The organism is Flavobacterium commune (assembly GCF_001857965.1).
Taxonomy (GTDB): domain Bacteria; phylum Bacteroidota; class Bacteroidia; order Flavobacteriales; family Flavobacteriaceae; genus Flavobacterium; species Flavobacterium commune.
This window is the reverse complement of sequence record NZ_CP017774.1, coordinates 1211102-1326444: the sequence shown is the minus strand read 5'-3', so window position 1 is coordinate 1326444 and position 115343 is coordinate 1211102. Positions and strand designations below refer to the sequence as shown.

The 115343-nt window shown below is 34.9% G+C and carries 86 protein-coding genes and 1 tRNA gene (1 of these 87 cut by a window edge); 39 read left to right on the top strand and 48 right to left on the bottom strand.

All coding sequences use genetic code 11. The features are described 5' to 3' along the window. Positions 1-149: 149 nt before the first annotated feature. From BIW12_RS05500 to BIW12_RS05485, 4 genes are all read right to left on the bottom strand, one after another. A complete protein-coding gene (locus BIW12_RS05500) occupies positions 150-3032 on the bottom strand; it encodes a TonB-dependent receptor domain-containing protein (RefSeq protein ID WP_071184176.1) in 2883 nt (960 codons plus the stop codon). 232 nt (positions 3033-3264) lie between these two features. Next, a complete protein-coding gene (gene glmS / locus BIW12_RS05495; RefSeq protein WP_071184175.1) occupies positions 3265-5109 on the bottom strand; it encodes a glutamine--fructose-6-phosphate transaminase (isomerizing) in 1845 nt (614 codons plus the stop codon). A gap of 11 nt (positions 5110-5120) precedes the next feature. After that, positions 5121-6860: a DUF4270 domain-containing protein gene (locus tag BIW12_RS05490; protein WP_071186165.1), complete on the bottom strand. Its 1740-nt coding sequence runs from the start codon at positions 6858-6860 to the stop codon at positions 5121-5123. Between the two features lie 22 nt (positions 6861-6882). Then, positions 6883-7686 (bottom strand): glycogen/starch synthase, encoded by an 804-nt coding sequence (locus tag BIW12_RS05485; protein ID WP_071184174.1) that lies wholly within the window; start codon positions 7684-7686, stop codon positions 6883-6885. A 79-nt stretch (positions 7687-7765) separates the two neighbouring features. Between BIW12_RS05485 and panC the strand changes: the two genes are divergently transcribed. The 4 genes from panC (at position 7766) to radA (ending at position 11641) form a co-directional block, all read left to right on the top strand. After that, on the top strand, positions 7766-8644 hold the full coding sequence (panC, locus tag BIW12_RS05480) for a pantoate--beta-alanine ligase (protein ID WP_071184173.1): 879 nt from the start codon (positions 7766-7768) through the stop codon (positions 8642-8644). A gap of 14 nt (positions 8645-8658) precedes the next feature. Beyond that, positions 8659-9009, top strand: a complete 351-nt coding sequence (gene panD, locus BIW12_RS05475; protein WP_071184172.1) for an aspartate 1-decarboxylase — start codon at positions 8659-8661, stop codon at positions 9007-9009. Between the two features lie 128 nt (positions 9010-9137). Further along, positions 9138-10280, top strand: a complete 1143-nt coding sequence (locus BIW12_RS05470; RefSeq protein ID WP_071184171.1) for an alpha/beta hydrolase — start codon at positions 9138-9140, stop codon at positions 10278-10280. Further along, entirely contained in the window at positions 10280-11641 is a 1362-nt protein-coding gene (gene radA, locus BIW12_RS05465) for a DNA repair protein RadA (protein WP_071184170.1), read from the top strand. The genes BIW12_RS05470 and radA overlap by 1 nt, the downstream gene beginning before the upstream one ends. A 79-nt stretch (positions 11642-11720) precedes the next feature. Here the strand turns inward: radA and BIW12_RS05460 are convergent, their stop codons facing one another. Next, positions 11721-12200 carry a regulatory protein RecX gene (locus BIW12_RS05460; RefSeq protein ID WP_071184169.1) on the bottom strand — a complete coding sequence of 160 codons (480 nt, stop codon included), beginning with the start codon at positions 12198-12200 and terminating at the stop codon, positions 11721-11723. A 216-nt stretch (positions 12201-12416) separates the two neighbouring features. Between BIW12_RS05460 and BIW12_RS05455 the strand changes: the two genes are divergently transcribed. The 3 genes from BIW12_RS05455 to BIW12_RS05445 all read left to right on the top strand — a co-directional run bounded on the left by BIW12_RS05455 (position 12417) and on the right by BIW12_RS05445 (position 23993). Further along, a complete protein-coding gene (locus BIW12_RS05455; protein ID WP_071184168.1) occupies positions 12417-16439 on the top strand; it encodes a beta strand repeat-containing protein in 4023 nt (1340 codons plus the stop codon). A 292-nt stretch (positions 16440-16731) separates the two neighbouring features. Beyond that, positions 16732-20550, top strand: coding sequence for an Ig-like domain-containing protein (locus BIW12_RS16150; RefSeq protein WP_083382053.1), 3819 nt, complete (start codon positions 16732-16734; stop codon positions 20548-20550). Between the two features lie 311 nt (positions 20551-20861). Next, positions 20862-23993, top strand: coding sequence for a glycine-rich domain-containing protein (locus BIW12_RS05445; RefSeq protein ID WP_157499487.1), 3132 nt, complete (start codon positions 20862-20864; stop codon positions 23991-23993). 71 nt (positions 23994-24064) lie between these two features. Here the strand turns inward: BIW12_RS05445 and bioB are convergent, their stop codons facing one another. The 4 genes from bioB to BIW12_RS05425 form a co-directional block, all read right to left on the bottom strand. Then, on the bottom strand, positions 24065-25150 hold the full coding sequence (gene bioB, locus BIW12_RS05440) for a biotin synthase BioB (RefSeq protein WP_071184166.1): 1086 nt from the start codon (positions 25148-25150) through the stop codon (positions 24065-24067). 261 nt (positions 25151-25411) lie between these two features. Further along, positions 25412-25852, bottom strand: a complete 441-nt coding sequence (locus BIW12_RS05435; protein WP_071184165.1) for a hypothetical protein — start codon at positions 25850-25852, stop codon at positions 25412-25414. Positions 25853-25934: 82 nt separating this feature from the next. Next, positions 25935-26372 (bottom strand): hypothetical protein, encoded by a 438-nt coding sequence (locus BIW12_RS05430; RefSeq protein ID WP_071184164.1) that lies wholly within the window; start codon positions 26370-26372, stop codon positions 25935-25937. Positions 26373-26476: 104 nt separating this feature from the next. Next, on the bottom strand, positions 26477-27415 hold the full coding sequence (locus BIW12_RS05425) for a bifunctional riboflavin kinase/FAD synthetase (RefSeq protein WP_071184163.1): 939 nt from the start codon (positions 27413-27415) through the stop codon (positions 26477-26479). 212 nt (positions 27416-27627) lie between these two features. On the opposite strand from BIW12_RS05425, the gene BIW12_RS05420 reads away from it, so the two are divergent. After that, positions 27628-30318 (top strand): reprolysin-like metallopeptidase, encoded by a 2691-nt coding sequence (locus tag BIW12_RS05420; RefSeq protein WP_071184162.1) that lies wholly within the window; start codon positions 27628-27630, stop codon positions 30316-30318. Positions 30319-30369: 51 nt separating this feature from the next. Here the strand turns inward: BIW12_RS05420 and pth are convergent, their stop codons facing one another. From pth to BIW12_RS05405, 3 genes are all read right to left on the bottom strand, one after another. Then, complete coding sequence (gene pth / locus BIW12_RS05415) at positions 30370-30996, bottom strand: aminoacyl-tRNA hydrolase (protein ID WP_071184161.1); 627 nt, start codon at positions 30994-30996, stop codon at positions 30370-30372. A gap of 157 nt (positions 30997-31153) precedes the next feature. Next, positions 31154-31762 (bottom strand): 50S ribosomal protein L25/general stress protein Ctc, encoded by a 609-nt coding sequence (locus tag BIW12_RS05410; RefSeq protein ID WP_071184160.1) that lies wholly within the window; start codon positions 31760-31762, stop codon positions 31154-31156. 139 nt (positions 31763-31901) lie between these two features. Beyond that, on the bottom strand, positions 31902-32843 hold the full coding sequence (locus BIW12_RS05405; RefSeq protein ID WP_071184159.1) for a ribose-phosphate pyrophosphokinase: 942 nt from the start codon (positions 32841-32843) through the stop codon (positions 31902-31904). 288 nt (positions 32844-33131) lie between these two features. Between BIW12_RS05405 and BIW12_RS05400 the strand changes: the two genes are divergently transcribed. From BIW12_RS05400 to BIW12_RS05305, 20 genes are all read left to right on the top strand, one after another. Continuing rightward, positions 33132-33211 (top strand) — tRNA-Leu (locus BIW12_RS05400). Between the two features lie 517 nt (positions 33212-33728). Then, on the top strand, positions 33729-36848 hold the full coding sequence (locus BIW12_RS05395; RefSeq protein WP_071184158.1) for a glycoside hydrolase family 2 TIM barrel-domain containing protein: 3120 nt from the start codon (positions 33729-33731) through the stop codon (positions 36846-36848). 198 nt (positions 36849-37046) lie between these two features. Continuing rightward, the gene (locus BIW12_RS05390) at positions 37047-41117 is read left to right on the top strand and encodes a hybrid sensor histidine kinase/response regulator transcription factor (protein ID WP_071184157.1); all 4071 of its coding nucleotides are present in this window, start codon (positions 37047-37049) and stop codon (positions 41115-41117) included. Positions 41118-41184: 67 nt separating this feature from the next. Further along, positions 41185-42333, top strand: coding sequence for a glycoside hydrolase family 88/105 protein (locus tag BIW12_RS05385; protein WP_083382052.1), 1149 nt, complete (start codon positions 41185-41187; stop codon positions 42331-42333). A gap of 396 nt (positions 42334-42729) precedes the next feature. After that, on the top strand, positions 42730-45945 hold the full coding sequence (locus BIW12_RS05380) for a SusC/RagA family TonB-linked outer membrane protein (protein ID WP_083382051.1): 3216 nt from the start codon (positions 42730-42732) through the stop codon (positions 45943-45945). 37 nt (positions 45946-45982) lie between these two features. After that, positions 45983-47953: a RagB/SusD family nutrient uptake outer membrane protein gene (locus BIW12_RS05375; RefSeq protein ID WP_083382050.1), complete on the top strand. Its 1971-nt coding sequence runs from the start codon at positions 45983-45985 to the stop codon at positions 47951-47953. A 20-nt stretch (positions 47954-47973) separates the two neighbouring features. Further along, positions 47974-49170, top strand: coding sequence for a DUF4959 domain-containing protein (locus tag BIW12_RS05370; protein WP_071186158.1), 1197 nt, complete (start codon positions 47974-47976; stop codon positions 49168-49170). A gap of 25 nt (positions 49171-49195) precedes the next feature. Beyond that, positions 49196-50461, top strand: a complete 1266-nt coding sequence (locus BIW12_RS05365) for a DUF4998 domain-containing protein (protein WP_071184156.1) — start codon at positions 49196-49198, stop codon at positions 50459-50461. 396 nt (positions 50462-50857) lie between these two features. Continuing rightward, positions 50858-52036, top strand: coding sequence for a glycoside hydrolase family 16 protein (locus tag BIW12_RS05360; RefSeq protein ID WP_071184155.1), 1179 nt, complete (start codon positions 50858-50860; stop codon positions 52034-52036). Between the two features lie 61 nt (positions 52037-52097). Next, positions 52098-53222, top strand: a complete 1125-nt coding sequence (locus BIW12_RS05355) for a glycoside hydrolase family 43 protein (RefSeq protein WP_071184154.1) — start codon at positions 52098-52100, stop codon at positions 53220-53222. Between the two features lie 23 nt (positions 53223-53245). Next, the gene (locus BIW12_RS05350; RefSeq protein WP_071184153.1) at positions 53246-54439 is read left to right on the top strand and encodes a hypothetical protein; all 1194 of its coding nucleotides are present in this window, start codon (positions 53246-53248) and stop codon (positions 54437-54439) included. 193 nt (positions 54440-54632) lie between these two features. After that, positions 54633-55124, top strand: a complete 492-nt coding sequence (locus tag BIW12_RS05345) for a DUF4488 domain-containing protein (protein ID WP_198033452.1) — start codon at positions 54633-54635, stop codon at positions 55122-55124. 370 nt (positions 55125-55494) lie between these two features. Beyond that, the gene (locus tag BIW12_RS05340; protein WP_071184151.1) at positions 55495-59046 is read left to right on the top strand and encodes an alpha-L-rhamnosidase; all 3552 of its coding nucleotides are present in this window, start codon (positions 55495-55497) and stop codon (positions 59044-59046) included. A gap of 8 nt (positions 59047-59054) precedes the next feature. Further along, entirely contained in the window at positions 59055-61520 is a 2466-nt protein-coding gene (locus BIW12_RS05335) for a sugar-binding domain-containing protein (RefSeq protein WP_071184150.1), read from the top strand. Between the two features lie 141 nt (positions 61521-61661). Continuing rightward, positions 61662-62681, top strand: coding sequence for an aldose epimerase family protein (locus BIW12_RS05330; RefSeq protein WP_071184149.1), 1020 nt, complete (start codon positions 61662-61664; stop codon positions 62679-62681). Between the two features lie 28 nt (positions 62682-62709). Beyond that, positions 62710-63876 (top strand): galactokinase, encoded by a 1167-nt coding sequence (gene galK / locus BIW12_RS05325; RefSeq protein ID WP_071184148.1) that lies wholly within the window; start codon positions 62710-62712, stop codon positions 63874-63876. Positions 63877-63881: 5 nt separating this feature from the next. Further along, complete coding sequence (locus BIW12_RS05320) at positions 63882-64931, top strand: UDP-glucose--hexose-1-phosphate uridylyltransferase (RefSeq protein WP_071186157.1); 1050 nt, start codon at positions 63882-63884, stop codon at positions 64929-64931. A gap of 27 nt (positions 64932-64958) precedes the next feature. Then, positions 64959-65972 (top strand): UDP-glucose 4-epimerase GalE, encoded by a 1014-nt coding sequence (gene galE, locus BIW12_RS05315; protein ID WP_071184147.1) that lies wholly within the window; start codon positions 64959-64961, stop codon positions 65970-65972. Positions 65973-66008: 36 nt separating this feature from the next. Continuing rightward, a complete protein-coding gene (locus BIW12_RS05310; protein ID WP_071184146.1) occupies positions 66009-67694 on the top strand; it encodes a sodium/sugar symporter in 1686 nt (561 codons plus the stop codon). 348 nt (positions 67695-68042) lie between these two features. Next, a complete protein-coding gene (locus BIW12_RS05305) occupies positions 68043-68360 on the top strand; it encodes a GNAT family N-acetyltransferase (RefSeq protein ID WP_071184145.1) in 318 nt (105 codons plus the stop codon). A 141-nt stretch (positions 68361-68501) separates the two neighbouring features. On the opposite strand, the gene BIW12_RS05300 is transcribed toward BIW12_RS05305, so the two are convergent. From BIW12_RS05300 to BIW12_RS05290, 3 genes are all read right to left on the bottom strand, one after another. Beyond that, the gene (locus tag BIW12_RS05300; RefSeq protein ID WP_071184144.1) at positions 68502-69035 is read right to left on the bottom strand and encodes a porin family protein; all 534 of its coding nucleotides are present in this window, start codon (positions 69033-69035) and stop codon (positions 68502-68504) included. A 197-nt stretch (positions 69036-69232) separates the two neighbouring features. Then, positions 69233-69673: a LexA family protein gene (locus tag BIW12_RS05295; RefSeq protein ID WP_071184143.1), complete on the bottom strand. Its 441-nt coding sequence runs from the start codon at positions 69671-69673 to the stop codon at positions 69233-69235. After that, positions 69664-70938, bottom strand: coding sequence for a Y-family DNA polymerase (locus BIW12_RS05290; RefSeq protein ID WP_071184142.1), 1275 nt, complete (start codon positions 70936-70938; stop codon positions 69664-69666). The genes BIW12_RS05295 and BIW12_RS05290 overlap by 10 nt, the downstream gene beginning before the upstream one ends. A gap of 291 nt (positions 70939-71229) precedes the next feature. Between BIW12_RS05290 and BIW12_RS05285 the strand changes: the two genes are divergently transcribed. After that, complete coding sequence (locus BIW12_RS05285; RefSeq protein ID WP_140486279.1) at positions 71230-71634, top strand: hypothetical protein; 405 nt, start codon at positions 71230-71232, stop codon at positions 71632-71634. A gap of 218 nt (positions 71635-71852) precedes the next feature. Here BIW12_RS05285 and BIW12_RS05280 read toward each other — a convergent pair whose 3' ends face one another. Then, positions 71853-72722: an AraC family transcriptional regulator gene (locus tag BIW12_RS05280; RefSeq protein WP_071184140.1), complete on the bottom strand. Its 870-nt coding sequence runs from the start codon at positions 72720-72722 to the stop codon at positions 71853-71855. A 189-nt stretch (positions 72723-72911) separates the two neighbouring features. On the opposite strand from BIW12_RS05280, the gene BIW12_RS05275 reads away from it, so the two are divergent. Further along, positions 72912-73283 (top strand): hypothetical protein, encoded by a 372-nt coding sequence (locus BIW12_RS05275; protein WP_071184139.1) that lies wholly within the window; start codon positions 72912-72914, stop codon positions 73281-73283. 153 nt (positions 73284-73436) lie between these two features. On the opposite strand, the gene BIW12_RS05270 is transcribed toward BIW12_RS05275, so the two are convergent. The 18 genes from BIW12_RS05270 to aspS all read right to left on the bottom strand — a co-directional run bounded on the left by BIW12_RS05270 (position 73437) and on the right by aspS (position 90943). Beyond that, on the bottom strand, positions 73437-74429 hold the full coding sequence (locus tag BIW12_RS05270) for a Gfo/Idh/MocA family protein (protein WP_071186155.1): 993 nt from the start codon (positions 74427-74429) through the stop codon (positions 73437-73439). Positions 74430-74439: 10 nt separating this feature from the next. Beyond that, on the bottom strand, positions 74440-75156 hold the full coding sequence (locus BIW12_RS05265; RefSeq protein WP_071184138.1) for a DsbA family oxidoreductase: 717 nt from the start codon (positions 75154-75156) through the stop codon (positions 74440-74442). Positions 75157-75320: 164 nt separating this feature from the next. Further along, entirely contained in the window at positions 75321-76688 is a 1368-nt protein-coding gene (locus BIW12_RS05260) for an NADH-quinone oxidoreductase subunit N (protein WP_071184137.1), read from the bottom strand. Between the two features lie 69 nt (positions 76689-76757). Further along, complete coding sequence (locus BIW12_RS05255) at positions 76758-78200, bottom strand: complex I subunit 4 family protein (protein WP_071184136.1); 1443 nt, start codon at positions 78198-78200, stop codon at positions 76758-76760. A gap of 9 nt (positions 78201-78209) precedes the next feature. Continuing rightward, on the bottom strand, positions 78210-80093 hold the full coding sequence (nuoL, locus tag BIW12_RS05250; protein WP_071184135.1) for an NADH-quinone oxidoreductase subunit L: 1884 nt from the start codon (positions 80091-80093) through the stop codon (positions 78210-78212). 6 nt (positions 80094-80099) lie between these two features. Continuing rightward, on the bottom strand, positions 80100-80420 hold the full coding sequence (gene nuoK / locus BIW12_RS05245; RefSeq protein ID WP_026712543.1) for an NADH-quinone oxidoreductase subunit NuoK: 321 nt from the start codon (positions 80418-80420) through the stop codon (positions 80100-80102). 1 nt (position 80421) lies between these two features. Then, positions 80422-80961 carry an NADH-quinone oxidoreductase subunit J family protein gene (locus BIW12_RS05240; RefSeq protein WP_071184134.1) on the bottom strand — a complete coding sequence of 180 codons (540 nt, stop codon included), beginning with the start codon at positions 80959-80961 and terminating at the stop codon, positions 80422-80424. After that, positions 80962-81525, bottom strand: coding sequence for a NuoI/complex I 23 kDa subunit family protein (locus BIW12_RS05235; RefSeq protein WP_071184133.1), 564 nt, complete (start codon positions 81523-81525; stop codon positions 80962-80964). It abuts the gene before it with no gap. 114 nt (positions 81526-81639) lie between these two features. Further along, positions 81640-82692 (bottom strand): NADH-quinone oxidoreductase subunit NuoH, encoded by a 1053-nt coding sequence (gene nuoH, locus BIW12_RS05230; RefSeq protein ID WP_071184132.1) that lies wholly within the window; start codon positions 82690-82692, stop codon positions 81640-81642. Positions 82693-82695: 3 nt separating this feature from the next. Beyond that, the gene (locus BIW12_RS05225) at positions 82696-83745 is read right to left on the bottom strand and encodes a 2Fe-2S iron-sulfur cluster-binding protein (RefSeq protein WP_071184131.1); all 1050 of its coding nucleotides are present in this window, start codon (positions 83743-83745) and stop codon (positions 82696-82698) included. A 72-nt stretch (positions 83746-83817) separates the two neighbouring features. Then, entirely contained in the window at positions 83818-85185 is a 1368-nt protein-coding gene (gene nuoF, locus BIW12_RS05220; RefSeq protein ID WP_071184130.1) for an NADH-quinone oxidoreductase subunit NuoF, read from the bottom strand. Position 85186: 1 nt separating this feature from the next. Then, positions 85187-85717 (bottom strand): complex I 24 kDa subunit family protein, encoded by a 531-nt coding sequence (locus tag BIW12_RS05215; protein ID WP_071184129.1) that lies wholly within the window; start codon positions 85715-85717, stop codon positions 85187-85189. Positions 85718-85767: 50 nt separating this feature from the next. Continuing rightward, a complete protein-coding gene (locus BIW12_RS05210; protein WP_071184128.1) occupies positions 85768-87006 on the bottom strand; it encodes an NADH-quinone oxidoreductase subunit D in 1239 nt (412 codons plus the stop codon). Between the two features lie 32 nt (positions 87007-87038). Then, positions 87039-87560, bottom strand: a complete 522-nt coding sequence (locus BIW12_RS05205) for an NADH-quinone oxidoreductase subunit C (protein WP_071184127.1) — start codon at positions 87558-87560, stop codon at positions 87039-87041. A gap of 1 nt (position 87561) precedes the next feature. Further along, positions 87562-88110, bottom strand: a complete 549-nt coding sequence (locus BIW12_RS05200; protein ID WP_071184126.1) for an NADH-quinone oxidoreductase subunit B — start codon at positions 88108-88110, stop codon at positions 87562-87564. A 160-nt stretch (positions 88111-88270) separates the two neighbouring features. Further along, on the bottom strand, positions 88271-88636 hold the full coding sequence (locus BIW12_RS05195; protein WP_071184125.1) for an NADH-quinone oxidoreductase subunit A: 366 nt from the start codon (positions 88634-88636) through the stop codon (positions 88271-88273). 235 nt (positions 88637-88871) lie between these two features. Next, the gene (locus BIW12_RS05190; RefSeq protein WP_035634121.1) at positions 88872-89066 is read right to left on the bottom strand and encodes a cold-shock protein; all 195 of its coding nucleotides are present in this window, start codon (positions 89064-89066) and stop codon (positions 88872-88874) included. A 128-nt stretch (positions 89067-89194) separates the two neighbouring features. After that, positions 89195-90943 carry an aspartate--tRNA ligase gene (gene aspS, locus BIW12_RS05185; RefSeq protein WP_071184124.1) on the bottom strand — a complete coding sequence of 583 codons (1749 nt, stop codon included), beginning with the start codon at positions 90941-90943 and terminating at the stop codon, positions 89195-89197. Between the two features lie 235 nt (positions 90944-91178). Between aspS and BIW12_RS05180 the strand changes: the two genes are divergently transcribed. Then, on the top strand, positions 91179-91526 hold the full coding sequence (locus tag BIW12_RS05180) for a toxin-antitoxin system YwqK family antitoxin (RefSeq protein WP_071184123.1): 348 nt from the start codon (positions 91179-91181) through the stop codon (positions 91524-91526). Between the two features lie 191 nt (positions 91527-91717). Here the strand turns inward: BIW12_RS05180 and BIW12_RS05175 are convergent, their stop codons facing one another. The 4 genes from BIW12_RS05175 to BIW12_RS05160 form a co-directional block, all read right to left on the bottom strand. Further along, positions 91718-93277, bottom strand: coding sequence for a PepSY-associated TM helix domain-containing protein (locus BIW12_RS05175; protein ID WP_071184122.1), 1560 nt, complete (start codon positions 93275-93277; stop codon positions 91718-91720). A gap of 3 nt (positions 93278-93280) precedes the next feature. Beyond that, the gene (locus tag BIW12_RS05170; protein WP_071184121.1) at positions 93281-93583 is read right to left on the bottom strand and encodes a hypothetical protein; all 303 of its coding nucleotides are present in this window, start codon (positions 93581-93583) and stop codon (positions 93281-93283) included. Positions 93584-93596: 13 nt separating this feature from the next. Beyond that, positions 93597-93926, bottom strand: coding sequence for a hypothetical protein (locus BIW12_RS05165; protein ID WP_071184120.1), 330 nt, complete (start codon positions 93924-93926; stop codon positions 93597-93599). Between the two features lie 61 nt (positions 93927-93987). Continuing rightward, a complete protein-coding gene (locus BIW12_RS05160; RefSeq protein WP_071184119.1) occupies positions 93988-96447 on the bottom strand; it encodes a TonB-dependent receptor in 2460 nt (819 codons plus the stop codon). Positions 96448-96843: 396 nt separating this feature from the next. On the opposite strand from BIW12_RS05160, the gene BIW12_RS05155 reads away from it, so the two are divergent. Both BIW12_RS05155 and BIW12_RS05150 read left to right on the top strand, forming a co-directional pair. Next, positions 96844-97254, top strand: coding sequence for a carboxymuconolactone decarboxylase family protein (locus BIW12_RS05155; RefSeq protein WP_071184118.1), 411 nt, complete (start codon positions 96844-96846; stop codon positions 97252-97254). After that, complete coding sequence (locus BIW12_RS05150) at positions 97244-97450, top strand: hypothetical protein (RefSeq protein ID WP_071184117.1); 207 nt, start codon at positions 97244-97246, stop codon at positions 97448-97450. The genes BIW12_RS05155 and BIW12_RS05150 overlap by 11 nt, the downstream gene beginning before the upstream one ends. A gap of 193 nt (positions 97451-97643) precedes the next feature. On the opposite strand, the gene BIW12_RS05145 is transcribed toward BIW12_RS05150, so the two are convergent. From BIW12_RS05145 to BIW12_RS05110, 8 genes are all read right to left on the bottom strand, one after another. Then, the gene (locus BIW12_RS05145; protein WP_140486251.1) at positions 97644-98159 is read right to left on the bottom strand and encodes a hypothetical protein; all 516 of its coding nucleotides are present in this window, start codon (positions 98157-98159) and stop codon (positions 97644-97646) included. A 39-nt stretch (positions 98160-98198) separates the two neighbouring features. Further along, complete coding sequence (locus BIW12_RS05140; protein WP_071184115.1) at positions 98199-98873, bottom strand: hypothetical protein; 675 nt, start codon at positions 98871-98873, stop codon at positions 98199-98201. A 163-nt stretch (positions 98874-99036) separates the two neighbouring features. Continuing rightward, on the bottom strand, positions 99037-100002 hold the full coding sequence (locus BIW12_RS05135; protein WP_071184114.1) for a hypothetical protein: 966 nt from the start codon (positions 100000-100002) through the stop codon (positions 99037-99039). Positions 100003-100154: 152 nt separating this feature from the next. Beyond that, positions 100155-103331: an efflux RND transporter permease subunit gene (locus BIW12_RS05130; protein WP_071184113.1), complete on the bottom strand. Its 3177-nt coding sequence runs from the start codon at positions 103329-103331 to the stop codon at positions 100155-100157. 107 nt (positions 103332-103438) lie between these two features. Next, positions 103439-104506: an efflux RND transporter periplasmic adaptor subunit gene (locus tag BIW12_RS05125; protein WP_071184112.1), complete on the bottom strand. Its 1068-nt coding sequence runs from the start codon at positions 104504-104506 to the stop codon at positions 103439-103441. Position 104507: 1 nt separating this feature from the next. Beyond that, positions 104508-105848 carry a TolC family protein gene (locus tag BIW12_RS05120; RefSeq protein WP_071184111.1) on the bottom strand — a complete coding sequence of 447 codons (1341 nt, stop codon included), beginning with the start codon at positions 105846-105848 and terminating at the stop codon, positions 104508-104510. After that, positions 105848-106447: a TetR/AcrR family transcriptional regulator gene (locus tag BIW12_RS05115; RefSeq protein WP_071184110.1), complete on the bottom strand. Its 600-nt coding sequence runs from the start codon at positions 106445-106447 to the stop codon at positions 105848-105850. Before BIW12_RS05115 ends, BIW12_RS05120 begins: the two co-directional genes overlap by 1 nt. Before the next feature lie 30 nt (positions 106448-106477). After that, positions 106478-106999: a YceI family protein gene (locus tag BIW12_RS05110; protein WP_071184109.1), complete on the bottom strand. Its 522-nt coding sequence runs from the start codon at positions 106997-106999 to the stop codon at positions 106478-106480. Between the two features lie 197 nt (positions 107000-107196). Here BIW12_RS05110 and BIW12_RS05105 point away from each other — a divergent pair, with 197 nt between their 5' ends. Genes BIW12_RS05105 through BIW12_RS05095 form a run of 3 tightly spaced genes read left to right on the top strand, consistent with a single transcriptional unit; the run spans position 107197 to position 109288 of the window. Beyond that, a complete protein-coding gene (locus BIW12_RS05105) occupies positions 107197-108171 on the top strand; it encodes a polyprenyl synthetase family protein (protein WP_071184108.1) in 975 nt (324 codons plus the stop codon). A 25-nt stretch (positions 108172-108196) separates the two neighbouring features. Next, the gene (locus tag BIW12_RS05100; RefSeq protein WP_071184107.1) at positions 108197-108925 is read left to right on the top strand and encodes a hypothetical protein; all 729 of its coding nucleotides are present in this window, start codon (positions 108197-108199) and stop codon (positions 108923-108925) included. 6 nt (positions 108926-108931) lie between these two features. After that, complete coding sequence (locus BIW12_RS05095) at positions 108932-109288, top strand: hypothetical protein (RefSeq protein WP_071184106.1); 357 nt, start codon at positions 108932-108934, stop codon at positions 109286-109288. Between the two features lie 75 nt (positions 109289-109363). On the opposite strand, the gene BIW12_RS05090 is transcribed toward BIW12_RS05095, so the two are convergent. After that, entirely contained in the window at positions 109364-109909 is a 546-nt protein-coding gene (locus BIW12_RS05090) for a hypothetical protein (RefSeq protein WP_071184105.1), read from the bottom strand. A gap of 116 nt (positions 109910-110025) precedes the next feature. Here BIW12_RS05090 and BIW12_RS05085 point away from each other — a divergent pair, with 116 nt between their 5' ends. From BIW12_RS05085 to BIW12_RS05075, 3 genes are all read left to right on the top strand, one after another. Beyond that, complete coding sequence (locus tag BIW12_RS05085; RefSeq protein ID WP_071184104.1) at positions 110026-112818, top strand: 2-oxoglutarate dehydrogenase E1 component; 2793 nt, start codon at positions 110026-110028, stop codon at positions 112816-112818. Between the two features lie 190 nt (positions 112819-113008). Further along, the gene (gene odhB / locus BIW12_RS05080) at positions 113009-114241 is read left to right on the top strand and encodes a 2-oxoglutarate dehydrogenase complex dihydrolipoyllysine-residue succinyltransferase (protein ID WP_071184103.1); all 1233 of its coding nucleotides are present in this window, start codon (positions 113009-113011) and stop codon (positions 114239-114241) included. Between the two features lie 108 nt (positions 114242-114349). Further along, the gene (locus tag BIW12_RS05075) at positions 114350-115141 is read left to right on the top strand and encodes a ThuA domain-containing protein (protein ID WP_071184102.1); all 792 of its coding nucleotides are present in this window, start codon (positions 114350-114352) and stop codon (positions 115139-115141) included. A gap of 77 nt (positions 115142-115218) precedes the next feature. On the opposite strand, the gene BIW12_RS05070 is transcribed toward BIW12_RS05075, so the two are convergent. After that, a protein-coding gene (locus tag BIW12_RS05070; protein WP_071184101.1) for a LamG domain-containing protein crosses the window boundary here: on the bottom strand, positions 115219-115343 show its 3' end. The gene runs 631 nt beyond the window's last position; only the last 125 of its 756 coding nucleotides appear in the window; the start codon falls outside the window, past its right edge; its stop codon occupies positions 115219-115221.

Sequence of the window (115343 nt, the reverse complement as noted above, 5' to 3'; positions counted from 1 at the left end):
TGCAGTATAAAAACAGCCCTAAAACCGACTTTTATAAAGACACTTTTTTCTAAAAAACAAAAAATCACTTCTTGATAAAACCGAAGTGATTTTGTTAAACCATATAACTAAATTGTGATTTTTTAATGCGATTTTTTAAATCGATACAATTATGGATTGATTGTCCATGAAGCAAAATATTGCTGTCCTATTAATCCGGCACCCAAAACCTGAGTATACTCTTTTCCACCAATATTGGAAGCACCTATTTTTAAAGTTGATTTTAATGAAGGAATGTTGTAATTAATTTGTGCATCGACAACAGTAGCACTATCCACCATACCATCCACCATAGCAGACTGCCATAAATAACTATCGTTCCATCTTCCACTAATATTAAATCCGAAATTTTTAAACAGCTTCTCATTTCCGAACGAAGCCTTCACCCTATGTTTCGGTGTATTAAACCCTGCTTCAAAACTAGGGTCTTTAGCCTGATCAAAACTAAACTCAGCATAATTATAATTTACTCCAAGTTCAAAATCCTTATAAACTTTTTTTGAAAGACCCAGACCAAAACCAAATGATTTGATTTCAACATCAGTATTTGTGTACAATTGGTAAATTCTGACATTCCCATTTGCTAAAGCGTGCAAAGATTGAACTTCAGGATTTGTTGCATAAGTTGGAGCTCCTGAAGCAAAATCAAAAGTATTGGACGCTTTACCGTATAAAGGAGCAATAGCATTGGCACTTCCTATAAAATTGTTGTAAATATTATAATAGGTACTAATATCAATTATCACATCTTTAACCCGCGAGCGGTATCCTAATTCAAATGCTTTTACTTCTTCGGGCTTAACATAATTAACATCTGTTTTTCTTAACAAAGCTGCTGCTCCTGGCGTGTTTCCGGGATTAGCCGCTGCAAAAGCAGCAAAAGCCATTACTGATGAGGCTGTATAGGAATTATTATAAGCATTGTCTCCTGTCATAACGACTGATGTTCCGCCCGCATATAATTGCCCAACAGCCGGAGAACCATTAGCAACCGGTCTTGTTTCAGAATATCTCGATAAATTATCCGGAGCCGAACCTATTAATACCGCATTCCCCACATTAAACCCTATATACTGATCCTGAGTAGTTGGGTTTCTAAAACCTGTTTGAAATGAGGCTCTGAAATTATGATTCTTGGCTTCACCTCCTGAATACACTAAGGATAACCTTGGCGAATAATTTCCTTCAAAATTTTTAGATTTATCATATCGGATGGAACCTGTAAATTTCAATCTTTCATCCAAAAACTTTTTCATCAATTGGGTATAAGCACCATACTCATTGTAATTGATAATTCCATTAGCATCGGTATAAATTCTCCCAAATGAATTTAGCTCGTATTTTCGATACGAACCTCCAATTTGAATTTCAGCAAAAGAAATTAAATCTTTGAAATTGTAATTTGCATCAGCATGATAAATTTTAGAATTATCGACTAATTTAGAACCGGATAATACGTCAGGATTAGAAATAACCTCATTAAATGCATTATTGAATGCGGCAGTTCCAGGAATAAGTCTTCCTGTTTCGGCAGCAGCACGGGCAAAAGCATGAGATGCGCTAGCGTTTCCTGTGTATGTAGGTCCAAACAAACCGGCATAAGCCTGAGAGTAAGCACCTGCATATTGTCCGAACCAGTCGTTATCTGATTTCCACTTTCTGTTGATATTAATTCCTGTAAATTGCATGTCGTAAGATTGCCCACCATCTTCAGAAGTTGTGTAACCTCTCAGGAAAAAATTCTTGCCTTTGAATTCTATTTTATGCTGTTGCATGAAAAAGTTATTTAGATAATAACGATTAGCACCTTGATAAACCGCATTTCCAAATCCGAATTTACTCAACCAGATAATTTCGAAATTTTCTTCCCCAAACGGTCTAAAATGGAATGAAAGATCAATTTTAGTATTACTGGCTTTATTATTGGTTAAGTCAATTTCGTTATAACCCGTTCTTGATACATTTTCGTTAGGCAATAATGCTGCCAGATTTGACGGAAGCAAATTATTAGCTACCATTGTTTGCCCTACAGTATATATATTAGTAGAAACTTCATCTCCATATATGTTTATACCATCATAATTTTGATGATCTCTATCTCTCCCTGCGATTGTTTTGTCTCTATAATTTGTAGCAAACCAATCAGTACCTCGCATGTAAGTAAAATTTGCTTTGGCAGCAAAATGTTTATCAAAGGCATGAGCCATTCTGATTCCGTAATCAATATAATCATTTGAGCCTGCAGCTTTTTGACTGGTTTGTCCGTATTTGGCATAAGCTGTTATTCCTTGATAAGTAAAAGGGCTTTTGCTATTCATAAACATAATACCATTAAAAGCATTAGCACCATATAAAGCAGAAGAAGCCCCAGGTAATAACTCTACATTTTGAACATCGATTTCAGAAATACCCACCATATTTCCTAAAACAAAATTTAACAAAGGAGACGAATTATCCATTCCGTCCACTAATTGCAGGAAGCGAGAATTGGCTACAGTAGCAAACCCACGGGTATTAATAGATTTAAAAGTCAAACTACTGGTATTCATTTGAACTTCTTTCAAATTCTCTAAACCATCATAAAAAGTAGAAGAAGCTGTTTTTTTAATATCGGCAATACCCATTCTTTCGATTGTAACTGGCGATTCAAAAACTCTTTCAGGTGTTCTGGATGCCGAAACCACGATTTCATCTAGTAAATTGTGTTTTTCAATAAGAACAATGGTAATTTGTTGTTTTTTAGAATTAATGCTTATTCTTTTTGATTCAAAACCAATAAAACTCACTTCTATTTCATAAGGTAGTTCTTTAGAAGTATTGAGTATAAATTTTCCATCGCTATCGGTAATTGTGCCGGCCGAATCGCCAATTACTCTGATATTTGCTCCGATAATTGCCAGGTTATTTGTTTCAGTAACAACTCCCTGGATAGTGTTTTGAGCGTTTAGTACGCCACAAAGCAATAATGACAAAAGAAATAAATACGCTCTCATATAGATTGGTTTTATTGATTTACTAATTCAAAAGCCTTCCACTTTCTCATAACTGCATCACCAAAAAAACAAAGCGTTTTCGACTAACTAAATTTAGATAAAAAAATCAACATTTAACAAATTATGTGTCAGAAAATTCAATTTTTAATAATTAAGACTGATTATTAAGAAACTTGCATAAAAAAAGCAAGACGTATCGCCTTGCTTTTTAGATTTTTATTTCGAATTGTTTTTATTCTACAGTAACTGATTTTGCTAAATTTCGAGGCTGATCTACATTACAGTCTCTGTAAACAGCTATATAATAAGACAACAACTGCAGCGGAATAGTAGTAATCAAAGGCGATAGAGCATCTGAAGTTTCAGGAATTTCGATAACATAATCGGCTAATTCCCTAACCTGAGTATCACCTTTAGTCACAACCGCAATAATTTTACCGCTTCTGGACTTAATTTCCTGAATATTACTAACTATTTTGTCATAATGCCCTTGCTTAGGAGCAATTATTACAACCGGCATTTGTTCGTCAATCAACGCAATTGGTCCGTGTTTCATTTCGGCAGCAGGATAACCTTCTGCGTGAATATATGATATTTCTTTTAGCTTTAAAGCTCCTTCTAAAGCTACCGGAAAATTATAACCACGACCTAAATACAAGCAATTAGGTGCATCTTTAAACGCAGCAGCAATTTCTTTTGCGCTGTCAATAGTTCCCAAAGCTTCTTTTACTTTCTCAGGAATTAATTCCAACTCCAATAAATATCTATGGAAATCAGAATGTGACAAAGTGCCTTTTGCTTTAGCCAAACGCAAAGCCAACATGGTCAACACTGTAATTTGAGTTGTAAAAGCTTTAGTCGAAGCCACCCCAATTTCAGGACCAGCATGTGTATAAGCACCTGCATGAGACTCTCTTGAAATTGAAGAACCAACCACATTACAAACACCAAAAACAAATGCTCCTTGCTCTTTGGCTAATTTAATAGCTGCCATAGTATCGGCAGTTTCTCCTGATTGAGAAATAGCGATAACTACATCGGTGCTTTTTATAATTGGGTTTCTGTATCTGAATTCAGAAGCATACTCTACTTCTACAGAAATGCGTGCAAATTCTTCAATAATATACTCCGCAACTAAACCTGCATGCCATGAAGTACCACAGGCAACAATAATTATTCTTTCGGCATTTAAGAATTTTTCCAAATTATCTTCAATCCCAGACATTTGAACAATTCCTTTATCAGCATGTAATCTTCCTCTGTAAGTATCTTTGATAACGCTAGGCTGCTCAAAAATTTCTTTTAGCATAAAGTGGTCAAATCCTCCTTTTTCAATTTGCTCCAAATTCATTTGAAGCTCCTGAATATAAGGATCTACTAAGCTGTCATCTTTAATTTTTCTAATCTTAATTGATTTCTTCAAATTAATATTAGCCATTTCACCATCTTCTAAATACACTGCATTTGAAGTATATTCAATAAAAGGCGAAGCATCAGAAGCAATAAAATATTCACCTTCACCCACACCAATTGCTAAAGGACTTCCTAAACGGGCAGCAACAATTTCGTCAGGATTTTTAATATCAAAAACAGCAATTGCATAAGCTCCTACCACTTGATTAAGTGCTAACTGAACTGCTTTTCCTAATTTTAATTTTTCTTTTTTCTGAACTTCTTCAATCAAATTCACTAATACTTCAGTATCAGTATCGGAATGAAAAACATAACCACGCTTCATTAGTTCTTCTTTTAATGGCGCATAATTTTCAATAATTCCGTTGTGAACAATTGCTAATTCACCTGAGTTTGAAAGATGGGGATGCGAGTTTACATCATTCGGGACACCATGCGTAGCCCAACGGGTATGACCAATTCCGATAGTTCCGTTTGTATTAATCTCTTTTTGTGCTTTTTCTTCAAGAGCAACAACCTTTCCTTTTGTTTTACAAACCTTAATCGCACCATCGTAAACCATTACACCAGCACTATCGTAACCTCTGTACTCTAGTCTTTTTAAACCTTTAATAACGATAGGATAAGCCTCTCTATGACCTATATAACCAACTATTCCACACATAAATTTTTATATTAATCGGGTTTTGTGTAATAAATTTCTAATTTTAATCTTTTGTCGTAATCAGCATTTCCTGAAGGGATGTTGTTTCCAAATAGTACAACGCCTAAAGGATTCATTATCGATGCCTGAGGCACTTTAGAAAATGTTGTTTCCTGATCTGGTAAAATTACTGAAGTACGTAATTTATTCATTGTGATATTGTTGATGTCTTCCGTAATAACTACTCCTAGTTTAACATTTACCGAATCTTTGTTTTTTACTAAACTTCTAATTTGATTTGTTAATCGAATCTTATAGGTTTTATAATTTTTAGGATCATTAGCATTTAAAGTGTTCAATAAACCACTGTATATTAAACGTCCTGTTTTAACCGTTGTTCCTGTTGTTCCATCATAAAGGTAGTCCAAAACCGGGATGTTATTAGTTAAATCATATAAATAAATACGTTTTGGCAAGGCCGCATTTGCTCCCATAGTTGCAGCATCAATATGAAAAACCAGGTTAGCCTCGTTTATCAATAATTTTTTGGTAGCTGAAAGTTGTTTTAAATCGTCTAATTCATCCGGAACATGGTTCGAACCAATAGTAGGCTCTCCAGCAGCATTATATCCTCTTTCATCGGTTTTGTTAAAAAGATCCAATACAGCCATAGATCCTTGACCACCTTTTAGATACAATTTACTGTCTCCGGTAGTACTATTTGGATTGTTGGTAGCCGTATCATAAGCCGGAGTATTAGTGTTTGATAATAAACTAACTGTGTTTCCGGTTAAATTAAGCACTATGGATTTATCTATTCGATCTGTTTTTGAAACATCATTACCGTTTGCGTCTTTTGTAATTGTAACAAGGTCTTCTTTATATTTAACGGTAATAGTTCCTTCTTTAAAATTCATCAAGGCCATTTGACCTGGATTTGACCCGGATTTTTCTACTTTAAAATATAGACCTCTAAAGAAGTTTTTGAAAACATCATTAGTGGTTAGTTTCCCAGGATCAGTACCGTCAATTTTTTTAGCGGCATCAATAATTTTTGTTTTAAAATAATCTTTGTTTAAAGACAAACGCATTGCAGGAGCAAATCGTGTAACTACATCTTCTTCATTTTCCTTAGTAGTTTCTTTGCGTTCGGCAGGGTTAAAGAAAAAAGCATCATTTTGAGATACATCAGTATCATTATTCAAACGTACTGATGCTATCAGATTATTAAAATCGCCAGCCTGATCGGTGTAGAATTTTTGAGGTTCTAAAAAACCAGTCAAAGGATCTAAATCCCTCATAAAATAACCCGACTCATAAACGCTTAATTTTATTTTTGATTTTGCAGGGCCATAAATGGAGTCCAAAATATAAGTACTGTCTCCTGAACTAGTAATTGCTACATCAGGATCAACATGACTAAAATAAGGAATATTTAAAATTACACTTTCAATTTCAGGATTAGCACCAATAACAGGATTTACTGAAACCGGATTTGAAGGAGACAAAACAACCTGAGTAACAAAACTGGCTTCGGTTGTACCAAAAACAGGATCGTCGTAAATTCCTAATGGATTAATGGGTAGATTATTAGATTGTACCGCTTCGACTTTTTGGTTATAAGCCTGAACTTCATAACTGTCAAGTTCCAAACCAAAATGTTCATTGCCTATTAAATCTTCTCCAATAGAATTAAAATCTTTATCGCATGAAATAAAAAAAACGACTGTTATTGCTATTAGAATTATCTTAAAAAAAGAATTATTACGCATATTTGATAATAAAAAGTTGGGATTAAAGCATTTCTTTGTAAAAATTATTATACGCATCAGCGAAAGAATCTTTAGGGACGTAAGATAGAAAAGGTTTTCCTGAAGTTTCAATAAATTTTGTTAAACTTGAACTTACATTAGGCGAAGCAATAATTACTGCATCCGAATGCATTACAGTTGCTTTAATAATATTCTCATAATCAGGAGTCGAAAGCATAGCTACTTCCTCTTGTGGTACTCCGTCAAGTTTGACTTTGTTAATCATTTCGACATCTAAAGTACCGTCGAAAGACTGTCCGTAAACCGAAGTAACAATCTTCGTGTCAGAAAACAAGGCTTCGTTTTTATAAAAATGTTTCATATAAACAGGCAACATAGCTGCCATCCATCCATGGACATGAATAATATCAGGAACCCAATTCAGTTTTTTTACTGTTTCAACAACTCCTTTTGCAAAAAAGATAGCGCGTTCGTCATTATCAGGATAGAGTGCTCCATCTTCATCAGCAAAGGTTGCTTTTCTTTTAAAATATTCGTCATTATCAATAAAATATACCTGAATTCTTTCTTTAGGAATTGATGCTACCTTAATAATCAAAGGCATATCTAAGTCATTTACTACCAAATTCATTCCGGATAGTCGAATTACTTCATGCAATTGGTGACGTCTTTCGTTGATATTTCCATATCTTGGCATAAAAATTCTGATTTGTCCCCCCTGATCATTTACCATCTTAGGAACATCATAAGACATTAAAGAAACCTCATTTTCAGCCAAATAGGGCACCACTTCAGATGATACGTATAATATCCTCTTATCTTTCATATTGTAATTTACTTAGTTAAGTTGGTAATAAAAACCACGCAAAATTACAAAATTTTATGCAGTTATTAACTAATATATTATGTTTGCATTTAATTTTAATAAAATAACCATGCCTATTTTCTATGGAAAAGCCGCTTTAATCGATTTTTTAAATTCTGTTAAAACGTCTCATTCCACTATTGGTTTTGTCCCAACAATGGGCGCTTTGCACCAAGGACATCTTTCATTGATGCAGCAATCACTAGCAGAAAACAACACTACCGTAGTGAGTATTTTTGTCAATCCTACTCAGTTTAACAATCCCGAAGATTTAGAAAAATACCCCAGAACTCTGGAAGCAGATACTCAAAAAATTGCTGATTTAGACAAAAATATAATTGTTTACGCACCTTCTGTAGAAGATATTTACGAAGGAAAAACGGTTTCACAGGAATTTGATTTTGACGGATTAGAAAACCAAATGGAAGGCAAGTTCAGACCGGGTCATTTTAACGGAGTGGGAACAATTGTAAAAAGATTGTTCGAAATTGTAACTCCTAACAATGCTTATTTTGGAGAGAAAGATTTCCAGCAATTACAAATTGTCAAAAAAATGGTCAGCAAAAACCAATTGGCAGTAAACATAATTGGTTGCGAAATTTTCAGAGAAGCTAACGGACTTGCTATGAGTTCCCGAAATGAACGCTTATCAAAAATAGAAAGAGAACAAGCAGCAATGATATACCAAACATTACTTGAGGCCAAAGAAAAATTCAAAACGCAAAGTTGTGAAGAAGTAAAAAATTGGGTAAAAGAAGTGTTTCAATCCAATAGTATTTTTGACTTAGAATACTTTGAAATCGCGGACGAAGCGACACTTCTTCCTTGTGTTGAGCAATCAAAAAATAAAAATTATCGTGCATTTATAGCCGTTTTTGTTAATAATATTCGATTGATTGATACCATTTCGCTAAAATAATTTACTTTTGTGCCATGCAAATTCAAGTATTAAAATCAAAAATTCATCGGGTAAAAGTAACAGGAGCCGATTTAAATTACATAGGCAGTATTACCATCGATGAAACCTTATTAGAAGCATCTAATATTATTGAAGGAGAAAAAGTATCCATTGTTAACATCAACAACGGAGAACGTTTTGACACTTACGCCATAAAAGGAGAAAGAAATTCCGGCGAAATTACATTGAACGGCCCGGCAGCCAGAAAAGTACAGAGAGATGATATTATTATCATTATTTCGTATGCTACAGTTGATTTCGAAGAAGCAAAAACTTTCCAACCCTGGATTATTTTCCCAAATGAAAATGACAATTCATTGACCTAAAACAGTATTAAAAATTATCAAATAAATGAAGCGTTTCCTAAAAGAAGCGCTTTTTGTTTTTATAAGCTTTCTTTTACTTTGGTTAAAAAGTAGTATATTTAAAATCGAATTTTATAAACTCCCAAATCATGAAACAAGCACTACTTTTATTCTTTTTTTCGATTTCATTATTTGCTCAAAAAACTACCGAATTAATCAAATCCAACAAACTCGGAGAAACCAGAGAAATTACAATAAGTCTACCTGCTTCTTACGAAAACAGTTCAACCAAAAGATACCCGGTTTTATTGTTATTAGACGGAGATTATTTATTTGACCCTTTTCAGGGAGCTTTGAAATATGGAGAATATTGGGACGACTTACCCGAAATGATTATCATTGGAATCAATCAAAAAAACAGCCGTATGAACGACTGCGCTTTTGACCCCGCTGAAGGAACACCAACCAAAAGATCGGCGGCTTTTTACAACTTCATTGGCGAAGAACTCGTTCCTTTTATTGATAAAAAATACCGTACGGCTCCTTTCAGAATTATTGCCGGACATGACACTACAGCCGGATTTTTAAATTTCTTTCTTTACAAAGAAAACTCCTTTTTTAACGCTTATATTTCACTCAGTCCGGAACTCGCACCGGGAATGGAAAGCCAAATTGCAACCAACTTAAGCAATGCAAAAAAACCGATATTTTACTATCAATCTTCAGCCGATGGCGATATCAAACAATTACTTCAGCCTATAGAAGAATTGGATGCTCAGTTAAAATCAATTACAAATCCGTTAGTGAATTACCAATACAATAAATTCAGTAACGCTTCCCATTACTCCTTAGTTTTATTTTCGGTGCCAAATGCTTTGTACCAAATTTTTGATAGTTACAAACCTATTTCTTCAACGGAATTCACCGAAAAAATTGCAATTTTGCCATCCGGTTATGTGGATTACTTAATTAAAAAATACCAAAACACAGCCGAAAAATTAGGTTTGCAAATGCCTATACGAATCAATGATTTCAAAGCCATCGAAGCTGCTATCTTAAAAAATAAGGCTTATGATGAATTAGAAAAATTGGCCCAAATTGCCAGTAAAAATTATCCAAAAGCAATGCTTGCTGATTACGAACTGGGTTTGATGTATGAAAAAACCGGTGATGCTAAAAAGGCTGCCGCCAAATACCAGCGTGCTTCCCAACTGGAAGAAATTGGCGATTTGACTAAAGAAATGATGTACAATAAGTACGATGATATGAAAAGCTTAACTGTAAAAAAATAATGTCAAAAGTTAAAACCTCTTTTTTCTGCCAGAATTGCGGAACATCTTACGCCAAATGGCAAGGTCAATGCAACGCCTGTAAAGAATGGAATACCATTGCCGAAGAAATCATTCAAAAACAAGATAAAGTTGCCTGGAAAAGCGAACCTACACCAAGCAACAGAGCACCAAAACCTTTAAGAATTACCGAAATCGATTCGACTCAGGAAATCCGTATGGACACCACTGATACCGAATTGAATCGCGTTTTGGGTGGCGGTATCGTACCGGGTTCACTCACACTTCTGGGCGGCGAACCGGGAATAGGGAAAAGTACGCTTTTACTCCAAATATCCTTAAAACTACCATATAAAACCTTATATGTTTCAGGCGAAGAAAGTCAGAAACAAATAAAAATGCGCGCCGAAAGAATTACACCTTCAAGCGATAACTGCTACATTCTGACCGAAACCAAAACGCAAAATATCTTCAAACAAATCGAAGCCATTGAACCGGAAATCGTGATTATCGATTCGATTCAAACCCTGCATACTGATTATATTGAATCAACAGCGGGAAGCATTTCGCAAATCAGGGAGACTACTGCCGAACTAATTAAGTTTGCCAAAGAAACTAATATTCCTGTGATTTTAATTGGTCATATTACCAAAGACGGAAACATTGCCGGACCAAAAATACTGGAACACATGGTCGATACCGTACTGCAATTTGAAGGTGATCGAAATCATGTGTATCGAATCCTACGCTCGTTAAAAAACCGTTTTGGTTCTACTGCCGAAATTGGTATTTACGAAATGCTGGGTAGCGGACTAAGAGAAGTTTCCAATCCGTCGGAAATATTGATTTCGCACAAAGACGAAGAATTATCAGGAACCGCTATTGCCACCACATTAGAAGGCATGCGCCCACTGATGATTGAAATCCAATCCTTAGTCAGCACGGCAGTTTATGGAACTCCACAACGCAGCACCACCGGTTATAATGCCAAAAGACTGAATATGATTTTGGCCGTTTTAGAAAAAAGAGCCGGTTTCAGACTTGGCGCCAAAGACGTTTTCCTAAACGTTACCGGAGGCATTTCAGTGGATGATCCTGCGATTGATTTGGCTGTTGTAGCTGCTATTTTATCATCGAATGAAGATATTCCCGTGAACAAAGATTTTTGTTTTGCTGGCGAAGTCGGACTTTCGGGTGAAATTCGTCCAGTAAACCGTGTGGACCAACGCATTCAGGAAGCCGAAAAATTAGGATTTTCTACCATTTTTGTATCCAAATACAATAAAATAGCCTTGAAAAACACAGGAATCAAAATTGAATTAGTAGCTAAAATTGAAGATGTAGCGAGTATGCTTTTTGGGTAAAAAACTACAAAAAAGACCAATACTGTTTTTTCGGTATTGGTCTTTTTTATTTCTCAAAAAATAGTTTTTGAATACTGCATTATTTGGTATTATTGTTTTCTAATTCGCAAACTTTATCATAAATCAAATTACTCTCAAATCCACGTCTAAGCATAAAATCGCAAAATTTCTTTCTTTTCTTCAAAGCATTTTTTTCCATAATGGATTCCCAATTTCTATTTGCCAAAGTATCAAAAGTGCTATAATATTCTTCTTGACTAATTTCTTTTAAAGCAATATTAATTAAGGTTTGATTGATACCTCTGAATTTTAATTCATTGGTAATTCGGATCTTTCCCCAATGTTTGATTCGATGTTTTCCTCGGGCAAAACTACAGGCAAAACGTTCTTCGTTTAGAAAATTTTCGTTGATAAGATGGGCAATAATATGGTCTATTTCATCTGAATCCATTTTCATGTTTCGCAATTTTTGCTCCACTTCCTGATGACACCTTTCCTGATAAGCACAATAATGTTCTATTTTTTGAATGGCTTCTTTGATGGTAAATACGTCTTTCATTTTAGACTATTCCAAATTAAATTTAAAATTCTCAGCCATAAAGGTACTTAAATCTATTTATGATAGTGGTTTACAATGTAAATAGCTGACGTAATTTGTAAAAAATAGCTGATTAGCGATGAATAATGTAAGTTAACGATTTTGTTTTTGTGTCTGATTTTAAGTGTTTTAATTTAATTGTTGATTTGTTAAGTCTAATTTTATCATTTGGGTTTTATGAGGTTATTTTTATTTAAGAAAGTGATTTTTGGGGTACTGTTTTTATTTGTTTTTTCTACAAAAATAACTGGACAAACTACTACATCAGGAGTAGCCTACATTTGGTCAACAACTAACACATGGGCACCTAGCGGTGTTCCTGCCAGCAGCACAAATGTTACCGTTAATAATCCTCTTACTCTTGATCAAAATTTAACCATTAGTACAGGAAACTATACCTTTAATCAGGACGTAACCGATCAGCCTGGGGGATCAAATTATGACTTTTCAGCAGTTGATGCGTCGGGTAGCTTGACCATTGCTTCCGGGACTACCACAATAGGAGGTGTTACAAGTATAGGTGGAAATTCTATTTTTACATTAACGGTCAAATCAGGTACTACTTTAGTATTGGGAACTTTGGGCTCTACTTCTAACAATTTTTTAATTGGAAATAAATCGAGTATTACAATAGAGCAAGGTGCAACTTTAATTGTATATGGTAATATAGTAAATAGCAACAGTACTGGAAATTTTACAGTTAACGGTTTATTGCAAGTGTATGGAGATTATATAACTGATAATGGGAATATTGATATTTCAGGAACTACGGGTCAGTTTTATACCACTGGAGCTATGACTACTCAAGGCAATTCCTCTCAAATCTATGGATCTAGTAATAATTGTGCTTCTAATTGTTCAGGGACTTCACTTGGGTGTGGAACTTCAAATCCAGATACCGCTTACACTGCAACAATACTACCTCAGAGCCAGACTATTTGTTCGGGGGGAAGCATCTCTAATTTGACATTTTCTACAAATGCGCCTTCTCCTACTTATGAATGGCAATATAGTTTAACAGCAGGAGGAACTTATACTCCTATTTCAGGAGCAACTTCAAGTAGTTACACACCGTCTGCTTTAACGGTTACAACTTGGTACAGAGTAAAATATACATCGAGCGCCAGTGGTTGTGGAACTAAATATTCAGCTCCTATTCCAGTTTATGTTTCAGCTTCTACCTATACTCAATCTACTGCAGGACAGACTGTGTGTGGTGGGAGTTTTGGACCAATTTCTGTTTCTGCTTTTGGAACAGGTTTGACTTATCAGTGGTATAGCAATACTACCGCTTCTAATTCAGGGGGGAGTTTAATTTCTGGAGCTGTATCAAATGTTTATACTCCTTCAAGTGCTGTTAGTGGTACAACATACTATTATTGTGTGATAAATAGTTCCTGTGGGATTGCTTTTACGACTGCTGTTTCCGGAGCATTTACTGTAAGTCTGAATAGTGTTACGGCTGCCTCGTCATCTCCTAATCTTTGTGTAAATACACTAATGACAAATATTACTCATACAACAACTGGGGCAACAGGGATAGGAACAGCAACAGGATTACCTACCGGAGTAACGGCTTTATGGTCTTCTAATACAATTACAATAAGTGGAACACCCACTCAATCAGGAACTTTTAATTATAGTATTCCATTATCAGGTGGATGTGGCAATGTGAGTGCTACTGGTACAATAACGGTAAATGCTTTCCCGATTATCACAACTCAGCCTGTTAATCAATTAGATTGCGAAGGTGCTTCGGTAAAATTCAAAGTAATTGCTTCGGGTTCAGGATTGACTTATACTTGGCAGCGAAAGAGACCATTAGATGCTAGCTTTGTGACTATCGTAGACGTTGAAAATTATATTGAGAATTCCTCAACAAATGAAATTCGAATACTAAATGCAGGAAGTACACAGCATCCCAATGGAACACAATTTCAGGTAATTGTCTCTAATGGAAATTGTAGTGTGACTTCTAATGTAGCAACACTTACAGTAAATGAGATTACTAATGTTTCAACTGGCACCAATGTAATCCAGTGTTTTGGAACAAATTATTCTTATACAGTTACCACTTCCTATCCTGCCAATGTGGTTTCTTATCAGTGGAAAAAATCCGTGACTTCAGGAGTTTGGGATGATGTTATCAATGGTGGAGCTTATTCAGGAGCCACTTCTGCTACTTTATCTATTACTGGAGGAACTCCTGCAGAGTCGGCTGAATATCGAGTTTATATTACTTTTCAGTCCTCAGGAACCGATTGTAATGTAGCAAGTTACACCAGAACACGTAAAATTACTTTTTTACCACAATTAACAACTCCGGTAACTTCTATTACTCAGCCAACATGCTCAATAAATACAGGAACCATTACAGTAACCGTGCAAAGCGCAACCGATGAATATAGTTTTGATAATGGAGTAACTTATCAAACTAGCAATGTAAAATCAGGTTTAGCTGTAGGTTCTTATAATGTAATTATAAAAAATGTGGCGGGTTGTATATCATCAACTACTAATTGTCAAATAATAAGTGAAACATCTACTTGGAATGGTACAACTTGGTTAAATGGGAATCCTGATGGTAGTAGAGATGTTATTTTTGAAGATGATTTTAATTCGATAGCTGATATAGAAGCTTGTTCTTGCCAAATTACCAATGGTGCAAATGTAATTATCAATGGAACGCATACTTTAAAGGTTACTAATGCGGTTAATGTTGTTAGTGGTACACTTACTTTCGAAAATAATGCCAGTTTGGTTCAGCTTAATGATACTGCTGTAAATACCGGAAATATTAATTATAAGCGTTATACCACCCCTGTAAGAAGGTACGATTTTACCTATTGGTCTTCGCCGGTTGCAGGGCAAACCCTGAAAAATTTATCACCTAATACTTTATATGACAAGTATTATGGTTACAATCCTGATACGGGTTGGGTGATTTATTATAACGGAACTAAAATAATGGATCCGGGGAACGGATACCTTGTTCGTGCTCCGCAAAATTTCAGTATTACTGCTGCTACAATTGATTATGCACCAGTTTTTGTAGGTGTTCCCAATAATGGTGTATTTAATTTATCCTTGTTAGCAAATAAAACGTATCTTTTTGGAAATCCTTATCCATCGGCTATTGACGCAGATGCTTTTTTAGATGCTAATATGAATGTTTTAGAAGGAACCCTTTATTTTTGGACACATAATACGCCACCCTCTAATGTTGCTCCCGGGTCTCAAGCTTATAATTACAGTGCTAATGATTATGCAACTTACAACAGAACGGGTGGAGTTGGAACTCGTGTTTCTACCGCCAAAGCTGCCAATACAGGAGGAGTTGTACCAACAGGTAAAATTGCAGCAAGTCAAGGTTTTTTTGCTCCATCAAGTGCTACTGGTGGAACGTTGATTTTTAACAATGGTATGCGAATTTCCGGCGGAGTTTCGGGAACAAATAATTCACAGTTTTTTAAATTAAGTACTACTTCTAAAACAGCTACAACTAATGCTATTACAGATAAAAATCGTATTTGGCTGAATTTAACCAATAATGAAGGTGTTTTTAAACAAACACTTGTTGGATATATAGCAGGAGCTACCAATAATTACGATACCGGTTTTGATGGAATGAGTTATGACGGTAATCCATTTGTTGATTTTTATAGTGTAAACAATGCAGTAAATTTAGCTATTCAGGCACGTGCATTGCCTTTTGTACAACAAGACAGTGTGCCTTTGGGTTATAAATCTACAATTAAGGGTGATTTCCAAATTAATATCGATCATACTGATGGAATATTAACTTCACAGAATGTCTTTTTGGAAGATAAAGATTTAAAAGTAGTTCATAATCTTAAAAAAGGGGCTTACACTTTTAGTACTGAAAAAGGAGTATTTAATAATCGTTTTATAATGCGTTATATTGATGATAATGTGTCTAAAAAAGGAATTACAAAAGAAACAGTTTCGACTGGAGAAGTAGTTGTTTCGGTATTGAATAATGTGATAAATGTAAGTTCGCCTAAAAAATTGATTGCTAAAATCAGTATTTATGATGTTAGTGGAGCAATAATTTACCAAAAAGAGGAAGTCTTAGTTAATACTTTTTTAATCCAAAATTTGAATTTAGCACCTCAGGTGATGCTGGTTAATGTAGTTTTAGAAAACGGAGATACCATAGCAACAAAAATTGTATATTGATTTTTATCAAAAACAGTATTGTTATTCTTTATCCCGATTGCGCAAGTAGTCGGGATTTTTTTATACAAATTAGGATGTCAAACATTGTAAATAAACAAAGTTAATTATCTTCTGAATCCTTTGTTTACAAGGGTTTTGCAAGTGTAAAATGTGCACTTCAACGAGAAAACAAGTACATAAACGTTTTTAGTTTTTGGAACAAGAAATTACATTTAATCTTGCCCTGTAATTCATTTTTATGAATTGAAAATTAAAGTTTTAAAGGCTTGCCCGCCCCAAATAAATATTTTTCATGAAACTAATTTTACCTAAGAAATCTTTTTTTATATTTTTAATTGTTCTGCTTTTTTCGTTTGAAGGTTTTTCACAGACAACAGGGGATTATCGTTCTGCTGGAACTGGAAACTGGATAACTCTTGCGAGTTGGGAATATTATAATGGTTCTGCTTGGGTTACTCCAACAACCACTCAAGGTTATCCAGGTCAGATTTCAAGTCCTGCAAAACCAACTACTGGAGCTGTTTTAATTCAGGCGGGACATGCTATTACTATGGGAACTTCAAGTTTGTCAACTTCTTCTATAGGTTCATTAACAATTAATGGAACTTTAAACTTAAGTGCAGGAAGTTCAGGATCTACTTTTAGTATTAATACTCCATTATTGGTAGTTACACCGGGACTAACACCTTATGCGCAAATAAATTTTGATAATAAGGTTACATTAAATTTACCAGCTAATGTTTCGATGCAAGTGAGTACAGGTGGATTACCAACTCCTGGAGATGGAACATGTACAGCAAATATTCAAATTAGTATAGGAAGTACACCTTATGCTTATTGCACTGGTAATGGGCAAGCAACTCATTTTGATGACATTATGGCAAACGGAGGTTATAATATATTGGATGCAGTTACTGCGACTTCAGTTTGTAATTCTGGAACCTCAACAATATCTGCTTCTGTAAAACCAACCCCTACAGAATCAACCACATATAATTTATATTCTTCTTCAACTGGAGGGGTTTCATTATCTAGCGTAACTTCTTCTGTAAGTCCTTATTCAACAAGTTCACTTATAACGCCTTCAATATCTTCAACCACAACTTTTTATGTTGAAGCTGTTACTGGTACACGTATTACTGCTAGAAAGGCTGTAGCCGTTACAGTAACCAATACTGCTGCACCAACAGGAACTGCTACTCAGTCATTTTGTTCAGGAGCTACGGTTTCAAATTTGTCAGCTACTGGTTCTGGAATAAAGTGGTATTCTGCATCCACGGGTGGTTCTGCTTTAGCATCAACAACAGTTTTAACAAATGGAACGCATTATTATGCGTCTCAAACTTTAAATAGTTGTGAAAGTGCTACTCGATTAGATGTTACAGCTATTATTAGTTCAGTTTCAGTTACACCAACAAGTATAAATGGAACAACTACTATTTGTAATGGTAGTTCTACTACACTTACTTTAGGTGGAGGAACAGCGGGTACCGGAGCAGTAGCGAAATGGTATTCGGGTTCATGCGGAGGCACATTAGTAGGCTCAGGAAATAGTGTAACAGTATCGCCAACTGCAACTACAACATATTATGTTAGATACGAAGGAAGTTGTAATACTACATCATGTGCTTCGACAACTGTAACAGTTAATCCGGTTCTTAATGCAGGAGCTATTGCAACTACAGGCGAAACGATATGTAGTAACACAGTACCATCAACCACTATAGGCAGTACAACAGCAGTTAGTGGTGGAGATGGAAATTATACTTACCAATGGCAATATAGCCCTAGTAGTACTTTTGCAAATAATGTAACTACTGTAGTTAGCAATACAGCTACCTATACACCAACTCAGACATTAACTCAGACAACTTATTATCGTCGTCAGGTAAAAGACGTTACTTGTAATACTTATACAAGTTCTTCTAATGTTTGGACAGTAACTGTAAATCCGGTTTCAGTTGGGGGCACGGTTTCAGGTAGTACAGCAGTTTGTTCAGGAACTAATAGTACTACTTTAACATTATCAGGACATACTGGTAATGTTGTAAGATGGGAATCATCATTAGATAATTTTGCAACAGCAGGAACTACAATTGCTAATACAACTACAATATTAACAGCAACTAATTTAAATGCTACAATATCATATAGAGCTGTCGTACAAAGTGGCTCTTGTACAATAGTAAATTCTACAATAGCAACGATAACTGTGACCTCTGTTTCCACTCCAACAGCAGGAACGCCGACTAATCCTAGCTGTAAAGTACCAACAGGAAGTGTACAATTAAATGGTTTGCCGAATTCAGGAACTATTGTTCAAACTGGAGAGCGTGATGATAATATTGAGATTACTGGCGGAGGACTACAAACAATAACTGGACTTGTTCCAGGTACTTATTATTTTGCAGTTACTAATGGAGGTTGTACTTCAGCAACAGTTAGTGTTATTATTATTGCTCCAACTACAAATACCTGGTCAACTGCTTCTCTGCCTACTGGTTCTTGGTCTAATGGAACTCCAACGATTAATCAAAGATTAGTTTTTGCTTCGGACTATACCAATGTAAACGATGTTGATATTGAGGGTTGTTCTTGTCAGGTTACAGGATCAACAGCTGTAACCATAAAATCAGGACGTACTTTAAAAATTGAAAATGGAGTTGAAGTACAACCCAATGCAACATTAACTTTTGAAAACAATGCCAGCTTAGTTCAAATTAACGATAATGCAGTAAACTCTGGAAATATCCGTTACCATCGCCATACTGATTATGTAAAGCGTTATGATTTTACCTATTGGTCTTCGCCGGTTGTTGGACAAACCTTGAAAGCCTTGTCTCCAAACACACTTTATGACAAATACTATAGCTATAATCCAAATACAGGTTGGGTAATTTCATACAATGGAGCAGCTACAATGCTTAAAGGGAATGGTTATATTATTAGAGCACCTCAAACATTTAGTATTACTGTACCTGCAATTGATACTAATCCGGTATTTATTGGAGAGCCTAATAACGGTGTGGTTACTTTAGCTTCTTTAGCAGGTAATAAAGTACATCTTTTAGGAAATCCTTATCCTTCAGCAATTGATGCCGATAAGTTTATAGCCGCAAATTCAACTTCATTAGAAGGAACACTTTACTTCTGGACTCATAATACATCACCGAGTAAAGATATTGCAGGGAATGCAATTTATAATTATACTACAAATGATTATGTTACTTATAATAAAACAGGCGGCGTTAATCTTGCTTCCGGAAAAATTGCTGCAGGTCAGGGATTTTTTGCTCCGGCAACTGCTTCTGGAGGAACTGTAGTATTTAATAATGCCATGAGATATACAGAAGGACAGCCTAATTATGATAATTCACAGTTTTATAAATTTAGTACCACATCTAAAGCAACTTCGAAGACTACAACAGCAGAAAAAAGCCGTATTTGGTTAAATTTAACTAACAAAGAAGGTGCTTTTAAACAAACCTTAATTGGTTATATTACCGGAGCAACTAATGATTACGATCGTGGTTTTGACGGTATGAGTTATGATGGAAATCAATTTGTTGATTTTTACAGCGTTAATAATAATGTGAATTTAACTATCCAAGGACGTCCTTTGCCTTTTGTTAAACAAGATAGTGTAGCTTTAGGGTATAAATCGACAATTGTAGGTGAATTTCAAATTAGTATCGATCATACCGATGGATTATTATCTTCACAGAATATCTTCTTAGAGGATAAAGATTTAAAAATACTGCATAATCTTAAACAAGGAGCTTATACTTTTAATACTGAAAAAGGTGTTTTTAAAAATCGTTTTGTATTGCGTTATGTAGATAAAAATGCTGTTGAGCCAGTAGTTGAAACTCCGATTGTTGATGGAGCAGTAGCGGTTTCGGTACAAGAAAACCAAATTACGGTGAGCTCATCAGAAGATTTAATTTCAAAAATCACTGTTTATGATATTTCAGGAAAAATAATTTATCAAAAAGACAATGTTTCTGCCAACGATTTTGTTATACAAAATTTACTGTCTGGTCAACAAGTTCTTTTAGTAAGTTTGGTTCTTGAAAATGGTAAAACAACTTCAACAAAAATAATTTATTAAGGTAATTTTCTTAATTTCTTATATGACAATCCCGATTGCTAAAAACAGTCGGGATTTTTTTATTGTTTTCTAATGTTTTCAAGACTCTGCAGAGTTTAAAAGCTTGTGGATTAGTTTTCTTACGGATTTGAAAGTTTTATAAATGTAGTTCTTCACTTTGTTTAATTGTTAAAAAATGTATTTTGACAGTAAAATACTTCTTTTAAACGATTTTTTTTAATACTTTTATTTCGATTTTTAGACCCCCTAAAAAATTATTGTTTACTCGGTATTGTCATATCGGGCAGCTGTTTAATTTTTAAAATGGGGCTATGAATAATTATTACTTTTCTTTAGCAATATCAATAAGAATAATTAAAGTACTCTGCTTTTTGTTGGTAAGCTATTTTTCTATTTTTATGTCGGCTTATAGTCAAACTACAAAAACATTTACTACATCAGGTGAATTAGAAGTTCCTGCCGGTGTTACTAGTTTGTCTGTTCAATGTTGGGGAGCTGGCGGTGGCGGTGGCGGTTCTAATGAATTATTAACGCTTGTTAGTCTTGGATCGGCTGGCGGTGGTGGCGGTGGCGGGGCTTATAACCAAGGAAATGTTGTGGTTACTTCAATTCCAACAAATGTTAGAATTTCTTATACTGTTGGACAAGGTGGTTTGGGTGGAAGTTACGGCAGTACTACACTTGATGGTTTGGCTGGAGGGCAAACTATTTTTTCTTCTATTACAGCTAATGGAGGACAAGGTGGAGGTGGAGGAACTTTATTGGTTCGAGCAGGTGCTGGAGGGAATGGCGGCTTAGGAGGTTTTAAAAATGGGGGAAATGGTAGTTCGGCTTATTTAGTTGCAATTAATCTTAATCCATTTAATTTACAAATAGGGCTTAATAGAAGTGGTGGCGGTGGAGGAAGTGCAGGAACAGTTCTTAATGGTAATAATGCTTCTGGTTTAACAGGAGGAACGGCTGTAGCTGGCGGAGCTGCAGGAGGTAATGGTAGTGAAAAACAATTATTGTTAAGTTTGGTTGCTTCTCCAAATGTTGCAGGTTCTCCAGGTGGTTCTCCAGGCGGTGGTGGCGGTGGTGCAACAGGTGGTGGGTTAGTTGACGGATTATTGAATGGTGTTCTAGGAGGTAGTAGCTCTGATGTTAGCAATGGAGGAAACGGAGGAAACGGCCAAATCAAAGTTGATTATACCTGTCCTACTTATAGTATTTCAAATCTTACTGCTGATGCTGCTTGTGTTCAGACATCGACTATACAATTGACGGGAAATTTACCTATAGGAACTTATACAGTAACTTATAATAGAAGTGCTCCTTCGGCTATAGGGCTTACTGCTACTATGGTGGTTGAAGCGGCAGGGACGGGGATTATTGATGTTGTCGGTTTGCCTACTGCGGGTTCAAGTACAATTACAATAACTGAACTTAAATCGGTAGATTGTATAAGTGTTGTCAATGCGGCTATTACTTTTGACAGAGCTGAAAAACCAACAGTTGCTATTACTACACATCCCAGTTGTGCTGTGCCTAAAGGGACTGTTGTTTTGAATAATTTGGTAATTGGCGGAACAATTTATCAAACAGGTATTTCAAGTGCCAGTTATCCAATAATTGAAAATCCTCAAACAATAACCGGACTTGATTCTGGAAACTACAATTTTGTTGTTTCTAATGGGATTTGCAGTTCTCTAACGGTTTCTGATATAACTTCTGTAAGTATTAATAATCCACCGCCTGCAATAACCTGGAATGGCTGTTGGGATGGTGTTCCTACTCTGGAGAATAAAGTGATTTTTGCAGAAAGTTATAATGATGATTCAGAGAATTTAGATGAAAATACAGATATCGAAGCCTGTTCCTGTGAAGTGAATTCAGGAACTCATGTTACTTTTAAGACGGGACGCTATTTAAAATTAAGAAACGAATTAAAAGTTGATGCTAATGGCTCGCTAACTTTTGAAAATAATGCGAGTTTGGTTCAAATGAATGATGATAGTGAGAATGAAGGAAAGATTATTTATGGACGTCATACAAAACCGGTCAAAAGATATGATTTTACCTATTGGTCTTCGCCGGTTGAAGGACAAACTTTGAAAAATCTCTCTCCTAATACACTTTATGATAAATATTATAGCTTTAATCCCGGTTCAGGTTGGCAAATTCATTATAATGGCAATAAAGAAATGATGCCAGGAGAAGGTTATATTATTAGAGCACCGCAAAGCTTTAGCATAACTGACCCTGCGGTTGATGATAAGCCTAAATTTGACGGAAAACCCAATAACGGAGAAATAAAAAAAGAACTAAGCGGAGGTCTGGTTTATCTTTTAGGGAATCCATATCCTTCGGCTATGAGTGCCGACGCTTTTTTGGCTGTAAATGCTACTCAGTTAGAAGGGACTCTTTATTTCTGGACACATAATTCGCCACCAAGCATAAAAGTTGATGGAAACGCTATTTATAATTATACGGCTAATGATTATGCAACTTATAATCTTACTGGAGGTGTGGCAACTCATGCCACCATCCAAGATGATGATGAAAATGACCCTAATGATAATAATAATCTAAGTGTTCCATCAGGAAATATTGCTACTGCCCAAGGTTTTTTTGCTCAGGCAAGTACTGCAGGAGGTGAAATCATTTTTAATAATGCCATGCGTCTTTTGGATGGTGAGCTTATGGATGATGGACAAGAGTATGATGAAGTAAGGGATAATTCGCAGTTTTTTAAATTAGGAAGAACTTCAAAATCTACTAATTCGGTAGATAAAAATCGTTTGTGGTTGAATTTGTCTAATGCCCAAGGCGCTTTTAAACAAACATTAATTGGTTACATAACCGGAGCGACTAATGGTTACGAAGGACGTTTTGATGGCATGAGTTATGATGGAAATCAATATTTGGATTTTTATAGTATCAATCAAGGGACAAATTTATCGATTCAAGGTCGTGCTTTGCCTTTTCAAAAACAGGATAGTATTGTTTTAGGTTATAAAACAACTATTGAGGGTGATTTTCAAATTAGCATTGATCATGCCGATGGAGTATTGGCTTCGCAAAAGGTATTTTTGGAAGATAAATTATTGCAAATACTGCATGATTTGAAAGAACCTTATTCTTTTACTACCGAAAAAGGAATTTTTAAAGACCGATTTGTTTTGCGCTATCTGGATAAAAATGTTGCAATTGAAGATACAACAGCCGTTGAGGTTGAAGGGGTATTGATTTCAACAAATGATAAAGTAATCAAAATTAATTCTGCCACAGAGGTAATTGATGCTATTTATATTTATGATTTTTCAGGCGAATTAGTGTACTCAGATATGGCTGTTGATGCAGTAGGTACAACAATTAGTAATTTATCAGTTGCTCATCCGGCTTTAATTATTCAGGTAGTATTAGCGAATGGTAAAAAAGCCTCTAAAAAAATAATCTATTAAGATTCCGGTTTAAATAAAAAATCCATTAGATTTTTTGAGTCTAATGGATTTTTTTATGTTTTAAAAAGAATTTATTTTCCTTTAATAGATGCTTCTACGTTACGCTCAATTGTGTGTCCTGGACGCGACCATTTTGGTTTTTCGCCCAGAGGAGCAAATTGAGAATCGGCGGCTTCAACTGTTTTTGGTTGGGAAACCTTAGTAAATGGTTTTTGAGGATTCAAACCTAACATTTCAAACATTTTCATGTCTTCGTTAACATCAGGATTAGGAGTTGTTAGTAATTTGTCACCAGCAAAGATTGAATTGGCTCCTGCAAAAAAGCACATTGCCTGTCCTTCGCGACTCATATTCGTTCTTCCTGCTGATAAACGTACCTGAGTTTCCGGCATTACAATACGAGTAGTAGCTACCATACGAATCATTTCCCAAATTTCAACCGGTTTTTCTTCTTCCATCGGAGTTCCTTCAACAGCAACTAAGGCATTAATTGGCACCGATTCCGGTTGTGGGTTTAAGGTAGAAAGTGCAACGAGCATACCTGCACGGTCTTCGATACTTTCGCCCATTCCGATAATTCCTCCGCTACAAACAGTAACATTGGTTTTGCGAACATTTTCTATAGTTTCTAAACGATCTTCAAATCCTCTTGTCGAAATTACTTCTTTGTAATATTCTTCAGAAGTATCAAGGTTATGGTTGTAAGCATAAAGTCCGGCTTCGGCCAGACGTTGTGCTTGGTTTTCGGTAATCATACCCAGTGTGCAACAAACTTCCATATCCAGTTTATTAATGGTACGAACCATTTCTAAAACCTGATCAAATTCAGGGCCGTCTTTTACGTTTCTCCAGGCTGCTCCCATACATACACGGGATGAACCCGATTCTTTAGCGCGTAAAGCCTGTGCTTTTACCTGATTAACTGACATTAAATCGTTTCCTTCAACACCAGTGTGGTAACGAGCCGCCTGAGGGCAGTAGCCACAATCTTCCGGACAACCTCCTGTTTTTATAGATAATAAAGTAGATACCTGAACCACATTTGGGTCGTGGTGTTCTCTATGAATAGATGCTGCTTCAAATAGCAAATCCATCATAGGTTTATTATATATGGCGATAATTTCTTCTTTTGTCCAATCGTGTTTTGTAATACTCATTGTATTGTTTTTTTGATGGCTCAAAAGTAGTCAAATTGTTCAAAATGGCAATGCAATAGCTTTAAAAAGCAGCGTATTCGTTTTAAAAAGTTGGACACAGATTACACTAATTGTTGCTGATTCTTATCAAAATTGAAATTGAATGACACGAATTCCAATCTGTTTTAATGATTCGTGTAATTGCTTCGCCTATTTGTCTATTGGCTATAGCTTAGGTCGTGGCAGAAAATTTTAAATTTGAATATCTTGTTTGAAAAGGAATTAATCGGTTAAAAATCGATTGTTCCAATACAGCATTAATAAAAGAGTGACAATTATTGATGAAGCGATTCCTTCAAACAATAAGGATATAGAATAGGCATCAATTGAAGGGTTGCCCCCAAAGAGAAATGTTGCCGATAAAGATTGCACAAAGGCATCTCCGCCTTGTAAATAACTGTAAATAACAAGTCCGATGATGCTTAAAATAACCCCAACTACTGAGGTAGATATGGCAGAAACAGCATTTGAAACAAATTGATTCTTGCCTTCCTGAAGGTTCATTTGAATGGTTCTGTTGACTCCGTAAAACACAAAACAGATGTTTAATAAGCGCAAATAAAATAAGTCGGCCAGACCGAATGCTTCCATAAGCAAAAAGTAAATGCTGATAGTTATGAAAATAATAAACCCGTTGGTGATTTCTTTAGGTGGTGGTTTCATTTTGGTTGTATTAAAATTATAGCATTGATTATGTTTGTTTTATAAATTCAGCACGTTTTAATGCTGAATTTGGGTTACAATTTTAGTCTGACGGATATTTTTTCTTCCAATATAACATTAAAGAAAACGTTACAATCACCGCCGAAACGATTCCTTCAAAAAGTAGAGAAATGTTATAAGTCATTACAGAAGGGCTTCCTACAAACAATAATGATTCGGATAATGTTTGAATATAAGAATCTCCTCCTTTAGAATAGATATAGGCTACTAAGCCCATTATGCTTAAAAGCACACCTGTTAATGCAGTTAGTAATGCCGAAATAGCATTGTCAGCAAAGTCGGTTTTTCCTTCAACAAAATTAGATTTTAAGGTTTTATTGACACCGTAATAGATAAATACGATATTAAAAAGTCTTAAAAAAAATTGATTAGAAAGGTGTAAAACCTCCATTAATACAAAATAAAGAGCAATACCTATAAAAATAATAACTCCGTTGTATAATTCTTTTGGCAGTTTCATACGCTTGATTTTTTAAGGTTAAAAAATAATTGTTTGATATACAGGGTATTGTCTATCAAATTTACGTAAAAAACAGGAGTTTATTTAATAAAATTCAGGTTTTTTTATTTGGTTTGCAGTTCTTTGATATAAGAAAGTGTTTGGATTTTATCTTTCTCAATTTGTTCTTTCAGTAAGCTTATGGAATCAAATTTTTCTTCTCCCCGAATGCGTTTTAGAATCGAAACGCTAATTTTTTGGTCATACAAATTGTCTTCAAAGTCAAGGTAGTGGACTTCTACCGACAGATGTTTGCCGTCAACAGTAGGATTATGGCCTATATTCATCATGCCATATACTTTTTGCCCGTTGATTAGGCTGCTTACGATATAAACTCCTTTGGAGGGAATCAATTTGTAATCTTCGTCAATCTTTAAATTGGCTGTTGGAAAACCAATGGTTCTTCCCAGTTGTTTTCCTTTGCTGACTGTTCCGGTTAAAATATATTCATAGCCCAGGTATTTGTTAGCCAAAAGCATATTTCCTTCCTGAATGGCGTTTCTTATTTTAGTCGAACTTACCGAGATGTCGTTAATTTCCTGTGCCGATATTTGTTCTACTTCAAAGTTGTATTTTTTACCAAATTCAATCAAATTGTTGATGTCAGCGGTTCTGTTTCTTCCAAAACGGTGGTCGTAACCAATGATTATTTTGTGAATTTTAAATTGTTCAACCAATACTGTTTTTACAAAATCTTCGGCGGTTAATCTTGAAAAACTTTCGTCAAAAGGATGGATAACAAGGTTTTGTATTCCTAATTGTTCCAGTAAATTTACTTTTTCAGAAATAGTATTGAGTAATTTTATTTCTGAACGTTCCTGTAAAATCATTCTGGGATGCGGGAAAAAGGTTAAAACAGTGCTTTCGTATTTTTCGTCCAGAGTGTTTTGAATTACTTTTTCCAGTATTTTTTTATGTCCAATATGAACCCCGTCAAAGGTGCCTAAAGTAAGGATGGTTTTTTTTGGGGAACTGAAATCTTTTATAGAATGAAAAATCTTCAAAGCAATTATTTTATAGTAGTGCAAATTTATGTTATCTAATTTGAATTTTAAGGTATGGCTAATCTATTTTTTGAAGTATTTGGGTTGATTCTAACAAAATAGCAAATAATATGCAATAAAATCAATTGGTTTTAGGACTTTAATTAAAACCAATTTGTTGAATAATTTTTGATTAAAATGCTTTATTTTTGAGACTTAAATATTAGCTAGTCATGAAAATAAATAGTCTATTGGTGTTTCTTTTATTGTGGATTTCGGTTGTTCATGCTCAGGATAAGGAACCCTGGAAAAGAATCAATTCTTCAGCAACTACGGCTACAGCTAAATTGTTAGGAAAATTAGAACCTAAAGATGTTGTTTTATTTCAGCTTGACGAAGCAGTTTTAAAAGCGAAACTTAAGCAACTACAGGACAAAGCGCTTTCAAAAACTTCGATGCAAATTACTGTTCCGAATGCTCAAGGAGTTTTGGAACAATTTAGCATTCATGAAGATTCTAATTTCGAAGCCGAACTTCAGGCAAAATATCCCGATATTCGTTCGTATTCAGGAAAAGGTATTACTGATCCTACGGCGGTTTTAAATTTCAGTATGTCTCCATTAGGAATGCAAACCATGATTAGCAGAAAAGGGAATCAAGTAGAATTTATTGAAAAAGACACCGAAAATAATGATGTGTATGTGGTTTTTGATTCTAAAAGTAAATTGAAAGAGCAGCTGCCTTTTAGTTGTACTACTGAAGAAGAATTGGTATTGACCCAAAAAATAAGTAATCAAACGGCTAAATTAGTGTCGAGTGATAAGAAATTCAGAACTTTAAAATTGGCGTTATCCTGTACAGGTGAGTATGCTAAATTTCATAGTGGCAGTGCTAGTCCTACTGTAGCAATAGCCTTGGCGGCAATGAATAATACAATGACCAGAGTGAATGGTATTTTTACCAGAGATTTGGCGGTAAAATTACTTTTGGTAGCCAATAATAATCTCGTTATTTATACTGATGCTACTACTGATCCTTATTCGGCATCAGATGTAGGTGTGGGTGATGAAGATACTGAAGGGCTTTGGGGGCCGGAATTGCAGAATAATTTAACAACTGTTATTGGTAGCGCAAATTATGATATTGGTCATTTGTTTGGTGATAGTGGCGGCGGTGGAAATGCCGGTTGTATAGGCTGTGTTTGCGAAGCCGGAAAAGGAAGTGCCTATACTTCGCCTTCGAATAATATTCCCAGAGGCGATGCTTTTGATATTGATTTTGTAGCTCATGAAATGGGACATCAATTAGGAGCAAATCATACTTTTTCTCATAAAATAGAAGGAAGTGGAGTAAGTGTAGAACCTGGAAGTGGCTCTACTATAATGGGTTATGCAGGAATTACAACCGATTATGATGTAGAACAACGTTCGGATGATTATTTTTCTTTTGTGAGTATTAGTCAAATTCAGGGTAATTTAGCAACAAAGAGCTGTCCGATAGTTACAACCATTAGTGCTAGTGAACCTGTGGTTAATGCCGGTGCCGATTATACGATACCTAAAGGAACGGCCTTTGTATTAAAAGGAACGGGAGGCTCATCGAAGGCTTTAACTTATACCTGGGAACAAAATGATTCGGCTACATCAGCAGAGGGTGATGCAAGTGTTGCTTTGAGTACAAAGACTAATGGGCCTCTATTTCGATCTCTTCCTCCTGTAAGTACAACGGTTAGGTATATGCCAAGTTTTGAAAATGTTTTAGCCGGAAGATTAAGGAGCCGATGGGAGTCGGTTTCAGATGTAGCCCGAACACTTAATTTTGTGATTACAGCCAGAGATAATGCTGCCGAAGGATTGGCGCAAACTGTTTCAGATGAAATGATTGTGAATGTAAGTGGTACGGCAGGACCATTTGAGGTGACTTCTCAAAATATCGATAATTTAAGCTGGTTTCAGGATACCAATCAAACGATTAGTTGGAATGTTAATGGGACTAATTCATTAGCGGGTGCTTCCAGGGTAAATATCAAACTTTCTACGGATAATGGGGTTACTTTTTCTACCGTTTTGGCTTCTAATGTTGCTAATGATGGATCCGAAACGATTACTGTTCCTAATGTTTCTTCCCGATTTTGTAGAATTTTGATTGAACCAACAGATAATATTTTTTACGCAGTCAATAGTAAAGCATTTGCAATAGGCTATCTGGTGGAGTCTGATTGTCAGACTTATAATTTTGAAACATCATTTCCTTATGCTATTCCGGAGCAGGGTAATTTTGCTAATATTAATGTTACTGTTCCTTCTTCGGATATTTTTGTTTCTGATGTCAATGTCAATGTGGATATTTCGCATACCTATTTTTCCGATGTTCAAATGGAGTTAAGGAGTCCGCAGGCTACAGCTGTCAAATTGCTTTATAACGGTTGTGGAACTAATGATAGTAGTTTAAAAATTAATTTTGACGATGCCGGAGGTGATTTAGTTTGTGGGAATACCGTTTTGCAAAGTGTTGCTCCTTTGGGTGTTTTGGGTGTTTTTAATGGCGAAAGTTCTCAAGGAGTGTGGTCGTTGCGTATTCGTGATATTTTTACCAATGATACCGGTTTTTTGAATGCTGCTTCGGTTACAATTTGTATGCAGAACTATACCTTAGTACCTTATGAAGAAATAAACAAGGATTTAATAGTGAGTTCGATGGATAATGATGAAAATTTCAATGTAAAATACATTAGTACGACTTCTAATGATATTGAAATATTAGTCTATGATACTTCGGGCAGAAGGTTGTTTGATGAAAAATTCCAAAACAACGGTGGTTTTGATCAGGATATTAAATTGCAAAATAAACCACAATCAGGAGTTTATTTTGTGACCTTGTTAGATGGTAAAATTAAAAAGACGGCTAAAATTATAATAAAATAAGGCACTTGTTTAAAATTGAAAAAGGCTGGAGAGAAAATTTCCAGCCTTTTTTTATTTTCCGTTAAATGTTGTCATGGTATTTTCTAAGCCGGCTGTTCCAAAAGATTTAATGATTTCGGAAGCTATTTCTAAACGCTCCGGTAGTGCTTCTTTTTCCTGGTCGTTCCATTCGCCCAGTACATAATCTACTTGTCTTCCTTTTTTGAATTCGTCACTGATTCCAAAACGAAAACGAGTGTATTGATTGGTATTTAGAACTAAATTGATGTTTTTTAATCCGTTGTGACCGCCATCGCTGCCTTTAGGTTTGATGCGGATGGTTCCAAAAGACAGGTTTAAGTCGTCAGTAATGACAAATATATTTTCCAGTGGGATGTTTTCTTTTTCCATCCAATATTGTACGGCTTTGCCGCTTAAATTCATATAAGTATTGGGTTTTAAAAGAAAAAAGCTTCTTCCTTTGAATTTGTATTCGGCTAGTGAGCCTAATTTCACCGTTTGGAAGTCAAGGCTTTCTTTTTTGGCTAAATAATCCAATACTTTAAATCCAATATTGTGGCGTGTGTTTACGTATTCGGCACCTATATTTCCTAGTCCTACGATTAGAAATTTCTTCATATAATCTGTTTTGTCTGCTGTTTTTGTTGGTGAAAACAACTGGTTGATCCATTTTAACATGCTGCAAAAATAACTATAAATTTCAATTACAAGGTTCAAATGTCAATTTCAATAATTAACTTATTTTACATTGCAATTGATTTTGTGTTATTGACATTTGTTTCAAAAAAAAAGCACCAACCTTTCGATTGATGCTTTTTGTATAAGTGAAAAAAAATTATTTTTTCTTTCCTTTTGCAGGAGCTTTTGCTGCTTTTGCTGCTTCTTGAGCTGCTTTCATAGCCGCACGAGACATCTTCACTTGGCAAATAACTGTGTTATCTGGGTGCATGATTTTGAAGTCTGGAGTAGGTACTTTAGTAACATATAATTTGTTACCCATGTCAAGAGGAGTGATGTCAGCTTCAACGAAATCCGGTAGATTTTTTGGTAAAGCTTTAACTTTTAATTTACGGTTGTTGATACGTAAATCTCCACCTGCCATAACTCCTTTAGAGTTACCAATAATTTTTACAGGAACTTCAATAGTGATTTCTTTGTTGTCATACAATTGAAAAAAGTCAATGTGTAAGATTTTGTCAGAAACTGGGTGAACCTGGATGTCTTGTAAAATTGCATTGAATGATTTTCCTTCTAATTCGATCACAACTGTGTGAGCGTTTGGAGTGTAAACCAAGTTTTTGAATGCTTTTTCTTCTGCTGAAAAATGAACTGGTTGATCTCCTCCGTATAACACGCAAGGAACCGCTCCAGCATTACGTAAGGCTTTAGTAGCAACTTTGCCCACGCTTTCTCTTTCTGATCCTTTAATTGTAATCGATTTCATTTTAAATATTTATATAGTTATTAATTAAACTCTTTTTTTAAGTCCTTAGCTGTTAGTCCCAAGTCCTTATTTTGGACTCTGGTTCATAGTCTGATTCTTAGCTATTAGACTAAGGACTATGTGCTAAGTACTTTTTTAGTTACATGATAAACTTTCCACTAATGGAATTGTTGTTTTGCACCATTTGCATTACTTCGGCAAAAAGTGGTGCGCAGCTTACAACTTTAATTTTGTTTGATGCTTTCTTTAAAGGAATAGAATCGGTAACGATTAATTCGCTTAACTTTGAATTCTCTATTTTTTCGTAAGCTCCTCCAGACAAAATAGCGTGAGTGCAAATAGCTCTTACGCTTAATGCTCCTCTTTCCATCATTAAGTCGGCTGCTTTTGCTAATGTTCCTCCTGTGTCAATCATGTCGTCAACAAGGATAACATTGCGGCCTCTTACTTCGCCGATTAATTCCATAGTATCGATAATGTTGGCTGCTTTACGTTGTTTGTAGCAAATAACAACATCTGATTCTAAGAATTTTGAATAAGCATAAGCTCTTTTGGAACCTCCCATATCCGGAGAAGCAATTGTTAGGTTATCTAACTTAAGGCTTTCTACGTATGGTAAGAATATTGTTGAAGCAAAAAGGTGATCAACCGGTTTTTCAAAGAACCCTTGGATTTGATCTGCGTGTAAATCCATGGTCATGATTCTGGTTGCTCCGGCTGCTTCCAGCATTTTAGCAATTAGTTTTGCTCCAATTGGAACCCTTGGTTTGTCTTTTCTGTCTTGTCTTGCCCAGCCAAAGTAGGGCATAACAGCGGTAATGTGTCTGGCCGATGCACGTTTAGCAGCATCAATCATTAATAATAACTCCATTAAATTATCCGTGTTAGGGAAAGTAGAGCAAACAATAAATACGCGTAAACCTCTGATGGACTCTTCGTAAGAAGGTTGAAATTCACCGTCACTATAATGTGACATAGAAACTTTACCTAATGGAATGCCGTATGCTTCGGAAATTTTTTCAGCTAGATAGACACTTTGTGAACAAGCAAAAATTTTAGCTTCTGGTTCTTTTTGTGACATTTAATTTGTTGTTTTTATTCCGTTGCGCTCCATACAGCCTTGGCTTTGTCTTTTTTTAAAGCCAGATTATGTATAAATGCCTCGGGTGGAGTTAGTTAGTATATGCTGTTTTAACGAGCTGCAAATTTAGAAAATTAATTTGACTGTGAAAGTAAAATTTTAAGATTTTTTCTTAGAATGTTTAAGAATATTTTTTACATTTGCACCGTGTTAAAGAAAAGACATTTGGTCTAAGGATTAAATTTTCTTTATTGCGTTGAGATAATTGTTATTATCTCTGTCTGCTAAGCCCGGATGGCGGAATTGGTAGACGCGCTGGTCTCAAACACCTGTGGGAAACCGTGCCGGTTCGACTCCGGCTCCGGGTACAAAAGCCTCTTCGAAAGAAGAGGCTTTTTTTGTTTAAAACTGTATTTTGAAAAAGAATTAATCCTAACGCTTGTGGATTTCAAAATGTCAGTTTTTATATAGAAGCGTTTCGAAAAAAGTGTTTTTTTTAGTTTTTGCCTTTTTATAATTAATTCAAAAAAAGTTATGATAATTGCTTTAAATAGCTCTGATTAATGATTAATTTTTTAGATTAAAAGTTCTATTTGCTCTTGTACTTCTCGTGAGATATAAATAATATAAAATGTAATTAATTCGATATTCTGTATTTAAAAAGCGGTTTTTTTATTGTTTTTACTAATTTACCCCTTTTATTGTGCCAAATTAGCCCTCATGTCTTTTGTGGGGTTGTATAAATTTGTAATCTGGATTTTTGTCATTCCTTATTTTAGCTGACTGTTTTTATTTTGGTTAATATTAGGATGGTTTTTTTAATGTGTTTTTAGGCTATTTTGGAATGACAATTTTCTATTTTATTTAAGAATCAAAAATAGTTAGATGAAAAAGGTTTTTTTAGCAGTTGTTTTGCTTTTAGGTGTACAGATTAATTTTGCCCAAACTAACGAATGGGAGAATCCTCAAATACTGGACAGAGGAAAAGAGGCAGGGAGAAGTTCTTTTCTTTTGTATAGTAATGCGGAAGAATTAAAAGAAAATAATCCTCAAAAATCAGTATTGTATCAAAGTTTAAACGGACTTTGGAAGTTTGATATTGTAAAAAATCCAACACAAAGACCGCAGGATTTCTTCGCAACCGATTTGGATGTTTCAAAATGGAAAGAGATTGCTGTGCCTTCAAACTGGGAAATGAAAGGTTTTGATATTCCTATTTATACTAATATTACCTATCCTTTTCCTAAAAATCCGCCTTTTATAGGTGGCGATTACAATCCTGTGGCAAGTTACCGTCGTAATTTCACGGTTGCTGATTCCTGGAAAGGCAAAGAAATCATCCTTCATTTTGGTTCTATTACGGGTTATGCCCGAGTGTTTTTGAACGGAAAAGAAGTAGGAATGACAAAGGCTTCTAAAACTCCGGCCGAGTTTAATATTACTTCTTTTTTGAAAAAAGGAGACAATTTAATTGCAGTACAAGTATTTCGTTGGCATGATGGAAGTTATCTGGAAGATCAGGATTTTTGGAGATTAAGTGGTATTGAGCGTGATGTGTATTTACAGGCAATGCCAAAAACTACTGTTTGGGATTATTTTGTGAAAAGTGATTTAGACAATCAATATAAAAACGGAATTTTTAATCTGGATGTTACTTTAAAATCTTTCGAAAATAATAAGATAAAAAATCCTGCTGTTAAAGTAGAATTGTTTGACAATGATGGTAAAGTTGTTTTCTCGGAAACTAAAAAAATAGGTTCGAAAGAATTAAAAATTAGTTTTCAAAAAACAATAGAAAACGTAAAGCAATGGAATGCTGAAACGCCCAATTTGTACCGATATACAATCACTTTACTGGATAATAAAGGAAAGGTGTTAGAAATTATTTCTAAAAAAACAGGTTTTAGAAAAGTAGAAATCAAAAACGCTCAATTGTTGGTTAATGGCAAAGCGATTTTAGTAAAAGGAGTGAATATTCACGAGCATGATGATGTAAACGGACATGTGCCTAACAAGGATTTAATGATAAAAGACCTTCAGTTAATGAAGCAATACAATATCAATTCAATTCGTATGTGTCATTATCCACATGATACTCATTTTTATGATTTGTGTGATGAGTATGGATTTTATGTAGTTGATGAAGCTAATATAGAAACGCATGGGATGGGAGCCGAATGGCAAAATTGGTTTGATCAGAAAAAACATCCGGCTTATTTGCCGGAATGGGTGCCGGCACATTTAGACCGTGTCAAAAGAATGTTTGCTTTCGATAAAAATCATCCTTCGATTATTATCTGGTCTTTAGGAAATGAATGTGGAAATGGTCCTGTTTTTTATGATGCTTACGACTGGTTGAAACAGGTGGATTCTTCGCGACCAGTTCAGTTTGAACAAGCCGGCGAGAATAAAAATACTGATATTGTGTGTCCAATGTATCCAAGTATTAAAAGCATGAAAACTTATGCTGAAGCCGATAAAAAACGTCCGTATATTATGTGTGAATACTCACATGCTATGGGGAATAGTAGCGGGAATTTCCAGAAATATTGGGATATTATTCATGGTAGCAAACACATGCAAGGAGGTTTTATCTGGGACTGGGTTGATCAGGGAATGAAAACCAAAAATGAAAAGGGAGTAGAATTCTGGGCTTACGGGGGTGATTTAGGAGGAGCTAAATTACATAATGATGAAAATTTCTGTGCTAATGGATTAGTTTCGGCTAACAGAATTCCGCACCCGGGTTTGTTAGAAGTTAAAAAAGTGTATCAGGACATTCAATTTCAATTGAAAAATGAAAAGGATTTAGTGGTTAAAAATTATTTCAATTTCACCAATCTTTCTGATTATAATTTTAAATGGGAATTGATTAAAGATGGGCAGAAAGTAAAAGAAGCTACATTCAATTTGGATGTAAATCCTGAAGAAACTAAAGAATTTCATTTGGATTTAGGAGCTTTGGATTCTAATTCAGAGTACTATGTAAATGTGTTTGCTTTTTCAAAATACGATGCTCCTTTGGTTGCAAAAGGGCATGAAGTTGCCAGAGCACAATTTGCAATCGGTAAAGGAAATTATTTTCAAAATACTGTTGCAGTTTCTAAAAGTCCGGCTAAATTGAAGTATTCTGAAAAAAATAAAGTGCTTTCTTTTGAAACAGAAAACGTTAGCGGAGCATTTGATTTGCAAAAAGGAGAAATTGTGAAATATGCCTTGAAAAGTGATGCGAATACTATGATTTCTAATTTTCCAACACCTTATTTCTGGCGAGCTCCAACGGATAATGATTTTGGAAGTGGTATGCAAAATAAACTGGTTGTTTGGAGGGAAGCTCATAAAAATCCAACGGTGGTAAGTATTGATTTGGATAAAAAATCTACCGAAGGATTGTTGATTAAAGTGGTTTACAAATTGGCTCAGGTTGAAGTGCCTTATACGGTGAATTATCTGATTCAAAATGATGGAAAAATAAAGCTTACAGCGTCAATTGATATGACAGGGAAAGATTTGCCTGAGTTGCCTCGTTTTGGAATGCGTTTAAAATTAAACGGAGTTTATGATAATTTGAATTTTTACGGAAGAGGCCCTTGGGAAAATTATTCTGATAGAAATACGGCTTCGTTTATGGGAACTTATTCGGATAAGGTGATTAATCAATATACCAGAAATTATATTCGTCCACAGGAATCAGGATATAAAACCGATGTTCGCTGGTTGATATTGAAAAATGATAAGGGGCAAGGATTGAAAATTGAAGGAATTCAGCCTATTGGTTTTAGTGCATTGAATATCCCAACAGAAGATTTAGATCCCGGAAAGCGTAAATCGCAGCGTCATCCTTCTGATTTAGATTTGAATTCTAAGGAAGCAGTTTACCTGCATTTGGATTATAAGCAAAGAGGTGTGGGTGGCGATGATAGCTGGGGAAGTTTGCCGCATGATGAGTATCGATTATTGGATAAAAAATATACTTATTCGTATATAATTTCATTAGTTAATTAATTTAGTGGTTTTTTTTGTGTTTATTTAGAGAACCTATGATATTTATTCATAGGTTTTTCTACTTTTAGGGTTTAAACCACCGCTCTTTTTTTAACGCTGATGTAAAGGATGTTTGAGCGAACCCTAAATTTGAATAAAAAAATATTCCTAACCAACTAACCAAAGTGTATTTTGATAAATAGAGTGCTACTGTTTTTAATGCTTTTAATCTCTTTTACGATTAATTCGCAGCGTGTACCTAAGTTCCTTGTTTCAGGTTATAGCCAGGAAAAGTATGACATTGGATACATTGGTATTGAAAATGGATTGGCTAATAATGCGGTAACTTCCGTTTATAAGGACAAGAGAGGTTTCATGTGGTTTGGAACGTATGATGGGATTAGTAGGTTTGACGGTTATGGTTTTTCCAATTACAGAAATGAACCGAATGATGCCAATTCGTTAATTAATAACAGAGTTGTTAGTATCTGTGGAACACAAAATGAGATTTGGGTTGGTACAAAAACAGGTTTGAGTGTTTATAGTTATTTCACTAACCGGTTCAGTGCGAGGTATTGTGTGAATCCTAAAACGGGTAAAAATGAGTTAATAAGTATTGCAATCAATGCAATTAAAGATTATAAAAGCAAAATATATATTGCCAGCGCAGGTAGAGGTTTGCTTTGTTATTCGGATAAGGATAAGAAAATTATCCAGATTCCACTTTATATAAACGGTAAATTACAATGGGATTATCATCTTCAAGGAATTGATTTTGATAAATCAGGGAGATTATGGGGGTTTATTCAGGGTGCAGGACTTGTAACGATGGAGTTAAACGCAAAAAAAATTACTGTAGTTTATCCGGATGTTTTGAGTGGAGGTTGTGTTTTTTATGATGGATTTTCAAATGTTTGGGTAGCAATTGATGGAGGTTTGTTAAAATACAATACGTTTGATAAAACGCATCGAATTTATACCAATCAGGAAATTAGATATCCTATAGCTGATTTAATGTATAAACCCGATTCGAAAGAACTTTGGATTGCTACTAATGGTAATGGTATTGTAAAATACAATTTTACTTCGGATTCTTTTTCGTTATTAAGTGCAAGTTTGAAGAATGAAAAGTTAAATAGTAATGCTATTTCGTCTTTGTATTTTGATAGTGAAAATCGGGTTTGGATTGGTACTTTAAGAGGAGGTGTCAACAGGTTTGAAAATAAAAAAAGTCCTTTTTCGACCGTTTCTAAAAATGAAAAAACAAGCAATACTTTGCCAAGTGATTTTATCTTGTCGTTGTGTGAACAGGATAGCAATCATCTATGGATAGGAACTGATGGTGGCGGAGCCAGTTTGTGGGACAGAAAGAATAATGTTTTTACTAATTATTCTTATAATCCAAGTGACTCTAATTCGTTGGCAAATAATTTTGTTTCGACAATTGTAAAAGATGCCAAAGGAATCTGGTTTGGCTCTTATGGAGGAGGAGTTTGTCTATTTAATTCTCAGACCCAAAGTTTTAAAAGATATCAGCTTTTTAATCTGAAATATAATATTATCCAAAAAAACATCTGGGTACTTTTTCATAGTAAAGACGGAGTTTTGTGGGCAGGTTCTCCGGATGAAGAGGGATTGTACCGTTATAATGCAACTATTGATCAATTTGATTTTGTAGATGCAAAAATTAGCGGAATCATTTCGATGACACAGGATTTTCAGGAAAATCTTTGGTTAGGAAATTTTACAAAATTAATTAAACTCAATCCAAAGACATTGAAGCGTCAGGAAATTGAGATTAAATATCCTGTGCGATCCATTGTTTCCATTTCTAATACCAAAATGCTTGTAGGTACTGAGGGAGGCGGTTTAATGATTTTTAATCCCCAAACTTTGGAGAGAAAATTTTTAACCCAGGCTGATGGAATTCCAAATAATTCGGTTCTAAATATAATTCGGGATAAACGGGGAGTCTATTGGTGTAGTACTTATAATGGTATTTTTGTATACAACGCTGCTAACGGAAAAATAACCAGTTACCATGATGCTGACGGACTTCAAAGCAATCAGTTTAATTACAATGCGGCACTCAAGCTTTCTACGGGGGAAATCGTTTTCGGAGGAATTAAGGGATTTAATATTATTGATACCAAAATAAATGCACAAATTCATGCTTTCCCCAAACTGGTAATTACTTCGATAAAAGTAAATAACAAGGCTATAGAGGAATCGGGCGTAACCACTTTTGGAATTGATGAGCTAAAACTTCCGTATGATGAGTCGATGCTGAATATAGAATTCGCAGCATTAGAGTACAGTTTGCCTGAGAAAATATCTTATGCTTATTTTCTGGAAGGTTGGGATTCGCAATGGCATTATGTCGATAATATAAGAAGTGCCAACTATTCAAGATTAACAGAGGGCGATTATACTTTAAAAATTAAATCTACAAATGCAGAGGGAATTTGGAATTCTAAAATCATTTCGTTGCCCATCACTGTATTGCCACCTTGGTACAGAAGTTCTTTTGCTTATTTCCTTTATTTGTTAGCTATTGCTTTTGTGATTTATGTAGTTGATAAATACCAAAGAAAGCAGGCTCAATTAAAGTATGAGGTGCAGCTTTCACAGAATTTAGCCAAACAGGAGAAGGAATTGAACGAAAAAAAGCTAACTTTTTTTACCAATATTTCTCATGAATTTCGGTCTCCTTTGACAATGATTATCAATCCACTGAAAGATATTATTTATGGCGATAAGCAGCAAATAGATTCCGGAGCTATAGAAATGGTGTATAGCAATTCCCGAAGATTATTGAGTTTAGTAGATCAGTTGTTGCTTTTTAGAAAAACCGAAACCGAGACCGGAAAACTCAAAATTGCTAAAATTGATATTGTTGAATTGGCTAAAGAGGTTTTTAGCTGTTTTGTACATCATGCCAAAACTAAAAAAATAGACTATAGCTTTAGTATTTCTGAAGAATCAGTATTTGTTTATGCCGATCGGGAAAAGATAGAAATGGCTTTGTTTAATTTGATTTCGAATGCCTTAAAATTTACCGAAAAAGAAAATGGTGCGGTTGCGGTTCAGCTGCGTTGTGTGGCTAATGAGGTTGTTATAAACGTAGTTGATAACGGTGAAGGAGTTCCGGATGCTGATAAAGACAAAATATTCAATCTGTTTTATCAATCGAATAAAAACATTAAAAACAATCGAAAAGGATTTGGTATCGGACTTTATTTGGTAAAACAATTTGTTAATCAGCACCACGGAAGGGTGAGTTGTGCAGATAATGAAAATGGCGGAGCTACTTTTGAAATTAGATTGCTTTTAGGAAAAGAACATTTTGGCGATATTGAAATACGGGAAGATTTAAGTGACAGAACTTTGTTTTTAGAAGAATTTCTACAGGACAAAACATTAGAGGAAGATGTTTTAGAAGATAATCAAGAATCTGAAATTACAGAAGACTTAATAAAAGATGCCAAAAGCATTTTAGTTGTGGACGATAATCCTCAAATAAGAAATTATCTGAAGAAAATATTAGCACCTAAATACAGTGTTACTGCTGCCGAAAGTGCCGAAAAAGCATTGGAAATAATTAGAAAAGTGCAGCCGGATTTAATTATTTCGGATGTGGTAATGGGCGATATGAATGGTGTGGCTTTTTGTAAACATGTCAAATCTGATGAGGAGTTAAAACACATCCCGATAATATTGCTTACCGGAGGAACTTCGGAAGAGGTGAAACTGAAAGGTGCCGAAGTAGGTGCTGACGATTATATTACAAAACCATTTGATAATGATTATTTGTTGGCGCGAATTAACGGGATACTTAGCCGACGTGATAGTGAACAGAATTATTTGCTTAATTCTGTTACTAAAAATGTTGTAAGTTCAAAAATATCCGATGAGGATAAGAAGTTGATTGATAGAATTGTTGAGGTGATTGATGCTAATTTAGATCAAGAAAATTTCAATGTGCAGGATTTGGCTCTTGAGTTAGGGATGAGTCATTCATTGGTTTATAAGAAAATCAAAAAAATTACTGGTAAGTCGGTTTCAGAATTCACAAGAAGTGTGCGTTTAAGAAAAGTGGCTACTTTGTTAATTACAACCGATTTGCAGATAAGTCAGGCAGCTTCATTGGCGGGTTTTGGTGATATTAAATATTTTAGAAAACAATTCCAGCAGTTTTATGATATGAATCCTTCGGAATTCAAAAAGAAGTATCAAAATGTAAAAGATAATAAGTATATATTGAATGAGAGTTTCTGGAAATCAACTTGATCTTTTTCTTGCAAATTTATACATTGACTGATTGAAAATAATAAAATAATAATCTAATCTATAACCAATGAATTTTAAAAAAACACTTTTGGTGCTGATGACCGCTTTAGCAGTTGTTAGTTGTAAAAGTACCGCAGTAAAACAAGGAGTAACTATAAAGCAATCTAAAAAAGAAGTAATTGCTATTATTGATAAAGTAAACAGTCATTGGCAGGATTCCCACCCGGAATTAGGTAACGCTTTCTGGAATGTTGCTGCTTATCATACCGGAAATATGGAAGCTTATAAAGTAACTAAAAACAAAAAATATCTGGATTATTCTATGGCTTGGGCTGAGAAAAACCAATGGATGGGAGCTAAATCTACAAATAAATCCGAATGGAAATACAATTATGGAGAAACCGATAAGCATGTTTTGTTTGGCGATTGGCAAATTTGTTTTCAAACTTATATTGATTTGTATAATTATACAGGAAAAAAAGATGCTCATAAAATTGCCCGAGCCCGTGAGGTGATGGAATATCAAATGAGTACCGCAGCTAATGATTACTGGTGGTGGGTTGATGGATTGTATATGGTAATGCCGGTTATGACCAAGTTGTATAAGTTAACGGGGAATGAATTGTATCTTGAAAAGTTGCATGAGTATTTAACTTATGCTAATAGTATTATGTATGACGATGAGGCAAAATTATATTTCCGCGATGCAAAATATGTTTACCCAAAACATAAAAGTGCCAATGGAAAGAAAGACTTTTGGGCCAGAGGAGACGGATGGATTTTTGCAGGCTACGCCAAAATTATTCAGGATTTACCAAAGAATGCCAAACACAGACAAGAATACATCAATCGCTTTAAAGATATGGCTAAGTCATTGGCAGCAGCCCAACAAAAAGAAGGTTATTGGACCAGAAGTATCTTAGATACAGAACATGCACCGGGACCGGAAACTAGCGGAACGGCATTTTTTACTTATGGTTATTTATGGGGAATTAATAACGGAATTTTAGATAAAGCAACCTATTTGCCTGTAGTGGAGAAATCATGGAATTATTTAACTCATTTTGCTCTTCAAGCAGACGGTACAGTTGGCTATGTTCAGCCGATAGGCGAAAAAGCCATCCCGGGTCAAGTTGTCGATAAAAACTCCACTGCTGATTTTGGTGTAGGTGCTTTTTTATTAGCAGCTTCAGAGATGTCCCGTTTTGTGAAATGATTTGATTTTAAATAGTCTAAAAAAGCGGTCTCGTTTCAAATGAAATGAGGCCGCTTTTCTTTAACTTTTATTTGGGATTAGAATGACTCATAGGTGATTTTTTTCTATTTAGGCGACTTCTTAATTAATTGATTATTGCGTAAAATTATTCTTGTTTTTTTATTGTAGATGTAAAAAAAAGCTGTTTTTAATTGTAAAATACTAATTTACCCCTTTTTTAATGTGGTATTTACCCCCTCTGTAAGCATTCTGTTCCATTAGATTTGTAATGTGAATTATATGTTAATATTAGATGAATTATTCTTTAATAGATTTCTAAGAACGATAATGATTTACACACTAACAAACTATTAATTAACCAAAAAATTACAAGCAAACATGACAAAATTTATTAGGATGAAAAAGGTTCCTGATTGTGCATCTGGATTTGATTTGAGAAAGAAACTCACATTGTTTTGTGTATTGGCTTCTTTTTCACAGGTGCAGGCGTATGCGATTAATTATGCAAGTGAAACAGGACTTCAAAAAGTGCAACAACAACAAAAAAGTATCAGCGGACAAATTAATGATGAAAATGGGATGCCGCTTCCTGGAGCAACCGTTTCGATAAGAGATACTAAAATAGGGACTATAACCGATTTTGACGGGAAGTTTACTTTGAAGCTAGATGCTAATTCAAAGATTTTAGTAATTAGTTCTATTGGTTATCAAACACAAGAATTGCCTATAGGTAATAAAACGGATTTTAAAGTTTCATTAAAACCAAGTTCAGAAGGATTAGAAGAGGTAGTTGTTGTGGGATTTGGAACTCAAAAGAAAGAAAGTTTAGTAAGTGCCATTACTACCATTCCGGTTGGAGAAATTAAAGGACCTTCAAGTAACTTAACGACAATGATGGCGGGAAGGGTATCAGGGATGATTGCTTATCAAAGAAGCGGAGAACCAGGTGCTGATAATTCTGATTTCTTTATTCGTGGTTTAGGGTCTTTCGGAGCAGGAAAAGTAAATCCGTTAATTTTGATTGATGGAGTTGAATCTTCAACTACAGATATGGCACGCTTACAGCCAGACGATATCGAAGCTTTTTCAGTTTTGAAAGATGCTTCGGCAGCCGCTATCTATGGAGCTCGTGGTGCAAATGGAGTAGTATTGATTACTACTAAATCAGGTAAGGCCGGTAAATTGAAATTTAGATTTCGTCAAGAAAATAAGCTGTCTAGTAATACCAAAAATTTCAAATTTGCAGATAATATAACGTATATGAATTTGGCTAATGAGGCTGTTTTAACCCGCAACCCTATTGGTGTTTTGCCATATTCCCAAGTTAAAATAGATAGAACTGCTGCCGGCGCTGATCCTATTTTATACCCTAATAATAACTGGATTGATCAATTAATAAAAGATTATACTTTTAACCAAGGATATAATTTGAGTGTTAGCGGAGGTAGCGATAATACACAATATTATGTGGCAAGTACTTATAATATTGATAATGGAGTGTTGAAAGTGGATAACTTGAATAATTTTAATAATAATATTAAATTAAGAAATTATTCCTTTAGATCTAATGTTAATATTAAGCTGACTCCTACTACAGAAGGGATTATTAGGTTTTATGGTCAGTTTGATGATTATACAGGTCCTATTGGTGGAGGAACGGGATTGTTTAATAGAGCAATTTGGTCTAATCCGGTAGCTTTTCCAGCGGTTTATCCATCTAAATATTTACCTTATATTGACCATCCTTTATTTGGTGGAGCTGTTGCAGGTTATGGAAGTACTACCTTATTAACGAATCCTTATGCAGAAATGGTAAGAGGATATCAAGTAAGTAAAGCTTCTACGATTCAGACTCAATTGGAATTGAAACAAGATCTTAAAGGAATCACTCCGGGTTTAAGTGCAAGAGCTATGGGGTATGTTAGAAGATATTCTTTCTATAATCTTTCAAGACAGTACAATCCTTTTTATTACAATGCCACAATTAATCCGGATACTGATGAGGTATTTTTAAACTTGTTAAATCCTGGAGGTGAAGGTTCTATTGGTATTCCAGGTAGAGAATATCTGGATTATAACGAAGGGCTTAAAAATCTTAGAGCAGAAATTTATTTTCAAACTGTTGTTAATTATAATAGAACCTTTAATGAGAAACATGATGTTGGGGGAATGTTAATTAACATTTTGCAAAATTTTGAGTCAGGTAATCCAGGAGGCCTTCAGTCTTCATTGCCTTCCAGAAACTTTGGACTTTCAGGGCGTTTTACTTATGCTTATGATAAGAGATATTTAGCTGAATTTAATTTTGGATATAATGGTTCGGAACGTTTTGCTAAAAATAATCGATATGGATTCTTCCCTTCATTAGCATTAGGATATGTAGTTTCTAATGAAAAGTTTTTTGAACCCTTACTTGATGTAGTGAGTAATTTAAAATTCAGAGCCAGTTATGGATGGGTTGGTAATGATCAAATAGGGAATCCAAATGATAGGTTCTTTTATTTATCTGAGGTTAACTTGAATAATGGTACATACGGAGCTAGTTTTGGAGATTTGAATGGTTATTACCGTAACGGTGTTTCCATTTCAAGATATGCTAACGATAAAATTAGTTGGGAACGTTCCAAACAAATCAATATTGGAATGGATTTGAAGTTATTTAATTCTATTGATATTGTAGTAGATGCATTTATGCAGACTCGTTCTAATATTTTACAAACTCGTTCTAATATTGGTTCTACTTTAGGGCTTGCTGTAACACCTGCAACCAATTTTGGAGCAGCAGAAAGTAAAGGTCTGGATATGTCTATCAATTATAATAAGCATTTTGGTGATGATTGGTTTGTAAACTTAAGAGGGAACTTAACTTACGCTACAAGTAAAATATTAAAATATGATGAGAATTATTATCCGCCGGAATTGGATTATTTGTATCGAAAAGGAAATTCGATTGCCCAAAATTATGGGTACATAGCCGAAAGGTTATTTGTTGATGATCAGGAAGCAGCCAATTCGCCAAGACAATTTGGAGTTTACGGAGGGGGAGATATAAAATATAGAGATGTAAATGGTGATGGAGTAATTTCTGCATTAGACAGGGTGCCGATTGGGTATCCAACATCACCGGAAATTATTTATGGTTTTGGTGGGACACTGGGTTATAAAAAGTTTGATTTAAGCTTGTTTTTCCAAGGTTCAGCACGTTCCTCATTCTTTATTAATCCGCAAAATATTTCTCCTTTTGTTACTAATGGAGGAGCTCAAAATGGATTGTTAAAAGTAGTTGCTGATGATCATTGGTCTGAAGATAACAGAAACTTATATGCTTTTTGGCCAAGATTGAGTGATACATTCATTGAAAATAATAATCAAACATCAACATGGTGGATGAGAAACGGAGCGTTCTTAAGGCTTAAAAGTGTTGAGCTAGGTTATAATGTATCTAAAGAATTTTTAGATAAGTTTAAAATTTCAAGCTTGAGATTGTATGCTAATACAATGAATCCTGTAGTATTTAGTCAATTTAAATTATGGGATCCTGAAATGGGAGGTAATGGTTTAGGGTATCCTATTCAGTCAACCTATAATTTTGGAATATTACTTGATTTGTAATGTGTGAATATGATAAAGGCATAAAAAAATAATAATCATGAAAGAAAATAACACAATAATAAATAGATTAAGAAAATCTATTATACCAATAGCATCATCATTTATCACCTTGTTTGCTGTAGGTGCATGTTCAAGCGATTTTTTGGATGTGATACCAGATAATGTGGCAACTATCGATAATGCTTTTAAGCTAAGAAACGAAGCGGAGAAATATTTATTTACTTGTTACTCTTACCTTCCAAAAGATGGGAGTATCTATCACAATCCTGCATTTTTAGGTGGAGATGAAATGTGGATTCCTTATAAAACGTCTATTACCAGTGATGTGTTTGAAATAGCAAGAGGTAGTCAAAGAAGAGCGAATCCTTATTTTAATGTATGGGATGGGAATTATTCAGGAGGTGGTCCTGGTGATAATTATAAATTGTTTATAGGGATACGTCACTGTAATATCTTTTTAGAAAATGTTACCGATGAATCAAAAGTTCCAGATTTAACAGCAGTTGAAAGACAACGATGGATTGGAGAAGTAGAGTTTTTAAAAGCATATTATCATTTTTATTTATTGAGAATGTATGGGCCTATTCCTCTTATGAAAACGAACATTGCCATTGATGCTCCAGAAGATCAAATTAATGTTAAAAGACAGCCTGTTGACGAATGTGTGTCTTATATTGCTGAATTATTGGATATGGCAACGGAAAAATTGCCTGAGGATAATACGCTTGTTCCAACAACAGAAGCCGGAAGAATAACTAAGACTATTGCTTTAAGTGTTAAGGCTAAATTATTGTTAATGGCCGCGAGTCCATTATTTAACGGGAATAATGATTTTTCAAGTTTAGTAAACAAGGATGGTACTCCTTTATTCAATGCAACTTATGATGCTAATAAATGGGAATTAGCTGCTGATGCTGCTTTAGCTGCAATTGAATCTGCAGAAACTAATGGTAAAAGTTTATATGTTTTTCCACAATCTCCATTTGCACTTACGCCAGAAACCATGACTCAAATGAGTATTCGTCAGGCGGTGTGTGAAAGATGGAATTCCGAGATTATTTGGGGGAATTCTAATAGTCAGACTTCAGATATACAGAGGTTAGCGATGCCTCCGTTAGATCCGGCACACAATCATAATGATGCCAGAAAAATTTTATCTCCACCAATTAAAATGGCCAGAATGTTTTATTCTAAAAATGGAGTGCCAATTAATGAAGATAAAACATTAGACTTTTCAAATGATACTCAATTAAGAGTTGCAACAAATGCTGAGCGTTTTAATATCAAAGAAGGTTTTGTTACCGCAAGAATTAATTTTGACAGAGAATCTCGTTTTTATGCGGATTTATCTTTTGATGGTGGGGTGTGGTACAAATACGACAGCCCTTCTAAATCAGATGATGGAACGGTGTGGGGATTGAAAGGTAAGTTTGGTGATCCAGCTGGAGCTTCGCATTCATTCCACATGAATGTTACGGGTTATTTTGTAAAGAAATTAGTGGATTGGAATCAGATTACTTATACAACTGGAGGTTCGTTCTATAAAGGATATGCCTGGCCTGAAATACGTTTAGCAGATTTATATTTAATGTATGCAGAAGCATTAAATGAGTCAGAAGGACCTTCTGCAACAGTGTATGAGTATTTAGATCGTGTTAGAGAAAGAGCAGGATTAGCAGGAGTGGTAGAATCTTGGGCTAACTTTTCTGCAATACCAACTAAGCCTTCTACACAAGCAGGACTTAGAGAAATTATTCAAAGAGAACGATTAATTGAGTTAGCATTTGAAGGACATCGTTTTTGGGATTTGAGAAGATGGAAATTAGCTGCTCAAAATTTAAATGCTCCAATTACAGGTTGGAATGTAAAAGGTACTGATCAAACATCTTATTATCAGGAAGTAACAGTGTCGCAGCAACAGTTTATTGCTCCTAGAGATTATTTCTGGCCAATACCTGAAGGAGCAATGATTCAGAATCCAAACTTAGTTCAAAATTTAGGATGGTAATTTTAAAAAAAGATTTAGTTATGAATTGGAAAATAGTAAATAGAAGCATTTTTGCAACAATGATAACTTTGTTTATTATCAGTTGTGATCAAAATAATTTAGAGCCTTTAGAACATAATTCGACACCTCCAGGAGAGGTTGAGAATGTTACTGTGGAGAATTTACCAGGAAAGGCTAAATTAACGTATAGCTTGCCATCTGATCAGGATTTATTGTATGTGAAAGCAGAATATACTCTTGCTACTGGAAGGAAAATGGAAGTCAAATCTTCGTATTACAATAATACACTTACGGTAGAAGGATTTGCAGATACTGATGAACATGATGTTAAATTGTATGCTGTGAATAGGAGTGAAACTGTTTCTAAACCGGTTGTCGTGAAAATCAAACCATTAGAAGCAGCAATATGGGATGTTTATAGAAGTATTCAAACAGGTTCAGCTTTTGGAGGTATTTATGTTACCGGTAGTAATCTTACGCGTGAGAATCTTTCAATCCTGGTTATGCAAAAAGATGTGAAAGGGGATTGGGTTGTTAATCCCAGAAGTATATATACTTCTACTAATGTAATTAATAAGACTATAAGAGGATTCTTGTCTGTTGAGCAAGATTTTGCTATTACAGTTAGAGATAGATGGTTAAATACTACAGATACTATATTTACAAGTATAACTCCATTAGAAGAATTCACCTTACCTAAATCTGGATACAAGCATTTTCCATTACCTGGCGATACAAAAACACATCCAACAGCAATTCCAGCAGGTATGTGGGATGGAAACATTATGGACTGGCCAAAAGTATTTTTGACAGATGGTGCTGTACCAGGTCAGCACGTTGTAACAATTGATACTGGTGTATTGAAAAGGATGAGTCGTATGGTTATTTGGGATTATCCGGAATATTATAATGGAAGAACGTATTATTATACCGGAAACTTAAAGGAGTTTGAAATTTGGGGTTCAGCAAATCCTAATCCAGATGGAAGTTTAGATGGGACATGGGTTAAGCTAGGTACTTATAATGCAACCAAACCTTCAGGTCTTCCATTTGGAGAACAAACCGCAGAGGATTACAATACCGCTGTGGCTGGATTCAGTTGGGATTTCGATGCTACAGCACCTCCAATAAGATATCTGAGAATTGTTTCTATTAAAAACTGGGGAGGAATTGGAACTATGGCAATTGGTGAGATTCAGGTTTATGGTGCTAATTAATTTTTAACGATAAAAAACGATTGTTATGAACAAAATAAAAAAATATGTTTTTCAAACCATAATGTTGTTGGTTTTGACTGCGGGTTTATGGTCTTGTACTAATATGGATGATGGATATAAGGATTTTATTAAAGAAGGCGAGGTTTCTTATACAGGAAAAATAGATTCCTTACATATCTATGCCGGGAAAAACAGAGTGAATGTAAAAGGATTAATCATTTCTGATCCAAAAGTGACTGAAGTACGTGTTTTTTGGAATACAGGAAAAGATTCTGTAGTAGTGCCTATTACCAGGACATCAGGTGTTGATGTTTTGGATGTTATTATTGATGGACTAGAGGAGAATATATACAACTTTGAAGTTCGTACCTATGATAAACTAGGTAATAAATCTATTCCAGTGTTCAAGATTGGTAACACATATGGTGAAAGATATGAGGCTACTTTATTGGCAGCTATTATGAATAGAAAGATTTCAACAGGAATTAGTAGCGGTGCAACACTTAATGGAACTCTTGAAACTTTAAATGATTTTACTAAAAAATCATCCTATTCTGTTATTACTTATACAGCTACTGATGATACCGAAAAGCAATTAATTATTCAGTCTAACCTAAGTAACTTTACTATTACTGATTACAAATCGGGTACTGATATTAAGTACAAAACTGCTTATAAACCGGAAGAAGGTGCAATTGATATTTTCTTTACACCAGAAAAGTCTTTTTCTACACAGACGGATGTGACAAATACTTATTTAGTTAATGCTGATTTTGAGACTAATCCTACTGGAGCTGCTTTAGGTACTATGGTTTATGATGTGCCGGGATGGATTGAGATTCCTGTTGCAGGTTCAACTAATGATTTTCAGAAGTTAGGTACAGTTCTCTACGGAAGTGTTACTGCCGGTTTAGAAACCGCTCCAAAAGCAACAGCAACAGGTGGTAATGCTCTTTTAGGAGTTAAGAAACACTGGGGACCTGCCGATATTTATGTAGAACAGGTGTTAAGTCTTCCGGTAGGAACTTATACAATGACCTGGCAGTCATTTATGAAGCTAGCTACATCTGGAGCATCCAGCATGATGGGATATGAGATGGATGGTTTAGGTATTTATGATGCTTTTCCTTCAGCAACTGAAACATGGAAGAATCATAGTTTGGTGTTTGTGGTTACTACACCTAAGACGGTGAAAATTAGAATGGGATATAAGAAAACGGCAAATGTTGGTGGAGGTAGTAGTCCAATTCTTTTCATGGACAATGTCAGATTGTTGCGAGCTAAGTTGTAGTATTAGCTTTTGTAGAATATTTGTTTAATTGAAAGAGGTGGTATGGTTTAAGATTATATGAATACCATATCACCTTTTTATCCTTCTTGACGGCAATTTATATTAATAGTACATTCTTTCTAAGCGAGTTGATTACAAGATTGGTATTTGAATTATTATTTTTGAATTAAAATAAATTTTAACCAGTATTAACTGTTAAAATGAATTTTGTATTTGAGTTTTTTTATTATAGATGTATTCGGATTAATTAGGATTTTTAGACTGAACTATAGTTATGAAAGTAAAATAGAATACGGATTCTTTAATATTTTATTATTGTATGGTATTGAAAAATTGAGCAGGATAAATCGTTTTAGGTCAAATAGATAGTTGTTTAATTATCACAAAAAATAGATTATGAAAAAAGTTAAAAGTAAAAATGTTGAAGTTTTTTGTTTAATTCTGATCGCTTTTTTAACATTAAGTTGTTCAAGCGGTAGTGTTAATGGATCTGATACTGTAGATCCGGATGTTGATTCCGGTTCTGAAAAAGTAATTCCACAGGTGCAAACAGTGGGAGTTAGCAATGTTTTAAAAACTTCTGCCTTTGTTGATGCAAAAGTAATAGACAACGGAAGTGCCTCAATTGTTAGAAGAGGTGTTTGCTGGAATACAACAGGTAATCCAACATTAGAAAATGGAGAGTCGTTAAACGCTACAGCAGTTAAAGGTTCTGGTGAATTTTCGACTGAGTTATCTAAATTGAAAGATGGGCAACTTTTTTATATCAGAGCCTTTGCAACATCAAGTGCGGGAACTGGATATGGGGAAGAAAAAAGTTTTACGACTATTAGGATTCCTAAGCCTATTGTTTATTTGGATTCCACATCTTTTAGTAGCAAAGAAAAATTTGAAGCCAAATGGAATATGCTTTATCCTTGGGGCTCTGATCACAATGGTTCGGCTCGAATGTTTGCCGAAAATGTAACATTACAGACAGGAGGAGTACTTCAAATAAAAGCACAGTGGACTAATTGGGCTTGGGAAGGATACAGTACTGCAGAGCCTAAGCTAAGAATCACTTTTCATTCGGGCGCAATTCATGCTAAAGACCAAATTAAAGTAACTTCTGAATTGCCTTACTGGGAAATTAGCGGCGATTTCAAAGCGCCTATAACTCCTAGTTCCTGGCCTGCTTTTTGGATAACCGGTGCATGGAGCTGGCCTCCTGAAGTTGATATTTTAGAGTTTAAAGGAACGTCAAGTACTTTACAAAACACAGTTACCGGACCTGCCTGGAATCAAACGGTATGGACTTCCGTTCTTACTTCAATTCCTGATGCTGCTACCACATGGCACAATTATAAGTTAACTATGGAAAAAGTTTCTAATACCGATGTATTGGTTAAAATGTATATTGACGGTTCTCTTAAAACCTCTGCAACTAAGGATTATGTAGGTAAACCATTTTGGCTGATTATGAATATGCAAATGGAGGGAGCCAGTGGGGCAACAAATGATAATTCTGTTGTAAGAACAACTCCTCAGTATTTTCAAGGAAGAAATATATATGTAGCAGCAACGCCTAAAGAGTAATAGTGTTGTTTAAAAGAAAAATGGGTAGTGTTTGATTATTTCTAAAATCAATCAGTAAGTTATGATTAAGTTTTTGTGTTCAGTTGTTTTAATTAGTAGTGCTTTGTTCTCTTTTGTTTTCAGTCAGAACGATTTCTTCATTCCGGGAAAACAATGGAAAGACACTAATGGTGTGCATATCAATGCTCACGGTGGTGGTGTTACTTTTGTTGATGGAGTTTATTATTGGTATGGAGAGTATAAAACTGCTGGTCGTGGTGGAAATACATCTTTGCAAGGGGTAAGCTGTTATTCGTCAAAAGATTTATACAACTGGACTAATGAAGGAATTGTTTTGAGAGTTGAAACTAATCCTAATTCTGAGATAACAAAAGGCTGCATTATAGAACGTCCAAAAGTAGTTTTCAATAAAAAGATAGGCAAATATGTCATGTGGTTTCATTTGGAATTAAAAGGACAAGGTTATGATGCTGCTAAAGCGGCTGTAGCAGTGAGTGATAATCCAAGAGGGCCTTTTGTATTTAAAAAATCATACCGACCAAACAAAGGAGTTTGGCCAATGAATTTTGATGACAAATTTAAATCAGCAGTTATTGGAGAGCATAAATTAAAATCTTGGACTCCCGAATGGTTGACGTCAGTAAAGAACGGAATGTTGGTTCGCAGGGATTTTGAAAAAGGACAAATGTCCAGAGATATGACCGTATTTGTGGATGACAATGAAAAAGCCTATTTTATACATGCCTCAGAAGATAATTTGACGCTTCACATATCAGAGCTTACCGATGATTATTTAGATTTTACAGAAAAATGGATCAGAGTAGCACCAGCAGGTCATAATGAAGCGCCTGCCATTTTTAAAAAAGACGGTATTTATTATATGATTACTTCGGGATGTACCGGTTGGGATCCTAATGAGGCACGTTCGTTTAGTTCCAAATCAATTTGGGGTCCTTGGGAATCTTTAGGAAATCCGTGCGTTGGAAAAGGGGCGGAGCTCACATTTCATTCGCAGAGTACTTATATTCTGCCTGTTCAAGGAAAAAAAGATCAATTCATATTTATGGCCGATCGATGGAAACCGGATAACCCAATTGATGGGAGTTATGTTTGGTTACCCATAAAGTTTGATAAGCAAAAACCAGTTTTAAATTGGTTTGAAAGTTGGAGTTTAGATGTTTTTTAGAAAAAAAATAAAAATTAAAATAGATGAAAAAAAGTATTGATTTATTTCTGATGTTACTATTTGTTATTTGTTCTTGCTCTTCGGGAAGTTCTTCGGAAGTTGCTGAGGTAGAAGAACCGGATAATGTGGGAGTGTTAGCTACGTTGAAAACCAATCAAGCCGAAGAAATTGCAGCCAAGCAAGCTGTAATTTGGGGTATGCTTGAAGATAATGGTGGAAGCAGTGTTTTTGAACGAGGGGTGTGTTATGGAACAACAGCAAATCCTAATTATGAAGGAACAAAAAAATTAGCGAGTGTTACTAAAGGTTCTGGAGAGTTTAAAGTAGAATTAACTAATCTGGAAGGAAGCACGGTTTATTATGCAAGAGCTTATGTGGTAAACAAAAAAGGAGTGGCTTATGGCAATCAGGTGAGTTTTAAAACGGCCGACTTAGCTTCGCCTTTATTGGTTTTGGGAACTATAAAAGTGGCAGGTGCACAAGATTTATTTTTGGATGTAATCTTAAAAGAACATGGTGATTTAGCAATCCAGGAAATAGGTTTGGTTTACAATACAGCTACAAAACCAACAATAGCCGATAATAAAATAGCCAGAAGCAAGGTGGAAGACAAATTCAAAGAGCGTATTCGTAATTTAAAACCAGAAACTTTGTATTATGTAAGACCTTATGCGGTAACGCCGGGTGGAGTTTTATATGGTGAAGAATTTGTAATAAGTACCATTAAAAAAGGGAATTTCACCTATTCGTTTAATCAAAATGGAGCCGATGCTGCAACTGTTACCAGAATAAAAGCAGCATTTGATTTGGCAACAACCTATTACAATAATTTTACTTCAATTGTAAAACATGTAACGGTAAATTATTCGCCGGGAACACCTACTGCCGATGCCAATTTTTCGGGTTGGATTAATATGGGAGCCAATGCTTCTTATCAAAAGGCTGGAACTGCAATGCACGAAATGGCGCATGCAGTGGGAGTGGGGCAACATTCAAAATATACTGAATTAATGAAAGGCACTTGGCAAGGAAAACGAGCCAACGAAATCTTGCAAATGATGACAAATGACCCTGCTGCTTTGGTAAAAGGAGATGGGATGCACTTTTGGCCTTACGGTGTTAATGGAGCGCATGAGGATGACGGAAGTGATTTTCTTTACATCATGAATGCTTTAATATTGCAAGGCATGAAAGCTGATGGATTGCCTAGTAATTAAGATTAAATAAAGATGTTGTAAGCGAAGCATGAGTGGAGTAATTCATTTATGCTTTGTTTTTATCTAGTAGATTCTTTTGAAAAAAGGGAGAACTGCTGTTGAAAATTTAATTAAAGGTATGGTTTTGAATTTCATGCTTTTAGAAAAACCAAATGAACAAATTATAATTTTTAGGAACCAAAAAAAACTTACTATGAAGCACATTTTTACATTATTGATTGTTGTTTTTTCTGCAACATTATCGGCGCAGACAGAACAAAACCATATTCCTGTTTCAAAATCAATTGTTGGAATTTGGCGGCTAATAGACGAAAGAACACTTGCTAATGGCGAATCTATAAGAATAGTAACAGGAGACTACAAAGTAATTAATGCTGATGGTACCTATTATACGTTTGTAACTTGGCCTAATCAAACAACAATTGCACAATATGGATCTTACGAAATAGAATCAGACAGCACATTAGTGGAGCACATCATAGAGAATGTGCTACACCCTCGTCTAAGTGGAAAAGATTCACCCATCAAATACAACTTGATAGATGAAAATACAATGATTGTGGCTTGGAGTTATAATCTTGATGGTAATATTTGGATAAATGAAAAATGGATTCGTTTGCCTTTGGCTGTGCCAACAAGCGTCAGCGGTGTGAATTTTGTGCAACCTGGGACTCAAAAGCATTAATTGTGATGACTTTGATGCCTAATGAAAAAACACTAAACCAAACAATATTTATCGATTTATATATTATTTAAGTTGTTAAACTTATCAAGCAGTGGAGCATAAATAGAGTCTTTGAAATTCGAGAGAATATTGGATTTTATTTATGCTTTGTTTTTTTATCTAGTGGCTTCATTTTAAAAACTGGTAGGAACTGGTATTGAAAATTGAATTTAATACATAGCTTTGAATTTCATGCTTTTAGAAAAGCAATTATAACCAGTATTCTAATTTATATATTAATGAAATCGCCATTAAAAACGAGTTTGCGAAGCAAACACCAATAATAAAAGGCGATAACATATATGACCGCTAAAAAATAAATTCTGCATATATGAAATTCTTTAAATTAATCATCTTCTTATTTCTGGCTGTACCAAGCTTTCTTTTTGGTGCTGATATCCAAATCACTAATCTCAAGGTAGAAAATGCAGTAACTCCTATTGGTCTTGATGTGTCTCAACCTGTTTTTAGTTGGCAAATGGAAACATCAAGTAAAAACAGAGGCTATTACCAAAATGCCTACCAAATTATTGTATCCAATAGTCAGGGGAATGAGGTTTGGAATACGGGGAAAGTAAAAAGTGGAGCATCCATTAATATTAAATATAAAGGCGAAAACTTTAGGGCCACAACGTTGTACAATTGGACGGTAAATGTTTGGGATCAAAAAGGGAAAAAGCATTCTGCAAATTCTTGGTTTGAAACCGGTTTACTGAATTCAAAAATGGTAACAAATTCGGATTCAGATAAAGAAACAACCGCCTGGTCTGGAGCAAAATGGATTGGTGGTAACGCTAATGATATGGTTTTGTATTCCCAATACCTTCCTGTTTTTATTATTAATAGTACGATTCAGTTGGATAAAAAGCTACAATCGACCAAAGCATCTTTAGTTTATGGCGCTAACGATCAGCGTTTAATGGATCGAAATAAAAATCAGTATAAACTGGAAAACAAGAATGCTGAGAGTTATATTCAGGTAGAATTAGATATTGCCTCTTTAAATTCGGATGCAAATGCAAAGCTGAATATTTATAGAGTAGGTTATCATCCAAATGATAAAAAAGAAATTCCTTTTAAAAGTTTTCCTATTCCGAATTCGATTATTAATAAAGAAAACAAATACAACCCGCATACTGTAAGTGTTCAAAGTTGTTTGGGAGTTACTAAAATTTATATCGATGGGGATTCAAAAGAAAATCTGGTAGCTAATCTCAATCTAAATCCATTAGGAGCTGGAGGCGATTTTATAGCTTTTCCTATTGTAGGCGACATTGGTTTTTCAGTACCTAAAGGAGAAAAAGCACAGTTTTCGAAAATTGAAATTAAAAATTACCGAAGTCCTTCAAATGTGATTTTTTCTGATAATGTTAGTACTTCAAGTATATTCTCATCATTTAAAGAAGTAAGCATAGAAAATAATAGCTATGCCATAACGGGAGGAAATAATGGAGTTTTTGTTCTGGCTAATCCAAGTCAGAATTCCATGCCGATGTTGCGTACCGTATTTGGAATCGATTCTCCTAAAATAACTAAAGCACGATTGTATGTTACGGCACGTGGTATTTATGATGTGTACTTAAATGGTAAAAAAATAGGAGACGATTATTTTAATCCGGGACTGACACAATACAACAAAACCCATTTGTATCAAACCTATGATGTAACCGAAAATATCAAGGAAGGAAATAATGTTTTGGGAGCCATTCTTGGAGAAGGCTGGTGGAGTGGCGGCAGTACATTTGTTGGTGATAACTGGAATTTTTTTGGTGATCGTCAATCGATGTTGTCAAAATTGGTAGTTACTTATGCTGATGGAAGCGAAAAAATTATCACAACTAATCCTGAAACATGGACGTATTTTAATGATGGATCAGTAAAGTATAGCAGTTTTTTTCAGGGTGAAGTTTATGATGCCACAAAAGAAAAAGCAATTGAAGGCTGGTGTACAGCTGGATATGATGCTTCCCGTTGGCATCAGGCGGTAGCCATAGGAACAAATGGATTTGTAAGTCTGGAAGGAACGGCTAATTTACCCAACTTTAATAATTTTAACGATGCTCAATTAGTGGGGCAGTTTGGTGCCACTGTTAAACCCATCAAAGAATTAACGGCTCAATCAGTTACAGAAGTTCGTCCAGGTGTATTTGTTTATGATATGGGACAAAACATGGTAGGCGTACCAAAAATTATGCTGACCAATGTAGCAAAAGGAAAAACCATCACATTGCGTTATGCCGAAGTTTTGTATCCAAATTTACCTGAATACAAAGGAAATGAAGATTTACTGATGCTTGAAAATGTAAGGGCGGCTATGTCACAAGATATTTATACAACTAAAGGAGGTAATGAAACCATAACGCCACGATTTACATTTCACGGATATCGTTATATAGAAATAACGGGAATAGAAAAACCTTTATCGTTAATAGATGTTAAAGGAACAGTCTTAAGTTCGATACATCAATTGTCTTCTCATTACCAAACCTCAAATCCTTTGGTAAATAAATTATGGGAAAATATTACATGGTCAACTTATGGCAATTTTCTATCGATACCTACCGATTGTCCTCAGCGTAACGAACGTTTAGGATGGAGTGGCGATATTTCAGTTTTTTCGCGAACTGCAGTTCATTTATCAGATGTGAAGCAATTTCTGAAAAGACATATGCTGGCGATGCGGGATATTCAGAGGGAAGATGGGCGTTTTCCAGATGTAGCTCCTATAGGCGTGGGATTTGGAGAAACCATGTGGGGAAGTGCCGGAATTACAGTTGCTTGGGAAAATTACTTGCAATATGGAGATACAAGTTTGTTAGAAGAGCATTATGATGCTATGAAAAATTACGTCAATTACCTTATAGCCGATATTGATAAGCAAACTGGTGTTTTCAAAGAAAAAGAAAGAAACACTTGGGGATCATTAGGAGACTGGCTGAGTTTAGAAGATTCTAAAAACGAAAAAACATTATTTTGGGAAGCCTATTTTATTTATGATTTGGAAATTATGTCTAAGGTGGCAACGCTATTGGACAAAAAGAAAGATCAGGAACGCTTTTCAGAATATTACAAACAGCGTAAAGATTTTTTCAATAAAACCTACATTGATAAAGCAACAGGGAAAACCTCATTTAGAGGTAAAATTGTAGATACACAAACGTCTTATGTGTTGCCTTTTGCCTTTACTATTTTAAATAAAGAGAATGCTGATTTGGCTATAAAGCAGTTTGTAAATTCCATAAAAAGAGAAAACAAAACAGATCAGGGTGTTGTTTGTCCACCGTATTCATTAATGACAGGATTTATTGGTACGGCTTGGGTCAATAAAGCGCTTTCGGATAATGGATATTCTAATGTAGCCTATCAATTATTACAAAATAAATCGTATCCTTCATGGTTGTATCCTGTCACCCAGGGAGCTACAACTATTTGGGAACGATTAAATTCGTATACACATAAAGACGGATTTGGAGGAAATAATAATATGAATTCTTTTAATCATTATGCTTTTGGAGCGGTAGGAGCATGGATGTATAATTATTCGTTAGGAATTCTAAGAGACGATAATGCACCGGGATTTAAACATTTTATTTTGCAACCTGAGCCTGATACTACCGGACAAATGACTTTTGCAAATGGCTATTATGATTCGATGTATGGGCGTATTGAAAGTAGTTGGGAAACAAAAAATGGTAAATATCAGTTCCGTTTTGTTGTGCCTGCCAATACAAACGCAACACTTTATCTACCGGCTTTAAAACAAAGTGATGTAACGATAATTGGAAAAAAGAGCGGAATCAATTTTTTGAATATAGAAAATAATAAGGCTGTTTTCAAATTAGAATCAGGAGAATATAGTTTCGAAACAGTTACAAATAATTAACAAAAACAATGATGAAAAATATACAAATTATAGCATCTCTATTTTTATTTAGTTTGTTAACGCTGAATTGTGTTTCGGCTCAGAAGAAAATGAAAGCTGATTTTGAAAGAAAGCAACTTTTTGATTTTGATTGGAAATTTGCATTGGGAGATTCGCCTGAGAATAGTTCGGAAAATTTAGACGATAAGAATTGGAGAAAATTAGATTTGCCACACGATTGGAGTATTGAAGGAAAATCAGAAAAAAATAATCCAAGTGAAGGCGATGGCGGATTTTTTCCAGCAGGAACGGGATGGTATAGAAAATCATTTTCAGTGCCTGCTCATTGGAAAAATCAAAAGGTTGCTATTTATTTTGAAGGCGTTTATATGAATGCTGAAGTTTTTGTTAATGGAAAATCAGTAGGAATGCAACCTTATGGCTATACTTCTTTCGAATATGATTTAACCCCTTATTTAAAATTTGGACAACAGAATACCATTGCTGTGAAAGTGGATAATTCGAAACAAAAAAACAGCAGATGGTATAGTGGTTCCGGTATTTATCGTCATGTTTGGTTAAAGGTTCGAAATCCAATTTATATAAAAACATGGGGAGTATCAATAACAACGCCTAAAGTAACTAATGAAAAAGCTACAGTTCAAATTAAAACTAAAGTAAAAAATGAAACGGAAACTTTACAAATAATGGCTGTTTCAACAACGCTTTCTATTAAAAAAGTGAATGGTTATAATACTGTTTCGATGAACACCGATAATACTGTTGGGGTTGATTTAAAAGCTGGTGAAGAAAAAGAAATTATACAAAACATAGAAGTTGAAAAACCAATATTGTGGTCACCGGAAACACCGGATCTTTATCGTGCCGAAGTGAAAATCATGAAGGGACATATTAAAATTAGCGATGAACCAATTGATGTTGTTAGAAAAAATTTCGGAATTAGAACTATTGAGTTTACTCCAGAAAATGGATTTTTATTAAACGGAAAAAAGATAGAATTAAACGGAGGTTGCGTGCATCATGATAACGGGGCTTTGGGAGCTGCAGCTTATGATCGTGCCGAAGTAAGAAAAGTGGAATTGTTAAAAGCTGCAGGATTCAATGCGTTAAGAACGTCGCATAATCCTCCTTCGGAAGCTTTTTTAGATGCTTGTGATCGATTAGGAATGTTGGTATTCGATGAGGCTTTTGATGGCTGGAAAGAGAAAAAAACAACTTATGATTATGCCAGTATTTTTGACAAATGGTGGAAGCACGATGTAGAATCTATGGTGTTGCGTGATAGAAATCATCCGTCTATTATTATGTGGAGTATTGGTAATGAAATTATCGAAAGGAAAGAACCGGCAGCGGTTGAAACGGCAAAGATGCTGGTTAATGCTGTGCGAAATATAGATGTGACACGTCCGGTAACATCAGCAATGACTACCTGGGATAAGTCATGGGAAATTTTCGATCCTTTAATGGCGGTACATGACGTGGCTGGTTATAATTATCAGTTGCATCACGCTGAATCCGATCATGCCAGAGTGCCTTCGCGCATTATTGTACAAACGGAGTCTTATCCTAAAGATGCTTTTTCGAATTGGAATCTGGTTCAAAAACACAATTATATCATTGGTGATTTTGTGTGGACAGCCATGGATTATTTAGGAGAATCGGGCATTGGTCGTTATGTATATCCGGGTGAACCGGCTGGCGAACATTGGGAAGGAAATTTATATCCCTGGCATGGCGCTTATTGTGGCGATGTGGATTTAACAGGATGGAGAAAGCCAATTTCTCATTATCGAAGCATGCTCTATAATTCAAATGAGAAATTGTACATGGCAGTACGCGAACCTAATCCGGAAAGTGGAGCAATTAAGTTGACTTCATGGGCAGTTTGGCCTACATGGGAAAGTTGGACCTGGCCGGGTCAGGAAGGAAAAAATCTTGAAGTTGAAGTCTATTCGAAATATCCTAAAGTAAGGCTCTATCTGAATGATAAAGTTATTGGTGAAAAAGAAACAGGTTTAAGTCAGGAGTTTAAAGCAACTTTCGCAATTCTGTATGCCAGTGGCGAATTAAAAGCGGTAGGCATAGAAAATAATAAGGAAGTAGAATCGGTTTTGTTGAAAACAGCGCAAAAAGCAACAAAAATAAAATTGACAGCCGATCGAAATGAAATAGCCGCTGATGGACAGGATTTGGCCTATGTTACAGTCGAAGTTACAGATGATAAAGGAGTTTTGAATCCAAATGCAGCAAACCAACTTGCATTTAATGTTTCAGGAGCTGGAGTTATAGTGGGTGTTGATAATGCTAATTTAAAAGACACCGATTTGTATGTTGGCAATACTCGTAAAGCCTGGCGTGGACGTTCTATGGTAATTATTAAAAGTACCAAAGAATCAGGAGCTATTAATCTTGAAGTTACTTCGCCAGGTTTAGAAACCGCAGTTGTAAAATTGAAAACTATTAAAGGTAAATAACATAGTATATGGTTGCTAGATTGATTCATTTTAAATTAATCTAGTGGCTATTTTTAAAAACTGGTGGGTAGTGGTATAGTTTAATAAGCTTTATTTCTATTTTTGCTATCGAAATCAAATAAATGAAAAATAAACCACATTATGTCTACTTCTGAAAATAATTCATCCCATTTAGAGTCTGCTGTTACTTCTTTTTATGAGTTAACCAATAAAAACGGTGCACAGCTTAAAGTAATTCCTTTTGGAGCTACCCTTACAGCATTGAAAATTCCGTTGAATAACGGTGAACTTGTCGATGTGGTTTTAGGATTTGATAGTGTTGAAGGCTATGAGAAATCATTTCAATTAAATGGTTCTCCTTATATGGGAGCTACTGTGGGGCGTTATGCAGGGAGAATTAACGAAGGAAAATTCGAATTGAATGGTAAAAACTACCAATTGAATATCAATAATGGTCCTAATTCTTTGCATGGAGGAATAGAAAATTTCAGCAAGAAAAACTGGAATGTAGATCAAGTAACAACTGGCGAAAATCCATCGATTACGTTGAGTTATGTTAGCGCTGCTAATGAAGAGAATTACCCGGGAGAACTTTCAGTAAGTCTGACTTATACTTTATCAGAAGAGAATGAATTGATTCTTGAATACAAAGCAACTACTACTGAAGATACTATTATCAATTTAACGCATCACAGTTATTTTAATTTGGATGGACATCAATCTGATGTTTCAGGGCAGGATTTAGTTGTGCATGCGCAAAAAGTAGTTGAAACCAGAGAAGATTGTATTCCAACAGGAAATATTCTGGAAGTTGCCAATACTGTATTCGATTATAGAACGGCAAAAAAATGTCCTAAAAGTATCGACAACACTTTTGTAGTGGAGAATAATGACGAAGTGAAAGCTACGCTTTTTAGTCCGTTGACTAATTTAAAAATGGATGTTTACACTGATCAGCCTGGGGTTCATATCTATGTGGGTGGAAATTGTGGGTCTGACTTAAAAGGGAAAGAAAATGCAACTTATCACGCCTTAAGCGGAATTTGTTTTGAAACCCAAAATTTCCCGGATGCTCCAAATCACGCTAATTTTCCATCTGCCGTTTTGAAGAAAGACGATGTTTACAAACAGAAAACGACTTATAAATTTGAATCACTATAAAATCTAATACTATTTCAATTTCTAACCAATGAATGATATTTTAATTAATAAAACAACGAGCTATTTTAAGGAAACTTTTGGTTCTGAGCCAACAAAAATAGTGCTTTCTCCAGGGAGAATCAACATCATCGGGGAGCATATCGATTACAATGATGGTTATGTTTTGCCTGCTGCTATCGATAAGATTATTTGCTTTGCTTTTGCAAAAAACAATACCAATACTTCTAAAGTAATTGCTTTAGACCTGAATGATTCTTTTGAAATTGATGTCACGGCTGAGGTAAAATTAGACGATAATGACTGGACAAACTACATCAGAGGGGTAATCAATCAATTAAAAATTAACGGATTTCAACTGGAAGGTGTAAACTGCGTTTTCAGTAGTAATATTCCTGTTGGTTCGGGATTATCTTCTTCTGCAGCATTAGAATGTGGATTCTTATTTGGAATGAACGATTTATTCAATTTGAATATTAAGCCAATTGATATTGCCTTGTTAGGACAAAAAGCCGAGCACTGGGTGGGAATCAAATGCGGAATTATGGATCAGTTTTCTAGTGTAATGGGACTGGAAGATAAAGTAATCAAGATTGATTGCCGCACTTTAGAGTACACTTATCACGATGCTAATTTCAGTGATTATTCATTGATTTTGTTTGATTCGAATGTGAAACACTCGTTGATGACTTCGGCTTATAACGAAAGAAGACAGCAATGTGAAGAAGGAATTGCGATTGTTAAAGCAAATTTCCCTGAGATAAAAAGTTTTAGAGATTGTACGGAACAAACCATAATTGATTTGAAAGACAAAATGAGTCATGACGTTTTTAGACGTTCTCTTTTTGTGGTAAAAGAAATCAACCGCGTTATTCAGGCTTGTGAAGCATTAGACAATGGTAAAATCGAATTGTTAGGCGAACTGATGTTTGCTACTCACGATGGCTTGTCTAAAGATTACGAAGTAAGCTGCGAAGAGCTGGATTTATTAGTAGATTTGGCTAAAGAAGAAACTGCAGTTATTGGTTCAAGATTAATGGGGGGCGGTTTTGGAGGATGCACCATCAACCTTGTTAAAAAAGGACAGGAACAACAAATTAAAGATAAATTTTCAAAATTATATAACGAAGCTTTCGGAATCGAATTGAAAATTTATGACGTTAAAGTAAGTAACGGAACATCACTATACACTAAATAATGACTATGAGAAAGTTTGATATCAACGAAGATCCGCATAGAAGATATAATCCTTTGATTAATGAATGGGTTTTAGTTTCACCACATCGTTCAAAAAGACCTTGGCAAGGACAAAAAGAAGCGGTAAATACTGTTGCGTTGCCAGAATATGATCCCGAATGTTATTTATGTGCCGGAAATGTTCGTGCTAATGGCGAAGTAAATCCAGCTTACGAAAGCAGTTTTGTTTTCGAAAATGACTTTGCTGCGCTTAAACAAGAACCAATTGATTTTGGTGGAAATGAAGAAGGAAGTTTCTTCAAGGCACAACCAGAAAGAGGAATCTCGAGGGTGGTTTGTTTTTCACCAAGACATGATTTGACTTTACCGGAAATGGATGTGGATGGTATTGTGAATATTATTCATACCTGGCAAAAAGAATACACTGATTTAGGTAATGTTGATTACATCAATCACGTGCAGATTTTTGAAAATAAAGGAAGTGTAATGGGATGTAGTAATCCGCATCCACACGGACAAATCTGGGCTCAGTCTTCATTGCCAACACAGGTTGAGAAAACGCAAAATAACCTGAAAGCTTATTTTGAAAAAAATGGAACTAATCTTTTACAGGATTATCTAAAAGAAGAATTAAAAGTAAAAGAACGTGTGGTTGTTGAAAACGATCATTTTGCAGCAATTGTTCCTTTCTGGGCAATCTGGCCTTTCGAAACTATGATTGTAAGCAAACGTCATATTACTAAAATCACTGATTTTACTGAAGATGAGGTAGCTGCTTTTGCTGTTATTTTGAAACAATTAACAACAAAATACGATAATCTTTTCGAAACTTCATTCCCTTATTCTTCAGGAATCCACCAGGCTCCAACAGATGGTGAAGAGCATCCGGAATGGCAGTTTCACATGCATTTTTACCCACCATTGTTGCGTTCGGCTTCAGTGAAAAAATTCATGGTAGGTTATGAGATGATGGGAGAATCTCAAAGAGATATTACACCAGAGAAGAGTGCCGAAATGTTGAGAAATTTATCTGAGGTACATTACAAACAAAAATAACTAAACTGATATTTAAAAAAACAAATCATGAAAATACTTGTTACGGGAGGTTTAGGTTTCATAGGTTCGCATACAGTAGTCGAATTGCAAAACGAAGGTTTTGAGGTGGTTGTTATTGATAATTTATCCAATTCATCTGAAGACGTTTTAAAAGGAATTGAAGCTATAACAGGGAAAAAACCACTTTTTGAAAAACTGGATTTAAGAGAGAAATCGGTAGTTCAGGATTTTTTCAAACGCCATTCGGATGTAAATGGAGTAATCCATTTTGCAGCTTCAAAGGCAGTAGGAGAGAGTGTGGGGAATCCTTTGTTATACTACGAAAACAACATCAATTCGTTGGTGTATTTGCTTCAGGAATTAGAGAAAAAAGAAAGTGCTAACTTTATTTTTAGCTCTTCTTGTACGGTTTATGGTCAAGCCGAAACAATGCCTATCAATGAGGATTCTGCTATTCAACCTGCGATGTCTCCTTATGGAAATACCAAACAAATAGGAGAAGAAATTATTACTGATGTAGCTAAAGTAAGTGGTATCAATGCTGTTTTATTGCGTTATTTTAATCCAATTGGTGCTCATCCATCGGTTGAAATTGGTGAATTGCCAATAGGTGTTCCGCAAAATTTAGTACCATTTATTACTCAAACAGGAATTGGTTTGCGTAAAGAATTAATGGTTTATGGTAATGATTATCCAACGCCGGACGGAACTTGTATTCGCGATTACATTCATGTAGTTGATTTAGCTAAAGCGCATGTTATTGCCCTGCAACGATTATTGAATAAAAAGAACGAAGAAAAAGTAGAAACTTTTAATCTGGGAACCGGAGTAGGAAGTTCAGTATTAGAAGTGATCAATGCTTTCGAAAAAGTAAGCGGCAAAAAATTAGCTTACCAAATCGTTGACAGAAGAGAAGGTGATGTTACTTTGGCTTACGCCAATACGGATAAGGCTAATAAAGTACTGGGCTGGAAAACCCAATTAAGTCTGGAACAAGCGATGGAAAGTGCTTGGAAATGGGAACAAAAAATCAGAAGCTAAAGGCTTTAACCAATTATTAATTTTAAATAAAAATCTATGAGCTCAAGTCTCGAATTTGCAGATTATGCAGTATTTATAATCTACTTTTTAATTGTATCGGTTTATGGATACATTATCTATCGCAAACGCGAAAAAAACGAACATGATGCTAAGGCGTATTTCTTAGCCGAAGGAACATTAACATGGTGGGCTATTGGAGCTTCGTTAATTGCTTCTAACATTTCAGCTGAGCAGTTTATCGGAATGAGTGGGGAAGGATTCTTCTTAGGAATTGCTGTAGCTGCTTACGAATGGGTTGCTGCTATCGCGTTGATTATTATTGCAATTTGGTTTATTCCTGTTTATTTGAAAAACAAGATTTACACCATGCCACAATTCTTAAAAACAAGATACAACGAAACTACAGCTTTGATTATGGCTGTTTTCTGGTTGTTTTTGTATGTTTTTGTGAACTTAACCTCTATTTTATATTTAGGAGCTGTTGCCATTAACGGATTAGCAGGAGGAGATTTTCTTCATGTTATTATGTTAGGATTGGCTGTTTTTGCTTTGATTATCTCTCTTGGTGGTATGAAAGTGGTTGCTTATACCGACGTTATTCAGGTGGCTGTATTAATCATTGGAGGTTTGGTGACTTCTTATATCGCTCTAACAACAGTAGGAGAATATTTTGGTGTTGGTAAAGATGCTATCGCAGGATTCAACGTATTGATGGAAAAAGCTCCTGAGCATTTCAAAATGATTATTCCAAGGCCAACGGCTACTTCTACACAGTTAGAAATTGATAAATACCTTACTTTTCCGGGAATGTTGTCTTATTTAGCAGGTATCTGGATTATCAATCTGAACTATTGGGGATGTAACCAATACATCACTCAAAGAGCTCTTGGAGCTGATTTAACAACGGCTCGTACAGGTATTTTGTTTGCAGGATTATTAAAATTATTAATGCCTGTAATTGTAATGTTACCGGGTATTGCTGCTTACGTTTTATATCAGGGAGGACACTTACCACAATTAGTCGGTGGAAAAGACGGAGCTTATTCGGCTATGTTAACTTTCTTACCAACAGGATTAAAAGGATTATCAGTTGCGGCTTTAACTGCTGCTATCGTGGCTTCGTTAGCGGGTAAAGTAAACAGTATTTCGACTATTTATACTTTAGACGTTCACAAAAAGTACATTCAAAAAAATGCTTCCGACAGAGCTCAGGTAAACATTGGTCGTTATGCCGTTTTTGCTTCTATGGTTTTGGCTGTATTGTTTACATGGAATGATGTTCTAGGAATCGGTGGAGTAGGTGGATTTACCTATATCCAAAAATACACAGGATTTATTAGCCCTGGAGTATTTGCTATGTTCTTCTTAGGGATGTTCTGGAAAAGAACTACAGGTACAGCGGCTATTGTTGGGGTAATTGCAGGTTTCTTATTGTCAGTTTTATTCAACGAATACGCTCCGGCTATGTTTGGAAACGAAACGTTATTGTACACAGCCTGGCCAAATGGTAAAGGTGGTTTCGAAATTCCGTTTCACATTTGTATGGGATTATCATTTGCCTTTACAATGTTGTTAATGATTGGAATCAGTTTTGCCGGACCAAAAGTGAATCCTAAAGCTTTTGAATTGGATACTGAAATGTTCAAAGTAAAACCTCAAACTACAGTATTAATTATTATTACTTTATTAATTATCGCTGCTTTGTACGTGAAGTTCTGGTAATAGAAAATAATAGTTTTAAATGTGAAAATGTGGAATCGAATTCGTTTAATTTCACATTTTTTTTATTTGGATAATACCAATTAGACATATAAAAAAGTCTAATTGTTTTTTGTCAGTTCGAGCGCAGTCGAGTTGCAATAGTGGTTCTCGACTGCGCTCGAACTGACAATGAGACTAATTTAAATTTCTAAATGATATAAGATCAGAATCTGATTTAAAAATGATTTTCCCATCTTCTTAACATAGATTAAGATGTTTCCTTTTTTAGAATTGTAAATTTGTTAAACAAAATAGCAAGCTGGTTAATAGCTTGTTGTTTTTATCCAATAACCGTTTAATAAACTAAGTATGAAACCAGAATTCGAAAATATTCCTCTTGTCAAAAACGAAGAAGAGCAGCAGTTTGAAATTACTATTGAAGGACATAAAGCCTTTATCGTTTACAAAGAACAACCCCATGTTATTTCTTTAATCCACACCGAAGTAGAACCCGAATTGGAAGGAAAAGGCGCGGCTACAGCTGTAATTGAAAAAACATTGGCTTATATTGAAGACAATAATTACAAACTTATTCCGCTTTGTCCGTTAGTGTTTGCTTACATCAAAAGACATCCGGAATGGAAACGCATTGTTGATGAAAGTTTTCATGGATTCAAATTTTTATAATTATTCAATTTAACCTTATTTTACTATTACTATGAGCAGCATATAGGGTAAATTTTCCAATTTATATTATAAAGTAAAAAAATAGAGTATAAAAAAACCTTCTGCTACGAGAAGGTTTTTAAATTGAAAACTAATTTTATATTAGAAGTGTAATGCAAATCCGATGTTTAATTGAAAAACATCATCATAATAATCATCGTTTAACGATACATTATAACGAATTCCTGGCTCGATTGATACGTTTTTATTTAAAAAAATAGCATAACCTCCCTGTAAACCTAAATAGGAAGGGTTTTCATCGAAATCTTCATAATTCACTCCATTATAAGAAAGTTCTAAAGGGAATTTACCTGCAGCATAATACTTCAGTCCTAATTTGTAAGCAAAGCTATTTGCAGAGTAATATTCACCAAAAGCATCATCGTAAAAAGAAGTCTCACCAAATCCTAACCCGAATTTTAAAGCTAATTTATCATCAACAAAATATCCTGCTTCAGCTCCAATATTATAATCTGTTTGACCATTTTCAGACCATAAACCCATTGAAGTATTTCCAACTTTTTCACCAAAACCAGTGTTTGCTTCAATTAACCAACTTCCTTTAGAAACCTGCGATTGTGCATTGGCTAAACCAAATGCTAAAACAGCCATAGCTGTAAAAAATAATTTTTTCATTTTATATTATATTTTTTTAAACAAGAAGATAAAACGCATTTTACAATCATTTATTTTAGGTTTGTTTACAAAAATAGCATTAAAAAAAATAATGTTTTAACCGCAAAGTAGGCAGAGAGTTTACGCTAAGTTCACAAAGCTTTGTGTGCCTTGCGTTTCCTTTGTGGACTTTGTGGTTAAATCAGACCAACGAACAGTTACATTTTTTTTATCACATAAGTTACAATTCCCCAAATGATGAGTTGGTTTTCTTCGGTGACTTTTATGGGGCTGTAACTGCTATTTTCGGGCATCAGGTAGAGGCAGTCTTTTTCAAGTTTAATGCGTTTTACGGTAAATTCTCCATCGATAAAACAAATAGCAATTTTGTTGTCCTGCGGTTCAATACTTCGATCGACAATCAATACGTCCTTGTCGTTGATGCCGGCGTCAATCATCGAATTTCCTTTTACCTTAATATAAAAGGTGGCTAAGGGATTTTCGCTCAACTCTTTATTCAAATCGATATTGTTCTCCATAAAATCAGCTGCGGGAGAAGGAAATCCTGCCGAAACACCATCAGGGATGAAAGGAATTCGCAGTTCACTTTCGTAATCCGGTTTATGGAAGCTGAGTTTTTGGTCTTTTTTCATTCGCATCGTATTTCGAGAATATCTTTAAATTTTGTGGTGTATTTTGGAGATAAATGATTCTGATTCATGTTCCAGGTCAAATTTAAATTTTGGCTGGCCAATTTTACTTTGGTATCGCCAATTTTAGTGTTCAGACTATCCATTGCTTTCATCAGTGCCAAATGCTTTGGGTTTTCTTCTTCAAACAATTGAAACTGTTTCTGGTTTTCGCCAATGAGTTCGCTAACAATAACCCCTGCTTTTTTAAATTTCAAATGTTCGTTGCCCCGGTGTATTTGTTTCAGTAATTCGATGGCTGTATTGGCAATGGTCAACGTCGAATTGGTTGAATAGGGCAAAGTGATTGCTTTGTTAAAATAGTATTGGGATGTCTTTACGCTATGTTTGTCAATAACGAGCATTACTATTATAGTATGGCAACAGGATTTTTGGCGGCGTAATTTCTCCGCGCAAACAGCTGCAAAAGTAGTGATGCGTTCCCGGAGTAAATCAAAATCGGAGATTTGTTTGGGAAAACTACGGGTGATGGCAATGCTTTTCTTTTGTTCGGCAATAGGTTCTAACTCTAAAACCGATTTCCCTTCCAGTTCTGCTTTTAATCGAAGACCGGTTACACCCATTTCTTTTTTTATCCAAGCTTCGTGTTGTGGTTGTATGAAATCGAATGCTGTATTGATGTTTCTTAATTTTACTTTTTTAGTCATTCGGTAGCCAATGCCCCAAACATCTTCAATTTGGGTCCATTTTAAAGCTTTGATACGTTTTTCTTCCGAATCGATTACATAAACTCCTTGGGTTCTGTCTGGGAATTTTTTGGCTATTTTATTCGCTACTTTCGATAGGGCTTTGGTTTCTGCAAATCCGATACAGGTAGGAATTCCAATCCATTTTCGAACACGAGTCTTCATTTGGAGACCATAATCGTGGTAATCAGGAATAGTTAATCCGTCAAAGTTCAGGAAAGCTTCGTCTATACTGTAAATCTCCACATTGGGTGTAAACTGGTTCAGGATTGTCATTACACGGCGGCTTAAATCGCCATAGAGTGCGTAATTAGACGAAAAGAGTTTTACGTTTTTCTCCTTTACCAAATCTTTAATTTGGAAAGCAGGCGCACCCATAGGAATGCCGGCTGCTTTGGCTTCATAACTTCTGGAAATCACACAGCCATCGTTGTTGGATAAAATCGCAATAGGCTTACCGTTGAATTCGGGTTGGAAAACACGTTCGCAGGAAGCATAGAAATTATTACAATCGACTAAAGCATACATAACACAAAATTACATAATACTGCCTTTTTCAAATCTTGTTCTATAGTTAAATTTTATTGTTTTCGAGAAGAATTTTATTTTTTTGAATTGATAAGAAAACCGAGAATATTGGTTTTAACTATGCTATTTTACCTGCAAACTATTTGAAATTACCATTTTTTAACTAAAACGTTTTCGTAAAAGGTAATATAGCATAGAAATATGAAAAATTACTGAAGTTTAAATAAAGATTAGCATACTATCTTTGACCCATAATAAAAAAGGAATTATAAATCTAAAAATTCTAAAATTATGAAAAAGATTATAAAACTTAGTTTCGTATTAATGGTAGTTTTAATTGCTATGAATACACGTGCAACTGGCGTTAAAATTTCTAAAGAAGAAGGAAAAGCCAGTTCAAAAAAGATGGTAACCTTTGCTGTAAATGACATAAACAAAGCTAATGTTTCTATTTATGATGCAAATAATAAACTGTTACATACAGAAAATGTGTACACATTAAATTTGAATCCACTTAAATCAGGTTCTAAAATTGTTAAAACTTACGATTTGAACCCTTTAGCTGACGGGGTTTATTACCTGGTTGCTGATTCTAAAACTAAAACGGTGAAATATGAAATTCTTGTAGTGAATGAAACTGCAACAATCATGTCAGATCCTCTTTCAGAAGTGCATAAAACGGTTGCGGTTAAATAATTAACTTTGGTTAGGTTAGTAGTTAGAGAGCCCCCTTTTTTAGGGGGCTTTTTTTTGGATTATTTATTTTTAATTCTGGATATTTTTGGTCAGTCTGAGCTTATCGAAGACTTTTTAGGTATCAAGTAACTACTTTCCTTTGATTTACTCAGGACAAGCTAAGCTCAGTGTGACAAAAATAGCATGAGAAATTATTTGAATAAAATTAAAACAGGCTCTTACTCTAAAAACGATTTCAACTCATGTCTGTATTCCGAAGCATTTTTGCCGGTGAATTCTTTAAATGTTTTATTAAAATGACTGAAATTATTAAAACCACTTTCAAAAGCTATTGCTGATATGCTGATGGGTTTTTCTGCTAATAATTTACAGGCATGAACCAATCGGTAGTCATTGACGAATTTAGTAAAGGTTTTATGGGTTATTTTTTTGAAATAACGACAAAATGAAGGTACGGTCATGCTTACTTTTTCGGCAATATCTTCGAGTTTTATATGTTCTTTAAAATTGTCTTTTACGTAATTAAAAATATAATTGATTCGTTCGTTATCCTGTACCTGCATTTCCATTCGAAAACCTTCGGCATTCAATACTGTGGCATCTTCGGTGGCTAATTCCAAATAATTGAAGATTTCTATAATAGTCAATAAACGTTCAAAGGGAGTTTGGTCTTCCATTTTTCCAATTTTCTTCCCAATTTTTCTTTTGGTTTTTCCTCCAAAAGTGATTCCTGATTTAGCCTGTTGTAATAAGTTTTTGATGTTGACCATTTCCGGAATCTCAAAAAAGTGTTCTCCCAGAAAGTCGGGTTTCATTTGGATAACAATTTCGTTTTTATTTCCGGTTAGTTCATCAGTAAAACCACAATGCGGCAAATTACTGCCTATTAAAGTCAAATCGCCATTGGTGTAGTAAGAAATATGACTTCCTACCTGACGTTTTCCGGCTCCACCATTTACAAATATCAATTCAATCTCCGGGTGATAGTGCCAAAAATGTGAATTGTAATTGATATCGTATTTGGTTAATGTAAACGAACTTCCAAAGGAAGGTTCTATAATTTTGAGTGTTGGCAGGTTGGATTTCATTTTATTGTTAATTGGTTTGGTTGATACTAAGTTAACAAATAAATATGTGATATTATCAAAATCGAGCTAAAACGTTTTCGTGAAAGGTAAAATAGCATATTAATAGGGAAATCTACTGTTCTTTTTCAAGTAAAGCTTGTGCTATCTTTGGTATAGTTAAATGATTATAAATCTAAAAAACATTGTATTATGAAAAAGATTTTAAAAATTAGTTTAGTGTTAGGAATCGTTCTATTAGCGATGAATGTGTATGCAGTTGCGGTTAATTTTTCATTACATAATAAATTTCGACAAGAAAAAATGATCTCATTTGGTTTAGAGGATAAAGATCAGGTTAAGATAAGTATTTATGATGCAAATGATAAGTTAATCCATAGTGAGAATCTTGCGGTTGATGGAAAGCTGGTTAGAAGTTATGATTTGAATAACTTTAATGAGGGAGTGTATTATTTAGTAGAAGAGTCTAAGACTAAAATTACCAAATATGAAGTTTTGGTTTTGAATGATTCGGCAACAATAATGTCTAATCCTTTTTCAGAAGTAGTAAAGCCTAGTTTGTAATATTAAAATAATTATAGAAAAAAAAGTTCAAATTTAATTTTTGGCACGAATTATGATAATTAAAAAGAGGTTAGAAATTTGCTATTTGTTAGTAATTAATTAGTTTGTGTAGTTAAAAAAAAGCTTCGGGTGGTTCTGAAGCTTTTTTTATTTTTATAACACATTAATAATTCTATCCATAACCCAGCTGGTATGTGTGGCCGATTCTCCGTTAGAAGGGTGAATTCCCTGGTCTGATAATTGATCTTTCATTTGTTGAACATGATGAAGCTGAACGTTTTCAGGGTGTTCAATAAAAAGTTCGATTTTTCCATTTTCGTTTGAAAGAATCACAGGAGTTTCATCAAAAATTGAAAACTCAATGCTTCCCTGACTTCCATAAATAATTACTTTGTCTTCTCGGGTTGCAGTACCAAAGTTCCAACTTCCTGTTCCTGTAATTCCGCTTTCATGCAGCCAGCATGCTACAAGAGCATCTTTGGACGAATATAAATTTTGTTGATTAATGCTTATTCCGGATACTTCTTTAATATTCCCCAACAGATAATTGAATAAGTCTAATCCGTGGCTGGCTAAGTCATCAAAATAGCCTCCTTTAGCAATTGCAGCATCGGTACGCCAATTGTATAAACCTGATAAATCCTGTGGAGAAGCGGGTTTACTCAAATGCCAGTTAATATGACGGATTGCTCCAATACTATTGGCTTCCAGCCATTTTTTTATTTGATCAAAACGGGGTAAACTGCGTCGATAGTAAGCTACAAAAAGCGGAATCTGTTTTTGTTTAAATGCTTCGTAAATGGCTTTGCTGTCTTCATAACTTGGAGCCAAAGGTTTTTCGATGCAACAGATTTTACCGGCTTCGGCAACTTTTAATCCGTACAATTTATGTGAATCGGGAGGAGTAGCTATATAAACTGCATCGATTTCAGGATCGTTGATAAGAGCATCAGCATCCGAATAGTATTTTTTTATACCATGTCTTTTAGCATAATCGGCTGCTTTTTCGGCATCGCGTCGCATTACGGCAACAATTTCGAATCCTTTCGTTTTTTGGTAAGCAGGGCCGCTTTTTTTTTCGGTTACATCGCCACAACCGATGATTCCCCAACGAATTATTGTGTTTTCTTTATTTATAGCACTCATTGTTATTGAATTAATTACAACCATCAATACCACAGCTGTCCGCTGAAGTAGCGTTCAAGATAGTAATTTTTGATTCGAATTGTCCTTCTTCCCAAACTTTTTCCAGTGTTTTTACAAATGTTTCCACATGCTGTGCTCCTGAAATGGCGTACTTATTATCGAAAACAAAGAAAGGAACACCCTGAACTCCGATTTTTTGAGCCATTTGCATGTCTTCTTCAACTTCTCTGGTGAATGAATTGGAGTTTAGGACTTCATCAACTTTATCGACATTAAGACCAACCTGAATTCCTAGTTGTTTTAAGGTTTCCTTATTATTTACATCTTTACCATCTGTAAAATAAGCTTTAAAAAGCAATTCTTTTAGTTCAGAACCTAAATTTTGTTTTTTTGCCAGATGCAATAAGCGATGTGCATTTAATGAATTAGCCATAACCGATTTCTCAAAATGAAATTCTAATCCAGAATTGGCAGCATTCTGTGTCATGTTTTCTAACATTTCGATAGCCCAATCTTTATCTTTTCTGTATTTTTCGGCAAGATGTTCGACTAAATTATCATCATCTGATGCTATGAAATTAGGATCTAACTGGAAACTTTTCCATTCGATTTCTATTGCATCCTGATGGCCAAATTGTGAGATTGCATTTTCTAATCTTCTTTTTCCAATATAACAAAACGGACACATAATATCCGACCAGATTTGTATTTTAAGTTTGTTTTCCATTTTTAACTTCTTGAAGTTTGTATATACAAATGTAGTTAAAAGATTTTGGAAGTAATTGATTTTTATATTTTTATTAGGAAAATCAGCTGGCTTAATAAAACAAAAAAAACATCAATCCCGATAGCTATCGGGATTGATGGTTCTGTATATTGAGTTTTTTCTTTTTACAATAAATCCAATACTAAGGATGGGAATAACCCTAAAGCAATATTTAAAACAATTGCAACTACAGCAACGGCATAATAAACTGTTGGAGTTGGTATTTTAGTTTCGTTTGGTTCTTTAGTGTACATAGCTAAAATTAGTTTGAAATAGTAACCTACACTGATGATGGAATTGATGACACCGATTATTACTAATGCAATAAATTCTGCCTGAATTGCCTGATTGAATAAAAACAGTTTGGCAAAGAAACCTCCAAAAACAGGGATTCCAGCCATTGATAATAATGAAGCTGTTAAGATAGCTGCCATCAAAGGATTATTTTTTCCTAAACCATGAAAATTAGTAATATCTTCGTTTTCTTTGGTTTTACAAACGTATAAAATTACTGCAAAAGCTGCGATTCCTGCCAGTGCATAAGCGGAAGTGTAATATAATAATGTTCCAGATGATTTTGAGATACTTAGTAAAGTCATTAACATAAATCCGGCGTGTGAGATTCCGGAAAAAGCCAACATACGTTTTACGTTGATTTGGCGTAAAGCCATGATATTTCCAACTGTCATCGAAGCAATAGATACAATTACAATAATCAACTGAAATGCTGGAGAAATATCGGCATTCATTGTTTTAACCAATTTGTATAAGGTAGCAATAGCCACCACTTTTGCCAAAGTACTCATTAAAGCAGTAGTCAAAGCAGGAGAACCTTCGTAAACATCCGGTGCCCAGAAGTGGAACGGTACAGCTGCAATTTTGAAAAGCATTCCGATAAATACTAGCACAATTCCAATTGGAAACCAAATTGGCAATTCGGCTGAACGGGATAATTCGCTAATTTCAGTTACATCAAAGCTTCCCATAGCTCCGTAAATTAAACAGATACCAAAAAGGATAATTCCCGAAGCAAAAGAACCCATCAGGAAATATTTCAATCCGGCCTCATTACTTTTAATGCTCAATCGGTTGCTTGATGCCAAAACATATAAAGCAATTGACAAAACTTCGATTCCTAAAAAGAACATTGCTAAATTTCCAAAAGAAACCATAGCTACAGCTCCTGCAAGCAGGAATATTTTTATGGCAATAAAATCGGAGATTTTAGTTTGATGATTTTCGTAGAATTTATGGCTCAAACTTACTAAGAAAATGGTTAGTATGATAAATAATCCTGAAAATCCCGACGAAAATTTACCCACAACAAGCATGTTGTTATAGTAACTATTAGGGTTGTTGAATTCAGAGATGTCTAAACCAAGTATAGCCAATAAACCAATAACAACTATTGGAATAATTGCTTTTCTAGCATCAAAAATTTCAAATAAAAGGCATAAAATACCTAATCCTATTATTGCTATTAATGTATTCATATTTATTTTGTGATTCAGGATTTGAGTTATGAAAGACTCAAATCTTTAGTTTGAATTTAATTTTTAATATTATTGAATTCTATTTAATGTTCTTAAAATCTGATCCAAACTAGGAGTGATTAATTCGTTTATTGGTCTTGGATACATTCCAAAAAAGAAAATAACCGCAATAATAATAACCAAAACTAAGGTTTCGTGGAAAGTTACATCGGCAAATACCTTTGTATTGGTTTCTCCAAGCATCACTTGTTGGTACATTTTTAACATATAATAAGCTCCTAATATAATTGTTGTTCCGCCTAGAATGGCAAACCATACATTAATTTGATACAAACTATATAAAACAGTGAATTCTCCAACAAAGTTAAAAGTAGTAGGTAAGGCTACCGAAGCCAGAACTAAAATCATAAACAATGAAGCAAATTTTGGTGCTTGTGAACGAATACCACCCATATTGGCAATTTCTCTGGTATCGAATCTTCTGTAGATGATTTCGGCTGCAAAGAACAATCCTACTACCACAAAACCATGAGAAATCATTTGTAAAACAGCTCCACGCAATCCGTCAATGTTTAGTGTATAACAACCGGCTGCAATCAATCCAACGTGTGCCAATGAAGAATAAGCCAATAATTTTTTCAAATCTTTTTGCCTCAAAGCCACAATCGAACCATAGATAACACCTGCAATTCCGAGTCCAATTAATATTGGTAAATAAGTTTTAGATGCAATAGGAGTTACAGGTATTTGCCAACGCAAAACACTATATAATCCCATTTTTAGCATAATACCTGATAAAAGCATGGTACCAACCGTAGGTGCTTTTTGATATACTTTTGCCTGCCAGGTATGGAATGGAATAATCGGTATTTTGATAGCATAAGCTAAAAAGAATGCCCAGAAAATCCAGAATTGTTCTGTTCGGCTTAATTCTACTTTGTAAAAATCGGTGATTAAAAAAGTGCCGGATTTTTGGAATAAATAGATAAAAGCAATTAGCATGAACAAAGATCCTGCAAGTGTGTAAATGAAAAATTTCACCACTGCTTTCTTGCGTTCTTCAGTATCTCCGTTACCCCAAATTAAAGCAATGAAATAAATAGGAATCAATGCTAATTCCCAGAAAATATAATATAAAAGCCCATCAGTGGCTAAGAAAGTTCCTGTCATAGCAAATGCCATGAACAAAATTAGCGCATAGAAAGATTTTGCATTTTTATATTCATTTCCAAAAGAAGAATAGATAATCAAAGGAGTTAATGCTGTTGTTAAAAACAACATGATTAATGATAATCCATCAGCAGTTAGTGTAATTGTAATTGAAGGATCGTTAATCCAGAGTTTGAAATAACTGATGTTTTCTCCTGAATTATAGCTATTCAATAAGACAATAGATAATCCAAAAGCAACTAAGCTGAATAATAATGCCACTTTTGAAGCCAGTTTATCGCCGGCAAAGTAAGTTGCAAATGCACCAACAAGAAGTATAATTAATAGTAGTGATACGTTCATGATATAAAATTATTGAGCTAAAAATAAATAAGTTACTATACTGCAAAGTCCTAGAACAAATACAAACAAGTAAAAACCAATGCTTCCTGTTTGTAATTTTTTCCCCTGGTAACTTAATTCGTTGGTTACTTTTCCTAATCCAAATACTGTAGCTGATAAAGCAGTTTCTACATAATCTCTAAAGAATCGTGATAAGGTATTTGTTGTTTTTACAAAAATAACGTCATAGATTTCATCCACATAATATTTGTTGTACAATACTTTTGAAAAACCAGTGATTTCGGCATCTTCAGCTGGAACCTGGCTTTGTTTGATATATTTTACAAAAGCAATTGTAATTCCTATGATTCCACCCAGAACAGCAACTGCCATCAAAGTATATTCGGTTGTTCCAAAATGATGTGCTTCGTGAGCTTCTTTCGAAAATAATGGTGCTAAATAATGATTCAACCAGCTATTTGTTGGTAAACTAATCAAGCCACCAATAGTTGCTAAAATGGCCAATACAATCAGCGGGAAAGTAATTAATCCCGGGCTTTCGTGTAAATGAGATTTTTGGTGTTCAGTTCCTCTGAATTCTTTAAAGAAAGTCAAATACAACAAACGGAACATATAAAAAGCAGTCATTAACGAAGCTAGAGAAGCAATAACCCAAAGTGCTATGTTATGATGAAAAGCAGTCATTAAGATTTCATCTTTCGAGAAAAACCCTGAAAAAGGAGGAATTCCTGAAATAGCCAATGAAGAAAGTAAGAAAGTAATAAAAGTAATTCCCATTACTTTTTTCAATCCGCCCATTCTGCGCATATCTTGTTCTCCGTGTAAAGCGTGAATTACTGAACCTGAACCTAAGAACAAACAAGCTTTAAAGAAAGCGTGAGTAATTACGTGAAAAACAGCAATTTCATAAGCTCCAAAACCTAAAGCTAAGAACATTAATCCCAATTGTGAAACGGTAGAATAAGCCAATACTTTTTTGATATCGGTTTGAACCAAAGCAATCGTTGCAGCAACTAAAGAAGTTATAGCACCAATAATAGCGATGATGTTTTGTACTTCGGGAGCTAAATCAAATACATAATTTAATCTTGTAATCATGAAAATACCAGCAGTAACCATCGTAGCGGCGTGAATCAAAGCCGAAACTGGCGTTGGTCCAGCCATTGCATCAGGCAACCAGGTGTACAAAGGAATTTGAGCTGATTTACCACAAGCTCCAATGAACAATGCAAAGGCAGCAATCGAAATCATGGTAAGGTCTAAATTACCAGAAGTAGCAATAGCCGTTTTTAAAGTAGTATAATCTAAAGTAGAGAACAAAGATCCGATGATGAAAATTCCAATCAACAATCCTAAATCTCCTATTCTGTTCATGATGAAAGCTTTTTTAGCCGCATCATTGTAATCCTGGTTTTTGTGCCAAAATCCGATAAGCAGGTAAGAACAAAGTCCAACGCCTTCCCATCCGATGAATAGTACTAATAAGTTGCTTCCAATAACTAAGGTAATCATGAAGAAGATAAACAAATTCAGGTAAGCAAAGAACTTGTGCATATTCTCATCATCGTGCATATAGCTGATAGAGTAGAGGTGAATTAAAGAACCAATTCCTGTTACAAAAAGCAACCACAAAATTGATAATTGGTCTAAAAGGAAACCAAAATTCACACGGAAATTGCTAATTTGAATCCAATTGAACAATTCAATTTCAATGGCTTCTTTGCTTTCGTTTATTTGAAGGAAAAAAACAAGGGTAGCAACAAATGAAACTACAACTGTTAATGTCCCAATAATTCCTGAAGCCGATTTTCCAATCTTTTTTCCAAAGAAAATATTAAATAAAAATCCTAAAAAAGGAGCTAATAATAAGAGTAAAGCTAAATTCGTATTCATTATTGTTTATCCTTTTAAGTTTTTTAAATTATTAATATCAATCGAACCTAAGTTTCTAAAAATAGATACTAAAATCGCTAAACCTACTGCAACTTCAGCCGCAGCCACAGCCATAGAGAAAAACACAAAAACCTGACCTTGTGCATCCTGATGATAGGTCGAAAATGCCACAAACAAAAGGTTTACCGCATTCAACATAATTTCGATCGACATAAATACGATAATAGCATTTCGTCTGTATAAAACTCCAAATACTCCAATACAAAAAAGTATTACAGAAAGGAAGATATAGTTTTCGATGCCTATTTCATTTAAAATATTAGTCATTTTATTTCTCCGTTTTTTCTTTTTTAGACAATAATACTACGCCAATCATCGCTGTTAAAAGCAAGATAGAAGCAAATTCAAAAGGAACCATGTATTCGTTTAATAAAACACGTCCTAAAACTTTGATCGATTGGTAATCTTCACCAGTTGCAATGTATTCTCCGGCTATAGGTTTTGAATTGATAAACACTAAAATCAAAACAATACAGATTAAACAAAAGGAAACTATAGCTCCCAGTCGGGTAATACGCGGTTTGTGAACTTCATTTTCTTTATTCAAATTCATTAACATGATGGTGAATAAGAATAAAATCATAATTGCTCCTGAGTAAACAATAACATGAACAATAGCCAAAAACTGAGAATTCAACAGTAAATAATGTCCGGCTATAGAGAAAAATGAAATTACCAGATACAGTGCGCTATGGATTGGATTTCTACTAAAGATGGCTAAGAAAGCCGTAATTACCGTTATAAACGCTAAGAAACAAAATATAATTTGTACAGTAGATGCGTGTGCAAAATCAGGAATATGTATCATTTAGTTAGCCTTTTTAAGCCCGCCCGCTGCAAGCTGGTTAGTATTCTTGATAGCCATTTCTAAAGGCATCACTAATTTATCTTTTCCAAAAATAAAATCTTCTCTTTCATAACTCGAAGGAACCAATACTTTTGAAGTAGTTAAATAAATTGCGTCTTTAGGACAGGCCTCTTCGCACAATCCGCAAAAAATACAACGCAACATATTAATCTCATATATTTCGGCATATTTCTCCTCGCGATACAAATGTTTTTCATTGGCTTTACGCTCGGCAGCTTTCATAGTGATGGCTTCTGCAGGACAAGACAAAGCACACAATCCGCAGGCAGTACAGTTTTCTCTTCCCTGTTCGTCACGTTTCAACATGTGTTGTCCGCGATATACCGGACTCATGGTGCGCACTTGCTCAGGATACTGAATAGTAACCTTTCTTGAGAATAAGTGTTTTAGTGTAATGAATAATCCTTTTACAATCGCAACAAGATACAAACGCTCTAAAAAAGTCATCTCTTTGTTAGAGACTTGTTTTTTTCTTCCCGATAAGGATATGGTTTCTATTGACATCTTTATTTTATTTTTTATTTGAAGCTATTCCCGCTTTTCGCTGTATCTTTTATTTCGCTATCGCTTCATAAAAGGATGCCGCTTCAATCGGGGCTAATGCTAATCTTTGCTAATTTAAAATCCTAAAAATGCTATGATTTCATGTCTCAAAATTACAATTCCTGTAATCATGATATTTAATATTGACAACGGAATTAATATTCTCCATCCTAAATGCATCAATTGATCGTATCTGAATCTTGGAATGGTCCATCTTACCCACATATAGAAAAAGATGAAGAAACATATTTTTGCAAATAAAACTCCAATTCCGATTAGGTTTGCCAAATTTACGCCCCAGTTTTCTACTGCCCAACTCATTCCCGGATAATTGTATCCACCAAAGAATAAAACAGCAAGAATAGTTGAAGAGATAAACATATTGGCATATTCAGCAAATAAATAGAATCCCATTTTCATAGATGAATATTCCGTATGATAACCTCCAATTAATTCACTCTCACATTCTGCTAAGTCAAAAGGTGTTCTGTTCGATTCAGCAAATGCACAAATCAGGAAAATCAAGAACGAAAGTGGCTGATAAAACACATTCCAGTGCATGCCTTCTTGTTGTAAACTAATTTCTCTTAGACTCAAAGTTCCTGTCATCATTAGCAAAGCAATAATGGATAATCCCATTGCTATTTCATAAGAAACCATTTGAGAGGTAGCTCTTACCGCACTCATTAAAGAGAATTTATTATTGGAAGCCCATCCTCCAATGATGATTCCGTAAACTCCAACCGAAACTACTCCAAAGAAATACAATAAAGCCACATCAATATCGGCAGCTTGCAGGATGATGTCTCTTCCAAAAAGATGGAATTTATCCCCCCATGGAATTACGGCACTTGTCATCAAAGCCGTACTCATAGCTACAGCCGGTCCTACATAAAATAAAAATTTATTAGGTGTGTTGGGTTCAAATTCTTCTTTCGAAAATAATTTTAAACCATCAGCAAGAGGTTGTAAAATTCCTCCTTTTCCGGCTCTGTTAGGACCAATACGGTCTTGTAACCAGGCTGCAATTTTTCTTTCTGCAAGTGTAGAATACATTGCCATAACCATTGTAATGGCAAAGACAACAAGAATGATAACACTTTTTTCTATAATAATTGTACTGTCCATTTTTTATAGATTACCATTGTTAAATTCATCTTGCTCTTCTTTGTTTAATGGAATAGCAGTCATACTGATTTTTTTACGGTCTTGCTCTCTGCCTTTTAGAATTCCTTCTTCAGTAGCGATATGAACTGTTTCCATTTCACGGGTGTAATTATTTTGATTGATAACCGAATCTTTATCAAATTTTCGAGGTCCTTCAATAACCCAATCCGTAACTTCTTTTTTGTCAAAACGACAAGTGTTACAAATAAAATCCTCTACTTCGTGGTATTGGTCTTTTCTTCCGGTAACTCTTTGAATTTCATTTCCAAACATCCAAACCGTAGTTTTTCCGCAACATCCCGGAGTCGTACATTCTCTGTGCGCATTATACGGTTTGTTAAACCAAACTCTCGATTTAAAACGGAAAGTTTTATCAGTCAAAGCTCCTACAGGACATACATCAATCATGTTTCCTGAGAATTCATTGTCGATAGCTTTCGAAATACAAGTCGAAATATTAGCATGATCACCGCGGTCTAAAACTCCGTGAACTCTTTTGTCAGTCAATTGATCGGCTACTTGTACGCAACGTTGACACAAAATACAACGGTTCATGTGCAATTGAATATTTGGGCCAATATCTTCCGGTTCAAACGTTCTTTTCTCTTCTATAAAACGTGTTTTTGATTTTCCGTGTTCAAAGCTTAAATCCTGTAAATCACATTCTCCTGCCTGATCGCAAATAGGGCAATCTAACGGGTGATTGATCAATAAAAATTCAGTAACCGATTGTCTGGCTTCTCTTACTCTGTCTGAATTTTTACTGTTTACTTCCATACCATCCATACATCCTGTTACACAAGATGCCATTAATTTTGGCATAGGTCTTGGGTCAGCTTCACTTCCTTTGGAAACTTCAACTAAACAACAACGGCATTTTCCACCGCTCCCTTTTAGTTTAGAATAATAGCACATCGCAGGCGGAACTGATTCTCCTCCTATCATACGAGCCGCTTGTAGAATGGTTGTTCCTGGTTCTACTTCTATGCTTTGACCGTCAATTGTTACTTTCATTATTACAATATTTTACTCCTGAGAGTGTCTTGTTTTTGAAATCAATCCCGATAAGCTATCGGGACGTTATTTTTAAATCACTTGTTTGCTAACTAAATGCCTTACTTTTTCAAAAGGCTCATTTACAAAGTGATCTCTGTTTTTTATTCTTTCAGGGAAACGAACATGGTATTCAAATTCCTCTCTAAAATGACGAATAGCTGCTGCTACCGGCCATGAAGCCGCATCACCAAGAGGACAAATGGTGTTTCCTTCTATTTTAGACTGAATACTCCACAATAAATCGATATCTTCTTCGCGTCCGTGACCGTTTTCAATTCGGTGCAATACTTTTTCTAACCAGCCTGTTCCTTCACGGCAAGGTGTACATTGCCCACAGGATTCATGGTGATAGAAACGAGAGAAATTCCAAGTGTTACGTACAATACAAGCCGTATCATCATAAACAATAAATCCTCCTGAACCTAACATCGAACCTGTTGCAAATCCGCCGTCGCTCAATGATTCGTAAGTCATTAAACGATCTTCACCATTAGCAGTTTTGAAAATCAAATCGGCTGGTAAAATCGGCACAGATGAACCTCCAGGAACCAAAGCTTTCAAAGGTCTGCTGGATGACATTCCTCCTAAATATTCGTCAGAATTCATAAATTCATCAACACTTAATCCCAATTCGATTTCGTAAACTCCCGGATTTTTAATATTTCCTGAAGCCGAAATTAATTTAGTTCCTGTTGATCTTCCAATACCAATTTTAGCATAATCATCACCTGAATTGTTTACAATCCAAGGCACTGCTGCAATAGTTTCTACGTTGTTTACCACTGTTGGGTTAGCCCAAAGCCCGGAAACAGCAGGAAATGGCGGTTTGATACGTGGATTTCCTCTTTTACCTTCTAACGATTCGATTAAAGCGGTTTCTTCTCCACAGATATATGCTCCTGCTCCGCAGTGAACGTGTAATTCTAAATCGTAACCTGAACCTAAGATATTTTTTCCTAACCATCCCGCAGCTTTTGCTTCGGCAATGGCTCTTTCTAATATTTTGAAAACCCACATGTATTCTCCACGAATGTAGATGTACGAGCGGTTTGCTCCCAAAGCAAAACTCGAGGTAATCATTCCTTCGATTAATAAATGAGGAATAAATTCCATCAAATATCGGTCTTTGAAAGTTCCCGGTTCTGATTCGTCGGCATTGCAAACCAAATGTCTTGGCTTACCTGATTTTTTGTCAATAAAACTCCACTTCATTCCGGCAGGGAAACCAGCTCCACCACGACCACGAAGTCCTGATTTCTTTACTTCCTCAACCACTTCATCAGGAGTCATTGATTTTATGGCTTTTTCTACTGAAGCATAACCGCCTTCTCTGCGATACACTTCGTAGGTTTTAATGCCCGGAACGTTGATTTTGTCTAATAATATTTTCTTTGACATCTTATTTATCGTGTAATATTATTTTATTATCTCGGCAATCAGCAATTAACTGATCGATTTTTTCTCTGGTCAAATGCTCTTTGTAGAAATCTCCTAATTGCATCATTGGAGCGTAACCACAAGCTCCTAAACATTCTACGCCTCTTACTTCAAAAAGTCCGTCAGCAGTAGTTTCACCAATGCCAACTCCTAGTTTTTCACAGGTGTAATCCATCAAATCTTCTACTCCGTTTAGACAGCAGCATGAAGTTTGGCAAAATTCAAACATGTATTTCCCAATTGGTTTTAAGTTGTACATAGTATAGAAAGTCGCAACTTCATAAACTTCAATAGGTAAAATTCCAAGAATATCGGCAACCTTATCCATAAGTTCGATACTAAGCCAGTTGTCGTGAGCATCCTGAACTTCGTGTAAAACAGGTAATAAAGCTGATTTTCTTTTATCTTCAGGATAATGACTAATTAATTCATTGATGCGATTCATCAATGATTCCGTCATATTTATTTCTTGTTCGTAATGTTTTCTTTCCATTTTTCTTTTAAATCTGAAATCTAAAATCGTTAATCAACAATCTGAAATCCTTATGCGTCTAATTCTCCGGCAATTACATTTAAACTGGATAAAATAACAATGGCATCAGATAGTAATGCACCTTTTATCATTTCTGGGTAAGCCTGGTAGTAGATAAAACAAGGTCTTCTAAAGTGAAGTCTGTAAGGGGTTCTACTTCCGTCAGTAACCAGATAAAAGCCTAATTCTCCATTTCCACCTTCTACCGGATGATAGATTTCGGCAACCGGAACAGGAACTTCTCCCATTACAATTTTGAAATGATAGATTAAAGACTCCATATTGTGGTAAACATCTTCTTTTGGAGGCAAGTAGTAATCAGGAACTTCAGCATGGTATTCATTTCCTTCCGGCATTTTTTCTAAAGCTTGACGAATAATGCTTAAACTTTCCCAAACTTCGGCATTACGCACGCAAAAACGATCATAAGTATCTCCCGATTTCCCTACTGGGATTATAAAATCGAAATCTTCATAAGAACTATAAGGCTGTGCAACACGAACATCATAATCAACACCGGCAGCACGTAAATTAGGTCCTGTAAAACCGTAAGCCATAGCTTTTTCAGCCGAAATTGCTCCTACATTAACGGTTCTGTCAATAAAAATTCTGTTTCTCTCGAACAGGTTTTCAAATTCTTTCCAGGCAGGAGGGAATTCTTCAAGAAAAGTGTTTAACAATTCAAAAGCTTTTGGCGACCAGTCTCTTTCAAAACCACCAATTCTTCCCATGTTAGTTGTTAAACGAGCTCCACAGATTTCTTCGTAGATTTCATATACTTTTTCTCTAAATTGAAAAACATAAAGGAAACCAGTATAAGCACCTGTATCAACTCCTAAAATCGAATTACAAATCAAGTGATCGGTAATCCTTGCTAATTCCATTACAATAACTCTTAAATACTGCGCTCGTTTAGGAACTTCAATATTTAGTAATTTTTCTAAAGTCATCCACCATCCCATGTTGTTGATAGGAGAGGAGCAATAGTTCATACGGTCAGTAAGTGGAGTGATTTGATAGAAAGGTCGATTTTCGGCAATTTTTTCAAAAGCACGATGGATGTAACCGATAGTTGGTTCGGCATCTAAAATTCGCTCTCCATCCATCAACAGAATGTTTTGGAAAATTCCGTGAGTAGCCGGGTGAGTAGGACCTAAATTCAGGATAGAAAGCTCGCTTCCGTCTTCATTTGATCGCTCCTTTATTATTTTAGCATAGCGATGCTCTGGTGGTAATAATAGTTCTGACATTTATAGAATGTGAAAAATTATATATTGTTTTTTTAGCAATTGTCTATTGTTCTTCCGAAGAAACGGTCGTCTTTGTCTGTTCTTCCGCCATCTTCCATTGGGAATTCTTTACGCATTGGGAAAGAAATCATTTCATCCATATTCAAAATGCGTTTCAACTGTGGATGACCAATAAAATTGATGCCGAAGAAATCGTATGTTTCTCTTTCCATCCAGTTTGATGTCAGGAAAATATTAGATACCGTTTTGATTTCAGGGTTTTCTGCATTAAGAAAAGCTTTGATTCTGATGCGTTTGTTTTCGTACCAATTGTGCATATGATATACAACCGCAAATTGTTTCTCTGCCGGATTATCCGGATAGTGAATCCCGCATAAGTCAGTTAAGAAATGAAAACGCAATTCAGGGTCGTTTTTTAAGAATAAAATGATAGCGGTATTGTTGTTAGCATTGATTTCAAAAGAAAAAACGTCTCTTTCCTGTTGGAAATTGAAAACTTCTTCTGCAAATGTTGCTGTTAATTTTTCTTGAATAGCTGTGTTTTCTAATGCCATTTTATTTGATATTATAAGAAGCTAATAATTCTTGATACTCAGGCGAACTTCTTCTTCTTACCGATTCTGATTTTACCAATTCCTGTAATTTCATCACACCATCAACAATTTGCTCCGGTCTTGGCGGACAGCCTGGAACATAAACGTCAACCGGAATTACTTTGTCAATTCCCTGAAGAACAGAGTAAGTATCGAAAATTCCACCTGAACAGGCACAGGCACCTACAGAGATTACCCATCTAGGCTCTGACATTTGTTCGTAAACCTGACGTAAGATAGGAGCCATTTTTTTAGAAATAGTTCCCATAACCATTAACATATCGGCTTGACGAGGAGAGAAACTTACACGTTCAGAACCAAAACGTGCCAAGTCATAATGAGATGCCATTGTGGCCATAAATTCAATACCACAACAAGAAGTTGCAAAAGGCAATGGCCAAAGTGAATTGGCACGAGCCAAACCTACAACGTCATTTAGTTTTGTGGCAAAGAAGCCTTCGCCAACAACTCCTTCTGGTGGTGCAACCATATTTACTTTTGAATCGCTCATTTTTTATTCTTAGATTTCTGATTTCGATTTTAGATTGTTGTAAATCCTAAAAACAAAATCAATTTTTATATCAATTTTTAATTTAAGAAGTTTGCTTTCAAATCTGAAATTCTAAATTCATGTAATCTAAAATCTAAAATCTGAAATCTAAATTCTTTTTTTATTCCCATTGTAATGCTTTCTTTTTGATGATATAGAAAAAACCAACTAAAAGCAAAGCCATAAACACAATCATTTTTATCATTCCTTCCATTCCCAGTTCTTTGAAGTTGATTGCCCATGGATAAAGGAAAATAACCTCAATATCAAACAATACAAACAAGATAGCAACCAGGAAATATTTTACTGAGAAAGGAATACGTGCATTTCCGACAGATTCAATTCCACATTCAAAATTCTTGTCTTTAGCTTCTGACTTTCTTTTAGGGCCTAATTTTCCTGAAATGAAGATAGTTGTTACAACAAAACCGATAGCAAGTAAAGCTTGCATTAGTATTGGAAGATAATTGAATTGTTCCGTTTGCATAATAATATTTTTTCGCTAAAATAAGTCACAAAGATATGCTTCAATGTTATAAAACACAAGTAGACAATCAAAATTAGTGGTTGGTTTTAAGGTGTTTTTTTCTAGTTTTTAATGATTATAAATAAGCTTTTTTAGGTTTTCTTAAAAAAAACTAAAATTTTAACTTTTCATTATAAAAAAAGCGTCCCGATAATTATCGGGACGCTTTGCATTCGGTAACAAAAAAATATTTTGTTTAGATAACTGCAACTTTAGCAGCAACTTTTCCTTTTCTTCCTTCTTCTTCTTCGTAGCTAACTCTGTCACCTTCGCGTAATTCTTCCGCGCTGATTCCTGAAGCATGAACAAAAATGTCTTTTCCTGTTTCTTCGTCTGTAATGAATCCGTAACCTTTTGATTCATTGAAAAATTTAACTGTACCTGTACGCATTGTAATAGTAATAATAATTTATAATAAGGCAAATGTAATGTTTAATTACATACGAAAATGATTAATAGCAACTTTTTTCATAAAATAATTGATATTCAGTGTATTCAAGGCTTTTCGAAAGATATTTATTATAAATCTAGCTGTATGTGTAATTCGTTTAATTGAGCATTATCAATGGCTGACGGAGCGTCAATCATCACGTCTCTACCGGAGTTGTTTTTAGGGAAAGCGATGAAATCTCTGATAGTTTCCTGACCTCCTAAAATGGCAACTAATCTATCTAGTCCAAAAGCTAATCCACCATGAGGAGGAGCTCCAAACTGGAAAGCATCCATTAGGAATCCGAACTGCGCTTTTGCTTCTTCTTCAGAGAATCCTAAATATTTAAACATTAATTGTTGGGTTGCTTTATCGTGAATACGAATAGAACCTCCTCCAATTTCATTTCCGTTTAAAACCATGTCGTAAGCATTAGCGCGAACTTCTCCCGGTTTGGTTTCTAATAAGGCAATATCTTCCGGTTTTGGGGAAGTAAATGGATGGTGCATGGCGTGGTAACGACCGCTTTCTTCATCAAATTCCAACAATGGGAAATCAACAACCCAAAGCGGAGCGAATACTTCCGGATTACGTAATCCTAAACGAGTGGCTAATTCCATTCTTAAAGCACTCATTTGTGCTCTCGTTTTATTAGATGGACCCGAAAGCACAAAAATCATATCGCCTGCTTTAGCGCCGGTTGTTTTTGCCCAATTGGCTATATCTTCCTGATCGTAGAATTTATCTACTGATGATTTAAAAGTACCGTCTTCGTTGCATTTTACATACACCATTCCTGATGCTCCTACTTGCGGACGTTTTACCCAGTCAATTAACGCATCAATTTCTTTACGGGTATAATTTCCGGCTCCCGGAACTGCAATTCCTACTACTAATTCAGCAGCGTTGAATACAGGGAATTCTTTGTGTTGTGCAAATTCGTTCAATTCGCCAAATTCCATCCCAAAACGTATGTCCGGTTTGTCATTTCCGTATGTTTTCATCGCGTGATCGTATGTCATGCGAGGGAATTTGTCAACTTCGATTCCTTTGATTTCTTTTAGTAAATGACGTGTTAGCCCTTCGAAAATGTTCAGGATGTCTTCTTGTTCTACAAATGCCATTTCGCAGTCAATTTGTGTAAACTCTGGCTGGCGGTCAGCACGTAAATCCTCGTCACGGAAACATTTCACAATTTGGAAATATTTATCCATTCCACCTACCATTAATAATTGTTTGAAAGTTTGTGGCGATTGTGGCAAGGCATAAAATTGTCCTTCGTTCATACGGCTTGGTACAACGAAATCTCTCGCTCCTTCAGGAGTTGATTTGATTAGATAAGGCGTTTCTACTTCGCAGAAATCCAAATCTGATAAATATTTACGAACTTCCATTGCTACTTTGTGACGGAATAGCAAACTGTTTTTTACCGGATTTCTTCTAATATCTAGGTAACGATATTTCATTCTAATGTCTTCACCGCCGTCTGTTTCATCTTCGATAGTAAATGGAGGAGTCAGAGCACTATTTAATATGTTTAGTTCAGAAACTAAAATTTCTATTTCACCTGTTGGGATATTTTTATTTTTAGCTTCTCTTTCGATAACGGTTCCCTTAACCTGAATTACAAATTCGCGTCCAAGTGTTTTTGCTAATTCGAATACTGTTTTTTTAGTACGACTTTCGTCAAAAATTAATTGTGTAATTCCATAACGGTCTCTTAAATCGACCCAATTCATGAATCCTTTATCACGTGATTTTTGAACCCAACCTGCAAGTGTTACTTCGGTATTGATATGTGAGGCGTTTAACTCGCCACAATTATGACTTCTGTACATTATCGAAAAATTTAATTATTTGGTTTATAAGTCTAAAAAAAGACACGGCTGCAAATTTAGAACTAATTATGTACATTAAATTGAGAAAATTGAATTTTTAATGCTGGCTTTGATTTCCGGTTTTTATTTCCAATGTTAAGTTTTCGTTCTGTGTTATTAAATTGTTACCAAATTGTTTTTTAAATGTAAATTAATATCTAAATTTGATAAAAGAAACCACTTAAAATTTTACATTATGAAAAAATATATAATTATCGGAGCATTATTAATCACAGGAATGATTTTTGCACAAACCCCAAAACCTCAATTAGAAGCCGTTGGAAATAAAGTAAAAGCAACTTATTTTCATGAAAATGGAAAGGTTCAGCAAACAGGTTTCTTTAAAAACGGAAAATTAGAAGGAAAATGGACTTCTTACGATCAGGATGGAAACAAATTAGCTATTGCTGAATATAATAATGGTGAGAAAGTAGGGAAATGGTTTTTCTGGAAAGATTCTACTTTGAGTGAGGTGGATTATTCTAATAACCAAATTGCTTCTGTGAAAAATTGGAAAAAAGAAGCAATAGTTAATGCGGATTAAAAATTACAATTGTTAATTATGAAAAGGCTTTTCCTGAAATATTTCGGAAAAGCCTTTTTTTATGGGATTAATGGTCTGTTTTGTTGTTGGTTTTTAATCTCTTTAGGTTTAATTCCTCGAAGCTCTGCTTCGTTTTTTACCGCAGATTCGTAGATTATAATATGAAAATCTGCGAATCTGCGGTTGTTTTTCTAATACCTAGTGGGCTCTGCCCCGAGGCAGTTTATTTTAAATCCGGCATAGAATGTTACAGCGGAAATAACAATCCAAAAAACATCTACAAAAAACAATTGAAATTGATGATTGCCAAATGAAATCCAAAACCAATTCCCGGTTGTTAGTCCGTTGGCAATTGGAATGATAAAACCCAAAATACTTCCTGAAAGTAAACAAGCCTGATTGGTAAAACGATTGTTTTTCTTTAGAATAAAAAAGATAGACAATAACAACCAACTAATAAAATAGATACTGTATATGTTGTCTTGTCCTAATGGATAAAATACTTTGGCAGCAATAAAACTCATGGCCGTAACCGGAAACATACTCAGACAAATGGCCAGATATATGCGAACAACTCCTTCATTAAAACGTCTTTTTTTCTCAGGAACATTTTTTTTGTCTCGGGCAACCAGCCAAATCATTACTCCCGAAATAATTACAAAACAACTTAGGATTCCTAATACAAAACTGATAATTTTTAATCCATAACCTCCATAATCACCATAATGGATGCGGTACAATATGTTTTTTACACTATCCAAATAAGTCGTTTGTGTATAAGGGTCTTTTTTAGCAACTATTTCGCCAGTAGCAATTTTATAAACTATTTTGCCAATTCCGGTAAATTTCTTGTTGTATTGGATTTCGCCTTCTACTAAAACATGCATATTTGCATCGCCGTAGTTTTGAATTTCTACACGGGTGATGTCAAAATCATTCCAGTTATTTTTAGTTGCAGCAACTATTTCGTTAATACTGAAATGTTTCGTTAGCGGTTTGTTTGCAAATTCATATTCACCTGTTGTGTATTCCAGTTCTTTGTATAATTGATCCTGATCGCCTTGGTATAAAAATTGAACAGCGGGTGCAACAATAAGTAATTTAATCATAAAAAAAGCACCGGTAACCGCATATACAAATTGAAAAGGTAATCCCAACATTCCCAGTGAAGTATGCGCATCAGTCCACCAGGTTTTTAGTTTTTCTTTAGGTCTGAAAACATAAAAATTAGATATAATTTTTTTCCAATGCAATAAAACTCCGGTTATAATGGCAAACAGAAAAAATAAAGCAATAAATCCGGATAAGTAATAACCAACCGGGTAGGGAATTTGTGCCAGAAAATGCAAGCGATAAATGAATTCACCCAGATTGTATGAATCAACATAGGTTGTAGTCTTATAGGTAGTATTGTTCAGGTATAAAAACTGACTTTCTCTGGCTTTTTTTGTGGCCAGACTATCTTTAGTAGCTTCAAGACGGGCAGCAATGTTTTTTTCGTTGTGAGTCTGAGAAATAGTTATTTTTCTGCCTTGTAAGTCGTAAGCTGTATCGAGTACTTTTATTGCGTGGTCGTAATTTAATTGTATTTCATTTGAAATTACTGCCGATTCTCCACGTTCCCAACTGGCAATATCATCTCTGAAAAAAGAGAATGAACCCGCGAAAAAAATCACATACAAAACAACGCTGATAACAATTCCACTAACGGTGTGGGTGTGAAAAAAGATGTTGTAATTTCTATTACTCATGGTTTATTTTGTTATCGGATTATAGCTTTGTCCTAAGTATAGTAGTCCTGAAAAAAATAGACTTAGGCCTAAATAGATTAACCAAATTTTCCAGCCATTTTTAGCCAAAAAAGCGATTACCATCAAAGCGACCCAAACTATAAAACCACTAAAAGCCATTGTGATGATAATATTGGCTTTGTTAAACCAACTAGCCAGTGCCAGATGAAAACTAATGGAAACCAAATAACCGCCTAAAATAGCTGCGGTTATTTTGGCAAAACGTTGCCATTTGGATTGCGTTAAATATTTTGGATTAGCCGGCATTTTTTAAAGTGTGTTAAGAATAAATTTCGAAAAATAGAGCAAGTAAAAGTATTCCTAAAATAAATCGATGACTGATGATTTTCAAAGGAGCTAAAATTACAACCAGACTTCCTATAGTCATGATTTGGATTAGGAAAATAAGTGTTGAAACTCCTGTAGCTTTTAATGAAATTAAAGTGCTATAGGCAATTATTAAAATTCCTAGTCCAATAAAACGGGAAGGCTTTGCATTTTGTTGAATCCATCTTTCTATTGGAAAGTTAGTTGATAAAGTTGCTTTTTTAGAGGTATTGTACAAAACATAAAAAGCAAAAAATACAGTTAAGCTAACTAATGAAATCATAATTATTTAAATTAAGAAACAGCTTTCTTTGCATGAATAAGAAAGCTGTTTTTTTGTTTTTTTAGAATTTATAAGAGAAACTGGCAGAGGCACTCCTCATATTTCTAGGGTGAATAGTTGACCATCCATCATAGGTATCTACATTGGCAATATTGTCAATTTTTAAAGTTAAATTGAATTTGTCATTTCCATAGAAAATTGACGAATTCAATACAGTGTATTCAGGAATTGTAAAAGTCCCTGTTACTGCTCCATGAGTAATTTTGTTTTCTCCTGAATAGTTACCTCCAAAACCGATTCCGAATCCTTTTAAAGTATTTTCCTGAAAACGGTAGCTTGCCCATAAATTTGCGGTATTGTATGCGCCTGCACTGGTTGGTCTGTAACCCACTGTAGTAGCATCACCTTTGGTTACATTTGCATCAACATAGCTATATCCGGCTACAATATTGAATCCTGAGATTGGATTTGCTATAATTTCTGCTTCAAAGCCTTCATTTTTTTGAGCACCATTTTGGAAATAAGTAATATCAGTAGCAGAATTTCGGATGTTATAAACGCGGTCTGTTACTTTTATCTTGTAGTAATTAAAAGTACCATATAATTTATCTCCAAATAAATTCAATTTTGTTCCAAATTCTAACTGGTCAGCATGTTCCGGATTAAAAACACGTGGCGTTCTTGTTGTTCCATTGATATCTTCTGCAGGAGCAACGTTTGTAAATCCGTTCATGTAGTTGGCAAAAAGGGAAACTTTGTCTAAAATAGGCTGGAAAACCATACCAAATTTTGGTGAAAGTGCTGTTTGATTGTAAGTGCCATTTTGTGCATTCATAAAACGATCTACACGTAAACTTGCCATGGCAGATAAACTTGGTAAAAAGTTGATTACGTTTGAAACATAAGCACTATAAACCTCTTGTTTTGTTTTGCTATTGTTTACAGTTGCTCCGGCTAATAAGGCATCAGTTGCATTTTTACTTAATTTGCCGTTGTCTCCTGTAGTAATGTATTGAGCCGGATTAGTTATTCCAAAAACATTTTCGTTTACAGTTTGTAAATCATCATTTCCAATATATATGCGTCCGTTAACAATGTAGCCGGTACCGTTGTCAATAATTTGACGATTAAAATAATCCAATCCAGCAACAATTCGGTTTCTCATGTTTCCAATTTTGAAATCTCCGATAAAGTTTTGTTGGATATCTGTTGCTAAAGTTGTTGAGTTTTGATAATTAATATAACGGGCAAATACTACTCCTTCAGTAATAGCAGGGAACGATGTAGTTCCTTCAAACAAGTAGCTGTAATATCCTTCTGATTTTGCTGATGTTTTTGAAATTGCTGTTTGTGAAGTCCAGGAATCATTTATTTTATAGAACATTTGTCCTTGTAAATTGAATGAAGGTGTTTTGATTGACAGGTTGTTGCTGGTGTAAGAACGTTTGTTGTCATATCCTAATTCATCAATATTGTTAACTCTTAATGGAGTCGAACGGGTTAAGAATAACATGGTAGCATTAGTCGCTTCATTACTTAAAAATTCGGTGTTAATTAAGAAAGAAAGTCTGTCTGAAGCTTTGTATGACAAGGATGGAGCTACAAATAAAGCTTTTCTGAATCCGGCATCCTGAAAACTGTTTTCGCTATGGTAAGCAGTGTTGATTCTAAAATTAACCGTTTTGTCTTCGTTGAGCGGAGTGTTGATATCGGCTGTTACCCGGTTTAATCCGTATGAACCTGTAGTGTAATTAATTTCTCCTCCAAAACGCTCATAAGGAGTTTTAGTGGTAATGTTAATTAAGCCTCCGTATGAAACGATGGTGCTTCCAAATAAAGTTCCCGATGGGCCTTTGATTACTTCAATTTTATCAATGTTAGCAGGATCTAAACTACCGTTTGAGATGCCTGGTAGCCCATTAAGTGCTCTAGGCTGTACAGCAAATCCACGTAGTGAAAAATATCCCGCACCATCACTTCCACGACCTGTTGAAGTCCAAAGCGGTTGTATTCCCGGAGCATTTTTTAGTGCGTCATCAATATTGGTAACCACCTGTTCTTTTAGTAATTCAGATGAGATAGTGGTATAAACCTGCGGGTTTTCAAGATTTTTAAGTGCTAATCTTGATACTTGCTGATTTTCTTTTTTAGCAAAATGATTTTTTTTGCCTCCGTTGATAAGCACTTCGCTTAGTTCTTCTGAATTTGCAATGATAGTAGCATCTTGTGTCAGTTCCTGACCTTTAGTTAAACTTATTTTAAGTTCTTTGGTGATGTATCCAATTGCCGAAATTTTTAAGGTGTAATTTCCGGTTTTGATGTTTTTTAGCTTATAATTTCCTTTGGAATCAGTTATTGTTCCTAAGCCTGTACCTTTTAAAATTACAGAAATGTTTTCTGGAGATTGTTTGTCATTTAATGTAATTTGTCCTTTGATAGTCCCTTTTTCCTGTGCCCAGTTTGTACCTGATGACAGAACGAAGAATAAGCATAAAATAGCTAGGGTAGATTTTATTTTCATCTTATTTAGAATTGTTTTTGATAGCGCAAAAGTAAAAGCTATATTGTTATAAAACAAATAATTTTAATTCATTCTAAATAAAAAGAAGTTTTTTGAATCAAAATAAAGTCTGTATATCCACCTACAGGCTTTATTGTGTTACCGTTTTGTTTAATTTAGGTTTGATTCCAAAATAATTATGTTTTTTATGTAAAAAGCTGTTTAGTAAACAATTTGTTTCTGTCGGGCTAAGAGAAAGAAAGAACATTCAGGGCTATCAATATTTTATTCTCGTTTGTTTTTTAACTTATTGTTTTTCAGTATTTTGATTTTTATTTTGGGCTTTTTTTCGTAAATTTATAGGTCAAATTTTTATGAAATCCAGATGGTTGTAAATAATTTTAAAATCAACTAAAAATGGCAATAGCAAGGAATCGTTCAGAAGTAGAAGCCGAAATCAGAGAGTATTTAGGCATTATTCCGGGATTTATGAAAGATATTCCCGATGCTTATTTAGATTTTGAATGGGAATTATTCAAAAGCCTTCAATTAGGTGAAACGCTTATCCCTAATAAATACAAAGAATTAATGGGGGTAGCCTTACATTCAGAAACTAAATGCAGATATTGTACCTTGTTTCATACGGAGACAGCAAAACTCTTTGGTGCAACAGATGCAGAAATACAGGAAGCGGCTCATTATGCAAAAATGTCGCTTGGCTGGAGTGCCTATCTTAATGGCATGCAAACCGATTATGACGAGTTTGCCGGTGAATTGAAACAGATAGGTAATTATGTGAAAGAAAATATGGCACAACATGCACATTGAGAAAAAAAACAATCTGGTTTTTCATATTATGCTCAGCGGCTACGAATTAGCTACTTTGATTTCGGCAGCACGCTGGGTGGCTGAAGGCGCCAAAGGCGAACTTACAGCTGAGGCTATCCAACAGTTGAAACAGTTAGTTGCTAACTACGATAGAGCAGCTGATAAGCTTAGAGAACGAGAATCAAATAAAGAATAATTCTTCATTTTGATTCTCGTTTTTTTGTTGTGTTAAAATATAATTGTGGAGAAGTCAGGAGCTATTTGCTCAAAATATGATTTTTTCGAAAATCGATATTTTCTTTTATTAATTGTTTCAATTCGTATGAAGCAACACCAAGCTTTTCATTAAGCCTATTGCCTAAATCCGTTGTAGAGTGTGTTAGTGGCTGTTATTCTTCTGTTCCTAATATTTTTTTCGTTAGTTTTTTATTATGTTGTTTATCGTGAATTTTGCTACTTAATATCCAATAGATAGCAATACCTATAAAAATAGTTAGAGTTATTGACATTAAATTTAATCCAAGCAAAATATAGATTAGAATTAATAATATAGTCATTGTTATTTCAAAACCGTATTTATCTTTTTCTTCATTACGTCGTTTTAAAATCATTAAATTTCCACGCCTTTTATTTATTCTTTCTATCACTTTTTTTGTAATACTGTCAATAGAATAATACTTGTCTAGATCGGGAATTGAAAAACAAATTCCAAACTCGAGTTCAAGTTTACCCATAAATCGATAATATCGTCTAACGCCTTTAAACGTATTTTTTATTGTATTTTTTGAATGAGCTGGAAATGTAAGAAAGTCAAGAAAATGAGATGCCGAAAAGTCAGCATCAGGCTTTTGCCTTTCTTCGTTAAAGATTCTTAAAATTATATTTTTTATTTCTGTTTCAGTCATTTTATTTGTCATATGCTTGTAGCGTGTGTTAGCTGCAGCTTATGTCAGATTGAAAATATTTACTAATTCTTTATTAATGGATATTTCAGGGTCATTAGTTTCTACTTGAATTATGAAAAAACCTCTGGCACTTTTATAAAGAACCAGTAAAGTTTGCATCCTGCCATCAGGATATCGAAAGTATATATAGTCTTCAAACTTGCTATTTGTAAAACTCATTCCGTCAATAGTACCCAAGAAGCCCTTGTATGAAGAACTTTGAAATGTGTCTTGGATGGTTGAGTTCTTAGATAAATTAACATTTATTCTATTGTCAAAATTTCTTCCAAAACGCACAGCAGTCTGGGGACTACTCGTAGAGTTGAGAACTTCTCCTTTTCCATACATGATATCTATGTCTTGAGTTGATTTGTCATAATTGATAACTGCATCGGTCAATTTAATTTTGTCAAGATCGTCAAAGTGCCAAATTGAAACTAGAAAATGTTCCTTGTAAATAAAATGGCAGAGAATATCATTGTTCTTAACCCAACTTCCTTGAAAATGTGGGTCAATATCATTAATAGCGGAGTCGGTAAACAGCCATAAATACTCCTTCTGGTTGTCCCAACTTGAATGGTGTGTGTTCGTTCGGATATAAATAATAAAGTAAAAGACTATACTTAGCGGTATTGCTATAAGTAAGTATGTTTTCAATCTTTTTCTATGTTTCATTCGGGTGTGATGTCAAATAAGTTGCAGCTAACGTTCCCTTGCTACACGAGGTTTGGGATTAAATTAAGCCTATTCTTCGGATTTGCCAAATCTCCCAAATACAAAACCAACTTTTCCATTAAGCCTAATGCCCAAATCCGTTGTAGTGGCTGTTAGGCGCTGGTTATATGTTTTCAAATAGATTCAATTCTGTTTCTAATTTTGGACTATGGTTATATACATTTTGAGAAAACAAGAATTTGAATTCAGCAATTTTTATTTGAGGAATTTGGTCGAAAATAAATTTTGACATTGACCAAAATTCAAGTCTTAATGTTACTAAATCACTTAGTTCTTTGAAAATTTCTTTTTTGTTTTCTGATTTCATTTTTTTAATAAAATTGATTGTCCAATCGCAAGGATAGTCTTTATGAAACCCAACTATTACATAACTTTCATTTTCTTTCGGGAAAACATTTATAAATGATGTAGGCATAATTTGTTTTTCTTCTCTCCACTTTTTATAATTTGAATCTTTGGGGATGTTCAATTCTCCTATATTTAAAGGAACTGAAATACATAATTCTATTTTTGGAATTTTTATTGTTTCAAAATAAAATGAATCTGAGTTTTCAGAAATTATATTTTTCTCTAATTCAGTTTTAAATAGGTTCAGATTTTCAATGCCATCATTATACCCGTCAATTAGTGATTCAACTAATGGTAAAAAAGGAGGAGGAAAATGGGGTTTTAATTCGACAATCCATTCGTTTGCAATTTCTTTTCGTCTAATTTCTTGGCATAATCCACGATAACAAAAAAGTGCTTGTTGGTTTTTGTCATAGAAGTTTAAAGTGGATTCCGTTTCTATTAATTTAAAAACATTGGAATCATGTATTGCACAAAATCCTTGAAAAGTATATACGTCGTTTATTCCCACTAATTTAAAATCTGAAATTCCCTTTTCAGTCATTTCAAAGGGATTAGTTGGTATCATTTGGATTAAATGATTGTTTACAGATATTTCTCTAAGAATTCCATTTTTTTGTAAAACATGGGATTTGATTGTTTTGTGCGTACAGCCATTAAACATACAAATACGTTCTTTCTTTTCAGATTTTCTTCGGGCTTCTAAAACTGCTTTTCTCATGTTTTGGGTTAACTTGCGCCTAACTCGTTTATTGGCGAAGGTTTGTTTCGCTTTATATTTTTTGCTAATATAATAAATCCATTCCTACAAAAAACAAAGAAACCACCTAAAACAAGTTTCAGGTGGTTTCTTTTTATTAAAAATAAGTAAGATTACATGCTATGTTTAGGGTTAAAACCGTCTTCACTTAATTCTTTATGTTCGTAATCGGCAACCATTTCGGCTTCGTAATCGATTTTTTCTCCTTTAGAGAATTTAGCAATGATTTTCTCCATGATTTCATAAATCACCGGAACAATAATCAGGGTTAGGAATAAAGAAGAAATTAATCCACCAATAATTACCCAGGCTAATCCGTTTTTCCATTCGGCTCCGGCTCCTGATGCTAATGCAATTGGGAACATACCAAAAACCATCGCAATAGTTGTCATCAAAATTGGACGTAAACGGGCGTGGTTAGCCTGAATTAATGCCGTTCTGATTGATTCTCCTGCAGCTCTTCGCTGGTTGGTATAATCCACCAACATAATTGCATTTTTACAAACCAATCCAATCAACATAATGATACCTAAAATGGTAAAGATGTTTAATGAGTTGTTTGTTAAAGCCAATGCCAGCATTGCTCCAATAAACGAAAGTGGAATGGCAAACAATACCACAAACGGGTGAACAAAACTGTCATACAATCCTACCATTACTAAGTAAACTAAGATAATCGCGGCTAATAATGCAATTCCAAGTGTACCAAAACCTTCCGATTGGTTTTCCTGATCACCTCCCCAAATGTAACTTACACCGGTAGGTTTTTCTAACTTTTGTAATTTTTCTTCCCATTTTTGTACAATAGTTCCTGCCGGAACTCCAATGTTTTGACCCTGAACCGTAACCGAAGCTGTTTTATCTCTACGTTCCAGTTTACTTGGACCTGAACCTTCGGTAATTGTAGCAAATTGAGATAATTTAATTTGTTGTCCTAAATCATTGATGAAAATTAAATTACTTACATCAGTAATGTTTTTTCTGTCAAAAGCATTGTATTTAATGTTGATGTCGTATTCGTATTCTCCGGCTCTAAACTTACCGTCAGTATTTCCGCTGTAAGCTGTTTGCATGGTCATACCAACCGTTTGTAATGATAATCCAAGTGCGGCCATTTTATCGCGATCCACCTGAACGTTAATTTCCGGATTTCCATCTTCAACCGTTAATTTAATTTCGGTAGTTCCCGGGATGGTTCTTAATTCAGCTTCGGCTAATTTGGCAAATTTCATAGCACTTTCCACATTAGGCCCGGTAACAATTAATCCAAGAGTTGCATCTTCGGCAGATCCCATAATACCTACAGGAACCGTTTTTACTTTGGCACCAACTAATACTTTTTCTAATTGGCGTTTCATTTTAGCAGCATAAACGGATGCTTCATCAGTACGTTCTGACTGATCAATCATTTTTACATCAATCTCCGCCTTGTAAGTGGTTGCCTGAGAAGCTCCCATTCCTTCTGAAGTTTGACCTACAGTTGTAATTTGGCTATGAACATATTTTTGTTGTTTCAAATAAGCTTCTGCTTTTTGCGTCATGAAGTTAGTTTGTTCCAATGAAGCATCTTTAGGCATTTCTATTTGCACTAAAAACTCTCCACTATCTGAGGCAGCAAAGAATTCTCCTCCAATAAAACCACCACCCATTAATCCAAATGTAGAAGTAATGAATAATACTAATACAATCAGGATGGTTTTGATGTAATGGTTTAAACTCCATTCTAGAATTTCAGTCACCCAATTGGTAAAACGAGTTAACAAACTTTCGAAACCAAGAATAATTCTTCCAAAAAGATTTTTTCCTTCAATATGTTCCAGTTTTCCAAAACGGGAAGACAACCATGGAATGATGGTAAACGATGCTAAAAGTGATAATAAAGTAGAAATTACCACCGTCATACAGAACTGTGTAATAATATTCGATACTAATCCGCTACTCATAGCGATAGGTAAAAATACCACCACAATTACTAAGGTAATCGAAGTTACTGTTCCACCAATTTCGGCAGTTCCGTCAAAAGAGGCGCGAATACGGCTTTTACCCATTTCCATGTGCCTGTAAATGTTTTCCAATACCACAATGGCATCATCCACCAGAATACCTACTACCAAAGATAATCCTAATAAACTCATTAAGTTTAAGGTGTATCCTAAAAGATAGATACCAATAAAAGTAGCAATCAAAGAAGCCGGAATAGAAATCATTACAATTAATGAGTTTCTAATACTGTGCAGGAAGAATAACATTACTAATGCCACCAGGATTACGGCAATTAATAAATCATGTAGTACAGAGTCGGCTGCTTCCAATGTGAAAATAGTACTGTCTTTAGCCGTTTCTAACTGTAAATCATTTACCTTATAATCACTTTCTAATTTCTCAACGGTTTTTGCAACCAGTTCACTCACCGCTACGGCATTAGCATCTGATTGTTTCACAATTTGCAATACAATGGCACTTTTTTGATCGACACGTGCAATTTTTTCAGCAATTTTTTGAGTGTCCTGTACATCGGCAATATCCTGTAAACGAATCTGAATTCCGTTTTTAGAAGAAACTACCAGGTTTCTTAATTCGTCAACACTTTTGTATTTACCCGCTAAACGAATTAGAATTTTTTGCTCACGGGTTTGGATGTTTCCGGTAGGGAAATCAAGGTTAGATGCTAAAATGATTTGTTGTACTTGTGGAACCGATAAACCGTAACCCTGCATTTTAGTGGCGTCAAGATTTACCTGGATTTCACGTTCCTGACCACCAATAATATTTACTTGCGCTACCCCTTGAACACGCGATAAAACAGGGGCAATTTTTTTATCAATTAAGTCATAAAAAGCAGCCTCATCCATTTTCCCGTTAGCACCAATAGTAATAATTGGCATATCACTCAGCGAGAATTTATTCAATGAAGGTGTTTTGGCATCATCGGGTAAGTCACTTAAAATGGCGTTGATTTTTCGTTGGGCATCGTTCATCGAGACATCCACATTCGCATTCGAAGTTAATGTGATAGAAACCACCGAAAGACTTTCGTATGATTTAGAGTCAATTTTCTTGATGTTTTCTAAAGATGCGATGGCATCCTCCATTTTCTTGGTAACTGTGTTTTCAACTTCACTGGGAGAAGCTCCGGGATAAACTGTTGAAACTGTAATTACATTCATTTCAAATTTTGGAATCAATTCATAGCCCAGCTGGCTATAACTGAATAGTCCTCCAAGGATTAGTATCGTAAAGAGAACGATAACTAACGAAGGACGTTTTATGGATATTTCGGCTAATTTCATATGTTTCTTTTATATTTTTATGGAGTCCTTAGTTTTTAGTCCCCAGTTCTTTGTATTGAGTACTTAGATATTTTACTAGGTACTAAGGACTAAGGACTTTGTACGAATTACTTAATAACCTCTATTTTACTTCCTTCCTGTAAGTTGATTTGTCCCGTTGTAATAACCGTTTCACCATCTGATAAACCGTTTAGAATCTCTACTTTGTCACCTAGAATTCTTCCCGCAGTAACTGTTTTTAATTTAGCAATTCCATTTTCGGCTACAAAAACCTGATTACTGCTCACACTACCTACAAAAGCTGTTCTTGGTACTACCTTCATGGTTTGTTTTTGTTGTGCCGATTTGAAAACGGCAGTTCCATACATACCCGCTTTAAGGTCGTTGTTGGCATTGTTTGTAATTTCAATTTCAACCGGGAAATTCAGACTGCTGTCGGCTTTAGCAGCGATAAAAGTAATTTTTCCAGAGAATTCTTTGTCGGGATAAACACTGCTGGTTACAGTAATATTATTGCCTGTTCTTAAATTAGCTACCTGTGCTTCGTTTACTGTTACTTTTAATTTTAAAGTATTTACGTTTACAATTTCGAACATTTTAGTAGGAGGCATAGCAGCAAGCATTGAACCCGGTTCGATCAATTTTGCATTAATGATTCCGCTTATAGGAGCTTTAATTCGGGTGTCACCTACATTAATTTTAGCTTGTTTGTAGTTAGCTTCAGCGTTAGTCAAAGCTACTTTTGCCTGATCGAGTTGTTGTTTAGTAACACCGCCTGTTTTATAAGCATTATCAAAGCGGTTGTAATCAGATTTTGCATTTTGGTAAGCAGCTTCGGCGGCCTGAGCATTAACATTAATAGCATCACCTCTCATGATGGCTAATGTTTGTCCTACCGTTACGCGATCTCCTTCTTTAGCCAAAACTTTAATTACTTTTCCTGAATTTTCAGCTTCTAAGCTTAGTTCTTGTTTGGGTTCAAAATTTCCGTTGGCAACAAAATCCAGTGAAACTTCTTCCGTTTTTACAGCAGCCACTTTTACGGATACGCTGGCGTTTTTCTCGGCAACAATAGCAATTTTTGCTTCGTTTTCGGCTTTATTCTTAGTTAAAATAAATCCTATTAGAGCTAATGAAGCTATAATGACAATTCCGGTAGTTATGTATTTTTTCATGTTATTTATTTATAAGAGTTTTTAGTTCGCCTTTTGATTTGATAAGTTTGATTTCTGCCAGTTTGTAATCTAAAGTGGCAGCAGTATAATTGTTCTGAGCTTCGATTGAAGCATTTTCAGCATCCAATAAATCGGTTAATGATGCCAGACCTTGTAAGTAATTGTTGTTGATGTTTTTCAGGATTTCATCAGCCAGTCTCATGTTTTCTTTTTGATTTTGAAGTGTGATGATGCTGTTTTCAATTTGGGTTTTGGCATTTTTATAATCCAAATCCAATGCTAATTGAGTGTCTTTAATATCTTCCTGAATTGTTCTTAGTTCCACATCAGCCTGTCTTACCTTAGCTCTGGTTCCAAAACCGGAGAAAATAGGCACTCTTAAGTTCAGTCCTATAGAAGAGAAATCAGACCAATAAACACCATTAGAAGGTTTTGCAAATAAAGGCATTTCAGCTCCCTGACCAATGTAATTGTAGTTTGCAGAAAGAGAAAGTGTAGGGTAGTAACCCGCAATTACTGATTTTTTTTGCAGTTCTAGTAATTCTTCCTGTTTTTTCAATATTAAAAATTCAGTTCTGTTAGTCACATTTGGAGCTTCAGTAAAGGCTGCCGGAGTTACTTCAAATTCTGATTGTGGAATCTCTATTAGAGCATCAATAGGCATTCCGATATAGAATTTTAGAGCATTTTCCTGTAGTTGAACCGAATTGATTATTTGCTGTTTTTGAGTGTTGATGTTAGACAAGTTTACCGTCATTCGGTCTAAGTCAATTTTTTTAGCTAAACCATTATCAAATTGACCTTTAACAATATCACGTACTTTAGTTGTTGTTTTTAAATTTGTTTCGACCAAAGCTAATTTTTGACGCAACACATAGACCTGATAGTAATTGTTGGCTACTCTTTCAATTACTTCTTCTTCGGTTAATTGATTGTTAATTTGGTAAAATTCACGAGTGGTTCTGGCTGCTTTTAAACCTGTAAAAACCGATTGATCAAACAAAGCTTGTGTTAAAGAAACTCCTGCTGTAGAAGTCCATTTTTGTCCAAAAGCCGCCTGGATAGTTGTTCCAGGGGCATTAAAAGCTGCTCCGTCAATAACAGTTGTCTGGATTACCGGATTGTAAGTCATGTTTCCGTTGGCTGAAATTTGTGGTAAAGCTCTGGAACGTACTTCCTGAATTTGGTACTCGCTGTTTTCAATTTTTAATTTGGCTTTTTTAGCATCTGCCTTGTTTTCAAGGGCATATTTAATCGCATCTTTGAGTGTTAGCGATGTTTTTTCCTGTGCATTTACAATACTTGCAAATGTTAGAATGGTTATTATCAGTAATTGCTTCATTATTTAGTTATATTAAGTAAATTTTTTTCTAATTCGATAATTCCTGCTGGTGTTGCCATAGCTCTGGTGTGGTATTCCAGTGCTTCGAGTTCAATTCTTTTTGCCTCTTTTTCAGAGCTTGTATTTTCGTTAATATGGAAGATTAAAATATAGTAAAATTTTACATAGGTTTCAATATCAAGGTTTTTTCGATACAAACCTTCTGCAATTCCTTTTTCTATATTTTGTCTAAAACAATATTCGCATTGGTTGACTTCCTGTTCTAATACTCTTTGATAGATTTCGGGATAATGCTTTTTTAATTGGAAAATAGGTGAGCTGTCGGCACTGTTGTTAAAAAGTTCGCCAAATGTTTTTCGGATTTCAAAATTTTCATGAATGGCGTTGTAGTTTTTAGCTACTATGGTGTCGATTAACTCGTGTACTTGTTTATGGACGAGTTCGGTGCTTTCTTGAATCAGTACTTCTTTATTGCAAAAATATTTGTAAATGGTTTTTTTAGAAATACACATTTCTCCTGCAATGTCGTCCATTGTGATGCTTTTAAACCCCAGTTTTAAAAACATTTCACTTGCTTTGGCTATAATTTTCTCTTTCATTTTCTCTTAATCAATAATTATATTTTTTTGTTAAATTCCAAATTCAACATTAGCTACTAGTTTGATGTCTTGTCCTGTTGTTAATCCGTTATTGGAATGAAAAGAATTAGATGCTAATCCAAAATCTTTTCTGTTAATATCGGCGGTGAGCTCAAATGCCAGTTTTTTATTTCCGTCTAATGAATCGGTTTCTATCAATTCTACGTCAAGTTCAACAGTTTTAGTGATGTCCTTAATAGTTAAATCGCCTTTTAAAAAGTTGATGTTTTTATTGATTTTTTGAAATGAGGTCGATTTAAAACTGATGGTTGGATATTGATTTACATCAAAAAAATCGTTTAGTTTTAAATAGTTGCTAAACTGCTCCAGCTTTGATTCTCTGTTTTTTACGTCCAATGAAAAGGCTATTACAGCGTCTTCAATTTCATTGTTGTGAAAATCGGCATGCCCCTGAAAATTATTCACTGTTCCTCCGAGGTAAGCAATTATTGAATGTTTCATTCTGATTAAAACATCGGATTGATTTGAATTGACTTTCCATTTTGTTTTCATGCTTCTTCTTTATTTGTCGTATTCAATAATTTTGTTTTTAGCTAACGAATTTGATTGTTAAATTCTGTGCAAATATAGAACGGAAACTTTAAACACCAAAACAGTTTCCAATGTATTTAAGATAATTTAACATTTCATTTATAAACGAAGTTTGTAATCCAGTGTTAATGCTGTAAATTAGCCCCAAAATTAAGTTTATGCACTCCGTTAGTCAATATCAAGAATTTGTAATAGAATATCTTCAGTCACAATTAGAAATTAAAGAGCCTAAAAATTTATACGAACCTATACATTATATATTAGGACTTGGGGGCAAAAGAATTCGTCCTGTTTTAACGATTATGAGTGCTGAAATTTTTGATGTTTCTTATAAAAAAGCTTTGCCGGCAGCATTGGCGGTTGAGGTTTTTCATAACTTTTCGTTGGTGCATGATGATATTATGGATGATGCGCCATTGAGAAGAGGAAATACTACGGTGCACGAAAAATGGGATACTAATACAGCTATTTTATCAGGGGATGCCATGTTAATTTTGGCTTACCAATATTTTGAATACTACGAGCCAAAGATTTTTAGAAAATTAGCTAAATTATTTAGTAAAACGGCTTTGCAGGTTTGCGAAGGTCAGCAGCTGGATGTGGATTTTGAGACGCGTCAGGATGTGACGATTCCCGAATACATGAAAATGATTGAATACAAAACCGCAGTTCTTGTGGCAGCAGCTATAAAAATGGGTGCCATTATTGCGGAAGCTTCCACTGAAAATTCCGATTTGATTTATGATTTCGGATTGCATTTAGGTTTGGCTTTCCAGTTACAAGACGATTATTTAGATGCTTTTGGTGATCCGGAAACTTTTGGAAAACAAGTGGGTGGTGATATCATTGAGAATAAAAAAACCTATTTGTATTTAAAAACGATGGAATTTGCCGATGAAGCCGATAAGCAAAAACTAAGTGATTTGTTTTCGAATAAAGTTATTGATAATTCGGTTAAGATTGAGCAAACAAAAGAGTTGTTTGTGAATTCAGGTGCTGCTGTAGCAACACAAAAAGCAATTGAAGCATATACTTTTAAGGCTTTTGAATTATTAGATCAAATGAAGATTAAAGAAGATAAGAGGGAAATCTTGAGGGCTTTTGGGCAAAGGTTGATGGGAAGAAAAGTTTAGTTAGCTAATAGTTTAATCAGGTTTTGTGGGTGAATTTATAACGACTCTTAACAATCAAAAAACTTCTGTAAGTACAAAACTGCAATTGGTTTATGCTTGCTGTTTTCCTTTTTTTACGATTTTGGCGTTAGGAATTGATTCGGTTTCATTTACTAATCAGTATTTTGACGGAAGGCAGATTACTAATGTTTTAGCGGTTCTTTATTTTCTTGGTTTTTATTCGGTATCCAATCTTACATTGCGAAGATTGATGCTGGTAATGCTTGGTTTGTCGTATATAGGCGAGTTGATTTTTTGTAAGTTACTCGGGATGTATGAATATCGTACACCTATGATTCCTTTATATGTGCCTTTTGGTCATGCTGTTGTATATGCTTCCGGTTATGTGTATGCTCATGCTGTTTGGTCATTAGAAAAAGAATTGCATCTGCGGAAATATTTTCTTTGGTTTTTTGCTCTTTTGTTTTTGGGTGTAGGGCTGTTCTTGAAGGATTTTTTTTCAATGATGTTTGGATTGCTGTTTTTTGTGCTTTTAAAGAGAAAGCGTTGGCAGAATCTGTATTGTTTTATAGCACTTTGTGTGGTGTTTATTGAATTGGTTGGGACTTATTTTAAATGTTGGACCTGGGTTCCTGATATTTTTGGGTGTATTCCAACTTCTAATCCTCCTATGGGAGCGGTTTTTTTCTATGCAGGAGGCGATGTGTTGCTGGCAAAGATTGTAAAAACCTGGGAAAATAAAAAAGTAAAGTAAAATAATATGAATTTCGTAGCACCAAAAAATTCCGATTTATTGCTTTGTGAAGCCAAAGATGAAAATCTGTATCTTAAATTAATCGAACAATTAAATAAGGATTTTAATCTGGCTAATGAAGGAGTTGATTTTCCTATGAGTATTTCTCCTGAGGAATTGAAAATCCAGTTGCATGAAAAAATCTATCGATTGATTCAGTACAAGTTTGCTGAATATCTGAATCTGCTGTATGTGATTGATGTTTCGGAAGAAGAGGTTAAAAAACTTGACGGTTCTGATTTGGTTATTCTGGCTGAACAGGTTTCTTTTTTAATCCTAAAAAGAGAATGGCAAAAGGTGTGGTTTAGAAATAATTTTAAGTAAGGTACTTTGTTTTGCTTCAATTAAAAATATTGCAATTGTTTTAGAGTCTTAGCTACTTACTACTCAGTTCCTTTTCTAAAAATAAAACCTCACAAAAGGCATAAAGGCATCGCTGTAAGCGCTTTTGTTTTCATCGTGTAAAACATTGTATCTAGCGCCTATAGTTACATTTCCACTGCGATAACCCGCTCCTAAAAACAAACCGGTATTCCAGAAGTTGCTGCTGAAATTGTTGTCGCCAATCCCTTTTACATTGACTCTTAATTGTTCCAGTTCGGCCGAAAGCTGGACTTCAGGAATAGGGTTGAATAAGGTAATCAGGCTTCCGCCGTATAGATTGGAATTGTAAAAATCTTTTTGTTTTACATAAGTATATTGTGCGCCAAGACCTACTGCGAAATATTCGTTGACATTGTAAATGGCACTCGGTGCTACTGATATATCGGTGTATCTGTTGCCGAAACTTAATCCTAATCCGCCTCCAAATTGTACTTTTTGCCAGAAATCACTATTTGATTTAAAGCCTGAATTTTGATATTGAGCGGATAATTGAGTAGAAATGAATACTAATAAGGCAGTTAAAATTGATTTTGAAACGATTGAAGCGTATTTTTTTCTCATAAGTATTGAGGTATTTAACATTTTAACAGTTAAAAGTGTTTTAATTTTCAAGTAAATTTAGTTGATTATTGTACTTTTGCCAAACTATTTTAACAAAAAGTATATTCACTAACATTATGGATAGGTTTTCATTTTTAAATGCAGCGCATACCGAGTTTTTTGCACAATTATACGAACAATATTTACATAGTCCAGACAGCGTAGAGCCTAGCTGGAGAAGTTTTTTTCAGGGTTTCGATTTTGGAATGGAAACTTATAATGAGGAAAATCCAGTTCAATACATCAGAGAAGTAGCTCCTTCAACTTCAGTGTCTTCGGCTTCTGCTGTAGATAATAGTAAAATTTCAGAGCAACTTCAAAAAGAATTTAAAGTTGTTAAATTGATTGATGGATACCGTTCTAGAGGGCACTTGTTCACTAAGACAAACCCGGTTAGAGAGCGTAGAACTTTTTCTCCAAATTTAGATTTGGAAAATTTCGGTTTGAGTTCAGCTGATTTGAATACTACTTTTGATGCAGCAAAAATATTAGGTTTACAGCCTTCTACTTTGTCTCAAATTGTTAATCATTTAACTACAGTTTATTGTCAGCATATTGGTATCGAATACATGTATATTCGTCGTCCGGAAGTTGTAGAATGGATTCAGGACAGATTGAATGTGAATGAAAACCGCCCTACTTTCTCAGCTGATGAGAAAAAAGGAATTTTAAATAAATTAAATCAGGCAGTTTCTTTCGAGAACTTCCTGCATACTAAATATGTAGGTCAAAAACGTTTCTCTCTTGAAGGAGGAGAAACTGTTATTCCGGCTTTGGACGCTTTAATTGAAAGAGCTGCCGAAAAAGGGGTGGAACAATTTGTAATGGGGATGGCTCACCGTGGTCGTTTGAACGTTTTGGCTAATATTTTTGGTAAATCTACTCAGGATATTTTCTCTGAATTTGACGGAAAAGATTACGATCAGGAATATTTTGACGGTGACGTAAAATACCACTTAGGTCTTACTGCTGATAAAATTACTAAGTCAGGAAAGAAAATCAACATCAACTTAGCTCCAAACCCTTCGCACTTAGAAACTGTAGGTGCAGTTATCGAGGGTATTACCAGAGCAAAACAAGATAAATATTTTGCAGATGATTTCTCTAAAGTATTGCCTATCGCCGTTCACGGTGATGCTGCAATTGCAGGACAAGGTATTCTTTATGAAATTATCCAAATGGCGCAGTTAGATGGTTACAAAACAGGTGGTACTATCCATATTGTAATCAATAACCAGGTAGGTTTTACAACGAATTACTTAGACGCTCGTTCTTCTACTTATTGTACTGACGTTGCTAAAGTAACTTTATCTCCGGTTTTACACGTTAATGCTGATGATGCAGAATCTGTAGTACACGCTATGCAATTTGCATTGGATTTCAGAATGCAATTCGGGCGTGACGTATTTATTGACTTATTAGGATATAGAAAATATGGTCATAACGAAGGAGATGAGCCTCGTTTTACACAACCATTATTATATAAAATCATTGCTAAGCATCAAAATCCAAGAGATATTTATGCTGAAAAATTATTGTCTGAAGGAATTATCGATGCTAATTTGGTAAAAACTTTAGAGAAAGAATACAAAGACGATTTAGATCATAACTTAGAAGCTTCCCGTAAAAAAGATTTGACAATCATTACTCCGTTTATGCAAAATGAATGGAAGGGATTTGAGCAGGTTTCTGATGATGTAATGTTGCAAAAATTTGAAACTACTGTTGAAAAATCAACTTTAGATTCTATCATTAAAACAGTTTCTAGCTTACCATCTGATAAAAAATTCATTAACAAAATCACTAAGATTGTTACTGATAGAAAAACAGGATACGATAATAACACTATCGATTGGGGAACTGCTGAAACATTAGCTTACGGTTCACTTTTGACTGAAGGATTTGATATTCGTATTTCAGGTCAGGACGTTGAACGTGGTACTTTCTCACATCGTCATGCTGTTGTAAAAGTAGAAGATTCTGAAGAAGAAGTTGTTTTGTTAAATAACATCGAGAACAAAAAAGGAAACTTCCGTATCTTTAACTCATTCTTGTCTGAATACGGAGTATTAGGATTTGATTATGGTTATGCTTTGGCTAATCCAAATGCTTTAACAATTTGGGAAGCACAATTCGGAGATTTCTCTAATGGTGCCCAAATTATGATTGACCAATACATCTCTTGTGGAGAAGACAAATGGAACAATCAAAACGGATTAGTAATGTTGTTGCCACACGGTTACGAAGGTCAGGGAGCTGAGCACTCTTCTGCACGTATGGAGCGTTACTTACAATTATGTGCACGTCACAATATGTATGTTGCCGATTGTACAACGCCAGCTAACTTCTTCCACTTGTTGAGAAGACAAATGAAAACTACTTTCCGTAAACCATTAGTTGTTTTCTCTCCAAAAAGTTTGTTGCGTGATCCAAGATGTGTATCTCCAATTGAAGATTTCACTTCAGGAGGTTTCCAGGAAACAATTGATGATACTACAGTAAACAAGAAAGACGTGAAAACATTAGTTTTCTGTACAGGTAAATTCTATTATGATATTACTGCCGAAAGAGAAAACAACGGTCGTAAAGATGTAGCTGTAGTTCGTATCGAGCAATTGTTCCCATTACCGGTAGAACAATTAAAAGCGATTATTGCACAATATCCAAATGCTGATGATTATGTTTGGGCACAGGAAGAGCCTAAAAACATGGGAGCTTACACCTATATGTTAGCTAACTTTGATTTGGTTAAATGGAGATTGGCTTCATTAAAAGCATACTCAGCACCGGCAGCAGGAAGTTACACCAGAGCAAAACGCCGTCATGCTGATGCAATCAGAATGGTATTTGATAAAAATTTATTTAGATAGTCATTGCGAGGTACGAAGCAATCTCATTAAAAATATTTTTTCCAGAAGCTATTTCCCGCTATTCGTTGCAATCTTTTTATTTTAAAGAAAAATAAAAAGGATTTCCACTTCTATCGGGGCTAGATTTAAAAATAAGAATAACGATTCATACATTAAAAAATAAAATTCATAAATTTAAAATATTTACGACATGATTTTAGAAATGAAAGTTCCATCACCAGGGGAATCTATTAAAGAAGTTGAAATCGCCACTTGGTTAGTAAAAGATGGGGATTATGTTGAAAAAGATCAAGCAATTGCTGAAGTAGATTCAGACAAAGCTACATTAGAATTACCAGCTGAAGCTAGTGGTATCATTACCCTAAAAGCAGAAGAAGGTGATGCAGTAGCAGTAGGAGCAGTAGTTTGTCATATTGACACTGCAGCTGCTAAACCATCAGGATCAGCACCAGCGGCAGCGCCTGCAGCAGCTCCAGCTCCAGTAGCTGAAGCACCAAAAGCAGCACCTGCGCCAGCGGCTCCTGCAGCACCAGCAGCTACTTATGCAACTGGAACTCCATCTCCGGCAGCTAAAAAAATATTAGATGAGAAAAACATTTCACCAGCAGCTGTAACAGGAACTGGTAAAGGTGGAAGAATCACTAAAGATGATGCAGTAAATGCTGTTCCATCAATGGGAACTCCTACAGGAGGAAGCCGTGGAGTAGAGCGTACTAAATTGTCTATGTTGCGTCGTAAAGTAGCTGAGCGTTTAGTTTCTGCTAAAAACGAAACTGCAATGTTGACTACTTTCAACGAAGTAAACATGACGCCTATTAACATTTTGCGTAATGAATACAAAGATGCATTCAAAGCAAAACACGGTGGTATTGGTTTAGGATATATGTCATTCTTTACAAAAGCGGTAACAAGAGCTTTAGAATTGTTCCCTGATGTAAACTCTATGATGGACGGAGATCACAAAATTGCTTTTGATTTTGCTGATATCTCTATCGCAGTTTCAGGACCAAAAGGATTAATGGTTCCTGTAGTTCGTAATGCTGAAAACTTAACTTTCCGTGGAATTGAGGCTGAAATCAAAAGATTAGCTTTAAGAGCTCGTGATGGTCAAATTACTGTTGATGATATGACTGGTGGTACTTTTACAATCACTAATGGTGGTGTATTTGGATCTATGTTGTCAACTCCAATTATCAACCCTCCACAGTCTGGAATCCTTGGAATGCACAACATTATCGAGCGTCCTATCGCTGTAAACGGTAAGGTTGAAATCCACCCAATGATGTACATCGCTTTATCTTATGACCACAGAATTATCGATGGTCGTGAGTCTGTTGGTTTCTTAGTTGCTGTAAAAGAAGCTTTAGAAAACCCAGTAGAATTGCTTTGTGGTGGAAATCCTAAAAAAGCTTTTGAATTGTAGACTTCGACAAGCTCAGTCTGACAAACATATAAATCCCAAATTCCTCCCGATGCTTCGGGATTGGAGTTTGGGATTTTCTTTTTATATTCGAGAAATAAATAGAAAATTATGAAAATAAAATTAATGTTGCTTACAATTGTTTTTGGTTTAGGTTCTGTTTTTGCCAATCCACTAGCTAAAAAACGTATTTTAGTTTACACTAAAAACGGCAAAGGTTATGTGCATAAAAATATTCCTTTCAGTGTGGAAGCCTGGAAGAAAATTGGAGAAGCCAACAACTTAATTGTTGATGTTTCTGATGATCCGGCGGTAATGACCACCGAAAATCTGGCAAAGTATAGCTGTCTGGTTTTTTCTAATACCTGTAATGATATCTTTGATACCGAAGAACAAAAGCAAGCTCTTGTGGATTATATTCATGCTGGTGGCGCATTTGTAGGAGTTCATAGTGCGTCTGATTCTGAAAAAGACTGGCCTTGGTTTGCAACCTTGGTAGGTGGTAGGTTTAAAAGACATCCTGCTTTTCAGTCTTTCGAAATAAAAGTGATTGATAAAAACCATCCTTCGACTTCGATGCTAGGGGAAACATGGAGAAAAGAAGATGAGTGTTATTATATGAATGAATTCAATCCTAATACTCATGTACTTTTAGCCGCCGATATGCGAACGGTGATAGACAGCGAAAAAGAAGTCTATCCGGGACGTACTTTTGGAGATTACTTACCATTGGCCTGGTGTCATGAGTTTGAAGGCGGTAGAGTGTTTTATACTGCTTTAGGACATGATAGTAAGGATTATGTCGATCCTGTGTTTATTCAGCATCTTACAGGTGGACTTTTATGGGCATTAGGTGAAAATCCAAAAGAGTCTCATTCGAAAAAAAGAATCAAAAGCAAATAGGCTTAAAATGAGTTAACCGCAGATTCACAGAATTTTTTTTTAATCTGCGAATCTGCGGTTAATTAGAGGACATCATTTTATTTGAATTCTACCCAGTCAAATAAAGCATAATTTTGTGTAGCAGGAATATGATCGCCTATAAAACTCAGATTTTCGACACTGCAAAAGATTTTAAATTTAGTGGCTGTGCCGTAAGTAAGTG

Excerpts from the sequence above, each read along its gene's own strand:
- BIW12_RS05500 (WP_071184176.1), bottom strand. The coding sequence starts at position 3,032 with ATGAGAGCGTATTTATTTCTTTTGTCATTATTGCTTTGTGGCGTACTA.
- glmS (WP_071184175.1), bottom strand. The coding sequence starts at position 5,109 with ATGTGTGGAATAGTTGGTTATATAGGTCATAGAGAGGCTTATCCTATC.
- BIW12_RS05490 (WP_071186165.1), bottom strand. The coding sequence starts at position 6,860 with ATGCGTAATAATTCTTTTTTTAAGATAATTCTAATAGCAATAACAGTC.
- BIW12_RS05485 (WP_071184174.1), bottom strand. The coding sequence starts at position 7,686 with ATGAAAGATAAGAGGATATTATACGTATCATCTGAAGTGGTGCCCTAT.
- panC (WP_071184173.1), top strand. The coding sequence starts at position 7,766 with ATGTTTGCATTTAATTTTAATAAAATAACCATGCCTATTTTCTATGGA.
- panD (WP_071184172.1), top strand. The coding sequence starts at position 8,659 with ATGCAAATTCAAGTATTAAAATCAAAAATTCATCGGGTAAAAGTAACA.
- BIW12_RS05470 (WP_071184171.1), top strand. The coding sequence starts at position 9,138 with ATGAAACAAGCACTACTTTTATTCTTTTTTTCGATTTCATTATTTGCT.
- radA (WP_071184170.1), top strand. The coding sequence starts at position 10,280 with ATGTCAAAAGTTAAAACCTCTTTTTTCTGCCAGAATTGCGGAACATCT.
- BIW12_RS05460 (WP_071184169.1), bottom strand. The coding sequence starts at position 12,200 with ATGAAAGACGTATTTACCATCAAAGAAGCCATTCAAAAAATAGAACAT.
- BIW12_RS05455 (WP_071184168.1), top strand. The coding sequence starts at position 12,417 with ATGAGGTTATTTTTATTTAAGAAAGTGATTTTTGGGGTACTGTTTTTA.
- BIW12_RS16150 (WP_083382053.1), top strand. The coding sequence starts at position 16,732 with ATGAAACTAATTTTACCTAAGAAATCTTTTTTTATATTTTTAATTGTT.
- BIW12_RS05445 (WP_157499487.1), top strand. The coding sequence starts at position 20,862 with ATGAATAATTATTACTTTTCTTTAGCAATATCAATAAGAATAATTAAA.
- bioB (WP_071184166.1), bottom strand. The coding sequence starts at position 25,150 with ATGAGTATTACAAAACACGATTGGACAAAAGAAGAAATTATCGCCATA.
- BIW12_RS05435 (WP_071184165.1), bottom strand. The coding sequence starts at position 25,852 with ATGAAACCACCACCTAAAGAAATCACCAACGGGTTTATTATTTTCATA.
- BIW12_RS05430 (WP_071184164.1), bottom strand. The coding sequence starts at position 26,372 with ATGAAACTGCCAAAAGAATTATACAACGGAGTTATTATTTTTATAGGT.
- BIW12_RS05420 (WP_071184162.1), top strand. The coding sequence starts at position 27,628 with ATGAAAATAAATAGTCTATTGGTGTTTCTTTTATTGTGGATTTCGGTT.
- pth (WP_071184161.1), bottom strand. The coding sequence starts at position 30,996 with ATGTTAAAATGGATCAACCAGTTGTTTTCACCAACAAAAACAGCAGAC.
- BIW12_RS05410 (WP_071184160.1), bottom strand. The coding sequence starts at position 31,762 with ATGAAATCGATTACAATTAAAGGATCAGAAAGAGAAAGCGTGGGCAAA.
- BIW12_RS05405 (WP_071184159.1), bottom strand. The coding sequence starts at position 32,843 with ATGTCACAAAAAGAACCAGAAGCTAAAATTTTTGCTTGTTCACAAAGT.
- BIW12_RS05395 (WP_071184158.1), top strand. The coding sequence starts at position 33,729 with ATGAAAAAGGTTTTTTTAGCAGTTGTTTTGCTTTTAGGTGTACAGATT.
- BIW12_RS05390 (WP_071184157.1), top strand. The coding sequence starts at position 37,047 with ATGCTTTTAATCTCTTTTACGATTAATTCGCAGCGTGTACCTAAGTTC.
- BIW12_RS05385 (WP_083382052.1), top strand. The coding sequence starts at position 41,185 with ATGAATTTTAAAAAAACACTTTTGGTGCTGATGACCGCTTTAGCAGTT.
- BIW12_RS05380 (WP_083382051.1), top strand. The coding sequence starts at position 42,730 with ATGAAAAAGGTTCCTGATTGTGCATCTGGATTTGATTTGAGAAAGAAA.
- BIW12_RS05375 (WP_083382050.1), top strand. The coding sequence starts at position 45,983 with ATGAAAGAAAATAACACAATAATAAATAGATTAAGAAAATCTATTATA.
- BIW12_RS05370 (WP_071186158.1), top strand. The coding sequence starts at position 47,974 with ATGAATTGGAAAATAGTAAATAGAAGCATTTTTGCAACAATGATAACT.
- BIW12_RS05365 (WP_071184156.1), top strand. The coding sequence starts at position 49,196 with ATGAACAAAATAAAAAAATATGTTTTTCAAACCATAATGTTGTTGGTT.
- BIW12_RS05360 (WP_071184155.1), top strand. The coding sequence starts at position 50,858 with ATGAAAAAAGTTAAAAGTAAAAATGTTGAAGTTTTTTGTTTAATTCTG.
- BIW12_RS05355 (WP_071184154.1), top strand. The coding sequence starts at position 52,098 with ATGATTAAGTTTTTGTGTTCAGTTGTTTTAATTAGTAGTGCTTTGTTC.
- BIW12_RS05350 (WP_071184153.1), top strand. The coding sequence starts at position 53,246 with ATGAAAAAAAGTATTGATTTATTTCTGATGTTACTATTTGTTATTTGT.
- BIW12_RS05345 (WP_198033452.1), top strand. The coding sequence starts at position 54,633 with ATGAAGCACATTTTTACATTATTGATTGTTGTTTTTTCTGCAACATTA.
- BIW12_RS05340 (WP_071184151.1), top strand. The coding sequence starts at position 55,495 with ATGAAATTCTTTAAATTAATCATCTTCTTATTTCTGGCTGTACCAAGC.
- BIW12_RS05335 (WP_071184150.1), top strand. The coding sequence starts at position 59,055 with ATGATGAAAAATATACAAATTATAGCATCTCTATTTTTATTTAGTTTG.
- BIW12_RS05330 (WP_071184149.1), top strand. The coding sequence starts at position 61,662 with ATGTCTACTTCTGAAAATAATTCATCCCATTTAGAGTCTGCTGTTACT.
- galK (WP_071184148.1), top strand. The coding sequence starts at position 62,710 with ATGAATGATATTTTAATTAATAAAACAACGAGCTATTTTAAGGAAACT.
- BIW12_RS05320 (WP_071186157.1), top strand. The coding sequence starts at position 63,882 with ATGAGAAAGTTTGATATCAACGAAGATCCGCATAGAAGATATAATCCT.
- galE (WP_071184147.1), top strand. The coding sequence starts at position 64,959 with ATGAAAATACTTGTTACGGGAGGTTTAGGTTTCATAGGTTCGCATACA.
- BIW12_RS05310 (WP_071184146.1), top strand. The coding sequence starts at position 66,009 with ATGAGCTCAAGTCTCGAATTTGCAGATTATGCAGTATTTATAATCTAC.
- BIW12_RS05305 (WP_071184145.1), top strand. The coding sequence starts at position 68,043 with ATGAAACCAGAATTCGAAAATATTCCTCTTGTCAAAAACGAAGAAGAG.
- BIW12_RS05300 (WP_071184144.1), bottom strand. The coding sequence starts at position 69,035 with ATGAAAAAATTATTTTTTACAGCTATGGCTGTTTTAGCATTTGGTTTA.
- BIW12_RS05295 (WP_071184143.1), bottom strand. The coding sequence starts at position 69,673 with ATGCGAATGAAAAAAGACCAAAAACTCAGCTTCCATAAACCGGATTAC.
- BIW12_RS05290 (WP_071184142.1), bottom strand. The coding sequence starts at position 70,938 with ATGTATGCTTTAGTCGATTGTAATAATTTCTATGCTTCCTGCGAACGT.
- BIW12_RS05285 (WP_140486279.1), top strand. The coding sequence starts at position 71,230 with ATGAAAAAGATTATAAAACTTAGTTTCGTATTAATGGTAGTTTTAATT.
- BIW12_RS05280 (WP_071184140.1), bottom strand. The coding sequence starts at position 72,722 with ATGAAATCCAACCTGCCAACACTCAAAATTATAGAACCTTCCTTTGGA.
- BIW12_RS05275 (WP_071184139.1), top strand. The coding sequence starts at position 72,912 with ATGAAAAAGATTTTAAAAATTAGTTTAGTGTTAGGAATCGTTCTATTA.
- BIW12_RS05270 (WP_071186155.1), bottom strand. The coding sequence starts at position 74,429 with ATGAGTGCTATAAATAAAGAAAACACAATAATTCGTTGGGGAATCATC.
- BIW12_RS05265 (WP_071184138.1), bottom strand. The coding sequence starts at position 75,156 with ATGGAAAACAAACTTAAAATACAAATCTGGTCGGATATTATGTGTCCG.
- BIW12_RS05260 (WP_071184137.1), bottom strand. The coding sequence starts at position 76,688 with ATGAATACATTAATAGCAATAATAGGATTAGGTATTTTATGCCTTTTA.
- BIW12_RS05255 (WP_071184136.1), bottom strand. The coding sequence starts at position 78,200 with ATGAACGTATCACTACTATTAATTATACTTCTTGTTGGTGCATTTGCA.
- nuoL (WP_071184135.1), bottom strand. The coding sequence starts at position 80,093 with ATGAATACGAATTTAGCTTTACTCTTATTATTAGCTCCTTTTTTAGGA.
- nuoK (WP_026712543.1), bottom strand. The coding sequence starts at position 80,420 with ATGACTAATATTTTAAATGAAATAGGCATCGAAAACTATATCTTCCTT.
- BIW12_RS05240 (WP_071184134.1), bottom strand. The coding sequence starts at position 80,961 with ATGATACATATTCCTGATTTTGCACACGCATCTACTGTACAAATTATA.
- BIW12_RS05235 (WP_071184133.1), bottom strand. The coding sequence starts at position 81,525 with ATGTCAATAGAAACCATATCCTTATCGGGAAGAAAAAAACAAGTCTCT.
- nuoH (WP_071184132.1), bottom strand. The coding sequence starts at position 82,692 with ATGGACAGTACAATTATTATAGAAAAAAGTGTTATCATTCTTGTTGTC.
- BIW12_RS05225 (WP_071184131.1), bottom strand. The coding sequence starts at position 83,745 with ATGAAAGTAACAATTGACGGTCAAAGCATAGAAGTAGAACCAGGAACA.
- nuoF (WP_071184130.1), bottom strand. The coding sequence starts at position 85,185 with ATGTCAAAGAAAATATTATTAGACAAAATCAACGTTCCGGGCATTAAA.
- BIW12_RS05215 (WP_071184129.1), bottom strand. The coding sequence starts at position 85,717 with ATGGAAAGAAAACATTACGAACAAGAAATAAATATGACGGAATCATTG.
- BIW12_RS05210 (WP_071184128.1), bottom strand. The coding sequence starts at position 87,006 with ATGTCAGAACTATTATTACCACCAGAGCATCGCTATGCTAAAATAATA.
- BIW12_RS05205 (WP_071184127.1), bottom strand. The coding sequence starts at position 87,560 with ATGGCATTAGAAAACACAGCTATTCAAGAAAAATTAACAGCAACATTT.
- BIW12_RS05200 (WP_071184126.1), bottom strand. The coding sequence starts at position 88,110 with ATGAGCGATTCAAAAGTAAATATGGTTGCACCACCAGAAGGAGTTGTT.
- BIW12_RS05195 (WP_071184125.1), bottom strand. The coding sequence starts at position 88,636 with ATGCAAACGGAACAATTCAATTATCTTCCAATACTAATGCAAGCTTTA.
- BIW12_RS05190 (WP_035634121.1), bottom strand. The coding sequence starts at position 89,066 with ATGCGTACAGGTACAGTTAAATTTTTCAATGAATCAAAAGGTTACGGA.
- aspS (WP_071184124.1), bottom strand. The coding sequence starts at position 90,943 with ATGTACAGAAGTCATAATTGTGGCGAGTTAAACGCCTCACATATCAAT.
- BIW12_RS05180 (WP_071184123.1), top strand. The coding sequence starts at position 91,179 with ATGAAAAAATATATAATTATCGGAGCATTATTAATCACAGGAATGATT.
- BIW12_RS05175 (WP_071184122.1), bottom strand. The coding sequence starts at position 93,277 with ATGAGTAATAGAAATTACAACATCTTTTTTCACACCCACACCGTTAGT.
- BIW12_RS05170 (WP_071184121.1), bottom strand. The coding sequence starts at position 93,583 with ATGCCGGCTAATCCAAAATATTTAACGCAATCCAAATGGCAACGTTTT.
- BIW12_RS05165 (WP_071184120.1), bottom strand. The coding sequence starts at position 93,926 with ATGATTTCATTAGTTAGCTTAACTGTATTTTTTGCTTTTTATGTTTTG.
- BIW12_RS05160 (WP_071184119.1), bottom strand. The coding sequence starts at position 96,447 with ATGAAAATAAAATCTACCCTAGCTATTTTATGCTTATTCTTCGTTCTG.
- BIW12_RS05155 (WP_071184118.1), top strand. The coding sequence starts at position 96,844 with ATGGCAATAGCAAGGAATCGTTCAGAAGTAGAAGCCGAAATCAGAGAG.
- BIW12_RS05150 (WP_071184117.1), top strand. The coding sequence starts at position 97,244 with ATGCACATTGAGAAAAAAAACAATCTGGTTTTTCATATTATGCTCAGC.
- BIW12_RS05145 (WP_140486251.1), bottom strand. The coding sequence starts at position 98,159 with ATGACTGAAACAGAAATAAAAAATATAATTTTAAGAATCTTTAACGAA.
- BIW12_RS05140 (WP_071184115.1), bottom strand. The coding sequence starts at position 98,873 with ATGAAACATAGAAAAAGATTGAAAACATACTTACTTATAGCAATACCG.
- BIW12_RS05135 (WP_071184114.1), bottom strand. The coding sequence starts at position 100,002 with ATGAGAAAAGCAGTTTTAGAAGCCCGAAGAAAATCTGAAAAGAAAGAA.
- BIW12_RS05130 (WP_071184113.1), bottom strand. The coding sequence starts at position 103,331 with ATGAAATTAGCCGAAATATCCATAAAACGTCCTTCGTTAGTTATCGTT.
- BIW12_RS05125 (WP_071184112.1), bottom strand. The coding sequence starts at position 104,506 with ATGAAAAAATACATAACTACCGGAATTGTCATTATAGCTTCATTAGCT.
- BIW12_RS05120 (WP_071184111.1), bottom strand. The coding sequence starts at position 105,848 with ATGAAGCAATTACTGATAATAACCATTCTAACATTTGCAAGTATTGTA.
- BIW12_RS05115 (WP_071184110.1), bottom strand. The coding sequence starts at position 106,447 with ATGAAAGAGAAAATTATAGCCAAAGCAAGTGAAATGTTTTTAAAACTG.
- BIW12_RS05110 (WP_071184109.1), bottom strand. The coding sequence starts at position 106,999 with ATGAAAACAAAATGGAAAGTCAATTCAAATCAATCCGATGTTTTAATC.
- BIW12_RS05105 (WP_071184108.1), top strand. The coding sequence starts at position 107,197 with ATGCACTCCGTTAGTCAATATCAAGAATTTGTAATAGAATATCTTCAG.
- BIW12_RS05095 (WP_071184106.1), top strand. The coding sequence starts at position 108,932 with ATGAATTTCGTAGCACCAAAAAATTCCGATTTATTGCTTTGTGAAGCC.
- BIW12_RS05090 (WP_071184105.1), bottom strand. The coding sequence starts at position 109,909 with ATGAGAAAAAAATACGCTTCAATCGTTTCAAAATCAATTTTAACTGCC.
- BIW12_RS05085 (WP_071184104.1), top strand. The coding sequence starts at position 110,026 with ATGGATAGGTTTTCATTTTTAAATGCAGCGCATACCGAGTTTTTTGCA.
- odhB (WP_071184103.1), top strand. The coding sequence starts at position 113,009 with ATGATTTTAGAAATGAAAGTTCCATCACCAGGGGAATCTATTAAAGAA.
- BIW12_RS05075 (WP_071184102.1), top strand. The coding sequence starts at position 114,350 with ATGAAAATAAAATTAATGTTGCTTACAATTGTTTTTGGTTTAGGTTCT.